The sequence below is a fragment of the Koromonas humicola genome, assembly GCF_059726255.1.
On the sequence record NZ_AP040873.1, the window covers coordinates 2305891 to 2421233 of the forward strand.

The window sequence follows — 115343 nt, forward strand, 5'->3', positions numbered from 1 at the left end:
TATCTGCAGACAGAAAACACACTGACTGTTCAAATTAGGACAGGACGGAGAAAAAGAGACATGCGTAAACAGAAGGGCTTCTCGCTGATTGAACTCCTAATCGTTGTTGCGATCATACTTATCATCGCTGCGATTGCTATACCCAACCTGCTTCGCTCTCGAATTGCTGCCAACGAAGCCTCCGCCGTGGGCTCCCTGCGTACGATTAACACTGCGGAAATGACTTACGCATCTACCTATCCAAATGTCGGATTTACCACCCTCGCGAACCTCGGCGGGACACCTGGCGGCAGTGCAAGCGCGACGAGCGCGTTGATCCTTGACAATACGCTCGGCTGCACAGCCGGCACCGATGGCGCCAGCTGCACAAAGAGTGGATACAATCTTTCCGTGAAGCTTGGTACAGCTACGAACGGCGTTTACGGCAGCTACGCCGCAACTGCCGGTCCAGTTACCACGGGAACAACCGGACAGCGCAACTTCTTCACCGATGCTTCCGGCGTTATCCGTTACGAAACGGGCAGCACCTCTGCCTCTACCGCAAGCAGCGCAATCCAGTAATCACTTCATATTGCTGGAGGAGAGAGCCCAAGATGGTGTCTTCTCCTCCAGCATGCTCGAACTCGACCGGAAAAACGACTTATGCCAGAAAGTGCATGCAAGCTGCATTGTGGTTCTTTGCTTGCAATGTTGAGACTGGGCTACCGGCAAAAACTTATGCGCAAACAGCAGGGTTTCTCTCTAATCGAGCTCCTTATCGTGGTGACAATCATCCTGATCATCGCTGCGATCGCTATCCCCAACCTACTGCGATCCAAAATCGCAGCGAACGAATCCTCTGCGGTCACTTCAATCCGCTACATCAACACGGCGGAGCTAACATACATCTCTACGTACCCGAACGCAGGTTATGCCAAGGACTTGGCAACGCTAGGCCCAGGAGCGACGCCGGGGGTTGCTGCCAGCTCAACAACCGCACTTCTGCTGGACGGCGTTCTGGGGGCTGCATCGCCGGGCGGAGCGTCACCCGATACAGCAAACGTTAAGAGTGGCTACAAGTTCTACATCAGCAACACCGGTAGCGCGACCCCTGCAACGACTTTCTCTGCCAACGCTGACCCGGTCACGCTCGGCACTACTGGGACACGTTTCTTCTTCAACGATGTCACCGGCGTTCTCAGAGTCAACAGTGCGCAAACCGCGACTTCGACGGATGTTCCATTGCAGTAGGACGAGTAAGTGCGTACTGGATGTAAGCACTCGCAAACGGGACACTTGACAGTTTCTGTCACCGTCGAGTGACAAATACACGTAATACTCCTGAGTTTCTCATCCGTAGTTGACCACCGCTAACAATCAAGATTGGGCTCAAGGCATTTGGGAGCATCTACTTACGATGCGCATCCATTTTATTCACTTGGAATACGACATTGGTCATATGCCTGCATAAGAACAGGTCAGTGCTAAAGCACATTGGTAGAACAAATCAAGCGAGAAACAGCTGCCTACTCTTTAAGAGGACAGACGGAGAGAATAGAAATGCGTAAACAGAAGGGCTTCTCCCTTATCGAGCTTCTCATCGTGGTTGCGATCATCCTGATCATCGCCGCGATTGCTATTCCAAACCTGCTGCGTTCGCGCATCGCTGCGAACGAGTCTTCTGCGGTGGGCTCATTGCGTACGATCAACACGGCTGAAATGACCTATGCCTCCACGTATCCGAATGTCGGATTCACTACCCTCGCGAACCTCGGTGGGACACCTGGCGGCACTGCAAGTGCGACGAGCGCTCTGATTCTGGACAACACACTCGGATGCACAGCAGGAACTGATGGCGCCGCCTGCACAAAGAGCGGATACAATCTTTCCGTGAAAATGGGAGCTACCGACGCCAGCGGCGTCGTTGGAAGCTATACGGCCACAGCCGGACCGGTTACAACTGGAACCACCGGTCAGCGTAACTTCTTCACCGATGCTTCCGGCGTGATCCGTTACGAAACGGGCAGCACCTCTGCCTCCACCGCGAGCAGCGCGATCCAGTAACAACGATACATTCAGATCTATTCAAAGGGGAGGCGCCGAGCCTCTCCTTTTCGTTGTCCCTAGCAGCAATCAGCCGTTCCCCTCCGTGCTGTTGTACTCTGCCGCGAACGCGATCATCGTTCTATAATCAGTGCAAACCATGGCCGCCATTGAAATACAAGGACTTGAAAAGTCCTATAGGACTGGCTTTTTCGGAAACAAACTCAAGCGCGCACTGCGACCGCTGATTCTGTCGGTCGAAGAGGGCGAGGTTTTTGGCTGCCTTGGACCCAACGGAGCAGGCAAAACCACGACGATCAAGCTGCTGCTGGGGCTCGCGTTTCCTAGCGGCGGTAGCGCCACGATCCTTGGTCGCGCCATTGACGATATCCAAGTTAAGCGGTTCATTGGTTTCCTGCCTGAGCAACCGTACTTCTACGACCATCTGACGCCTCTAGAACTACTGGACTACTACTCGAGACTAAGTGGTGTCGATCCCCGCGAACGGAAGCAAAAGGTAGAGAAGGCCCTTGCGCGCGTAGGTATGGCGGAGCACGGAACGACGGCTTTGCGAAAATTCTCAAAAGGCATGCTTCAGCGGGTGGGTATCGCGCAGGCAATCGTCCACGATCCCAAGCTTGTCATCCTAGACGAGCCAATGAGTGGGTTAGACCCTATTGGACGTCGAGAAGTTCGTGACCTTGTCCAGGAACTGAACGAGGAAGGAAAGACGATTTTCTTCTCCACCCACATTCTGAACGATGCAGAAACACTCTGCGACCGCGTTGCAGTGCTCAATAACGGTGAGCTTAAGGGTGTAGGAGTGGTCGCCGATCTGGTTCGTGAGGTGAGCGGCGACGTGGAGATTGTCTGGAGTGGCGCACAAGCTATTCCTGCGCTGTCTGCTCTGGGCGCGCGTTGCCATGCCACGGGCGATGTTATCCGCGCGGTCATGCCCGAGCGTTCACTCGACGCGGCACTGGATGCACTGCGCAACACTCACGCGCACCTCACAAGCGTCACGCCGGTGCGAGCAACGCTTGAAGATTACTTCCTATCACGAATCAATCAAGACAAACGGGACGAGGTGCACGCATGATAGGACGTCTGGTGGCGATTGCGTTCAATACCTACCGGGAAGCGGTTCGGGACCGAGTTCTCTACAACTTGATCCTCTTTGCCCTGCTCATCGTCGGTGCTTCCCTGCTCGTTGGCCAGATTTCAATGGCCATCAATCGCATAGTCCTCATCAATCTTGGGCTGACGGCGATCTCCCTGTTCGGAATTGTGATTGCCATTTTCATTGGAATCGGACTGGTTTCGAAGGAAATCGAAAAGCGGACATTGTATACGGTTCTCGCAGCTCGCCCCGTGCGTCGCTGGGAATTTATTACAGGCAAGTTCCTCGGTCTCGTAATGACCCTTACAGTTAATGCACTGCTGATGAGCGTTGGGTTCTTCGCTGCCGTGCTTTACGTATCCCGCAGTCTGGGACGTGACGATGTGCCGCTGCTCGTCGCGATCTATTTCATCCTGCTTCAATTTGTCATGATCACGGCGTTGGCGCTTTTGTTCTCAACTTTCTCGACGCCGGCGTTCTCATCGATATTTGCTTTTGCCATCTTTGCCGTGAGCACGTTTGCGGATGACCTGCACGGGTTCGCGCACATGACAACAGGGCTAACGCACTGGGCGACAACTGCCGCGGCTTACCTAGTGCCGAACTTTGCATCTCTGAATGTTGTAAGCAAAGTCGCTCACAACGTCGTGATTGAACCGAAGCTCATTCTGCTGAATACGATTTATACCCTTGTGTACACTGCTGCGGTACTGACCGCTTCGGTGTGGGTATTTGAACGGCGCAACCTGAAATGACCCGAAACGTGCAAATTCAGGTAGCCTATGGCTTGTTAATAGCCATGCTGCTCACGGCGAGCACGTTCTTGGTGCGTCAGATCGACCGTACTCGCAATGACGAGCCTCTGCAGGAAGTCCTCTACATCCCATCCCCAAAGGTAGTCGAGCGCCTGAGCCTGGGCTATTCGGGCCTGCTCGCAGACATCTACTGGACCAGAGTGGTCCAGTACTTCGGCACGAAGCACAAGGCCAAAGCCAAGCAGTATCAAATCCTGGAGCCTCTCCTGGACATGACTACAACATTGGACCCCAAGCTTCTTCCTGCGTACGAGTTCGGATCTGTGTTTCTTGCACAGAGACCGCCCGAGGGGGCGGGCAATCCTCAGGCAGCGGCACGACTCGTGGAGAAAGGGATTCGGGAGAACCCAAACGAATGGCGGCTTTACTACGCCCTTGGATACATCTACTGGCTTGAATTAAATGACACATCCAAGGCGGCAGACGTGTTCGAGCGCGGATCACGAGTACCGGGTGCGCATCCATGGATGAGGGTAATGGCTGCTGCGCTGTTGGCCCACGCGGGCGAAACCGAAACGGCCACCTACATGTGGACCAACATTCTGAACAGCACAGATGATCCTCACTTGCGGGCAAATGCGATCAACCGATTGCGCTGCCTCCATGTTGATAGTGATGTAAAGGCTCTTCAGGGCGTGGTTGACCAGTTTAAGACGTGGAATGGGCGGTCTCCCTCACGCTGGTCCGAGTTGATCTCAGTGGGTCTGTTGCGCCAGGTTCCAGCTGATCCAAATCAGATTCCTTACAGATTGATTGAAGGTCGAGTGCAAGTCGCCGACCCTGACCAGTTCCCCTTCATCACGCGGGGACTGCCTCCTGGAACCAAGGCGGGCGATCTACCCGGAGAAAGCGGATTTAAGCCGGTCAAACAATTATGAAAAAGCTGAGTACGATATTCATCCTTTTGCTGTTGAGCTTTGGGCAACAGCTCTCAGGGCAAACACGCCAAGCAGACGTAAGAAGCGTTGCTGCAACTATCGACGCGCGTTACAACGGCATGAAGTCACTTAGGGCTGATTTCACCGAGGTTTATTCCGGCGGGGGTATCCGGCGCAGCGAGAGTGGGACGCTTTGGATCAAGAAGCCCGGCAAAATGCGTTGGGACTACAACTCCCCTCAGAAGAAAATCTTCGTGACTGACGGCTCAACCGCTTGGTTCTATGTTCCCGGCCAGCAGCAAGCACGTCGTACAGCAGTAAAGAAACTGGATGACCTCAGATCGCCTCTCCGGTACCTGCTGGGTCGTTCCAAGCTCGAAAAGGAATTACGGGGATTATCCCTGGCTCCTGACGTTCGCCCTGAAGCTCGGGGAAATGTCGTCCTCCGTGGCGTACCCGCGGGGATGGAAGATCGCATCTCACAAGTGTTGCTGGAAGCTGACAGTCAGGGCTATTTGCGCAAGATCGTGATGAACGAACTCGATGGCAGCAGAACCGAGTTCCGCCTAGAAAATCAACGTGAAAACGTGCCCATCAGGGATGCGGAATTCAGCTTTCGCCCTCCGGCTGGGGTAGAGGTGCTACAAAGCAACCAACTCGAACCCTGATTTTGTGAAACTTACGGCCCCAGTTCTGCGGATACCCTAAACCGGATACTGAGCAGGTTCTCAGGACAACAATCCCCAAGGTTTCATGATGTTACACTGAGGGCCGGGCTCGCACTCAGCGTGCGCTCCATGGTGGAAACATATGGCCGAGTTTGTTGTTCGCGTAGCAGATGAACGCGGCAAGGTGATGGAAAAAGCCGAAGCCGGTTTCTCTGCCGCGGAAATCCGAGACCGTTATCAGCAGTCGGGGTACCTTGTCTACTGGGTAAAACCGCGCGGATTGATCTCTGGCGGCCAGATCCAAATTCCACAGCGGCGCCGTGTCACGCTGGAGCAGTTCGTCATTTTTAACCAACAGTTCCTGACGCTGATCCGTGCCGGCCTGCCGATCGTGCAAGCTCTTGATCTACTATCGAGGCGGCAGAAGAACCAGTACTTCCGAATGCTGCTGGAAGATGTTCGTGATCGCGCCAAGGGTGGAGAACTCATCTCCGATGCTTTCGACAAGCAGGGTGCGTTTCCGAAGATCTACTCCACCACGCTCATGGCGGGTGAAAAGAGCGGCAACCTGGAAGAGGTCTTGTCGCGCTATGTTGCATTCCAGCGCTTAGCCGTGTCATTCAGGAAGAAGCTGCTGGCCTCGCTTGTATATCCCGTAATCCTGGTGTGTGGCGTGATCGCGCTAATCACGATGCTGGTCACCTTCGTAGTTCCGAAGTTCGCGGCCCTGTTCAACGATCTTGGACAGAAGCTACCAGCTCTGACTGAATTCACGATCACCACCGCCATCGCCGTCAAGAAGTCTTTACCGTTGATTGTCATTGTTTTGATTGCGATTGTGTTGCTCTTAAGGCGATGGACACAAACCCAAACCGGTGCAGAGATCTTTGATCGGATCAAGCTCAACCTGCCGGTTGTGGGCAGCATATGGCAGCGATACCAAATCGCGGTATTTTCCCGCATGATGTCCACTCTGCTGTCGGGTGGACTTCCTCTAGTCACGGCGCTGGAAACTGCGGGACAATCAATGACCAGCCGATTGATCGTGCACGGAATCGAGGAAGCGACGCAGACGGTGCGTGAGGGCCAAACGCTGGCGCAGAGCCTGGAGCAGACTGAAGTTTTCCCTGATCTCGCAGTAGAAATGGTCGAGGTTGGTGAAGCCACCGGAGCTCTGCCGAGTATGCTCAATTCAGTCGCGGAGTTTTACGAAGAAGATGTTCAATCGGCCCTTTCCGCGGCGATGTCGTTGATAGAACCAGCAATCCTGGTCGTCATGGGCGTTGTAGTCGGCTTCATTCTTATTTCGCTTTACCTGCCCATTTTCAGCTTCACTGCAGGCTAGAAACAGACCGGGCAGACGCAGCGCCGGGCTACGAGCCGCGCGGATTCTATGCAGTAAACATGCAGTAACGAGGGTTATGTCACAACAGTTATTTATTGAACAACAGATTCCCGACGCTAATGAAGAACAGAAGCGCGCTCATGAGCTCGCCCGGCGATATCGCTGCGAGTACATCGAGCTGAAGGGATACAAGATTCAGCATGAGCTCTTCCGCAAGGTCAAGGTCGAGCTGATGTTCCGGTTCAACTTTATTCCATTGGAAGAGTTGCCAGACGGACGTCTGGCCATCGCAGTCGCCGACCCGAGCCAACTCATGGTGATTGACGAGATAAGTCTGTTGCTCAATCGCCGCGTGGTTCCGCGTGTAGCAACTCTGACCGAAATCACTGACGTACTGAAGAAAACTGAACAGTCGCAGCGTGTTCTGGACGAGGCTGGCGAAACCTTTACGCTCGACGTCATTCATGACGACGAAGGCAATGGCGACGAGACGATCTCAATCGAGAAGCTGACCGCAGAGAGCGACATCAGCCCGATTATTCGCCTCGTGGATACTACGATCTTCACTGCCCTGCAGCGGCGTGCCAGTGACATTCACATGGAGACGCGTGATGACTCCGTTGTGATCAAGTACCGCATTGACGGCGTTTTGCAGGAAGCGATGAAGCCCATCGCCAAGGAACATCACTCGACCATCATCTCGCGTATCAAGGTAATGAGCGAGTTGGATATAGCCGAGCGCCGCGTCCCACAGGACGGACGTTTCCGCGTGCGCTACAACGGACGTTTCATCGACTTCCGCGTATCGATCATGCCCAGCATTCATGGCGAAGACGCCGTGCTCCGCGTGCTCGACAAGGAGTCGATGAGCGAGAAGTTCCATAAGCTCACGCTCGACGTGGTTGGGTTCAGCGATTACGACCTGAAGAAGTTTCGGCAGTACATCATGGAACCGTACGGCATGGTGCTCGTTACGGGGCCGACCGGTTCCGGCAAAACGACAACACTTTACGCCGCGCTCAATGAGATTAAGTCCGATGAAGACAAGATCATCACCATTGAGGACCCGGTCGAGTACCAACTTCGCGGTATCACGCAGATTCCGGTAAACGAGAAGAAGGGATTGACCTTCGCTCGCGGACTGCGCTCCATTCTTCGTCACGATCCTGACAAGATCATGGTGGGCGAAATCCGGGACCAAGAAACCGCTCAGATTGCAATCAATTCGGCACTAACCGGTCACCTTGTATTCACGACCGTACACGCAAATAACGTGGTGGACGTGATTGGCCGCTTCCTAAACATGGGAGTCGAGCCTTATAACTTCGTCTCATCGCTCAACTGCATTCTGGCCCAGCGTTTGGTGCGCCTCATCTGCGAACACTGCAAGAAAGAGGTGCACTACACGGATGCGCAGCTTGAAGCCGCAGGCCTGCGTCCTGCCGAATGGCGAGATGTGCCCTTCTTTGAAGGCCCCGGGTGTATGGAGTGCGGTGGCACAGGATTCCATGGCCGAACTGCAATTCACGAGCTCTTGGATTTGACCGATCATATCCGCGAGCTCATCCTTGAGCGCCGTCCGAGTTCCGAAATCCGGCGCGCTGCGCGCGACGAAGGTATGCACTTCCTGCGTGAGTCGGCGCTTGAGAAGATAAGAGCGGGTCTTACAACGCTGAAAGAGGTCAACAAAGTTACATTCATCGAGTCAACGCGATAATGAGTGAAAGAAAGAACGCAATTCGCCTGCCTCACATTGCCTGCGAGGTCACGCCCAAGGGCGTGGCAGCAGTTCGCTCGGAGGGAAAGTCCCACACTGTCGAAGCGATGCACTCGCGGACGCTTGCGGCCGGAGTTGTGACCCCTGCGCTCAGTTCGCAGAATGTGCAGGACGCTCACGCGCTGACCGAGGCCATTGAGCAGGTAGTGTCAGCCGTGGGCGGCCGAGGCGGAGACGTCATTGCTGTTCTGCCCGATTCGGCGGTTCGCGTAACGATCCTCGATTTCGATTCTCTGCCCGAACGCCATCAAGAAGCGGAAGCAGCGGTGCGTTTCCGATTACGCAAGTCGCTGCCTTTTGATGTCGAGAAAGCGCAGATAAGCTTTGACGCTCAGCCCACTTCCAACGGTCTACATGTGGCCGCATCGATCGTCATGCACACTGTGCTGGATGAGTACGAATCAGCCTTTCGTGCCGCGGGATGTTCGCCTGGCGTGGTGCTTCCATCGAGCCTCGGTGCACTCGGAGCCGTCGACGGAGACACGCCTACAATGCTTCTGAAAGTCGCGCTTGACTCTACCTCGGTTGCAGTCGTGAAGGACGGACAACTCCTGCTCTTCCGTACTCTGGAGGGTGCTGAGGGTGGCAAACTGACACCGGAGCGCATGGCCGACGATATCTATCCTTCGCTCGTGTACTTTCAGGACAACTACGGTGTTGGCATCGATCGACTGCTGGTCAGCGGAGTAGAGGATCTGGATGAGATCAGTGCAGCCCTGCAATCGCAAACCGGGGTTACCGTGAAACAGCTGATTGGGCGTGGATTAGTGGATGGCAATCAGCGCAATGAATACGCTGGTGCCATCGGAGCGCTGCTTTAAGGAAAGAGGAACGAAACAGTGCGACTCAACATCAATCTGGCGACCAAGCCTTACCAGGACATCCGTCGCGTGCTGCTGCAATGGGGCGGACTGGTGCTGCTGCTTGCTGTCGCGACAATTGCGCTGGTTTCCTACGCCATAACCTCTTGGCGTCAGTCGCGCGACGTGAATGCAAAGATTGCTGCCGTACAATCTGACATCGCGGCACTGAACCGGCAACAGGCTGAAGCTACAGCAATGCTGCGTAGTCCACAGTACACGTCGGTCGTTGATAATTCGAAGTTTCTGAATGGATTAATTGCACGCAAGTCATTTTCTTGGACTCGAGTCTTCATGCAGTTGGAGGAAATCATGCCATCACGGCTGCACGTAGTGGCTGTTACTCCGGAACTGCAGCCGAACAACACGGTGCTGGTTCGCCTGACCGTTGCAGGAACATCGCGCGATGCGGCTCTCGAGCTGGTGAAGCGCTTGGAGGAGTCCCCTTCGTTCCGCGACGCACGTATCGCCGAGGAGAAGGAAATTACTCGCGATAAGCAGACCACAGACACCGTCCAGTTTCAGTTGATTGCGATGTATGTGCCTCGCACAAGCTCCGGAGCACCGACTCATACCGTCTCGGCGACTGAGGGCACCGGCACTCCGGGTCAGAGCATTGCGCAGATGGGAGGCGCTCGATGATCGGCGATTTCCGTGATGTGCGTACGCAGCTTCTGGCGGTCGTCGCCGTGCTCCTAGTTGTCGATGTTGCTGCCATTGCCTTGCTAGTGTCTCCGGCCGGCCGCTCTCGTGCAGCGCGGCAGCAAGAGTTCGAGCGTCTCCGTCTGGAAAAGCTTGATAAAACGAAAACGGCGGTACCTGCACTGGGCATGGATAAGAAGCTCGCGGAGGCCCGGGACCAGGAGTCTGAATTCACCAACGAGCGCATGCCGCAACGTTACTCTGCGATCTCAGAGCAAATCGCTCGCACCGCACGAGAAGCTGGCGTCGGCGTCTCAAATGTGAAGTATGACGAGCGATTGAACGATCGCACGCCGGAGAAGAAGTACATTCCTGCTGGATACGACGGAATCGGTATCACCATCCAGGTTCACGGCACTTATGACCAGGACATGCGCTTCATCAATGCAGTCGAGCGCCAGAAGATGCTCATGCTGATCGACGCAGTCAGCTTTGGAGGTATGCAGGGAGACGAACTAACAGTTTCTATCCATCTCTCCACTTACCTGAGGAGCGCGGCATGAAAGCGGGAACCGAAAACAAGACCAAGGTTCGCCTAGCCGTTGGGTTGTGCGTTCTCGCCCTGCTGGTATTTGCGTGGGCCATCAACGCGACGCGTGCGCCGGAATCGACGCCTAGTACTCCAGCGCAGGCGGCCGCACCGTCCACTCCTTCCCGTCCGGGAAATACAGCAGCGAAGCCGACCGAGGCGCTGGATCCGCGTTTGCGCCTTGACCTGCTTGCGAATTCCGAGGACGTTCGGTACCAAGGAAAGGGAAAGAACATCTTCCGAGCGGTTGTCGAGATCGAGCAGCCCCGAATCTCTCCTCTTCAGCGTAAGCAGATGGAGCAGCAGGCACGGACGATCAACGTTCCACCGCCTCCTCCGCCGATCAACCTCAAGTTTTTCGGGCTAACGAATACAAAGGGGGAGAAGCCCAAGGTGTTCGTCGCGCAGGGTGACGACGTTTGGATCGCGCATGAAGGAGACGTCGTAAATCGCCGCTACAGGATTGTGCGCGTCTCGCCCAACAGCATCGAAGTTGAGGACCTGCTCAACAACAACCACCAGAACATTCCGCTCACACAGGGATAGAGTTTCATGAGGATTACACACCGGCGCAAGAGCGGGCAAAGTGATTCCGGCTACATGCTGTTGATGCTGATGGTCGCCGTAGCCGTACTCACGATTACTATGCTCCAGGTTGCGAGCGAATACCGCCGTGCGATTCAGCGCGACCGCGAGGTGGAGATGATCCATCGCGGCGAGCAGTATGCACGCGCCGTGAAGCGCTACTACAAGAAGTTCGGACGCTATCCCACTACGATTGAGCAGTTGGAAAATACAAACAAGATTCGCTTTCTCCGAAAGCGCTACAAAGATCCCATGTCCCCCGATGGCGTGTGGAAGATTGCTCACGCTACCGATGTCAAGCTTCCCGGGATCGGAGCTGGCAATCTGGGGGGCGTAGCCGGCGGAGCTGGAAGCGGTGCACTCGGTACTCCTTCTGCCGGATCTGCCTTCGGAGGCACTTTGAATGCGACAACGCCCTTGGGTGGTGGTGGGAACGCGCTTAACACTGGTCAAAATAGTGACGGAACTGTTGCAGGAGCCACGACCGAATCCACTGGGAACAACAGCAGTTCAGGCGGAACCGCCGGAACTGGTTCTCAGAACACGAACTCCAGCGATAGTACTGGCCCAACGGGGACAGGCAACGCTACGAACCAGGTTCTTGGCGGTGGGGACATGCTTGGCGTAGTGAGCAAATCGAAAGCCGACGCTATTCACTCCTTTGGAGACAAGCACAAATTCAATGAGTGGTTTTTCATCTACGTTCCCACACAGGACATCGGCAACGCCCTGATCACCGGTCCGTACAATCCGAAGATGTTCGTCGGATCGGCGAACTCCGGCTTGGGTAACTCCAACAAGTCGGGCGCGAACACCGGGACCACTCCCACGGGGACCAGTCCGACTACTCCGATCGGCTCTCAGGTCAATACGCCCGTCGCCACTCCTTAGCCAGATCTGAGCACGAAAAACCCCGTCCTCGGACGGGGTTTGAACTTTCTGAGCTGCGTTCGACTACACGTTGAACGAAGAACCGCAACCGCAGGTGCTCTTCACATTCGGGTTCTCGAATTTGAAGCCTGCACCTTCCAACGTTTCGATGTAGTCCACGCTTGCACCTTGCAGGTACATAAGCGAGGTTGCGTCAATGAAAACCTTCAGACCATCGAAGTCGAAGGTCTTGTCCATTGCGCCAGCACCATTCTCGAACTGCATGCTGTACGAGAATCCAGAGCAGCCGCCGCCGACAACGCCCACACGCAGGCCGGTCGGAACCGGGGTCTGCTGAGCCATGATCTCCTTGACCTTATTGATCGCTGAAGGGGTGAGGGTGAGAGGAGCGCTCTTGACTCCAGGAGTTGTTGTGGTTGTCGACATGGAAATTTGTTCTCCTCGGCAAAATCTGATTATAGCAAAATGCGTCTGCGCGAACTCACAATCGCGCCAGAGTAAATTGCCGCTACCAGTTGGATGCACTCGCGACTTGACAGTCGCAAAATTCCTGCCGCAGATGCTCCCGAAATGGCGCTGGTTGCCATTTTTGCAGGGGCAAAGCACGAAATATATTCCTGAAAAGATCGCCTGAAACCGTGCCTATAATGCGTTCGACTTAGACGAGGTTTTCGCCTTGGCGAAGATCTAGCAGAGTCATAAACAAAGGCGCCGAGCGCGCCGTTAGGTGGTGAAGAGTATGGAACCGATGACAGTGATGATGATTGTATGGGCCGTGCTGACGACAGCGCTCGTAATTCTGCTGATATATCGCAGCGCGCTATCGATGCACGAAGACGATCAACTTTTCCTTGGAGGCTCAGAGTCGCATCTGGCACGCGAGCAGAAGGAAGTCATGGAACGGATGAAACGTGTCCGTCCATTTGTGAACCTTCTTGGCGCATCAAGCGGCCTGCTCGTGCTGCTGATGGTTGGCCTCTGGGTCTGGCGCGGATGGAATAGGGTGTAGCGGCGCCCCATTCCGCGCAGAGTATTCAGTCCTTCGAGAATGACTCGAAGACAAGCGGGTTGGGACGCCGCACGTTCCCGACCCGGACAACCCTCTTCCCTTCCAGAAACCCCATCAGCGGCTCCTGAAGAATCTCTCCACGCCATCCTTCCAACACCTCGGGCTGCGCCACTTCGCCCCTGCTGAGGAACCAGCGTACAAACTCCTGAACGTCGCTCGTAGTTGCGAGCAGAGCGGTATCAACCTCGGCCTCGGCGGCAAGATTTCCAACGGCAACCGACAACAATTTCGTCAGCACCGCTACTTGCGGAGGATCGTCGCGACGCTCATTGCTTGGAAGCTCCGCATCCGGAATTGCGCGTGCCTGTAATACGGCGTTCACTACTTCTTGCTCGGATTTGCGCAGCAGACGACTGTCTAGTCCGCGAATCGAGAACAGATCCTCCACTGTGATCGGCGAGCGTCGTGCCACTTCGATGAGCATGCTGTCGCCGAGCACCCTTGCTACCGGGACGTTCAAGTTGCACGCCTGGCGATCGCGCCATCTCCAGACTTCCCGAAGAACTGCGAGCTGGCGCCTGCTCAACCGCGCACTGCCGGAAATCCTCCAGCGCTCATCCTCGCGCATAACATTCTTCACCAGACGATCGCACTCTCCGCGAATCCAAGTCGTGCGGTTCATCTTCTGCGCTTTTGCCAGTAGCTTTTCGCGCATTGGCAGAAGGTGCCGTACGTCATCGGCCGCATATTCCAACTGCACCGGCCGTAGCGGGCGCTTGCGCCAGTCCGTAAAGCTTTCCCCGCCGTTCACCTTTGCATTTAGGACGCGCAGGCACAAATTGGTGTGCGAGAGCGGATATCCATACCCGAGCAATCCGGCTGCGATCTGCAGATCAAGCACACAAGCCGGGGCCATTCCCCCGCCCTTTGCGCAAAACTTTATCTCCTGTCGTGCAGCTACCGTGACGACTTCGCGCTCGGGTGAGGCAAGCAACTCCCACATGCACCGCAGATCAGGCAAAGCTATGGGATCGACAATATAGATGGCGGTCGGTGTCGAGAGCTGTACCAAGCAGAGTTCGGGCTCATATCGGCCCTCAGAGATGAACTCCGTATCAAGACCAACAACTTTTTCCAATGAGAGGTGCCCGAGTAAGTTCTCGAGTTTCTCGGCTGTGTCGACGTACGTTGTTTTATGAGTTGACATTACAAGATGAGTGCCCAATCACAATTCTAAAAGAACAACAGCTCCGCTGACCAGAGACACCCTAAATGCGACGAGAAAAGGGCGGACCGCTTTCGCGCCCGCCCACAAGCCTAGACTTTCACGTTTGCGACACTCTGCACCGAAGTTGCCTTGCGCAGCTCGGCCAGGGCCTCCGCTGGGACATTCCCATCCACCTGCACAATCGCGAGCGCCTGCTTCCCTTCACGGCCTAGAGACAGTCGAGCAATATTGATTCCACGATTGCCCAGTAAGGTGCCGATCGAACCCACAACGCCGGGGGCATCCAAATTGTGCACAACTATGTAGTTCCCATCCAGATGCGACTCGATGTCGATGCCGTTCAAATGTACCAACCGTGGCGATGAGCCATGAACGATTGTGCCGCTGCATTCGACCGATCCAGTCGGCCCGCTCAGCTTGAGATTGATTCTGTTAATGCGTGCATCTGGCTCGCCGCGCGTCTCGCGAACTACTACGCCACGCTCTTCCGCCGCCGCCTGCGCATTGATGATGTTTGTCGGAGCATCGCTGTCCGACTGCAGGATCGTTGCGACCGCCGCACTGCGAATTACTTGGGTCTTCCACGCGCCGATCTCGCCCTCGAATCGCACATCGATTTCGGCGAGGTTCGAAGCAAATAGCTGTGCCGCGAAGCGTCCCAGTTTACTGGCCAACGCCATGTACGGTTTGATCTGCTTGTACTCAACATCAGAGAGAGACGGGAGATTCACCGCATTTTGCGCGATTCCCTGTATAAGGTAGTCGCGAACCTGCTTGGCGATCTGAATTCCGACTGCCTCCTGCCCTTCCTTCGTCGACGCCCCAATGTGCGGTGTTGCAATGAGGTTCGGAGCCGAGAGCAGTGCCGAATTGCGAGTGGGTTCCTCGCAAAATACATCCAAAGCGGCCGAGGCGACATGCCCTGATTGCAACCCCGCTAGTAGGGCTGCTTCGTTTACCAGTTCTCCGCGTGCGCAGTTCACCAAACGCACTCCAGCCTTCATCTTTGAGATGGCCTCGGCGTCGATCATGCCTGCCGTCTGGTGTGTGAGAGCCAGGTGCAGCGAAATGTAATCCGCTTGTGCATAGAGCGCGTCGGTGGAAACCAGTTCGATGCCAAGTTCCTTTGCCCGTGCCGGAGACAGGTACGGATCGCTTCCCACAACCTTCATCCCAAATGCACGAGCTCGGAGCGCCGTCTCGGTTCCGATCCTTCCAAGACCGATGATGCCGAGAGTCTTACCGGCAAGTTCCGTGCCTTGCAGGCTCTTCTTTTCCCACTTCCCGGCTCGCGTCGTGTCGTCCGCACGAGGAATGTGCCGAGCCATGGCCAGCATCAGCCCAAGCGTCAATTCTGCGACGGAGACTGCGCTTGCGCCCGGCGCGTTCATCACGACAATTCCTCGCCGAGTCGCAACTTCGACGTCGATGTTGTCAACGCCGACTCCGGCGCGGCCGATCACCCGAATATTCCTTGCAGCGTCAATCAATGCAGCATCGGCCTGCACAGCCGAGCGCACAATCAACGCGTCGGCATCCGATACCGCAGCCGTGGGATCCAGCGCGAACTGCTCCGGAGCGACAACCGTGCTGTTCGGAATCGCTTCCAACACCTTCATCGCTGCCCCGGCAATCTTCTCGGCTACAACGATCTTCACTGTTTTGCTCCGTTCTGGCGCGCTTCCGCATATACCTCTTGCGCCGCGCGAAGTCCGTCTCCAAGCTGGAATATGTCAGGCTTGAGTTGCGAGAGCACCTGCTCGAGTCCCGCGATGATTGCTACGCAATCCAGGTAATCGAGGAATCCGATGTGCGCAATTCGCAAGATCTGCCCCTTCATCTCGCCCTGACCATCCGACAACACGCCTGCGAACTCTTTTTTGAAGCCCTTCACCAGGTCACTCGAAGAGACACCCTCCGGCGCCTTGATCGCCGTTACTGCCGCGGAATGAGCGCACGAGAACAATCCCAGTCCCATTGCCTCCACAGCGGTGCGCATGCACAGTGCGCTCAGTTCGGCATTCTGCACGAGCAGGTCACGCCCCTTTGCCAAGTCACCATCACCCTGCTGCTCGAGATAGTCGAGCGCCGCACCCATAGCCGCGATCAGAGCCACGGCAGGCGTGTACGCGCTTTCGCCCTTCGCTGCCGATTTCCTCTCCTTGCGCAGGTCGAAGTAATAGCGCGGCTGCTTGCTCATTTCCATGCGCGCCCAAGCTCGGTCGCTCACGGCCAAGTACGCGAGCCCCGGGGGAATCATCAGAGCCTTTTGCGAGCCTCCAATGATCACGTCAATTCCATCTCCATCAACGTCGAATTTCGTGGTTCCTAATCCGGTAATGGCGTCCACAACCAGCAACGTCTCAGTTCCCTTCAGCAGCCGTCCCAGTGCACCGACGTCGTGACGCACCCCGGTCGAAGTCTCGGTGGCTTGCACAAACACTGCTTTTACGTCCGGAGTCAGAGCGGCCTGCACTTCCTTGATCGAGAACGTCTGCCCGTAGGGCTTGGATATCACGACGGACTCGCACTGAAACGCCTTTGCCAGCGACACCCAGCGCTCACCAAACTTTCCAGCGCTCAGTACCAGCACCTTGTCTCCAGGGCTTGTGAGATTGCTTACTGCAGCCTCCATTGCGCCTGTGCCCGACGACGCCAGGACGACCACGTCATTCTTGGTACCGATAAAAGTCTTCAGCTGCGAAAGTACCTTCAAGTACAGTGCACGGAATTCCGCTGTCCGATGGTGAAGATCGGCGGCGGCCATTGCAAACTGGGCAGCAGGAAGAAGAGGTGTGGGGCCCGGGGTAAATAGACGCGTCTTACGGAACATGAAGCATTCTCCAAACGGGATGTGCGGCGAGCCGCGGTGGGAAAGAGAAATGCGTATTCAGCGAACAGCACTGAATGCAATATGATAAAGCTTTGCGGGAACCCTACTGCTCGAAATCGTTCACGATCGCGCTGAGACGCGGCCTGACCATGATCGCTGGCAACTCTGCGCTTTGGATACTACCTTCAGCAAGAGAAACTCCGCGCAAACGACTGAAGTGCGCTCGTCCGGGAGGATGAGCTTGAACCAAATTCTAACAAAGTGCTATTCCACAAAGGAAACTCTTTCTAAGGCGGCCACTGCAAATGCCAACCACCTACATCCTCACCTTGTTGGCCAAACAATGGAATCAGGAGCATGTTCAGTCCTTTCTTTCGAACGCTGAAAGCGCTGGCCTCCTCCTGAAGCCGCGCCCAGTCACGACGCTGGACGACTCACATATTTGGATGCAGCGGGTCTGGGCCAAGTCGCAGACTGCACTGACCTCAGACGCCTTGGAGAACCTGAGAGAGCTCGCAGAACATGCGGATTTGGACGTCTTCGTAGAATCCGAAGAAATGTTCTATACCCCGCGCCGCCTTTTCGTTTTCGATATGGACTCAACCCTCATTCAGGCGGAGATTATCGACGAACTAGCAGGCTTGGCTGGAAAGAAGGATGAGGTCTCCGCAATCACAGCTTCGGCCATGCGCGGCGAAATTGATTTTCCTACCAGCCTCACCCGGCGGGTATCTCAACTTGAAGGAATTCGCGAGGACCGCATTTGCGCCTTGAAGGACACAATCGCATTGGGACAGGGATTGGAAAGCCTGATGCGCGCGCTGAAGACCACAGGCGCAAAGACCGCGATCCTATCCGGAGGCTTCACTTTCATGGGACGTCATCTCCAACAGCGCCTCGGCTTCGACTACCTCTTTGCCAACGAACTTGAAATCGAAAACGGAGTTCTCACTGGTCGACTTGCCACTCACATTGTTGACGGAGAGCGCAAAGCTGCCGCCTTACGTGATATCGCAGAACGCGAAAACATCCCGCTTTGCCAGGCCGTGGCCGTTGGTGACGGTGCAAACGATCTGCCAATGCTAGCTGTTGCAGGAATCGGAGTCGCTTACCACGCTAAACCAATTGTCCGCGCCGCCGCAGCTTTCCGCCTCAACTTCTGCGGACTCAACGCCCTTCTGCATCTCCTGAATCGTAGCTAATCTCTGGATTGAAATGAAAAAACGCTCGGCAGCAAGCCGAGCGTTTTTCGATACCGATGAAGCTTAGTACTTGCTCCATGTAAATGAGGAAATGCTCCAACTGCCGGGCATGAAGTACTGCTTCGACAGATTCACGTCATAGTGTACGTTCGCATTGCCGTTAGCAAAAGTTACGGACTTGGCGATGATAGCGCCATACCAGTCAAACGTTCCGTTCAATTGAACGCTAAGATCAGCATTGGGAGCATACAGGACGCCGTAAAAGTCGCCATGCCCATTCAACTTCTGTAACGGAGATGTCCCTGCATACATAACTTCGACTTCGGGAGCCGACTTGCCATCTGCGGACACTATGTTGCCAGTGAAGTCGAAAGGTATCGGCGAGCAAGTCTTACACCCGAGATTAAAGTTCACGGGCCCGCTGTCGATCACAATTGTGCCATTGTTCGCGGCCAGACTGTTGATGTTGTATGTGCCTGCAGTCAAATGAACGGTCGTCCCGCTGTTGATCGTTAGATCCCCATACGAGTAATTGGGACTTAAGGTGAAAGAGGTCGACGTGCTTCCCCCGCTTCCTGTAGTCGTACTCGTGCACCCAGCCGCAATCGAAGACGGGCATCCAGTTTTGTCAGAATCGAGCGTCTGGGTCCCTGCGGTTGTATTGGGCCAAGCAGGAGCCGAGTAGTTTATTGGCGCGCCCAAAACAATGATCTGGTTTACCGCACTGATCTTTCCACTGAATGCATCCGGAGATCCGGTCAGGCAGGAGCCAACTCCCGTCAGCGGACTGTAGTAGTTGCCCCCGATGTCTGCACTGCCACCTATAGTCAGATTGCCATTCGATCCCACATTACCGCCGGAATCAGTGTTCTTAGTGCCCTCATAAGTACCCCCATTAGCGGAGTTCCAACTATCAGTGTTGAAGTTACCGCTGAAGTAGAGTGCACTGCATCCATTTGCGGTAGCGAATACCGCGTTTCCTAATGCTGAAGTAATTCCTCTCTGTATCCGCTCTACAACTTGAACTTGCACAGCCTTGGTGGCCCTTGCGCTGCCAGTTGACGAAATCTCCCAACTTTGAATGTACAAATTATTTCCTGCAATGCTATTCGGTACCTGCTGCATGCTCAGCAGCGTTGCTGTGACCGTAACAGACGCGCCAGAGAGCAACTTTCCCCCTGTATTCAGACTGGACATGGCATTCTGAAATGAAGTTACCTGCGTTGAGTCGGGATAATTGCTGGTTCCAGAACTGGAGATGTAAACGGGCTTTCCACCAGCTTGCACTGGATATGTCGAGAGATCGAACGCGCTAGCGCTAGTCGGCGAAGTGTACGTGTACATAAACCAGTTCGCCGCTACTTGGGCGCCCGCCTCGGCAGTGAATCGCGCCTGAGTCCCTAGCCTATAGTTGGCCAGACTACTGATGTCGGATTGATTGGACAACATCATCCCAGCCGCCAGCGCCGAGAACATGAACACCAAAATCAGCGCGATGATCATCGCCATTCCGCGTTGAGATCTCTTCGACTTATCTTTCATAGGTGCCATGACTCACCTGTCCTCTCGAACTGCTTGCAACACCTCGCACACACTTTAGACTTCGATACTTCCTCACTGGCATACGTTGAGCGTGCCACAGCCAGGAATACTCAAGGGCGTAGGCTGCAGGAGGTCGTTGTTCCCTAACTCAACCGCACTCTTAGCAGCCAATACGTTTCTCGGCGCTAATTGCAGGAATGATTTTGTCATTTGTGCATACTGCCGCGTCTTCGGATCTGGATTGGGCGACTGCACACTGATCAGCAACTGCACATTCGTGACAATGTTGAACTTCGTGACACCGTCAGAAGCGACAACTTGCTCTATCTTCGGAATGAAACAGTACGGGTTCCCGGTATACCCCGCGGGGGCCTTCCAAATAATGTTGTCAACCAGAACATCTCGCGAGCCCAAGGTGATAGTGGTGGCTGAGGGGTCCTGTGGAGGTGAATCTGACGCAACATTGATGACGGTGCTGGAGCGCGTTAGGGTTGTGGTGCCAGTGGAGCTTAGACCACTACAGTCGTACTCCACATATCGAAGAACCCCGTCTCCATTGATATCTCCGAATAACCTCAACCTCGTCAATGTAGACGTTGCAAGGACTCCGTACGGAAACACGCCTTGCGGTATCACCTTTGCATCCGAGGAATGGGAGTTAGCAAGCGGATTCAGTAGAGTGACCGTTTTTGTGCTGGTGTTTATAGGCGTACTGACTGTTGCAGTAGTCGCGATCTGAACGACCTCCTGGTTGTTTCCACCAGAGGCGCTATCGGCGAGAATGGTCAGTTTCTCGCCTTGAAACAGCCCCGCTACAGAACCGCCACTTGAATCCTTGAGCGTGAGTGTGTTCCCCCCGGCACTGACCGAAGCACTGAGGATTAAACCTGAGCAGGACGCAACGTTATTCACGGTTCCCGAGGTCGACGTCCCGCACACTGACCCAGCCTGACCGATCTCTTGGGAAATCAGCTCAGCGGCGCTACGAACAGATGTGTACATCGTCGAACTGTTGGAGTTCTTCACGTACAATGCCTGGTTCTGATTCATCGTAAGAAATGCTGCCGTCGAAAGCGTGAAAAGGAGTGCCAGAGCAACCATCAGTTCCAGCAATGAGAAGCCGCCCGATTTCCTCTTTCTCGCGTTCGTCTGTTTCGTCAACATTGCAGGGGCCTTCATTTCGTGTTCGTTTTCACGCACACCAGTGTGGTCAGAACCTGGGGCTTGGTCAGGGTTGACGCTATTACCGTAATCGTCTTCATGTTCGCTGATTCATCAATCTTCCAAACACGAATGTACGCGGCGTTTATATTTATGGTCTGGACGTCACCGTTCGCAGTGAGATAGTCGGTATAACCTGTTGCAGGATTATTGATATCGAGACTTCCGCCCTTAACCAGTCCGACATTGATAACAGGATTGCACGGGGGTATCGTTGTGCCCGGCAAATAGTACGTCACGTTGCAGTACGGCCAGGTCGTCGTATCGGTCGAAATATCGTTGTACGGCAGCGCCAGCAACGACTCCATTTTGTCCTGCGCGTATTCGACGGTTCTCGTGCTCGTATCGCCCTGCCAGAAGTTCGACCTAAAGGTTGAACCGAATAGCGCTGCCACGCCCACAAACACGATGATCAAAATTCCGACAGCGAATGCAGTCTCAATCAGCGTGAAACCGTGGTACGCGCGGACAAAATGCGCGGAGCAAATCCCTCTATTGCGACGCAACGTGTTCAACATACGTCCAGTTTGCGACAGTGCACGAGCTTCATGACAGTTCATAGCTAGTATCCCGTCTTGGTCCAAGCAGAACCCGTGTATCGATAAATGTCGACTTTTCCCGTGATGTTTACGGTTACTGCGTAGTACACGCCACCAGTCCCGGACAGATAAATCGCGGTTGTGCCAGTGGGAGTGTCTTTGCTTTTGCAGTCACTGGTCAGTGTTATCGGAATGCCTCGCGAGTTGAATGTGACCGAGGGGCTCTGCGCGATTGTGGTCTGCCCCCCTGCAGGCAGCGTAATGTTTCCGTATCCGAAGCTCACGCCGGTTGAAAGCGGAAGGTCTGCGCCCGTTTCATTCGTGAACGCTCCAGTCGATTTATCGCAAACGTTAATCCTGAATGTGTTTCCCGGTGGAGTCGTGCTCGGAGCCAAAGTGATAGCCACTTGCTCTCGGTTGAAATCCCCCGCCGAACGCATGCGTGCCAATGCAATCTGGCTCGCAATCCTTTTCGCGTCACCAGCAATGCGGTACGTCTGGAGATACTGTTTCAGGTAGGGATAGCTGATTACGCCGACGACGGAAATGATCGCGACCACGACCATCAGTTCGATCATGGTGAAACCTCTGCTTCGCGATCTTGTAGCTTTATAGGAATCAGCCTGCACCAGCTACTCTCCTTGAATGCACGTCTTCCTCTTCGCACGAAACGTGCTCAGCTGAAAACGACAGACCCTACGCCATGCTGCCTATCATGAAGTAAATGCAGTTGTTAGTCACGTTACCAAGGTCCAGATACAAACATTACCGAATGTCGAGGAGTTTGGGTGAGGTATAAAGCAGAATTAATGTAAGTAGAATACGTAAAGCCAACACTGGACAGGCCGTTAACGGATTTTGGCTGTCTTCAGTGGTCTACGGAGCCAGGAAAAAGATTTGGTGCGGGGAGGGGGACTTGAACCCCCATGCCTTGCGGCGCTAGCTCCTAAGGCTAGTGTGTCTGCCATTTCACCATCCCCGCACGATCGCCCCAGGGCAGGACGAAGTACGCGATCCCAGATGACACCGTGAGATCTGTCTCAATTGTGCCACAGCAAGCATTTCAACTCCAGTAGGTAGCCGTCCGAATGCGAAGCGGACATTATGCGGATCCGGTGACTGGTCCAACCGTTCTGCTACGGGGAGGTCATTCCCACAGTCTCGTCCAGTAGATGCACTTGAATCTCGTCGCCTACTTGAAACGAGTCTCGATCGGCGGGAAGTACCGCAAGCCCGTTCGCCTGCAACAGTGTCTTGATTCTTCCTGAGTCCTGCTTCCCTGCGCTCCAGGCCAGATATTTGCCGCCCGAATACTCTAATCGCACGCGCATTAAGTGCGTCTGCCCTGCACTCTTGCGGAGCGGGGTTTGTAGAACGGCCGGGAAGAGCGGCTTTAAAGTCTTCGTGAATCCCATCATTTTGCGAAGTGCAGGCGCCACGAATTCTTCAAACGTCAGCATGCCTGAGACTGGGTTCCCCGGAAGCGCGAATATGACCGTGTTCCCCTTCCGGCCAAAGGCCATCGATTTTCCGGGACGCACCTTCACGCGCCAGAAAATAATCTCTGTGCCCAACTGTTCAAGCACTTCGCGCACCAGGTCACGATCCCCCACAGATACTCCGGCGGACGTGATCAGTGCGTCTGCGTTCAATCCTTGTTCCAACTTTGCGCGAGTACTCTGCAGGTTGTCGCGGGCAATGCCTAGCATCATTGGGACCGCGCCCACGCTGGTGATAGCTGCGGCCAGCGAATACGTGTTGCTGTTTATGATCTGCCCAGTATCCGGAGTTGTTCCCAGTTCTACCAATTCGTCACCGGTGGCCACCACGGCAACCAGCGGTCTTCGAACAACGCGCACGTGCTCCTTTCCGAAGCACGCAAGCAAGTTAATCTCATATTGCCGCACAACGATACCGGCTTTCAATACCACTTCGCCCTGCGCCACATCCTCGCCAGTCCGCCGAACATGCTGATGAGCTAATACCTGCCTCATCACCCGGACCACACCGTCGCGTTCCTCTGCATGCTCCAGCGGCAGAATGGTGTCACCATTCTCGGGCAGCGGCGCGCCAGTCATGATCTTGATCGCTGTCCCGGGTTCGACCGGCTTCGTGGCGTGCCCGCCTGCGGGTACATAATCGACTATTCGGAGCGTGGTGCCCTCTCGACCATCTTCCGCCCTTATGGCGTACCCATCCATAGCCGTGTTGTCGAACATGGGAAGGTTCCACGGGGCGACTATGTCTTCGGCAAGTACGCGGCCGACCGAATGCAATAATCCAACGCGCTCGCTCTCGAGCATTGAGACATGATCCAGAATGATTCGCCGCGCGTCTTCGAATGCGGTCATCGGCCTAGCGGTCCTTCGGCCTAGTCAAGCTGGCACTCGAGAGCTCTTCTTCTTCAGCATGCAGTTCCTCAGGGGTGTTGACGTTTCTCCAGCCCAGTTCGATATCCTCCGGTAACTCCGGATCAAACACTTTCGGACACTTCAGCAGCATATGAGGACGCACGTTGCGCTCTCGACACTCCAGCGCACTCCGCTCAAAGTATTCGAGTGCCTGGGGTTCGTAGAGCGCCAGCACCACGCACGGATGGCCATCTTTCTGCCTGGGAACCACGGCCCATCTCCCCGGACGCCTGTTGGATAAGAGCCAAACAATGTGCTCTCTCCTGACCCATGGATGATCGCACGCACACACGATCCAACCCGCAGCAGGGGCAAAGCGGTGCGCGGCGACCAGAGCTGCCCCCGGCCCTGCAAACTCCGTCGGATCTGGTATTTGCGGATAGCACCTCAAGCTCTCCGGAAGGGGCCCTCTCCCTACCGCAAAAATGTTCGGCGCGTCACCGTCCCCCTTGCCGAGAGCGTCCGCTGCAATCTCCCCCAGCGTACGTCCGCCAAACGGAAGCATCTGCTTCGGCGTACCCATGCGCGAACTCATTCCGCCCACCAACAATCCCCGATGCAGCGTTCGAGCTTTCCAAGCATCAGTAAGCCAGCTGTCCAGGTAGCCAAGAAACGTGGAGAGACGATCGCTGTTCCATTCCAATGTCAACACGATACTCTTGATGGCCTCTGGCACGTCTGCCTGTCCCGCTCCGTGCAACCACAGCTTGGGCAAGGGAGTGTCCTTGTGTCCTTCCACGAGCACAAGATCATGGTCAGCACTTAGCCGCCTCAAGGTCGCATCCAGTGACAACGACGCTGCAGCCCTGCGCTCAAACTGCTCTAGTGGTCCACGTAGGGCGACGGTAGCTCCCGCGCGAAAGAATCGGTCCGAGTCCTTCCCCGGCTTGTCTACCTGCACCCCATGAGCATCGTGCTTGACAACAGCTACGGAGATCCCACGCTCCACCAATTTCGGAATTGCGGCTTCCAGCAGCGTTGTCTTCCCTGATCCAGAAAAGCCGCACACCGCTAGCACTGGCGTGCCGTAGTCGAACGCGTCGATGTCATTCAATGCCATTTCGTTCAGATCACCAAACAGCCTGCGTTTGCCGCAGAGATATATAGCCTAGCAAAACGCCGGTTTCGCCAGCGAATCACTGATGACCAATCGAATTCTTCTGATTTCTGCTCCAACGGTTGAGAGCAGAACGAACATCTTAGATAATCGAAAAACATGAGTTTCCAAGTAGCTGGCAGCAGACTAGCAGAGTCCCTTATTCGCCTGCGGAGCGGAAATCTGATTTTTGTCCTTTTCCTCTCCCTCGTTTCTCCCGCACTTGCCTTGCGTCCTGATGCCGAAGTGACGCTCAAGGCCAACGAGTTGCTCCGTCAGGCTGTCGCTAATGAAAAGATCGCCAGCAACGACGAATACCTTGGCTGGACCGACCGCCTGCAGAAACCTCGCGGCTCTGTCACCAAGCTCATGGTGAAAACGCCACAGGGGATCTTGGCCCGGACAATCGCCATCAATGACAAGCCTCTTAGCGCAGCCGAGCGCCAGCAGGACGATGAACGCATCAACCGCCTGCTTGATCCGCAGCGCATGCGCGAAAAGGCCAACAAGCAGCGCGAGGATCAGCAGCACATTGAACGCATCCTGATGGCGCTCCCTAATGCCTTTCAGTGCGAATACGCGCAAACCGCGCACGAGGACCGCAATCATCGCCTGGAATGCTCTCCCAACCCCGGCTACTCCGCTCCCAATTACGAGTCCCAGGTGCTACAGGGGATGAAGGCCGTGATCCTCATCGACCGTGAAGACAAGCGCATCAGTCGCATCGAAGGAACTCTGTTCAAGGATGTCACTTTCGGCTGGGGCTTCATCGGCAGACTCAACCGTGGCGGGCACATCGAAATCACTCAATCCCGGGTAGCCGGAAAGCACTGGGGCATGACCCGTATGCAGCTTGTTTTTGACGGTCGCGTAATCGTCGTCAAACCCCTGCACATTGAGGAAACCGAAACATCATGGGACTTTCGCCCCATCCCTAAGATGACCGTTGCGCAGGCGCTCGACTTCATGCGCAACACGCCCACCCGGATCGCCGCTCGCTAAACTGAACGCCAAAGACAACGCCGAAGGCTATGCAGCTCCAGATTAGCCAGAACTATCTGGGGCTGTGAACTAGTAAGCCCAGTATGGCCCTGTTGTCCCCTGTGCACTCACCCCATCAAAGGCCACAAACACTGTTCGCCCCAGAAAAAAGGGGAATCCCCAATCGAAGTACGGACCGATCTGCGGATCCGTACCCGTTCCGGCAAGTTGCGAGAACACATCATTGTTTGAGTTTAGCAGGCTGTCGGCTGCTGAGACAGTGAAGTCCACCTTCGAGGTCTTGCCGTTCTTTCCCTTGTTCGTGGCACTCAAGGCCTTGGGAGTCGCGGGACAGTAAAATCCCGCGAAGTTGGAGTTAGTGCACTCCGTTAGACCCGTCGTCGAACCGCTCAGGAAGAACAATGCACTAGAGCCGCTGTCGATGAAGGCGACATTCGTCGTTGTGCTGTTCAGCGTGGTCGTGATATTGCCGGAACTGTCAGGTGTCAACACGGTCGCGCTACCCAGTTGATTGTCCGCTTGGGTTCCAATTCCGAAAGTCAAGGTGCCGCTGGCGCTGACCGCACCTGTGGCAGGCACACTCGGAAACGTCAAGACTAGCCCATTGTTATCTGCCGCAAACTTGCTAACCGGGTTCTGTAGCTGTTGTGCGAGCGTTGCGGTCGTGACCCCGCAAGAGGTCGTACCGCATAGGTAATAGCTGCCGCCGTTAAACGTTGTTCCCGGCGCGCAAGCCGTTCCGCAATCCTGGAGGAAAAAGCTAACGCCGAGAATTCCGTTCGCGAGCAGCGTGTCGATCGAGTTATTCGCGGTGCCTCCGCAACTCGACGGGGCTGCAGGGAAATTGTCTCCAGGCTGGGCAATCACCTGAATGGGCACTGACTTCGCAATCTCACCGCCCATCTGTATATCCGCCGTTGCCACAGGGCCCCAGTTGTAGCTGTTGTCGAGATACTGCACACAGTTCGACAATGTATTTGCACCCGACGTGACATTCGTCAGACCTACCGAGGACACGGTGCTCGATAGCAAACGTAACCCCGTTGAGCCTGTATCAAGCAGAACATTCGGGACCGTAACGCAGGTACTGGTTCCGGGCTTACATACAGTAACGCTTACGAACACTCCATTGGTGTAAGCGAATTTGCTGGAAGGCCCCGCGTTGGCCGATACCGGTACCATGTTCGAGGTGGAACTCGTACTTGTTGAACCCCCGGTTGTGCTCGTTTTTGACGAACTACTGGAGCCGCAGGCCACGGCAAAGATCCATAGAGCACAAGCTAGCCCGGTGCTGGGCAGAGCGATACCAACCCGTCTGATCATCGAATCTCCTCCGCCAGAACGCCCGCAGGAACCATGGAAGTTATGTATGCGTGTCCTGAGTAGAACCTTATATGCCCGAAAGCGGAGAAGACGAATCCGTCCTCCTCAATGTGCAGTGGGGCGCGGTGATTCCGCCGCGTCTGCGCAGCCTTCGTCAACCGATCTGTGTACTTTCCCAGCAATTGCGAATACTGCGGTACAAATTGCGTCGTCCATGCCACACCAAAGACGTTGCCGTCCGGCGATACATACTCGCGTACCACGTTGTTGGCATCCGATTGCAGTTCGTGCACCTCAAATCGGCCATTGGAGGTGATCTTTCTGCTGGCCTTCAATCTGGATTGATCGGTGGCAACAGTGGATACCTTTTCGCCCAACACTGCCCATGCGTCGCCCGAACACCCAAGCAGGACGATCATCGCGCCTACCGCCGCCAAATACCTGTATGCCTGAATTCCAAAACTTCGGTTCCTCACGTTAGTGCTCCGTTCCCGAGTAAGTCTCACACACGTCCTGCCGCACTCCAGCTATATCCAAGATGCGAGAAGCAGATTTCGCGAGGCCCTATTTCCATCAATTCGGAATTACAAGCATCTCTGGCTCAGAGTCGAGGACGTCGCCCTACGGAATTAGAAAAGCCCGGCACATTGCGCCGGGCTCAGTTAACGGATGACTTTCGCTTACTTCCGTTTCGGACGATAAAGGTCGGTAGATGTTCCATAGAACACCTCCGAAGCCTCCATAACGGTTTCCGACAGGGTGGGATGCGGGTGAATCGTGTGTCCCAGATCGTAAGCCGTCGCCGCCATTTCGATGGCATGCACAATTTCGGCGATCATGTCGCCAGCGCCTACTCCAACGATTGCGCCGCCAAGTACGCGCTCGGTCTTCTTGTCGATCAGCAGCTTCGTCAATCCCTCAGTGCGATCCAGTGTGACTGCACGTCCGCTAGCAGCCCAGGGGAACTTCACGATATCCACTTCGATTCCCTTCGCCTCGGCTTCCGTCTGCGTCAGTCCTGCCCACGCTATCTCCGGATCGGTAAACACGACCGCCGGAATCGCATATGGCGCGAACTCCACCTTGTGCCCTGCAATATGCTCCATCGCTGTACGCCCTTCATGCGAAGCCTTGTGCGCCAGCATTGGATCGCCCGCGACGTCGCCAATGGCGTATACAGAAGGGTCGTCCGTCTGCAACTGCTTGTTGACGGAGATGAACCCGCGTTCTGTGACCTTAACCTTCGTGTTTTCAAGTCCCGGAACTTTCGAGTTTGGACGCCTTCCTACCGACACCAGAACCTTGTCATAGGTCTTCTCTTCCACCTTGCCGTCAGGATCCTTGAACGTGACCTTCACGCCCGAAATTTCATCCTTCACTGCAGTGACGGCCGTGTTCAACATGATCTTGTTGAATAGCTTTTCCAGCCGCTTCTGCAACGGCGGAATCAGATCTCGGTCGGCACCCGGCAGCAGGCCCGGTGTCATTTCGACCACATCGACCTTTGATCCCAGCGTGGCATAAACCGATCCGAGTTCCAGTCCGATATAGCCGCCGCCAATAACGAGGAACGTCTTGGGGACATCCTTCAGATCTAACGCTCCGGTCGAATCCAGAATGTTTGCGCCCGTTGCAGCCAGCGGGCCTGGACGTGCCGGAGAAGATCCGGTCGCGATGATGATCTTGTCAAACTGCAGCGTTTCTTCGCCGCCCGCTACCTTCTTCACCTTCAAGGTTGTGGAGTTTACAAAGCTGGCCTCGCCCTGGATGTAATTGACCTTGCGCTGCTTCGACATCATCCCGAGACCGCCGGTCAGCTTCGCCACAACGCTTTCCTTGAAGGCGCGAAGCTTTGCCACGTCGATCTTCGGAGCCGCGAATTCCACTCCCCATGCTGCCGCGTGCTTCGATTCATTGATAAGTGCGGATACGTGCAGTAGTGCTTTTGACGGAATGCACCCACGGTAGAGGCACACTCCACCAGGGTTCTTCTCCGCATCGATAAGAGTGACGTCAAGGCCGAGATCGGCCCCTAAGAAGGCAGCGGCGTAGCCACCCGGGCCGCCGCCAATCACCGCAACTTTTACGTTCGTGTTCGACATTTCTCGCTTCCAGAATTCTTGATTTGGTCGAGCCACACAGGCCCCGAAACTTCCCGCCTCAGAACGCTACTCCTACAGAGCGGTTCACCGGTGAGGAAGATTCACAACACGCGGAGAGGAACCTCGACCCACAGCCCCCTCCGCAACCATACCTTCTTAGCCTTGCACCGACAGCAGGAACGGCTGCTCCAGCGCATCCACAATCCATCGTGTGAAGCGCGCAGCATCCGCGCCGTCGATGATGCGATGATCATAGGATACCGATAACGGCAACATCGTGCGCGGCTCGAACCGGTCATTGATCCACACTGGCTCCGCGTGCGAACGCGACATTCCGAGAATCGCAACTTCAGGATGATTCACGATTGGCGTAAACGATGTGCCACCAATGCCGCCCAGGTTTGTGATCGTGAATGAACCGCCTTCCATATCCTCGGCAGTCAGCTTCTTGTCCCGAGTCTTCTTAGAAATGTTCGACAGCTCGACCGCCAACTCGATAATGTTCTTCTTGTCCACATCTCGAATCACCGGAACCAGTAATCCGCGCTCTGTATCCACCGCCACACCAATATTGATGTAGCGCTTGTAAACTATCTCCTCGCTGACCATATCGATCGAAGCGTTGAATTGCGGGAATGCCTTCAGAGCCGATGAAACGACCTTCAGCGCGATCGCTGTCATCGTCATCTTGCCACCTTGCTTCTCCGCCTTTGGAGCGAAGCGCTTGCGCAGCTCTTCCAACTCGGTCACATCCGCTTTGTCGAATTGGGTGACGTGCGGAATGACATTCCAAGCCATTGCGAGGTGTTCGGCCGTCTTGCGGCGGATGCCGCGCAGCGAAACCTTCTCAACCTTCCCCCAACGGCTGAAGTCCGGCAGTTTGGGGACCGCAGTTGAAATGCCCGGAACCGCTCGCATTGCAGCCTGTTCGTCGGCCATCCGCGCAAAGACGTTTTTGGCGAATGCCTTCACGTCTGTTTCGGTGATGCGTCCACTTGGGCCGGTTCCCTTCACCATGTAGATGTCCACGCCGATTTCGCGCGCAAGTTTGCGAACGATGGGGGCGGCGGGAACGGTACGATGCTCATGCCCTGCCGTCTTCTCAAGGCCCGCAGGATGGTGTTCGTGATCGACCTGCGGCGGAGCATCTGGAGGAAAGGCCTCTTCCTCAGTCTTGCCTTCCAGCGTGCGTGCCGAGCGGAACGTGTGCCGCGCCATGGCCATCGAGTTCATGTCCGCCTGGCTCTCTTGCGGCTTTGACTCCGGTTTGGCAGGGGCTGCAGGAGCAGGAGTCGCCGGTGCCGGAGCGCCGCCGCCTGTGGCCGCAACCGTAAAGACCAGATCGCCAACCTTGAGTTTCTGCCCCGCCTTCACTTTCACTTCACTTACGGTGCCACTGACATTGGAAGGGACTTCCACGACGGCTTTATCGGTCTCCAACTCAAGTACCGTCTGGCCCGCGCTCACCTGGTCGCCCGGAGCGACGGCGACTCGCACCACATCGCCCGCCTCAATGTTTTCTCCGAGCTCTGGTAGTACAAATTCCGCGCTGGACGCGTTCACTGCCGACGCTCGCAATTCGGGGACACTCTGCTCGACCGTCTGCGCGTCCACCTTCGGTTTGTCTTCCTGAACCACCTCGGTCGTAGCTGGTTCTGCTATGCCCTGTTCCGGCGCAGCACTCTTTACCTCAGGCGTTCCGCCATCGTTGGCCGAATATGTGAACAGTACATCCCCCACTTTCACACGCTGTGAAGGGGTCACAACAACCTGATCGATCACTCCGTTCACTGTCGAGGGCACTTCCACAACGGCCTTGTCTGTTTCCAACTCGACAACGGCCTGCCCTTCCTTGATCGACTCTCCGGCGGTAACCGCGATCCGAACCACGTCGCCGGACTCGATGTTTTCACCAAGTTCGGGGAGTTTGAATTCTGTAGGCACAGCGTTTCCTTTCAATGTTTGCGGGCCCAGCGGACCGCGCCTGTCTTGTCAGGCCTGGAAGCGGAGTCTCGCATCCGCTCCCAGGCGGATCAAATGTCAATTCAACACAACCCCTGGACTACACGTAGAAAGGATCCGGTTTCTCGGCGTCTATACCAAGCTCCGTCACTGCCTTCTTCACATCGGCGGGCTTCAGCTTGCCTTCACGCAGTAGGCCTGTAAGCGTCGCGAGCACAATGTGCTTGGCATCGACGGCGAAGAAGTCGCGCAGCATCGCACGGCTCTCAGAACGCCCGAACCCGTCGGTACCGAGCGCAATCAGCGGTCGCGGCATCCACTGCGAGATCGACTCTGGCAACGCCTTCACATAATCGGTAGCCGCCACCAATACGCCTTCCGTGTCCTTCAACTGCGATGTGACGTACGCTTCGCGCGGCGCCGACGCCGGATGCAGCATATTCCAGCGCTCGCAACTGTTGCCTTCTCTGTAGAGTTCCTTGTAGCTTGTTACGCTCCAAACATCGCACGCAACCTTGTACTTATCTTCAAGGATTTCTGCAGCCCTGAGCACTTCCAGCATCATTGCGCCTGAGCCAAATAGCTGGGCTTTCAGCTTGGAGTCCTTTTTGTCCGAAGCTCGGAAGCGATACATGCCTTTCAGAATGCCTTCGCGAGCGCCTTCTGGCATATGCGGCTGCGCCCACGGCTCGTTCATCACCGTGATGTAGTAGAAGACGTCTTCCTGTTCCACATACATCCGCCGAATGCCTTCCTGGATGATGATCGCTATCTCGAACGCGAAAGCCGGATCATACGCCAGCAGGTTGGGAACCGGATAAGCCAAAAGATGACTGTGCCCATCCTGGTGCTGGAGACCTTCGCCAGCTAGCGTCGTGCGTCCCGCTGTGCCGCCGCACAGGAAGCCCTTCGCCCTCTGGTCGCCAGCCGCCCATGCCAGGTCGCCTACTCGCTGCAGGCCAAACATAGAGTAGTAAATAAAGAACGGAATCGTGTTGATGCCGTGATTCGCCGGAGACGTTCCCGCGGCGATGAACTCCGAGGTTCCTCCCGCTTCCGTGATTCCCTCTTCCAGAATTTGACCGTCCCTGGCTTCCTTGTAGTACAGCAAGGTGTCCATATCGACGGGTTCGTAGTTCTGTCCTACGCTCGAGTAGATACCCACTTGCCGGAACAGCGCTTCCATGCCAAACGTACGAGCTTCGTCAGGAATGATCGGCACAATCAGCTTGCCGATCTTCTTGTCGCGCAGCATCTTGGCAATCATGCGCACAAGCACCATCGTGGTAGAAACCTTGCGATCCTCTGTTCCATCGTAAAACTCCTTGAACAGGTCGTCGCTGACCGGCTCCAGCTTCGGTGCGCGCATTTTGCGTTCAGGCAAATACCCGCCCAACTGCTTCCTGCGCTCGCGCATGTACTGGATTTCCGGGCTGTCGTCAGGAGGACGATAGAACGGGGCGTCGTGCAGTTTCTCGTCTGGGATTGGAATACCAAACCGCGAACGGAAGATCAGCAACTCCTCGTCATTGATCTTCTTTTGCTGGTGCGTAATGTTCCTGCCTTCGCCACTTTCGCCCAACCCGTAGCCCTTGATCGTCTTCGCCAGGATCACTGTTGGCGAACCGGTGTGCTCGACCGCTGCCTTGTATGCGGTGTAAACCTTGATCGGGTCGTGTCCGCCCAAGCGTAGCTTTTCGATCTGTTCATCGCTCAGGTGCTCGACCATCTTCAGCAGTCGGGGATCGACGCCGAAGAAGTTCTGACGGAAGTACGCGCCGCTTTCAACAAAGAGCTTCTGGTACTGGCCATCGCACATCTCTCCCATGCGCTTCACCAGCAGTCCGTCGCGGTCTTTCTGAATCAACTGATCCCAATCTGTGCCCCAGATGACCTTGATGACGTTCCAGCCAGCGCCGCGGAAGATCGCTTCCAGTTCCTGGATGATCTTTCCATTGCCGCGCACGGGCCCATCGAGCCTCTGCAGGTTGCAGTTGATCACAAAGATCAGGTTGTCGAGCCGTTCGCGCGAAGCCAATGTGATAGCGCCGAGCGACTCCGGTTCATCCGTCTCGCCATCGCCGAGGAATGCCCAAATCTTACCCTGATTGCACTGCTTTAGACCGCGGTTCTCAAGGTAGCGATTGAAGCGCGCCTGGTAAATCGCCTGGATCGGTCCCAATCCCATCGATACGGTTGGGAACTCCCAGAAGTTTGGCATGAGCCACGGGTGCGGATAAGAACTCAGCCCGCCTCCGTCAGCCATTTCGCGACGGAAGTTCTCCAGCTTCTTCTCTGAAATGCGGCCTTCGAGGAACGCTCGGGCGTAGATTCCTGGAGCCGAATGCCCCTGGAAGAACACCAGATCGCGATCGCCATCCGGAGTCTGCGCGCGGAAGAAATGATTAAAGCCCACCTCGTACAGCGTCGCCGCAGATGCATAGGAAGAGATATGTCCGCCAATGCCTTCCTGGCGCTTATTCGCCCGCATGACCATGGCCAAAGCGTTCCAGCGAACGAGGCTCTTGATTCGGCGCTCCAGTTCCTGACTTCCGGGGAACGGCGGCTGCTTAACCGATGGAATCGTATTTTGATAGGGAGTAGTGGCTGAGAAAGGAAGTCGATAGCCAGATCGGGCTGTATGCAGTGCTAACTGCTGAAGCAGTCGCCCTGCCCGCTCCGGTCCACCGTTTTCCAGAACGTAGTCCAATGAATCTAGCCATTCACGTGTTTCCAGTACTTCCTGTCCTACTTGCTCGCGATTATCGGAAGGATTCACTCTATGTTCCTCTTATGGTGCAGACTCGAACCACCTATCCTACATCTCGAAGCTTCCAAGAATGAAATCCGGCCTGATGATTTCGCAACCTGCACCCCCATCCTGATGGTGACCACTGATTTAACCCAGAGTTTTCCCGCATTCTGAGCACATTCCACTCAGCTCATCCCTGAAACAACGCTGCTTCGGAGCGGTAGATTTTTCTTCGCCTGATTGCCAAAACGGGCATATGATGTCGCCGGCGGAGCTCTGGGCTCTGCTGAAGCAAGTTGTAAGCGGTCCCACTTCGGAGGGCACCTATATGTTTGAACAAGAAATTGAAATGGAGAAGAAGGAAGGTTCCAGTTTTGGCCCGGTTTTAATAATCCTGCTGCTGGTGGGACTCTTCGTCGGCGGTTTAGGCGTGGTTATCTACGAGGGTAAGCAGAAGCCCAAACCCGATGAGGCGACTGCGGCGGTACAAATCAAGCTGAAGAACTTCGATGCTGTCACAGTAACCTTCCACACCGGTAACTTAAGCTACTTCGCTGCAGACCCCCCAACCGATCCTCACTACGTACTACTCGAAAAAGCCGGAATCCTGAAGGTCACAAAGACCAAGGGAACGACAGCTAAGGTCGACTTGACGAATGACGGCAAGCAACTTCTTTCCGACCTGAACGTCAAGGGCATTCCCAAGGATCAGACCATCGCGTACACCGTGCCTCTGGCGACGCGAAAGCTAGTCGCCGTAGGCAATATGACGCGATTGAACCAGGAAGCATTCCAGGTTCAGTACACGTGGACGTGGCAGACCACCAAGGCAGGAGAACTCTTCGACATCAACGGCAAGTACGTACAGACCCTGCCGACCTATCAGCGAAGCATGCTGATTGATCAACATGGTGCCAAGTACTACCATGCCGACCCGAGCCAGGCTTCGATCGTCCTGATTAAAGGGGATCATGGCTGGGAATTGGCTCCGCGAAGCTAGTCCCGATGGACTTTCCAGTGGGGAGGGCTGCGCGGCCCTCCCTTCGTTTTGACCTTTAGCGCGATTCCGTACCCACCACCTCTGACCTTCTGATCACCCACTCACTTTTCCCTAAAGTTTCTCGTATTGCTGCCGATGAATAGGTCGACGGGTGTACCGCAACCGAGCGGACGCTCCAGAGGAGTCCGATGAGCACACAATTTTGCTGCCTCTGGAATCTTGCCCAGCATAGGAGAGGCGCCCAATGAGCAGCACCCAACTAATCCCGGCGTCTGTAGCGATCCCGTTTCCTTTTCTTCCACTGGCAGAACCTGAATCGGCTTCTGCGGACTCGCTCTCTCCTGCTATGCAGGAGGAGTTGATCCTCTGCCATCTAGACGATGTAAAGCAGATCGCACGTTCCATCATGCGCCGTCTCCCCTCATCAGTTCAGCTCGATGATTTGGTTCAGGCAGGTTCCATGGGCCTAATCGATGCCGCGCGGCGCTTCGGGCCGAATCGCAATCTCCCGTTCGCGCAATACGCTCGCATCCGCATCACCGGAGCCATATTCGACAGCCTTCGCGAGCTTGATTGGGCTTCCCGCTATTTCCGCACGCGCCAGCAAAAGCTCGACAGTGCAACACGGGTCCTCCAATCCAAACTCGGACGCAAGCCCGACAGCGACGAAGTCGCCGATTTCATGGGCATGGACCTGAACACCTTCTACGAATTCGCGCAGGCTGTTCAGGAGCATCAGGAAGTTGAATTCGAGGCCCAGGAAGATACCGAGCGACAGAGCGTGCAAGATACGATCGCGGACAATCCAGAATGTCGCCCCGACTGCATCTGTCACCAGCGAGAATCGCAGCGCGAACTGGCGCGTTTCATTCGGGCTCTTCCCGCCGACGAAGCCTACGTTTTGATTTGCTACTACTTCAAGGAATGGACCATGTTGCGCATCGCCCGCAGCATCGGCAAAACCGAATCTCGCGTATCACAAATTCACAGCAAAGCTCTTGCGCATCTCCGCATGCGTCTGGGTGCTCGCGCTCACGAGTTTATGTCTCGCCTTCTCTAATCTCATCTGAATACAAAGTTGCCCACATCCGCACGGCATGAATGTGGGCAATGTCGATTCGAAGAAATCTATTCAGCCAATTAGTGTCAGTGACTGCAATGACCAGTTAGGCGCTTCTCTCCGCTTTTGTCGGAGCTACCAATTTCTGCCTGCGCTGTCCTATTCTCAACAGCGAACGTTTCAGGTGCTCGCGTGCCACAGTCACGTCTGCCTGAACCTGTTCTGGTGTCCGGTCGGTGATCGCTGCAATTTCCCAGAGCCTGAAACCTTCCAACGTAAACAGCATGAATGCCTCTCGCTGCGTCTTAGTAGCTCCGCGCAGTGCGCGCTCTACCATCGCCATCAGCTCTTCGTGCGAAGCCTCATCTTCAGGTGTGCTGCCGCGGCGGTCCGCAATCAGATTCTCATTCGTCAGGCTCTCGTCGGGATGATAGAACTGCATCATCTCCTCCCCGTCCGAATCTGGTACCGGGTGTGAGTCGCTATCGTTCAACCGAATCGATTTGTCCCCGGCATCAAGCTGATTCGCCAGCCTGTCCATAGCCGAACGCGACAGACGGTACAACCAGGGTTCAAGCGCGATCTTCTCCGGACGCGGCCGCTTCTCATCAAGCGCAGTAGCGATTACTTCGTCCAGCACTTCTTCCGGACTGATTTCCTCCAATCTGCGCTGTCCGCTGTTGCGGCGGAATCGCAATTCGCGATCAATGAAACGGCGGAGACGTTCCAGGTTTCCATTCACAAAGCCCGTGACGTCACCGGATGAAATCTTCTCCGGCTTTACGGCGGCAAGCGTCTCCTCGAACGCCGTTGTTGGTTCCACTCGCTGCCGTTCTGCGCCACGCACGCGCGGATACTTGTACTGACTTCGCAAGTGTTCCTTGTGCTTGCGAAGCTGTTCGGTCAGATCCTCGAATGCAATCCTGATGGCTGCTGGAAGAGTGTCGCCGCTTGAGCGTGCGGCCATCTGCCCGGCAGGCAAGCGCAGATTCAGCGAGACCCTAAACCCCGATTTCGGAGCCTCCTCGAACAATCCACGCAGCGACACCATGTCCGGATTGAACACCTGCAGCCGCGGTTTCATCTTGTCGATTTGCGTCTGAAGGAACTCCTCAATCTGCGAGGACTTATTCAGCTTGTAAGTAAAATGGACGTTCATCTGCGAGCCTCGTTTAGATCGATGCCTTCAACAGGTACGGTCCCTAAACCCGTGGAATTTATCACTGTTTTGAAAAGAGGCAAGCAAAAAGAATGCGGTTGCACCCTCTAGGGTGATTAACCGCACACCATGGTGGGAACATTCTGTACAGCTCTTCGACAGTGCACAAACAAAAGCCGCCATCTCGAAAGATGACGGCCAAAACCCTATTTACGATACGCGCTACACCGTAACCGTGACTGACGTTTCCGTGCGCGTCACAGGACGATATAATGTATCGCGTTCTACTGGCACGCGCCCCGCGGCTTCGATCAATCGAATGAGATCCTGCCGAGTCATGCCCTGCGGAGTAGTCGCACCGGCATCATGATATATCTTTTCTTCGACCACCGTGCCATCAATATCGTCGGCACCAAATCGCAACGCAATTTGCGCAATCTTCGGCGTCAGCATTTGCCAGTACGCCTTGATGTGCGGGAAATTATCCAACACTAATCGAGCCGCTGCAATCTGCTTCAAATCCAGCATTCCCGTGGTCCACGGTAGATGCTGCAACACCGTGTTATCCGGGTGGAAAGACAGTCCAATAAAGGTCTGGAACCCCTTTGTCTCATCCTGCAACGCGCGCAGCTTCAGCAGATGATCCACCCTGTCCTCATCACCTTCAATGTGCCCGTATAGCATCGTCGCATTCGACTTGATGCCAAGTAAATGTGCCTCGCGTGCAACTTCCAGCCACTCGTTTCCGTCAATTTTGTGATCGCAAATAATCGCTCTCACGCGTTCCGAGAAGATCTCTGCTCCGCCACCCGGCATCGAGTCCAGTCCTGCCTCTTTCAGCTTCAGCAACACATCCCGGATCGACATTTTGTTCAGCTTAGCGAAGAAGGCAATCTCAACCATCGTGAAGCCCTTCAAATGCACCTGAGGAAACCTCTGCTTTAACCCGCAAAGCATGTCGAGGAAGTACTGCAGAGGAAGTTCAGGGTGCAGGCCGCCCACAATGTGGAATTCCGTCACAGCTTCTGTATAGCCCGAGGCAGCCGAATCAAACACTTCTTGCAGCGCCATCGTATAGGCGCCCTCGGTTCCCTTCTTGCGCCCGAATGCGCACAACCGGCATGCTGCAACGCAAACGTTCGTGTGATTGATGTGGCGATTCACGTTGAAATACGCGATGTTGCCGTGCATACGCTCGCGCACGTAGTTAGCCAGCCAACCCACGGCCAAAACGTCGGCAGTACGGTAAAGCGTCAGGCCGTCATTCTCGTCGAGGCGCTCACCGGCAATCACCTTTTCGTGGATCGGCTTGAGCCTCGCGTCATCAGTTGAGAACTCGTGGCGCGGAGTCGCAATAGGGAAACGAATATCCGACATATCTCTCAATCATATCTCAAGCGAATCGGAATCTGCTGCCATAAAAAGCTGAGAGCACGCGTGCTTGGCGGTATCTGGCCTCGCACGCGGCCTCAAGATCCTCTTCAGGTAAATCAGGCAGCGGCGTGAGTGTCTCCCCACGCTTCTCTCAGCTTCTCAGCAGCTTCCTCGGCCGGAACAACATTGCGTGCTTTCGGTGTTTGAGACAGCATCCAGCCAACGACTCCCCACACCCCTACCAGCAACAGAAAAGACTTCATCCAGAGCACCTCTCCAAAGTGTCACAGGTATCCACCTGCGGCGGCGACAGAATCGGCCGCCTCTGTAGGATGCACCGAACCGCAAAACTCGCTATCGTTAGGTTCTCGGCCTAACCGTCACTACGCTGCCACGGTCTCAGAACTCGCCTGATTCAATTTCTCGACGAGCTCTGCCGAAAGCTCAACCTTCGTAGCTCCGATGAGTTCCTGCAATTGATCCACCTTCGTTGCGCTCGCAATCGGAACCGTAATACTCGGGCGCGCCATAAGCCATGCAAGCGCAACCTGCGCAGGCTTCGCGTTCAACTCACGCGCAACCTCGTTCAGCACCTGAACAATCCTCATTCCCCGGTCGTTGAAATACTTCTTCAGCATCCCTGCCCTCGGAACGCTGGCTGCCTGCTCTGCCGAGGTGTACTTTCCACTCAGGAACCCGCTAGCCAGGGAGAAATATGGAATCACTCCCAACCCGTGCTTCAAGCAAACCGGTTCCAGCGTCGATTCATACTTGCCGCGGTCATACAGGTTGTACTCCGGTTGCAGAGTCTCGTATCGTGGCAGATTCATGTTCCGGCTGATGTCCAGCGAAGACTCGATCCGCTCTGCCGTGAAGTTCGAACACCCGATCGCGCGAACCTTCCCTTCCTTGATCAGCTCCGCATACACGCGCAGAGTCTCCTCTTGTGGCGTGCTCTCGTCATCGCGATGAGATTGATACAAGTCGATGTAGTCCGTCTGTAGCCGCTTTAATGATTCTTCTACTTCCGCGCGGATGTACTTCGCTGACAATCCCTTTTTCCCCTCGCCCATCGGGGAGCCTACCTTCGTGGCGAGGATCACTTTGTCACGATTCCCGCGTGCCTTGAACCATTTCCCGATGATTGTTTCCGACTCTCCGCCCTTGTTTCCCGGAGCCCAAGTCGAGTAGCTATCCGCCGTATCAACGAAGGTCAGTCCGCTCCCCAGCAACGCATCCAGCAGTTCAAAACTGCGATTCTCGTCGGCTGTCCATCCAAACACGTTTCCGCCAAAGCAAAGCGTAGGAACTTCAATTCCAGAATGACCGAGTTGTCTTTTCTTCATCGAACATAGTCCTCTTACTTTCTTCTGATGACACGCACATCCCTGCGGTGCAGAATTTGCGGGCACGATACAATAGCCTCAGACCTGAATCTCTGTTCGCGAGTCGCACGATACATGCTGCACAACGTCTTACACAATATCCGCGTTACGCTGGAAATGATTAAGTGGGAGCATTCGTTCCTGACGCTTCCTTTCGGACTTACTGGCGCGGTCATCGCTGCGAATGGCATTCCCCCACTCCGCACGCTGGGCTGGATCTGCATTGCGATGATCGCTGCACGCTCTGCCGCGATGGCCTTCAATCGATTGGTCGATGCCGATATTGATGCGCTCAACCCGCGCACATCGATTCGCGCCATTCCTGCCGGACTTCTCACTCGCGCGTTCGTTCTTGGCTTCACCCTCGCTACATCCCTGATCTTCTTCTTCGCAGCCTGGATGCTAAATCCGCTCGCATTCCGCTTGTCACCCGTTGCCCTGGTTATTATCTGCGGTTATTCCTACACAAAGCGCTTCACCCGCTGGGCTCACCTGTTTCTCGGGTTCGCAATGGGAATCGCCCCCACTGCCGCCTGGGTTGCCGTTCGTGGCACGCTCGACCCGCGAATGCTCATCGTGACTGCCGCTGTCATGTTCTGGGGTGGAGGCTTCGACATCCTTTACAGCTGCCAGGATTATCACTACGACATCGCCAGCGGCCTGCATTCGGTGCCGTCGTCTTTCGGAATCGCCGGAGCTCTCCGCCTCGCGCGCATGTTCCACATCATTGCGTTCGTTTTCTTCGCCTGGATGCTATGGAGCTTCGGACTCGGCCACCTCGCCATCATTGGCGTCGCCATCACCGGCCTTGCGCTCTTCTATGAGCACACTCTTGTGAAGGCTAATGATTTGAGCCGCTTGAATGCCGCCTTCTTTACCACCAACGGCTTCATCTCCATGCTCATTCTCTTCGCTATCACCGCCGATCGCCTTCTACAATCGCATCGCGGCTAATTGCATCGTTTCTGACGAAGTCACACCGTGGTCAGCCTCTACACGGCCCTGTGACTTCGTCTTACTGCAGACACAGCGCTTCCTTCTCACAGCACGTGTTCTTGGCTCGAAATGTCGGGGCAAACGGAGCCATGGCGCCAACATCGTATTCGCCGAGGAGAGAAACATGGCACTCGAAATCGATAACCTTAATCAGTTCTTCGTCGAGCAACTCCGGGATCTCTACGACGCCGAGCAGCAGATCATACAAGCGCTGCCAAAGCTCATTGAGAATTGCAGCAGTAACGATCTCAAGAATGCTCTTCAGCAGCATTACGACATCACGATTAAACAGATTTCACGCTTGCGCCAGGTGTTCCAATCCCTCGGACGTGAACCTGAAGGCGAGACCTGTCGAGGGATGCAAGGCATCATTGCCGAAGGGGAAGGTCTGCTTGGCAAAGTGAGAAACCCGGAGGTACGCGATGCCGGCATCATCACTGCAGCACAGCGGGTTGAGCACTACGAGATTGCCGGATACGGATCAGCCAAGACCTACGCACGCGAACTCGGATTGAAACCGGTTGAGCAGACACTTGAGGAGATTCTGAATCAGGAAAAGGAAGCCGACCAAATGCTTACCGGACTTGCCGAAAGCATCAACATCCAGGCCAAGAACGCCGCCTGACCTCAGCAGCCTCTATCGGTGCGGGCCGCGTTGTTCTGCGTGTAAAAACGCGAACACGCGCGGCCGAACGATGCCCGTGATCACTCACTGCAACCGCGGGTTTTGCCTCTCACGTCGACTTTCCATTATCCTGAGCATCTCATGACGGCCCACAATAACGACGAAGTCGAAATCAAGTTTCTCGTCCACGACGTTGACTCTCTTCTCCGTTCGCTTGCCGCTGCGGGCTTGCACGAAGCCACTCCCTCCACCTTCGAGTCCAACACTCTCTACGACAATGCATCCGGTGACCTGCGCCGCGCTGGTGAGGTGCTTCGCCTCCGCCTCTATTGCGATAAGTGGAGGATCACGCACAAGACTCGCGGCACAGCCACCAAGCACAAGAGCCGCATTGAACACGAAACCGGACTCGCCAAAGGTGAAGAGATGCACGCGATCCTCACGGCTCTTGGCTACCGTCCCTCATTCCGATATGAGAAGTACCGCGCTGAGTGGACCGACGGCGAAGGCGAAGTCGTGATAGACCGCACGCCCATCGGCGTTATTGCTGAGATCGAAGGCTCTCCCGACTGGATCGACCGCACAGCCAAAGTCCTTGGCATCGTCGAGCGCGATTACATCACGTCGTCCTATGCCGAGATGTTCTCACAATGGAAGCAGCGCACCAGCAGCCCGGCCCAGAACATGACTTTTGAGGAATGTGGCGCACCTCGGCCGTAGTTCCGCGTCATTCAATACGGAACCGCACTGCGCAAATCGGCGTATCTTTTCGTGCAAGGACTCCCCCTGGTAAGGACCTCGATGAGCACATTTCCTGACGTCTCCACGCCGTCCATCTCTAGTCCAGCGACGACACGCGCTACACCCTCTGCGGTGTGGATTATCTCAGGCGCTGTTTTCGCGCTTTTGATGGCATTGTCGCCGCGTTACGGCTATTTCCGCGATGAACTCTACTACTTTGCCTGCGGAGAGCATCCCGCGTGGGGTTATGTCGATCAGCCTCCGCTCATCTGCTGGACAGCGTGGCTGCTTGAACACACTATTGGAACTTCGCTCTATGCACTGCGTCTGCTGCCAGCGCTCGCTGCAGCGGCCAGCGTGTGGATCACAGCCCGCCTTGCCCGTGAACTAGGCGGCTCCCGTCTTTCCGAAATCTTCGCCGCGATCGTCGCCGCTTCCATGCCGGTCATGATGGGCATGGCGCACCTGTTCACGATGAATATCTTCGACTTCGTTTTCTGGACACTCCTTGCGCTCATCCTTGTGCGCCTTGAAAACACCAGAAATGTGCGGCTCTGGATCTGGTTCGGAGCACTCACGGGCGTCACCATACTGAACAAGTACGGAGTGGTCTTCTTCCTATTCACCTTGTTGCTGGGAACGCTCATCACCTCTTGGCGTCGCTGGCTCGCAACGCCCAGGTTCTGGCTTGGCGTGCTGATCGCTGTCCTCATCCCTCTGCCGAATTTACTCTGGCAGTGGAGTCGCCATTTCCCCTTCCTTGAGCTCATGTCCAACATTCGTCACAATGGACGCGACGTCGCCTTGCCACCGCTCGCCTTCTTCCTGCAGCAACTTCAAATTGTCAATCCCGTCTCGATGCTCGTCGTTATCTGCGGACTCATCTTCCTTTTGCGCAGCAAACGGTATCGTCCCCTTGGCGTTGCTTTTGCAGCGTTCTACATCCTGATGATGTTGATGAAGGCGAAGAACTATTACCTCGCTCCTGTCTATCCACTGATGTTCGCTGCCGGTGCCGTCGCCGTGACAGAGTGGAGCAACCGTCCGCGTCTGCGCTGGATCCCCGCCACTATCGGCGCTCTGGCGATGGTCGTGTTCGTTCTCGCCATGCCGATCCTCGTACCGGTCCTCACCGTCCCTCAGTTCCAGAAATACGTACAGATCACCGGAATCAAGCCACCTGAATTTGAGCACCACCGCGCCGCAGCCCTGCCGCAGCTTTATGCTGACATGTTCGGATGGGATGAAATGGCTGCAAAAGCGGCCGCCTTCTACAACTCACTCACTCCAGAACAGAAACAAAACACGGCTATTTGGGCCGATAACTACGGAGAGGCAGGCGCAATCGACTTCTTCGGTCCACGCTATGGGCTTCCCAAAGCTCTCTCTGGCCACCAGAGTTACTTCCTCTGGGGACCGCGCAATTATCATCGCCCCGACGTGATAGATCTCGGATCTCGTGACGATGAGGCCCTTCGGCGCCAATGCGACTCGGTGCGAGTTGTCGGCCACGTCGAGCATCCATTGTCCCGAACTGAAGAGCACTTCGACATCTACTACTGCCAGGGCCTCCACATGGATTTCCAGCAGGCGTGGCCTAGTTTGAAACGCTGGAACTAGCTTTCCTTCGAGCAAAAGAATGCGGGCCCTCGCAGGCCCGCATTTATTGCCCTTCGCTTGTCTTACTTGTCGTTCCGGTCCTTATCCTTGTTGTCTTTCGCCGGAGGCGGAGCATTGCGATGTTCTCCTTGCGGACGCTCCGCTTGTACATTTCTTACCGGAGCAACTTCACGCGGAGGAGCGGCCTCGCGACTTTGCGGACGCGCAGGTGCGACTTCCCTCGCCTGTGGTTGCGGGCGCTGCGGCGCCGCTTCCCTCACAGGAGGCTGCGTGTTGCGTGCCGGAGCCGGTACTGGCTGCTGACGAGGTGGGACCGGTTCACGCGCAGGAGCAACGTCGCGGCTCGGCATCGTGCTGCGAGGCGGAACGGACGGAACCACCTCACGTCCTTGCGGAACATCCCGATTCGGCCTTGCATCATGAGGCGGAGCCACCGCACGCACCGGAGGCGGCGTATCCCGTACGGGAGCTCCCTGCTGTACGTTTGGCACACTCGCCGCGGGCGCCTGACGCCCAGTGTTGCCATATGAGGACGCGGGAGTCCGCTGCTGATTGTCATTCGGACGCCCCGCCGGATACTGCATTCCGCCAGCCTGTGGAGGCCGTGGCACATTGCGTCCAGGTCGATTCTCTTCCTGGTTCACGGTTGCATTCGGAGGCTGCGGAACCGGACGCTGAACCGTATTCGAAGGAGCGGTCGGTTTCGCTACCTGCTGATTACCAATGGGCTGGGTTGCCGGTTGATGATTCACTAGCGGAGGTCTGCCTGCCTGCTGATTCTGTGCAGGAGCTTGGGTCCGGAAGTCTGGCCGCCCTACCTGTTGATTCCCCTCAGGCCGATTCACCACCGGAGGTCTAGCTGCTTGCTGATTCTGTGCGGGCTGACCGACGACCGAAGGCCGTCCGGGCTGAGCGTTCGGCTGACCTACCCCTGGCAGCCTTCCGGCATTCACCGGAGCCCCAGCGGGTTGAATGTTCCGAGGAGCAGGGGGATTGGCTCTCCGAAGATCGTTTCGCGCCGCGGCGTCCAGCGGAACACCACGATTCCGCTCCAGTAAAGGCCGCTGCTGGTCAAACTTCACCGGCTGTGGAGGAGGAGCCACTCTCGCCACCACGTCCCGCCTCGGCATCACCACGTGCTCCGGCACTCGCGCAGGAGGATGCCCTCCCAGCACCGCTTCTTTCGTCGGAACCACTTCCGCTGCCGTCACAACGCGTGCGCGTCCTATCGCATTCGGAGGAACCACAACAAAGTTTCCTCTGAGCGGCCTTCCGGCAGCCAAAGCATTGCTCGGAGCGCCCGTAACCGCACCACGCACAACGACGTTCTCATAGTGAATGTTGTTGATCGTCGTATTGCGCACATTCACGTTCGTGGTTGAGTAGTAGTTGTTGATTACCGTCACATTCACCACGCGCGAGTTCGAGATGTTCACTTGGCGCGCATACCGAGGACTCGCGTGATAGGCCGGAATGTAAGGATCGTGCCAGCCGAGCGGGAACCAGGCCACACCGTTTCCGATCCCGACCGAAACAGAGAAGCTCGGCCCGCCCACCCAAGCTACTAGCGCCGGAGCATACACTGGCCGCACTGCGACCGGCCCGGGAACCCATCCCCACCTGTCGTGCACGCACACCCAGCGGCCATAGTGGAACGGAGCGAAGCCCCAAGGAGCATCATCAACCCACGTCCATCCCCAAGGTTCAATCCACGCCCAATGTCCTTCGCGATACGGTGCCCATCCCGCATGCATGCGCGGATACCAGACTGTGCCATACGTTGGCGTGGATTCCCAGTATCCTGCATCGTCCAAGTCTTCGTACCCAACCGTTCCTGCTGCTACATATCTGGCGGAATTCGAGGAGATCTCGCGCTGCTCGCGCACTGCACACCAATCGTCAAATCCATCCCGAGCCGGTATGCGACCTCTGGTGAATGAAAGCGACTGCCCTCCGCTGAATACAAACTGGTCTCCACCACGCACACGCACGGCGTTTCCCTGCCCGGTAACTTCGCCGTCACCTCTACGCACCGTTATCCAGCTCTGATCCTGATCGGGGATGACGTCGAACCGGTAGTCGCCCGGGCGCGTCACTGTGTATGCGAAATTCGGGGTATCGACCTCGACTATTTCGCCCGGATTCAGATAGCGAACCGCGAGATTCAAGACGCCCTGATCCAATTCAATCTGTGTCGTCTGATCATTCAGGTTCGTAATCGTGACACTCGTTTCGCTACCCATGCGCAGTGCTGATGAAGCCATCGTCAGTTCTGCGCGTGCGTCGCGATCCGTCCAAATTCTGTCGGCAGTCGTGAGTGGACGATTCAGGCCCGCCGCGACCCAGTCATCCACGCCCCCCGGCTGCATCGAAACCTCTCCCTGGAGGTATTGGAGGCGCATAACGCGGCTCGGCGGATCATCCTGATCCTGTGCAAGTGCCAGTCCGCTGATCGCCAACACGGCAAATGCAACTAGAATCTTGAACCGTAACGATGACTTCATCGTCTTCTCCTTAATCTGAATACATAGCTGTAAGCAGCAATGAGTTCCATTTCATCTCTGATGATCTAACACGAGAACCAGCCCCGGGTTTCGATTTCGGTGAAAAAGAGTTCGCAGCCCATTCTGTCGCAGAAACTGTACTCACATCCGACAGCCAAATCGAACTTTACCGCTGCCTGAACACTACCCTCCGTGCATACCAGCAACTCTCGCCAGCATCTTTCATTTCCGATTGCCCAATTCGGGAATTCTGCCGTCCGCAGGCAAACGATGCTCCATTTCATTTTGTTCTTGCCTCTGCCGTGAGAATCGTAGTACTTAACGCTGCGCACATGAGGGATGTGCCGGCGGAGCAAGGGCCAGCGACTCACAACAACGTTCCCGCTTCTCGACGGCATCTCACATCAGTGGAAAGGAGTGTACCTCCATGACCTCCCCAACACCACGCCCCGAACCTCCCGAACCCGATGCCGCTCATGTCCCAATGACCGAGGAGTTCGACAGCCTCAAGCACACCATGCCCAATGCCGTTCCAATGGCAATTGCCATGTTGGTTGTTGCCGTGGTCGTTGGCATTCTCGCGTTTATTTTGCGCGCGAAGCCGGTTGCCTCTGGATCAATCGACGATGCAGTCGCGGTTACGATCCCCGGACAGAACAATTCGATTGCGCTGGTGAACGTCACGTTCAAGAACGTGACTGAGAAGCCTCTTCGGCTGATGAACGTGAACATTTCCGTGCACGCGAAAGGTTCCGACTTCGCAGACAATTTCGGCTCGGCGACCGACTTTCCACGTTACTTTGCAGGATTCCCGGCTCTCCAGCAACACGCGCGTGAAGGACTATTTCGAGACCTGAAGCTTGCGCCCAATCAGAGCGCATCCGGATCCGTAATCGTCTCATTGCCACTCACGCAAGAGGAGTTCAATGCGCGCGACTCGATGACCGCGACGCTGACGTTCGACGGCCATCCACCGGTGAAGATCACGACTAAGAAGTGACTAACCCTAGCTCTTGATCATCTCCCAGATACGCGCCAGGTGATGATCATCATGCTCGGTGACGAAATACAAATGGTCCAATAACCGCATCGGCTGCTTGAGCCGCGGGTGGACCATCGAGTGTTCCAAGAGCACAGGGTCTAGCGATTCCACGCGCTCCATCAATCGCCGCCGCGACGCGCGAAAGCACCCGAGAATGTCCTCCAACTCCCGCGCATTGTGATTTGCCTCGAAGGTCTTCCGATTCGCCAAGTCCGCAACGGTCAGAGCGCCCCGGCCTTCGAGAAAGTCCTCAACCCGCGCCAACCAGAGAGATTCAAGATCAGCCAAGTGCCCGGCATGCTCCTGCGCGGACCACTTCTCTACCTCTGGCTTGCGCACCATCACCTCACGCGCCACACCCGAAGCATCTCCTCCATCCGCGCCGGAGTCCCTCGCAGCCTCACGAATACATTCGGATACAACTCGACTGGAAACGCAAACTCAAACTTCCGCTCAAACCAAAGTGTCGTCTGCATACAGTCTTCATTGGATGAACCACGCGGCGCAAAAAATTCATTGCGCAAATCTTTGTTGAGCGCATGCGAAATAAAAGGGGCGGATGATCCGCCCCTTTCTGTTGTGCGCCGAACAACTCCGAGCGCGTTGTTCAGCTGACCTTACGATACGGCCGATCGGATTTTTCGAAGTCCGCAGACGCCTCTCCTGCGGAAGAGATATCCTGCGCTCCGGTTCGGCTCAAAATGTCTTTTGCCCTTCTGGTCCAGTCGGAGTCATCACAGTGCACCGAGAGCAGGATGTTTCCTTGCTTCACCTGTCCCTCAAACCTCTTCGCTTCATACTCGGGAATGCCCATGCCGATTAGAGCTCCGGCGATTCCGCCGATGGCACCGCCAGCACCCAAACCAGCTAAAGCTCCGACGATTGGCCCAGCAGCGATCAGTGGGCCAACACCGGGGATCGCAAGCGCCCCGATGCCGGCCAGCCAGCCAAGTCCGCCGCCGATCACCGCTCCGGTGCTTGCGCCGGTTGTGGCACCTTCAGGAGCCTTGGTCGCTTTCTCGTGTGCAAATTCCTTCGTACCCTCGTTATCCGAGAACAGTACGGAGATGTCTTCACTGCGGAAATTGTGAGCGCGCAATTCATCTACAGCGAGCTCAACGGCACGCCGACTCTGGTAGAGGCCGTACACAGCTGTATTCTTTCCCGCCATTCATTCCTCCTGTAGCTATTACTGGTTGGCCATCGCAGATGGCTTGTTGGTCACCGAAATATCACTCTTGATCTTGTCCTGCCCCACGGCTTCGGACGCCTTTGCTTCCACTGCTTGTTTCTCGGAGTCCGAATGCACAGGGCCCTTCAGTGTGACGGTGCCATCTTTGGCTATCACCTTGATGTTGTGAGCATAAGTCGAGAGCGACTTGTCGGAGACGATGGCGCGACGAACTTTTCGCGCAAGTTCACGGTCCGACGTATTCTCTTTCTGCTGATCAGCCGTGGGTTCTGACTTGTCGCGATCTCTTGTGTTTTGCTTCGTGTTGTCTGCAGCGTGCTCTTTGTCCGAGGTCTGATCCTGTGCCACTGCGAGGCGGACACCTCCGAGGGCCACCAATCCCGCAAGGACCAGCGTAGACAGTGCTCTGCCCTTTATCATTCCTGCCTCCATTCATTGTGGTTATCGACTGTAGGATGGAATCGGGACGGCAGAAGATGTAATGCTAGAGCTGTTGTCTTGTAGCATCAAGGGATTGGCCCTGGAACAAGTAACGCGCGTGAGTTAGGGGTACTGCTACACGCCGTTGCGATGGCAGAAATCGAGCGATTCACTCGCTCAACTTGAACTAAAAAAGCCCCGGATCATAGCTCCGGGGCTTCCAAATCGCCGGGGCCTTACGCATTCGCCCCGTGACACTTCTTGTACTTCTTTCCGCTGCCGCAGTAGCAAGGATCATTGCGTCCGATCTTGTCGCCGCGAACCACCTGCTGAACGGCTTCTGCCGGACCTGCTCCCGCACGACGTGCCTGTTCCAGTTCCCGCTCTTTCTTCCGCTGGAACTGCTTTTCGACATCATCGAGCGAAGTCTGCATCCGCCGCGGAGCATGCTGCACGGGTTCAGCCTCAACCGCGGGGCCGGAGTACTGCAACTGTTCCGCCGCGCCGGTGCTGCCCATTCTCGGACCGCCGCCTACCGCTGCCGCATAGCTGATCTCGTCTCCGTTCTCATCGACCACGCGCATCATGTACAGGAAGCGGACGGTGTCCTCTTCGAAGTGCTGCATCATGTCTTCGAACAGGTTGAACGATTCCCTCTTGTACTCAACCAGTGGATCGTGCTGCCCATAGCCGCGCAGTCCGATGCCTTCTTTCAGGTGGTCCATCATGAGCAGATGGTCTTTCCACAACTGGTCGAGCACGCTCAGCATGATCACGCGCTCGTGATGCCGCATGGCCTCCGAGCCGATCAGCTTTTCCTTCGCCTCGTAGCGCGCAATCAGCCGATCGAAAATCGCATCCCCTAGCTCGTGATGATTGAGCTTCTGCGGTTCGACACCTTCTGCCAGGATGTCCACTCCGAAGCGGCTGTAAACTTCCGTCTTCAGCCCTTTGATGTCCCAGTTTTCCGGATGAACATCTTCGCCAGCGAACTTCTCCAGGATTCCGCCCAGAATGTCGCGAACGTAATCCTGCTGGATCATCTCTTTCTGCTCGGAACCTTCGAGCAACTGGCGGCGCAGGCTGTATACGGCCTCGCGCTGCTTGTTCATCACGTCGTCGTACTCGAGCAAATGCTTACGAGCTTCGAAGTTCTGGGCTTCCACCGCCTTCTGTGCCGCTTCGATACGGCGCGTGATCAAGCCAGACTCGATCGGAATGCCTTCTTCCATGCCAAGCTGACGGAGCAGGTTCGACACCCACTCCTTGGCAAAGATCCTCATCAGGTCGTCTTCCAGCGACAGATAGAACCGCGAAGCGCCGGGATCGCCCTGACGTCCTGCGCGGCCTCTCAACTGGTTGTCAATGCGGCGTGACTCGTGGCGTTCGGTGCCCAGGATAAATAGGCCACCAGCGCTAATCACCTGCGCGTGCTCCGAGTCAGTTTCAGCCTTGTACTTCGCCAGCAGTTCCGCCCACGTCTCTGCCGGAATGCTGAATTCCTGCCCCTGGTAGTACCAGTAGGCCGTCGTCGGATCATCGGGGCGTGCTTCGACCCCACCCGCAACCGCTTTGACCGCTGTTGCAAGTCCGCGCTTCAAGGCTTCCTGCTTGGCCATGAATTCAGGATTGCCACCCAGCAAGATATCCGTGCCGCGGCCTGCCATGTTCGTGGCAATGGTCACCATGCCATATCGACCAGCTTGGGCAACAATCTCGGCTTCACGTTCATGGAATTTCGCGTTCAGAACTACGTGCTTGATGCCTTTTTTCTTCAGAAGATCGCTAAGCCGCTCCGATTTCTCAATCGAAGTCGTGCCCACAAGCACAGGCTGGTTATTCTCGTGAATGCGCGCGATCTCGTCGGCTACGGCGAAGTACTTTTCCTTCTCCGTGCGATACACGACGTCCTTATTCTCAACGCGCAGCAGAGGCTTGTTGGTCGGAATCACCACGACTTCAAGCTTGTAGATCTTCTCGAATTCGGCGGCCTCGGTCTCTGCCGTACCGGTCATGCCCGCAAGCTTCGTATACATGCGGAAGTAGTTCTGGAAGGTGACCGTCGCCAACGTCTGGTTTTCGCGCTCGATCTTCACGCCTTCCTTGGCTTCCACGGCCTGATGCAAGCCGTCTGACCAGCGGCGTCCCGGCATCAGTCGTCCTGTGAATTCGTCAACAATGAGGACTTCGCCGTCCTTCACAACGTATTCAACGTCGCGCTTGTAGAGGTTGTGCGCCTTCACCGCGACTTCCACATGATGCTTCAGGTCCCAGTTTTCCGGGTCGGCAATATTCTCCACACCCAGCAACTTCTCAACCTTTACCCAGCCCGCTTCGGTGACCATCGCGTTCCTGTGTTTTTCATCGATCACGAAGTCGCCGGTATAGATCTTCTCGTTCGGTTCGGCTCCGGGCAGTTCTTCGCCCTTTTCGAGCTTCGGAATGATCACGTTGACCCGGGCGTACTTGTCCGTGGACTCCTCACTCGCGCCGCTGATGATCAAAGGCGTACGGGCTTCGTCGATCAGGATCGAGTCGACTTCGTCCACGATGCTGAAGTTGTGTCCACGCTGCACACAGTCGCGCATGTCAAACTTCATGTTGTCGCGCAGATAATCGAATCCGAACTCGTTGTTCGTTCCGTATGTGATGTCACAGGCATATGCTGCCTGCCGCTGCGCGTCGTCTAGGTCGTGGACGATGACGCCCACCGTCATTCCCAGGAAGCTGTACAGCTTGCCCATCCACTCCGAGTCGCGCTTCGCCAAGTAGTCATTTACCGTGACCACGTGCACGCCACGTCCTGAGAGTGCATTCAGATACACCGGAAGAGTCGCAACAAGGGTTTTCCCTTCGCCGGTCTTCATTTCGGCGATGCGTCCCGAGTGCAGCACCATGCCGCCGATCAGCTGTACGTCAAAGTGCCTCATATTCAGGACTCGGCGTCCGGCCTCGCGCACAACAGCAAAGGCCTCCTCCAGAATCGAATCCAGCACCTCTTCGATCGCCTGATTCTGCTCCTTGTCCCAAGCTTTCCGGCGATCTGCGTCGAGCTCTTCTGCGGGGGGTTCCTGCAGTTGGGCGAGGCGGTCCTGCACCTTTTGGCGGAATTCGTCGGTCTTGGCGCGCAACTCCGCGTCGGTCAACTTCTGTATTTCGGGCTCCAGCGCATTGATGCTGGCCACGCGCGGCATCAGCTTCTTCACTTCACGCTCGTTGTGTGTCCCGAAAACCTTTGCTATGAGAGAGTTAATCAATTTCGATGTTCCTTCAGGTGCTTACCGGCCGCCGATCGATCGAGAAATCAGCTTCTTTGCCACACGCACCGCTCCAGTGAAAAGCCTACCATACCGACTGCACCCTGCTCACCCTTGTCAGATTCCACTAACACACCCGTGAGTAGAAGTTTAGTATGGACGTGACCCGGAATCATTCGGATGACTTCAACTCATTGAGGTAGATGTACCTTGATCGTCGGTGTCCCTAAAGAAATCAAAGACCACGAAACCCGAGTAGGTATAACCCCTGCAGGCGCTAAGGCCTTGGTAGATGCCGGACATAAAGTCCTGGTTGAAACCTCGGCGGGCGAACTTTCCGCCTTTCCCGACAGCGAATACGTCGCCGCTGGAGCTGAAATCATCGGCAATGCCGCACAGGTTTGGGCAGCAGCCGACATGATTGTAAAAGTGAAGGAGCCGATTTCTCAGGAAGTTCAGTACTTCCGTGAGGGGCTGACGCTTTTCACGTACCTTCACCTCGCCCCTGCCCCGGAACTCACGGACAGCTTGCTCAAGAAGAAGATGACCGGTATCGCTTACGAAACTATTCTCGACCGAGCCGGAACTCTTCCCTTGCTGACGCCGATGTCCGAAGTAGCTGGCCGTATGGCGGTTCAGGTTGGCGCCACATATCTTGAGAGTGAGCACGGTGGACGTGGCTTGCTTCTCGGCGGAGTCCCCGGTGTTCCTCCCGCAAACGTTTGCGTCATCGGAGGCGGCATTGTTGGAACGAACGCCGCCCGCGTCGCCCTCGGCTTTGGCGCACAGGTCACCATCGTTGACCTGAACCTAAACCGACTGCGCGAGATTGACGAAGTCTACAATGGCCGAATTTACACTCTGGCCTCGAACGCCTATAACGTGAGCCGCGCTGTTCAGGAAGCCGATCTTGTCGTCGGAGGCGTGCTCATCCCGGGTGCCACCACACCTAAGATTGTGACCCGCGAGATGGTGACCAAGATGAAGAAGGGTGCGGTGATCGTCGATGTCGCTATCGACCAGGGTGGCTGCGTTGAAACAGCGCACCCAACCACTCACAGCAACCCGTCTTATACGGAATATGGTGTCGTGCATTATTGCGTCACGAACATTCCTGCCGCCGTTCCCCACACGTCAACCCTTGCTCTCACCAACGCGACTTTCCCGTATGTAATGAAGCTCGCCAAGAATGGCATCGAAGGCACGCTCCGTCACAGCAAGGAAATCCACGAGGGCGTAAATACCTTCCAAGGCAAGCTGACCTACAAGGCGGTTGCTGAATCGCAGCACAAGCAATGGGCGCCAATAGCTGAACTCGTCTAGACAATAAAACGGCTACCCGCACAGGGTAGCCGTTTCACAAATCAATCGAGAACTACAACAATCCGGTCTCTCGAGCCATGGTCAGCGCCTCAATTGCTGCGCCCCTTGCCCCGGCCGTATCGCCGTTCGGCATTGCGTAAAGTGGAATTCCAGCCTGCTCTTCGCGCTGGGTCGGCATTCCCTTCTTCACTTCCGCCAGGAACCAGTTCTTGAAGTTTTCACTTGCTTCGAGAACGCCACCACCAAGAATGAATGCATCCGGATCGAACGTATTCACCATGACGTCGAAGAACAACCCAAGAGCGTGCGCCTGAACCTTGAAGATTTCCAGGCTCATCTCGTCGCCCTTGTCGGCATAGCTCCTTACAAGCTTGGCTGCTTCGTGAATGTTCCCCAGCTTGCCGAGTTCGTGGTTCGGATACTTCTTCAGGAAGTGTGGAAGCAACGTGCGCTCAATTGCTGTGAGCGAGGCCAGCGACTCGAGATCGCCAACCCTTCCGCAATTGCAATTAGGAGTAACGCCGTCAATGGACTTGATCGACTGATAAGGAATCAGACAATGTCCTAGTTCGCCGCCGAATCCGACTTTGCCCTTCAGCACGCTACCTTCGATGATTACTCCACCACCGGTTCCTGTTCCGATCACCACGGAAACGGACGTCTGCTTCCCTTCCGTGCCGAACAGTGAAAAGTGTCCCCACAGAGCACCAGCATTGGCATCGTTCAAATATGTGACAGGCTTGCCGAGCTTCTTGGCCATGTGCTCGCGGATGTCGAAGCCCTTCCAGTTTTCATGTACGAAGTTCGTCGAACCCCGCGCGCTCAATACTCCCGATGAACTTGCCGGTCCCGGCGTATCCAGGCCCACAGCAACGATATCCGCCAGACTCACGCCGCATTTACCGGCCACAATCTTCAGCCCATCTTCAATCTGCTGCAGGCAGACATCCGGCCCCTGCTTTGTCAGCGCCGGATGCTCGCACAGTCCCTCGACGAGGAACTTGTTGTCTTTATTGACAAGCGTATAGTTGATCGCTGTCCCGCCTAGATCGACTCCCGCAACTACTTGCACTTGTATGATCTCCAATTATGCCGAGATAACTTACCGAAAGTAGCCTAGCAGAAAATACATAAGTGTTGTCCTCTACCCCAAGCAGATTTCTCACTGATTCCCATCTTTGGCAGAACCTGAATTCTAACTAACGATACTGAGCGGAACGATATTGCTTTCCTCCTTGTTTAAACCTATTAGAATTGACGAGCACATTGATCTCGGAGGAAGTTGGAAGTGGCAAGGACCATTCTTGTAACGGGTGGAGCGGGTTTTATTGGCTCCAACTTTGTTTTACAGCGGATCGCCGCCGGTGATCGCATCGTCAATCTGGATAAGCTCACCTACGCAGGCAATCTCGGAAACCTTGCCTCCATCAAGCAAAATCGAAATCACATTTTCGTGGAGGGTGGCATTGAAGACGCCGCACTCGTCCGCTCGCTGCTACAGCAGCACCAGCCTGAGGCGGTCGTAAACTTCGCCGCCGAAAGCCATGTTGATCGCTCCATCGTCAGTCCCGAAGAGTTCATATCCACCAACGTCGTCGGAACCTTTCGGCTTTTGCACGAATCGCTCGCGTACTACCAATCCCTCTCCCCCGAGGCCCAGTCGCGATTCCGCTTCCTTCACGTCTCTACCGACGAAGTTTACGGCTCGCTCTCCAAAGACGATCCCGCTTTCGCCGAGACAAAAGCATACGAGCCTAATAGTCCTTACTCGGCCTCCAAGGCTTCTAGCGATCATCTGGTTAGGTCGTACCACCACACCTATGGACTTCCGGTGCTCACGACCAATTGCTCAAACAACTACGGCCCTTACCAGTTCCCCGAGAAACTCATCCCACTCGTCATACTCAACGCGCTCAACGGCAGCCCTCTCCCCATCTATGGAGATGGCTTGAACGTTCGTGATTGGCTATACGTCGGGGACCACTGCGAAGCAATTGCCGTCGTGCTCGAAAAAGGCACACCCGGCCAGACCTACAACGTCGGCGGCAACAGCGAAAAGGCCAACATCGACGTCGTCCGCACCATCTGCTCCATCATGGACGAGGTGCATCCCTCCGGCACTCCCCATGACAGCCTAATCACCTTTGTAAAGGATCGTCCCGGCCACGACCGCCGCTACGCCATCAACGCCTCCAAACTCCAGCGAGAACTCGGCTGGCAGCCACGCGAAACCTTCGCAACCGGCATCCGTCGCACCGTCGAGTGGTATCTCGCAAACTCGGCCTGGATCGAGCAAGTAACCAGCGGAGGCTACCGCAACTGGATCGCCACCAACTATGAAGCGCGAGGTGCCAAATAATGAAAGGCATCATTCTCGCCGGAGGCTCCGGCACGCGCCTCTACCCTGCAACCATTGCGGTCAGCAAACAGCTCATTCCCATCTACGACAAGCCAATGGTCTATTACCCGCTCAGCACCCTCATGCTGGCCGGAATTCGTGACATCCTGCTCATCTCCACCCCCACCGATTTGCCGCGCTTCCGCGACCTCCTTGGCGACGGTTCACAGTGGGGCATCAAGATCCAGTACGCCGAGCAGCCTCGGCCCGAAGGACTCGCCCAAGCATTCCTTATCGGAGAACAGTTCATTGCAGGCGAACCTTGCGCACTCGTTCTAGGCGACAACATCTTTTACGGACACAACATGTCCCAACTTCTTCAGCGCGCCGCCTCGCTCGAAGAATGCGCCACTGTCTTCGCCTACGCCGTTCAGGATGCGCGCTCATACGGTGTGGTCGAGTTCGACTCCGAAGGACGCGCCATCAGCCTCGAAGAGAAGCCCGCGCGTCCGAAGTCTCGCTTCGCCGTCACTGGGCTCTATTTTTATGATCGCGAAGTGGTCTGCCTAGCAAAATCCCTCAAGCCCTCCGCCCGTGGCGAGCTTGAGATTACCGACCTCAACCGTCTCTATCTCGAACGCAACCGCCTCAATGTAGTCACCTTCGGACGCGGCACTGCCTGGCTCGACACCGGCACACACGACTCCATGCTCGAAGCCTCCAGTTTCATCGCGACTCTCGAAAAACGCCAGGGGCTCAAGATCGCCTGCCCCGAAGAGATCGCCTACCGCATGGGCTTCATCACCCGCGACCAGCTCTGCAAACTTGCCAAGCCTCTAATCAAGAGCGGATATGGCAACTACCTTCTCCAACTCCTTGAGAGCTAACCAGCTCTCAAGGACCTCATTTCTCAAGATTCGTGCTCGCAGCAGCACAGGATAGCTTGTAACTTTTAGCTCCCTCCGGAATCCAACCTCGTACTGGGGTGTGGATTATGAGCCGCTGTCTCCCTCTTCGGATCGTAAGTATTTTTGCAATCCTGATCGCTATCCTCGTCTTTGGAATGTCATTCGGATGGAATCGCGCTGAGGCAGCACCCGGCACTGCCGAACTGCCCGATCCTGCTATAGACGCACGGCCATCCGCGACTCCAGGACACGAGACTGCCGTTTTTGCTGGTGGCTGTTTCTGGGGAGTTCAAGCCGTGTTCCAGCACGTCAAAGGAGTCCAAAGCGCCATTTCCGGATACTCTGGCGGCTCCTCCAACACCGCTGAATATGAAGCAGTCAGCACCGGACAAACTGGCCACGCCGAGTCCGTGCAGGTCACTTTTGATCCCTCGCAGGTCTCCTACGGTCAGCTTCTGAAGATCTTCTTCTCCGTCGCCCACGACCCAACGCAACTCAATCGCCAGGGCCCCGATACTGGCTCGCAATATCGCTCAGCCATCTTCTACGCCAGCGACGAGCAGAAACGAATTGCCGAGGCCTACATCGCGCAACTCACGCATGCGAAATCCTTCTCGCGTCGCATCGTCACTGACGTCGCGCCGTTTAAGGGGTTCTACGCGGCCGAATCCTACCACCAGAACTACGCCACTCTGCACCCTGATAACCCGTACATCGCCATCAATGACGCGCCCAAGGTCGAGCACCTTCGCCAACAATTCCCCGCCCTGTACAAGTAGCGACGAGCGTTTAGGGGCCCTGCAAATGACCTGGTCATCGGTCCCCAAATCCGCGCCCATTCAGGTGTGGGTTCGGACTTGCAAACATCTTTCTCGATTCCGACCTGCCGCGCCGCTTTCCTTGCTCTTTCATTGCAGCCGCCTCGGTATGGAGCTACTCTGGTTGCGCCGTTCCGAGGGGAGCTCTCGCCTATGTCAGCCCGACTTGCTGCGCAGCTACTCATAGTGTCTTGCCTCACGTTCACAACTGCGTGTGGCGGCGGAGGCAACAGCCCAGCATCCGCGCCTTCTCCCTCCTTCACCAGCACCGCTCCCGCCGCCGCTCACGAAGGTGATGCGTACACTTACGCAGTCGCCGCCACAGATCCGCAAGGCGGCACGGTCACGTTCTCTCTACAAACCTCTCCTACGGGCGCGACCATCTCCAGCAACACCATCACGTGGACGCCGACTCACGCGCAGTCCCGCCAGCCAAATACATTTACGGTGCTTGCTACAAGTTCACACAACACCACCGCCACGCAGTCGTTTTCCGTCACGCCCACCGGAGACATCCATGGCAGCCGCATCAGCACCTACTGGGGGGCCAACGGCAAGACCGACGTGCCGTCCGATCTTTCTGCCGTCACATCCATTGCTGCCCTCGTCCCCGATTCCGCTGGCAATCTCACCACCATCGCCGGACACGGCTCTGCTGACGGCACCTTTGTGATCCCCAACATTCCCGCCGGTTTTTACTGGCTGCGAATACTTTCGCCCGACTTGTTCTGGACCAACAGCAGCGATTTCGACGCTGGATCTGACTTCGCGACCAGATATTCCGCTACCATCTCCCGCGGCTTTGGCGTGACCGCCAATATGAACATCTCCGGCCTGAGCCCTTGGACCGCCGACAGCGCATTGGCGGGCATCACTCCAAACGTGCTGTCCAAAATCAGCTTTCTGCGTCTTTCCTCCGACGGAATCATGCAGCCTCTATTGGCTCCGGACACAACTTCATTCACCGGACAACTCTCCGCCGCTGTCCTGCGTGACCTCGATCCCGGTCAAGGCGACAGCACCTATTTTTTGCAAATGGAGCCCCTGCCCACTCTCGGCGGCTCCGCCACCGGAATCACTGTCGGCTTTTTCCCGAGCATACATAGCGTCACTGCCCTGGGACCAGTGCCGTTGGCGGTAACTTCCGGCACCGCCACCGTGGACATCTCCGGCGCCTTCACATCCCCCAATACAGCTTCCATGCGCGCCAAGATCTCCGCCGCCGGTTTTGCAGAGACTGCAACAGGTAACCAGTCATTCGGCTTCGGCGCATCTGTCGCCTACGTTCCCACCGCTGATCGTTTCATGGGAAACACCATGTCGACCCCGCTCCTCGGGTTGCCTCTGGCGTCGGTCTCGTCTGCAGCACCGTTGACAGCCGATATCGACGCGGGAGACATCTGCTACGTCAACCCGTTCCCTTCCTCATGGATCCCTGTTTACTCCGCAAATCAAATGACAGGCATTCGAATCACCACCGGAACGATCTCTGCCGGACTTCTCGCGCAGTCTGGGTACAGCACCACAACTGCACCCACGGCTGATAAGCCGTTCCAGATGCCAATGGGTAACGTCCAGAATGCTTTGATCAACGGCGCGAATCTCTCCAGTGCCGTAACCGCTGAAATCCCGGTAAAACTAACCTGGGCTGCCCCCTCGGGACTAGCTCCCGCGGCTTACTTTGTGTACGTGATAAGACTGCAGCAGAGTCCCTGCAATCCACTCTCGCCTACTTCGTCTCCCTGCATCTCCGATCCACTTGTACTGGCCGGGCGCCTTGAAACCACCGCCACCGCGCTCACCGTGCCGCCGGACATGATCGAGGCAGGCAGTCAGTACATCTTCCAAATCGAAGCCATCGCCGATTCCAAGTTGAATGCTCTCACCGCACCGTACCGTCGCTCGTGGAATACGGCGATGACCAGTCTCCTTTCCAACCCAATCACAGTCTCTGGTGCCGGATCAGCCCTTCAACCCGGCCCCTTGCGCAACGAAGCGGCATCCCAGCCACTCTCCGACTTCTACGTCATCACGCCCGATGGTCTCCGCCACTTCGACAGGAATTCGCGGGAATAAAGAGGCGCCTTCGCGCCGGGGGCACCCACTCTAGCTTGCCTCGTTGGGCGAGCTAGGTGGGACCAATGGCAGACGACGCTAAACGCGTTCCAAGATTTGCTCTTCGTTGCGGTTGCTACTGCTCTTGCCGTCTCACTTACGCTCTTGCCTCATACACTAGATTGAACGGAGTTTCTGTCGCGCGCCGGAAGCTGGAAAATCCTGCTGACTTCACGACCTCCGTCATTCGCTTCTCACCGCATTGCGCGCCCAGAGCCAGTCCGACCTCCTGTGCCTTCGAAGCCGGTGTGCAGATCATCGTTGAAGCCGAATAGAATACGCGCCCCACCGGATTCAAGTTGTCCTGTAGCTCATCATTCGCAAACGGCTCAACAATCATCCAGACGCCATTCGCATTCAGTGCCTCGCGCACATGCTTCGCTGCGCCGACCGGGTCGCCCATGTCGTGCAAGCAGTCGAAAAACGTCACGAGATCATACATCCCCGGAAACTCCTTTGCCGTTGACACCTGGAATGCCGCGCGGTCACTAACTCCCGCTTTCTTTGCCCTCTCGCGAGCTCGCTCGACCGACGCCTGATGGTAATCGAATCCCGTAAAGCTTGAGTTCGGAAACGCCTGCGCCATCAGGATCGTTGACGCGCCGTAACCGCACCCTACGTCGGCGACTTTTGCTCCTGCTTCAAGCTTCTCCTTCACTCCGGTCAATGCCGGAATCCAATTGCTAATCAAGTTGGTCGCGTAGTTCGGACGGAAGAATCTCTCTGTTCCCTCAAACAGCGCCGGGTGATGCTCATGCCAACCAACACCATGCCCACCACGGAAAGCCTCCGTCACTTTGTGCTCATCCTTGATCACCGCCGAGACAATCTGAAACGCTCCCGGCATATACACAGGACTGTCCTCGCGGGCCAGGGTCATCGCCTGCTCCGGCGACAAGCTGAACTGTCCCGAGGCCGCGTTGTACTGCACGTACCCCGCTGCTGCTTGGGCGCTCAGCCATTCGCGCACATATCGCTCATCAGTCGCCGTCATTGAAGCCAGTTCCGATGGGCCAAGCGGACGGCCCGCGCTGTCCATCGATTTGTATAGCCCCAGTTGATCTCCGACCAGCACGAGCGAAGAACTCAATGCCGCGCCAAGGTCGCCAACTAACTTGTGAACAAATTCCTCAAGTCTCTTCTGATTGGATTCCGAGCTGAACTGAACTACGTTTCCTGCGGTACTCATGAACACCTCGCGAGGGGAAGGACTAGCACTATTGGTGGTTGGTCCACTGAAGGGGCCAACGGCAGTCGCGAGTGCAGCAGCTTCACTAGAGCCGATCAAAGCTCACATGAAGTTCAGCGTGCCTACGTTGGCGGCTTGTGATGCGGAAGAAACTTGGGGCGGTTGCTCTGGGGAGGATTCGATGATGAGGGCATCCGGGAACCGGAACGCAGCCTCAAGCCGCCTTGGATCCCCGCCAGGCTCCGTTGCGCGTCGAGGGCTTGGACTTGCGGGATATAAGTGCAGGTGGCGAGTACGCCCGGTTCCCGGGGGACGTCCGCCGTGAATATACTCCCGGTGTCTAGCTGGCGAGCACAAAAATCAGTCCCGCCACACGTATTCCCGCATTGGTCCTGAGCTTTTGCCCTGCTCCTACTGCTACAATGCCGGAAACCTTCGGAGGCCCGCATGCGCAAACTAGCTTCTGTCCTACTTTTCACCATCGTTGCCGTGCTCTCGAGCTTCGCCCAGGCGCCTCCTGCGCCTGCCCCCGACAAGCCATATGTCATGGAGTACTACTACAAAGTTAACTGGGGACATCAGGATGAGTTCCTGGAACTTTTCAAGAAGAATCACTACCCAGTGCTGCAACGCGAGATTGCTCAAGGCCGCATTCTCTCTGTGCGCATGGACACACCTGCTTTTCACATGCCTGAACAAGAGCGCTGGGATTTCCGCGTCACAATCACGTTCAAGAACGCTCAAGCTGCCTACACACCCGTTGATGAGCACGCGATCCAGCTTCAGCTCTTCCCTGATCAGGCAACGTTTAAGCGTGAGGAACAGCGGCGTTTCGAAATTCTCGAAGGCCATTGGGATCTGGCGATCTCTCCAATCGCGCTCGACCAAAAATAGTCCACACACTGCAAAAGCCCCGTTAAGGGGCTTTTGCTTAGACCTGGATCTTTGGCTTTTTGTTAAGCTGCCACCGACGAAGTACCGGAAGCACTCGACTTTGCGACCAGTTCGCGAATGCGCATTCTCGCCTGATGCAGGCCGTTGCGCGATTCTTCTTCGGTGATGTCTAGAGTGCGTGCAATGCGCGCGTGGTCATAACCGTCACCGTCGTGCATACAGAAGATCATTCGCTCTGTGTGCGGCAACTGCATAATGGCCCGCTCCATATCCACACGCTTCGTATTCCGGCGCACCGAGCTTACGTCCTTCACCGTTCCGCATTTCAGCTTCGGAGGTTCCAGGGAAACGCTATCTTCCCGGCGCAGTTCGCGCAGCAACGCCCGATCAATCATCTCTTCCGTGGGCTGCTCGCTGACTGAAAACGCCCGCAGGAATGTTCGCTCCGAGATGTCCTCTGCCAGCATTTCATTGTCTGTCATCCAGAACGCGAACGAGTAAACGCGGTGCCGGTTCGCTTCGTATATTGCTTTGTATTGCTCCAGTCGCTTGGTTTGTGCGCTGGGGCGAAACTGCACGATCGCGATTGTCGGCAACGCCTGAAAAGAATTCGACAAGTGATGCTCCCTCTTACCGCTAACCCGCAAAACGGGTCGGTTTCAAACGCCAGCTAACCGCAGGCGTCGCTGGTCACTGCCAAACAGCCAAAACTAAGCCTTAGGCCAAAAGACTGTGCAATCACCATACCCAAGTAAGGCAACACTAGAACGAGTTCCTGTGGAAACCCTGCTAACGAACCGAACATCAGTTGGTTGGAGGCTGATTTATATTTCCTGCAAGCTGAATTTGGGTACTATTTTCGCCTTACACCGTATCAACGCCACGGCTCTCACGTACTCTCAAGTGGTAGGCAAGTACCACTTTTTTGCTCAGATGCGAAAATATTACAACGTAGGGTTACTCAGACTTGCAGCCTGCGCGGTTATTCGCATATACCAGTTCGATGCCAAAACCTGAGTCATTGAATGCAGATGTTTGCAGATAAGGAACACCGACGGTTCCCTGGATGTGAGTTTCTGGCTTTGCAAGTAAAATGCAGCGGTGAGCAACATCGACGAATTCCAATACAAGACTGGGTAGACCGTGGGACGAATTCTGGTGGTCGACGACGAACAGGCGGTGCGAGAGGTAGTTTGCGCCATGCTGCGCCACGCCTCATATGAGGTCGCACAGGCGCGCTCAGGGACGGAGGCGCTCGAGATACTGCGCAGTAACCCGGATTTTCAGCTTGTTCTAAGTGACATGATGATGCCTGAGATGGATGGCATGCGCCTGCTCGATGTTATCACGGCTGAATTCGAAGATGTCCCTGTAATCCTCGTCACCGCTGTCCATGATATTTCGGTGGCACTCAGTGCAATCCGTCGGGGAGCCTACGACTACATCCTGAAACCTTTCGAGCGAGAACAACTGATGGCGGTCATCAGCCGTGCTCTTGAGACTCGGCGATTGCGCATGCAGAATCGCATGTATCAGTCAGGCTTGGAAGCTCTTGTCAACAAGCGCACGAGGGAATTACGCGAGACCATTACCGAGCTGGAACGCTCATACGACGTTACTCTTGAGGCCTTAGGAGACGCGCTCGATCTGAAGGATGCGGAAACCGAAGGACACTCCCGACGCGTAACGGCTTACGCCATCCAACTGGCGCAAGCGATTGGATACCCTGGTGAAAAAATGCGCGTGCTCGCGCGTGGTGCCTTCCTCCACGACATAGGGAAAATGGGTATGCCGGATGCAATCCTCCGGAAGCCGCTCCCGCTCAATGAGGACGAGCGACAACTCATGCGTGCACACAGTTTTCTCGGCTATCGCATGCTGAAGAAAATTCCATTCCTCGCAGAATCCGCTGAAATTGTTTACGCCCACCAGGAGCACTGGGACGGCAACGGATATCCTCGTCGGCTCAGGGGCAAAGAGATTCCGTTGGGAGCTCGCATCTTTGCTGTCGCCGACGCTCTTGACGCCATCACCTCGGATCGTCCCTACCGACCGGCTCAAACACTGCAAGCCGCCCGCGATGAAATTGCAGCTTGGGCGGGCCGACAGTTCGATCCTGAAATCGTTGACGCCTTTCTTTCTATTCCGCCCAGCGTCTGGGAGGACAAACGCAGCAATTCCGAAAAAGAGCGATTCTGGTATGGTGAGCATCTTTCGGAAGCCAGAACTGTATAAGGAGATTCATGGCAAGCAAACTGGATCGACATCAAGTGGCAGAAGGTATGCAGAAGCTGCCACGGTGGACGCTTCAAGGTAATCAGGTAGAACGCCTTCTGGAGTTCCCGAATTTCGTCGACGCCATGATATTTGTGAACAAAGTGGCTGAACTTGCTGAAGAGGAAGGCCACCACCCAGACATCCGGATAGTCTACAACCGGGTGACATTGGCGCTTACAACGCACGATGCTGGAGGAATCACGCAAAAGGACCTGAAGATGGCAGAACGAATCGATTCCATTTCGGCGTAAGCGAACGAGCTTTCACGCAAAAGTAAAACCGGCGCTCTTGCGCCGGTTTCTATTTCAGTAGTGCCGTGACTGCTTATAGTGCATTACGAGTGCTGAATGAATGTTCCAGTTTTGCAATTGCCTGCTGAATACGATGAAGTTCGTCGGTCGCAGCGTTGTTCCAAGCCGCAATACGGCCTGCTACTTGCCCGGGGTCTGTCTGAAAACGTGCAGGCTTACGCGCACGTTTCGAGTACAACACGGCCCCCAATCCGCCGAGCCCGACGAAGGTAAGTGGTAGTGCCCACTTGCGCATGCTTACCTCCAAGTTCGGTGTCTCTCATTCTTGCCCAACTGCTTCCGAGTAGCAACCGCAAATTTTGGAATTCGGATGCATTCGTCGGAACGACGCAAGCATGTGAGGTCAGTTCTGCTGGACCGGAAGTGCTGATGAAGTGCTTCAAGGATCAGATACAGCTTACCCGCTGTAAGCTACTTTCCAGGATTGTGCCAGGATTGTTGCGGGGTACGCTCTGGAGCGGCTGGATTCGTTCTCGTGTTGGGTTTGGCGCCCGTCGTGCGTTCCGCCCCATGGCCATTGGAAGGTTGCGAACCCACCCGAGGGGAGAATGTCGTACGCTGCTGGGCTTTGGGACGCTGTGCACTCGGCAGCGGAGCAGGTTTCGCCGATGGCGGAGGGGTGAGCCGCTCGGGATGCTCACGAACCACCTTTTGCGCAAGCTTCAGGACCTCACGCTCCCCACGATATGTGAGTTTGCGGTGGGCTTTGTCCAACGGGAACCAGAATGCCTTGCGAACCTCGTCCCTCATGTCAGGGCTGATCTGGCCGAGTCTGCCGGAAGAATAGAGGAACAGATAGAAACTTACCGCCTTCGACACGTGCTCGCGCCCGCCCCAGGATCGGACGTAGAGATACCTGATGGTTGTAAGCCTGCACAGGCGTATGCCCCGCACTCCGGTTTCCTCTAGTACTTCGCGGTCGGCGCTCTGTTCTGGGGTTTCGCCCTCATCCACTCCGCCCTTGGGCAGGGCAAAGACCGTTCCCTCGGGGCGAGCCTTAGCGCGACGGGTTATCGTGTCGGCGTTGATGATGTTTGGCTCGATGATGGCGACCTGCCAGGAACCGCGCATGTGCCGCAGCACGACACCCCCAGCAGACGTCTCGTAAACAGTCTTGGGAGACGGATGCTGGCTGGCCGGCCCGGATTCATGCTCTATCTTCTTGGGAGTCGACAAATTGGACACGATACGAAACCAAAGTTTAAAGGCTTTCGAATCCCATGTTCGCAAAATTGATGCTCGTGGGCAAGAGTTTGCTCGCCCGAAATGCCGAGTTGGAGAGAATACCTGTGATCCGAGCACCGCATTCGACAATCAAATAGGCATCATGCCCCGCAGCCTTTTCTACTGTGACCATCACCAACTCGAGCTACCGCCCGGGCATAAATTTCCGATCACCAAATATGGCCTGCTTCGCAGGTCCTTGGAACTAGATGGCCGTTACGTTCTGAGTCCGGCTAGCCCCGCCCTTCCAGAGACAATCGAGCATGTACATGATCCTGCTTACGTGAATGGCTTCCTGTCTGGCACCTTGACAGCGCAGGAGATTCGTCGAATCGGGTTTCCCTGGTCACAATCGCTCGTGAGACGCACGCTCTGCAGCGTTGGAGGTACGTTAGCCGCCACTGCTGTCGCACTGGAGCATGGGTACGGAGGAGTGCTAGCTGGAGGCACACACCACGCCTTCCGAAGCGAAGGCTCGGGATTTTGCGTGTTCAACGACATTGCTGTCGCTGCAAGCTGGCTGATGCGCGAGCAGCAACTGGATCGCGTCGCGGTCGTCGACTGCGACGTTCATCAGGGCGACGGCACGGCGCAGGTCTTTGAAGATGATCCGCGAGTCTTCACGCTGTCTTTGCACGCCCGGAAGAACTTCCCTTTTCGCAAGCAACGGTCGCGGTTGGATGTGGAGCTGGAGGACGCGACTGGTGACGATGAGTATCTGACGGCTCTCGAGACAGCCTTGGAGACTGTGCTTGCATGGAAGCCTCAGATTGTTTTCTATCAGTCAGGCGTGGACGGACTCGCCTGTGATCGACTGGGGCGGCTGGCCCTGACTCATGAAGGTCTGCGCAGGCGTGACCGATTCGTGCTTTCAAACTGCCTCCAAAAGAGTATTCCGGTGGTTGTCACACTTGGCGGCGGATACGGTGACCCCATCGAAGCCACCGTCGAAGCACATGCGAACACATATCGTGTGGCGCTCGACGTATTTGGGGACGGCTAATAAGGTCGGATTACGAGACACTACAACTCGGAATGAATTACGACGAATCCAATGGGACACCGCCTCCCATGGGGCGCAATTTCCCCTTCGGCTGACGGACTACTACGGAGAGGAAACCATGCGCATACATCAGCTGGCCCAAGTGGCGCGCTCTGTCCAGGTGTTCTTCCGCGAATTGAGCGGCAGCGCACCGCAGACAGACGTTGTTCCACCCCGGCGCACTCTGGGCGTAGCACTCGGGGGAGGGTTCGCACGCGGGATGGTTCACATCGGCGTGCTCAAGGTTCTAGAGGAAGAGCAGATTCCAATTACGGCAATAGCTGGGACGAGTTCCGGCTCAATCATGGGAGCTGGATTCTGCAGTGGCGTTCCAGCGTCGGAGTTGGCGGCAATTGGCCGACGACTTCGGTTCAAGGACTTTGCCCGTTGGACGCTCAACCGAGGCGGCTTCTGCTCAAATGAGCGGCTGGCTACGCTGCTCGGGCGAACTTGCCCCTGTAAGGACTTCTCCGAATTGCGCACTCCGCTCATTGTGGTTGCAACCGAGTTGATCAGTGGGCAGCCAGCCATCTTCCGCACAGGATGTATGTCGGACGCTATCCGCGCGAGTTGTGCCTATCCCGGGATGTTTACCCCGGTAGAAATCAACGGAGTCCTCCACGTAGACGGCATGTTGAGCTATGAAGTGCCGACCACGCCTCTGAAGGAGATGGGGATCGATTGCGTGCTGGGCGTCCAGCTGAAATCGCGCTGGACTCAGCCGGGAGCACCGCGACATTTTTTCGACGTCATAGGCCAATGCTTCACCATTGCGCAAGTGCGTATGAGTCTTCAATGGGTAAAGGATGCAGATCTCCTGTTGCAACCCAACGTGGATGGATTTGCCTATGACGACTTTGCGCGAACTGATGAACTGATCGCCATTGGCGAGGAGTCCATGCGCGCAGCACTGCCTGCGCTGAAGGAAAAGCTTGGACTCACGGAGCTTGCGAATATGGCAGCGAGACCTGCCGCGAGCGCAAATTTAAACAAGCCCTCGACGGTCCATGCCGCATGAGTCGTAGGCTATGACAGCAGTGCTCCGAGTTCGGGATTAAGTTTGTAGATCGCGCTATTGATTACGATTGCGCAGAATGCCATTCCGGCAATCGATATTGGTGCGGTGAGCGTTTGGGCCAGTGAACCAGCCATCAGACTGCCTAGCGGGGCAAAGCCCAGGAACGCAGTAGCGTAGATGCTCATTACTCGACCGCGCATTTTGTCCTCCGACAAGTGCTGCAACATGACGTTCACTGTGGCGATCATCAGGATCATCGAATACCCCGTGCAGACCAGCATCAGGGCACTCAGCCATTGGTTGCGCGAGACAGCGAAGAACACTACAAAAGCATAGAACGCAATCGATGAGCGGAACACCACTCGCCCGCGATGCTTCACGTTATGAGTGAAAGCCATGGTGACCGCCGCAAGGAAAGCTCCGGCCCCATTGGCTGCCATCAGCAAGCCAAACCCGCGCTCGTCCAAGTGCAGTATCTGTTTCGCAAAAAGCGGGATGAACGTGACATACGGGATCACGAGCACCGAGGCCACGGCCGTCATCGAGAGCAGAGTGAACAAATCCTTCCGATCGAAAACATACCTCAGGCCTTCTTTAAGGTCCTCCCACATGGTGTTCTTCTCTGCGGCATACAGAGGCGGGTAGCTGATCTGCATGAGCGCGATCAGCACCGCAACGAAGCTCAACGCGTTCAGCAGAAAATTGCCCTGCACTCCGAACCATGCCATTGCAAAGCCGCCGAGAGTTGGCCCTACAACTCGTGACATATTGAATTGGGCAGCGTTGAGCGCGATGGCATTAGCGAGGTCTTCGCGTGGCACAAGTTGTGGAACGAGTGCCTGGTAGCTCGGATTGTTGAGCGCCATTGCGATTCCTGTCGTAAACGACAACAACACGAGCAGGGGCAAGGTCATGCGGTGAGTGGCTGTGACACCCCACAAAGCAAAGGCAAAGATCATCATTGCAGACTGTGTGACGAGCATTAACTTACGGCGGTCTACGCGGTCCGCAATCACACCTCCGAGCAGTGAGAACGCAAGCATCGGTGCGCTGGAGGCGAAGCCAATCAACCCGAGCCAGAACTCTGCGTTCTGGGTTGCAAGCTGCAACACCAACCAGCCCATGGCGACATTCTGCATCCATGTTCCAATGTTCGAGAGAAAGTTACCTGACCAGAACCAGCGAAAGTCGCGGTTGCGCAACGCGCGAGCCATCTTGGGCATGTCGCCGCTGGTGCCCCCGACCTGAGGCGAAAGAGGTTCACTGGCTGCAACGGTCTCGAGTGGCTGTGAAGCGCGTTCCTCGTTCTCGCGCTCGTTCGTCAGATCGCGGTCCTGATCGTCCATCAACTCTCTCTGCAGACAACAAGAGCAGGAGTGACCTCCTGCTCGTTTCTCGAACTTAGGAGTTATCTCACACGCTGGAGCCCGAAGGGAATTTCTGCTTCGCGCAGGAACTTTGCGCTTTCTTCGGGCGGTGTCGGATTGATGTAGAACCCGGTGCCCCATTCGAATCCCGCCGTATTGGTCAACTTCGGGATGAACTCGATGTGCCAGTGGTAGTACTCAAGCGAGGTTTCCTGCACAGGCGCGGTGTGCAGAGCCAAGTTGTACGCAGGACTATCGAGGGCCACCTCGCTCTTCATGAGCAACTGCTTCAATGCTGCCGCGAGATTTACCATCTGATGCGACGAGAGATTTTCAAACGCCGACTCGTGGCGTTTAGGGAAGATCCAGGTCTCAAACGGGAACCTTGGCGCGAACGGCGCGAAGACCAGGAAGTCATCGTTTTCGCTCACGATACGAACTGGATTCTCCATTTCTTGCCGCATGATGTCGCAGAAGATGCAGCGCTCTTTCATCACAAAATACTGGCGCGCTCCGTCTAGCTCCTCACTCACGTGCTTAGGCACGATGGGCAGCGCAATCAATTGAGCGTGCGGATGCTCCAGCGTAGCGCCAGCAGCTTCACCGTGGTTCTTAAAGATCATGATGTACTTGAAGCGGCGATCCTGCTTCAGGTCGACTATGCGGTCACGCCATGCCCAGAGCACACTTTCAATGTTCTTTTGTGGCTGCATCGCAAGATGAAGCGAGTGGTCCGGTGTCTCGACGATGACTTCATGCGCGCCGAGGCCATTCATCTTGTCAAACATGCCTTCGGCTTGGCGGTTGAGAGTACCTTCAATTCCAAGCGCAGGAAACTTATTGGGCACAACTCGCACCGTCCACCCAGCAGCGTTCTTCTGCCCGCTGCCATTCGAGTTTGGACGATAGGCTAGCACCTCGGAAGGCGTCTTGGATTCGTTCCCCGGACAGAAAGGACAGAATCCGCCCTTCTGCACGACCTTACTGCGCGCGAAATCACTAGGTCGCTTGGCACGGTCTGTAGAAATAATCACCCAGCGTCCGACTATGGGATCTTTTCTAAGTTCTGGCACACTCGTTCCCCTTGCGCCGGCTACAGCGAAAAGCGGCGCTTTTCACTCATACTACGCCTTGGAAAGGCATCTTTGAAAAGCTCGATCTCTGGTTTGTGACCGGGTTCGAGATAGACACTGACAACATCAAACCGGAACTGCGGACAGTGGCGCTGAGTCCGCAGGAACAGTGCTGCCATGCCGCGCAGTTCCGACTGCTTGGCTCTGTCTACCGCCATCTCAGCAGGAACAAAGCCGCGACTGCTTCGCGTCTTCACCTCAACAAAGCAGAGCGTCTTCCCTTCCCATCCAATCAGGTCCACCTCTCCTCTGCGCCCCTTGCAACGCCAGTTGCGGGCAACCATCACATACCCATGTCGACGCAAGTATCGATAAGCGATGTCCTCACCCTTTCGCCCGGTTCGCAGATGAGCAGGCCTGCTGCGGCGCAGACCCCGAAAGGCACGCACAATCCTCTGCAGCATCGCCGCAATTCGCTCTGACATCCCGATCTCGTCCACGGGCCAAAGTGTACCGCAGAACCCGACCCGCGCCGAGCATCCGTGTCTAAAACCAGACACAATGATTTAAGATTGGGCAAAACAGATCACGTCTGAAAAGGTGGATGAAGTCTTGAAGAAGTTGATCGTATTTGATCTTGACGGCACCCTCGCCGAAAGCAAATCGGCTCTGGATTCTGAGATGTCCGTCCTGCTGAATGACCTGCTCGGCGTTGCTAAAGTTGCCGTGATTTCCGGTGGCGATTGGCCACAGTTTGATAAGCAACTTGTCGCCAAGCTTCCCGGTGGCGAACGCATGCACAACCTGCTGCTGCTTCCTACCTGCGGGACAAAATTCTTCCAGTTCAATGGTGGCTGGACGAAGCTCTACTCCGAAGACTTCACCGCCGATGAGAAACAGAAGATCATCACGTCCATGAACCGTGCCCTTGAACTGACTGGCTTCAAACCGGAGCAGGTCTGGGGAGAGATCATCGAGGACCGCGGCAGTCAGATCACATTTTCTGCACTCGGGCAGAAGGCGCCCCTCTCAGCCAAGCAGACGTGGGATCCCGACTTCGCTAAGCGGACAAAGATCAAAGCTCTGCTTGATGGCTACATCCCCGAGTTCTCGGTTGGCATGGGTGGCACCACCTCCATTGACGTGACTAAGCCCGGTATCGACAAAGCCTACGGCATCTATAAACTTCGCGATATCCTCGGCATCGCACTTGAGGAAATGATCTTCATCGGAGACGCAATCTTTCCCGGTGGGAATGACTATCCGCCAAAAGCTGCGGGAGTGCTCTCGATCCAAGTGCGTGATGTACAGGAGACGAAGCGCGTGATTGAGGCAATCGTTGCTTGTCTCGGTGAGTAGTAGCTCAGAATAAAAAAAAGGCACCGCCAAGGCGATGCCTTTTTCGTTGTTGCCCTTGATTACGCCAGCAATGCCGTGACCTTCGGCATCCACTCGCTAATCGGAATGCTCTGTGGACAAAGCGCCTCACACGTACCACACGCGATGCACGAACCCGACCGCTGATCTGGAGTGAGGAACACTTCGTAGCGGAATCGCGCTCCCGCGACATCGTCAAACAGGTGAGCGTGATTGAAAAAGTCGAAGTTTGTCGGAATGTTCACACCCGTTGGACATGGCATGCAATAGCTGCATTTTGTGCACGGGATCGGCGTGCGGGCGCGATACATATCCCGAACCTTCGCGATCAACTTATGATCTTCCTCGCTGAATGCCCCAGGCTTCGACGCGCCGGCGTACTTCAGATTGTCTTCCACCTGCGTCATATCAGACATGCCGCTCAGCACAACCGAAACCTCAGGCTGATCCCACAACCAATGTAGAGCCCACTCAGCCGGTGCGCGCCGCACCGGGAACTGCTCCATAGACTCAAGCACATTCTTCGGCGGATCGACCAGTCGCCCTCCCAACAGTGGCTCCATGATCACGACTGCCAACCCCTTGCTGGCTGCCAGTTTCAGACCGCGCGTACCAGCCTGATTCTCAATGTCCATGTAGTTGTACTGGATCTGGCAGAACGTCCAAAGATCGCTTCCATTCACAATCTCTTCAAAGCTCTCGTAGTCGTCGTGCATCGAGAAGCCGAGATGGCGAATGCGTCCATCGGCAAGAGCCTTTGCCGCTTGCCCCAGCAAATCATATTTCAGCACGACGTCGTGCCAGCGGCTCTTGTTCAGCGAATGCAGCAGGTAGAAGTCGACGTGGTCGGTTTGCAGCTTGTGCAGTTGTTCGTTAAGCAAACGATCAAAATCCGCGGAGCTTGTGACCTCCCATACGGGGATTTTCGTCGCGAGCTTTACTTTGTCGCGATATCCATCCTGCAGCGCCTTGCCAACAACGACTTCGCTTTGGCCGCTGTGATAAGGATAAGCCGTGTCCACGTAATTTACGCCGCTATCTATTGCATGTCGCAGCATGCGGATGGCTTCGGCCTCATCGATGTTCGGGCTCATCCGATCCCCATCCGTCGTGGGGAAACGCATGCAGCCAAATCCGAGCGCGGACACTTTCCAGTCGAGCTTTCCAAAATTGCGGTATTGCATTTCGATCCTTTTCGTATCGTAATTCTTATAACTAGATTGTACCCTGAATAACCTCTTCGGCTGTGCACACATCCACAATGCCCTTGCAGCCGTAGATCACAGGAAGAACTTTCTCGGCTGGATACTTTCTGCGCCACTCCGCAACCTTCTCAGTGCCCGCTCGATACGCCGGAAGATACATGCGTCCCAGCAGGGGATGTTGTCCCCAGGCACCGCTCAATTTGTCGGCGCGCTCTTCGCTGACTAGGAAGTCGTGGCGGAGCACCTGCGCAACCTCTTCCTGCGGCTTGCCCTCTCCCCAGGTTAGGAAGCTCGACTGATTCTTCGCGTCATCTTGGAGGAGAGCAAGCAAGGCACCAATCTGCATGTCTTCATCCGGAAGCTGATCAAGTTCGGTGACGCCATGCGCAATCAGAATGGCGTTATTCGCAATCCCCTCGAACAGCGCTGCTGCACGAGTGTTCATGGTCAACACCGTGGATTCAAATCCCGCCAATCCGCGCACGTACATGTTCTGCAGGTAGGCGAATGTGGTGACGTGTCCGGGAACAACTTCGTGGCTGATCAACTGATAGAACTCAGGCACCGAAATCTGAAGCGAAGCATTGATCTCGTAAGTTGCTTCGTACTCCGGCTCGCCCTTCGCGGTCCGGGCGCGTCCCACATAGTTCATCGAACCCGAGAACCAGGCGTCCTTGATAGGCAGGAAGTCGATGTTAGCTTTCGGGACATTGAACAGTTCCTTCGGCAGATACGGCGAGAGGTGCTTTGCGCTGTGTTGGTCGAAGTACGCGATCACAGCAGAACTCAAGGTGCGCACACTGGCCATTGGAGTAACGCGATCTTTTCGCCACGAATCTACTGCGCTCAACAGTGAAACATCATCGTGCGATGAATGACCTGCGCGCCCCAGTAGCTCGGCAACACGATCGCGTTTTGCCGTTGGGTCCGAAGGCTCAGGCATCCGTCCGGAAGAAGCCAGCACGCAACGCTCGTAAGGAACCTTGGGCCCCTTGCCCAGCATTTCCATGGCAAGGTCCCACATCACTTCGAGCGATTCTCCGAGCCCGGCAAGATACTTTCCACGAAGGCCGCCGACCTTCTGTGCTTCGCTCTTCAGACCGGCAATCGCCGAAGGCAGGTCAACTTCCTTCAGATAGGCTTCGACCGCCTCGCGATCAATCTGCTTTGCGCCAACGCCGCCGCTCTCTCGCACACGCGCCCCCGCCGGAGTGGTGTACGCAAGCGGCAAGGGATCGTCGCTAAACCATGAGTCCGCGATGAAGCGCCCTGTCCCCGAAGGGCACATCACGTCTCCGCCCCACAGAGTATCGATCCCGATTACTGCATCTGCGCAATAGCGTCCTGCTGCGTCCATTTCCCCTCCCTACTGCTTTGCTTTCTTAACCGAACTGAACCACACATATCCACATAGCGCCACGAACATCAAAGCCGAGATGGATTCCGATATCGACAGCGTCTCGTACCACGGCGTCCTGATCAGCTCTTCTCGATACCACGGGAATAACCGTAAGGCCGCCCCGAATACTCCGCCCAGAGCACCGCCCGCCATCAATCCCGAAGCAATGATCACGCCGCGCTCACGAATGCTCCGCCCCGCGTCGCCGCCCTGCTTCTCCGCCTTCTTGTTCAGCAAATGCGACAGGAAACCGCCGACCAGCGCGGGAGTGTTCAACTCAAGCGGCAGGTACATGCCCAGCGCGAAGATGAGCGAGGGTTGGCCAAGCATTTCCATGACAATCGTGATCATGGCACCCACGCCGAACAGAAGGTACGCTACCGGCTGTCGGCTCATGAAGCCTTCGACGAGCGCTTTCATGATGGATGCCTGAGGCGAGACTAGCACCGGACGCAGATCGCCCGGCAGCGCCTCGCCAAACTGGAATTTGCTGGCCAGCATCACAATCGTTAGGCCGGCGGCGAGGGATGCGGCAATTACGCCGATGAACTTCACCTTCTCCTGCGCGGCGGGAGTCGAACCGATCCAATACCCTGTCTTCAGGTCGGTGATGGTCTGCCCACTGACGGACAGCGCGGTGCACACCATTCCGGCAATTGCCATGACAAAGAACATGCCGGTCGTGCCCGAAACTCCGAACCGCAACAGCACGATCGACGAGATGATGATCGTCAGCATCGTCATGCCGCTCACAGGATTTCGCGCCGTGGTGGCAATGGCGTTTGCCGCAACAGAGGCAAAGAAGAAGGAGAACACCACCGTAAGCAGCACGCCAAGGCCAACCACCGACCAAGATGCCTTGAGGCTCCCCAGCAGCATTGCAACGACAAGTGCGCTCACAACCACGCCGAGCAGGATCGAAATCATCGGAACATCGCGATCCGTGCGTTCCACATTGCGATCTTCACCACGATGGAACGCCTTGAGAGCGATGCCAAACGAGCCAGCAACAATCCTCAGGCTCTTGAAGATGCCGAAGATTCCAGCCGTTGCAATTGCGCCCACACCGATGAAACGCACATAGCTGCGATAGATCTGAACAGCCGACATATCGCTGATAGGAACCGTTCCCGGATAAACCGTGCCAACAACGTGCTGCCCCACAAAGAACACCAGCGGAACCAGCACTAGGTTCGTCATGACGCCGCCCGCGCAGAGGATCAGCGAACTGCGCAAGCCCATCACATATCCAAGCCCGAGGATGAAGCTGATCGCGTCGAAGCTGAGTGCCATGCGCGTTTTCACGCCCAGCGTCTTCACAATCGGGACCCACGGGAAGCTAACCGTTTCTTTCCACACCTGGAAGGTAGTGACGAAGAAGTCGTAGACTCCCGAGATCAGCGTCGCCTCAAGCAGCAGCCTTGCTTGCGAACCGCCCTTCTCGCCCGTCACCAAAACTTCGGTGATCGCCGTCGCCTCTGGATAAGGCAGCACCCCGTGCATCTGACGCACGAAGTAACGGCGCAGTGGAATGAGGAACAGCACCCCAAGACAGCCACCAGCGACGCAGATGCAAACGGTCTGCACCGGCTTCGGATCGAGCTTCAGAATGTAGAGCGCGGGGAGAGTGAAGATAGCTCCGGCCACGACCGCACCCGCACATCCGCCAATCGCGGTGATGATCACGTTCTCCAAAACTGAAGAACGCCGCGCATAAGCTCTCGTCAGCCCGATCGCCAGGATGGAGATGGGAATCGCGGCTTCCATCACCTGGCCGACTTTCAATCCTGAGTAAGCGGAAGCGATCGTGAAGATAACGCACAGGAACGTGCCCCAAAAGATCGAGCGCCACGTCAGTTCCGGTTCGCGGGCAGGCGCAGGAATAATAGGGCAATACACTTCGTCTTGCGCCAGAGGCTTGTAGGCGTTTGCTGGGAGTGACTTTGTTTCGGCTTCGGCGGCCATGAGGGAACCTTTCGTCGAAAGACTACTTTGCTGGCCGCGAACTTGCGTTCCACAGAACCTCGCCGCCAGACCGTACTGCAGAACACTACGCAAAGCGCGAAGCGCACGCCGTGATTCAGCGCACGCCTGTTGCGCAATATTTCACCGGGTCACACTATTCGCTATATTTCAAACACCGCTCCGGTATCGGCGCTCGTTACGTGCAGCAGATATCGAGCCAGCCATCCGCGCTTTACCTTCGGCTCAAACTTGGGCAGCGCTTTCAAGCGCTCTTCAAGTTCGGCGTCGCTCACCTTCAACTTGAGTTCGCAGGTCTTTGCGTTGATGTAAATGCGATCACCCTCTCGAACGGCAGCAATTGGTCCGCCCGCAGCCGCTTCGGGCGAAACATGACCAATACACAACCCGCGCGTGCCCCCGGAGAAGCGTCCGTCCGTGATGAGAGCAGCGCGAATGCCTGCGCCGACGATGGCTGCAGTCGGAGAGAGCATCTCCTGCATACCCGGCCCCCCGCGTGGACCTTCATAGCGAATGATGACGACATCGCCGTCTTTTACTTCCCCGGCCAGAATGCCACGCAGTGCGTCTTCCTGCGATTCGTATATCTTCGCTGTGCCCTCAAACTCCATCATGTCTGGCAGCACGCCAGCGACTTTCACAACGGCACCCTTTGGTGCGAGATTTCCAAACAGAACAGCCAGCCCGCCGGTATTCGAAAATGGCTTCTCTACCCGACGAATAACGTCACCATCAGCATCCGGCGCTATACAAACAGCGTCCGCAAGCTTGCCCGCAACTGTCTGCACATCAAGCTTGAGTTCATCCGAGCCGAGATTTGTCAGTTCTTTGAGAATCGCCGGAATTCCTCCCACGCGATGCACATCCTCGATGTGAACCTCAGGACGACTTGGCGAAACTTTGCAGATGTTCGGAGTGCGCGCAGAAATCTCATTTAGGCGCTTCAGGTCAAAGGGAATTCCGGCCGAGTGAGCCAGTGCGAGCGTGTGGAGAATCGTGTTCGTCGAGCCACCCATGGCCATGTCGAGCACGAACGCGTTCGTGAGTGCCTGCTCGGTGATGATGTCCAGCGGACGAACGTTCTTCTCGAGGCAGTGCTTCAACGCGTGCGCCGCTCGCTTCGAGAGAGCAACTCTCTCGGGATTCAATTCGGTCTGTGTGTAGGTGTTATCCGTCCAACGCTCAGCGGGAATAGTTCCCGTGCCCGGCACAGCCATGCCCAGAACCTCGCCAAGGCAATTCATGGAATTCGCCGTGAACATTCCAGCGCAGCTTCCGCAACCTGGACATGCCTTCTCAGCCAGCGCACGCAATTCGCCTTCGGTCATCTTGCCAACGCTGTGCTTGCCCACCCCTTCGAAGACGGTGATCAGGTCGGTACCGCCCGGCCCTGCAAGCATGGGCCCGCCACTCAAGTACACGGCTGGTATATTGATGCGTGCCATGGCGTTGTACATCGCGGGAACGATCTTGTCGCAATTGGCGATGCCGATCCATGCGTCGCACGGATGCGCGCCAATGATGGTTTCGATCTCATCCGCAATCAGTTCGCGCGAAGCTAACGAGTACTTCATGCCGTAGTGGCCCATTGCGATGCCATCGCAAACTGCGCCACCTACATTCGCATACCAAACGTTGAATCCCAGTGCCTTCAGTTCGTCGCGTACGATCGCGCCGATTTTGTCGAGATGCGCGTGGCCAGGAATCTGCGTCGTATACGAATTGATTACCGTGACAAAGGGCTTATTCAGATCGTCGAGAGACTCGATCAGCCCCTCGGCCATCATCAAGGAAGCGGCCGGGAGCATGTGTGCGCCCTCGGCCACAATTCGGCTGCCGTGTTTGCGGATGTTTTCGATACCTGAATTCATTTGCCATTCAGTTTACTTGAACAGCTCACATCAGCGCACTCCTGAATTCCCGCCCACAAAACCGAAGTTCAGAAAAAACGCGCCTCCTGGAGTCCTACTGCATCCATTCAACAAGCACAATTGTGCTCCGACCGAAGGAGCCCTCATTTTTCGACGTGGAGGACGATATGGCAGTCTCGACCAACAATGAGTTTCAAGCTTCCAGCCTGCTTGCTCCAGGAACCAAAGCACCCGACTTCACTTTGCCTTCATCGCCCCAAGAAAAAGTCTCGCTCAGCAGCCTGCGGGGCAAGCCGGTAATTCTTGCCTTCTATCCTGCCGATTGGAGTCCGACGTGCGGTGACCAGATTGGGCTTTACAACGAAGTTCTGCCCGAATTCAAGAAGTTCGGAGCCGAGTTATTGGGTGTATCGGTTGATGGCCCGTGGTCTCACAAAGCCTACGCCGAGCAGCGAAATCTTCATTTCAAGCTGCTTTCGGACTTCGAACCGAAAGGGGCTGTAGCTCGTGAGTACGGTGCATATCGCCCCGCGGATGGTATCTGCGAACGTGCCTTATTTGTCATCGACAAAGATGGTGTGATCACTTGGAGCTATTTATCACCAATTCGCGTTAACCCCGGCGCTGACGGGATCCTCGAAGCCTTGGAGAACCTTCCTAAGTAGGAGCCTATGGCCGCCCTCAAAGTACCAGTTACGCACGACGATCATGCGCAAGGGCCGGAGAATGCACCAGTCACACTGGTCGAGTATGGCGACTACGAATGCCCACATTGCGCGCGAGCTTACAGCATTGTGAAGCGATTGCAGAGCCATTTCGGCGATCACCTTCGGTTCGTATATCGCAACTTTCCGCTCAGCGAATCACACCCCAACGCCGAATCGGCCGCCGAAACCGCGGAATTCGCAGCGGCTCACGGCAAGTTCTGGGAGATGCATGACTTGCTGTTCGAGAATCACGAGAGACTTGGAGGCGAGCTCTATCTGGAACTCGTACGAAAGCTTCAGCTCACCCCCGCGGCACTCAGTCAGGCATTGGAAGAAAAACTTTTCGAGGAACGCGTCCGTTCGGAATTCAGTGGCGGCGTGCGCAGCGGAGTGAATGGCACCCCTACTTTCTTCATAAACGGAACACGCCACGATCAACCGTTCGAGTATCCCTTTCTCGTTATGGCGATCGAAGAGGTAATCGGCACCCCTACCGATCAAGGCTGAGCTTCATCCGAGCTGCCGCATATCGGTGATCTGCGGCAGCTATCGACCCCGTCCGTTCAATCTGAAGTGCTACACCACATGCGGACTTACTGCATGCACTGAAGTTCTCACTATAGGTTGAACATGCCCCATTCCAAGTGATCCCCCTTACACCTACGGCTCTTATCTCGTAATCCTCAGGGTTTTTGCTGCGCAAGAAAGCAGCGACGTTGCTCGATATTGAATGTGTCAGCCCCCTGCTCGGTAGGGCGAATTAAAACGAGCTGGCAAATTCCGTATTTGAGGATCTAATGAATAAGACCCTGCTCGGAGCCCTCTGCCTACTAACGGCTTCAGCGTTTGCGCAAGTTTCGGTTAACGCGACTTCGCCAATAGCCTACTCCACCGTGAACTCCCCCATTCACGTACACGCGACGGCGGCTAGTTCACACCCAATCGCCGGATGGCATGTGTACGTCGACAATAATGACTCTTACGTGGGACCCGCGACCGGGACCATCGACACCTACATCAGCGCCTCACAGGGAACGCATCAAGTCGTAATCCGCGCGTGGGATTCGACGGGCGCCTTCGGAGACAAATACCTTCAGACAACTGTCGCAGCTGCAACCGCAGGTGTTTCGGTCCAGGTAACGTCTCCGACCGTAAGTTCGACTTCCCCGCTGAAAGTCGCCGCGTCGGCCTCAAGCTCGCACCCCATCGTTGGATGGCACGTGTATATGGATAGCAATGACGTCTATACCGGTCCCGCCTCGAACAGCATCAGCACGAGCCTGAATGCCTCTGTGGGAACGCATACCCTGGTCATCCGTGCATGGGATTCCACCGGAGCCTACGGCGACAAGACGGTGACTGCCAGCGTCACCAATCCGACAACGACGCCTTCGACAGGTCTTCCCACCCCGCCCTCTACAGCAAAAGTCTTCAGCAAGATTGAGGAAATGACGACCGGATGGGGTTCCTGCGACTCAGCGGCATGCGCCGGCGGCACCGGAGCAGGCTCCTACTGGCAGGCTTTCGACCAGAGCTCGCCTTCGATGGACGGTCGCAGCATGGAGATCTACCATGACGGAGTCTGGGGCAATGCTCTCTGGTGGAAGCACCTTGGCTCGAACGACAGCGCGACCAACTTCCTCTGGGACTATTACGTCCAGGTGGACAACAACGCAGCTAACTACGCGCAGTCGCTTGAGTATGACGCCTTCCAGTTCGTGGGTGGCTACAACTACATGATTGGGACACAGTGCAACTATGCTGCTCGCGTGTGGGATACATGGAATGAGTACACGCAGCAATGGCTGCACACCACGATCCCCTGCCAGAAGTTCTCGGCCGGAACATGGCATCACATCCAGTGGTACATGACCACGAACCACACCAATCACACATACACCTACAAGACCCTTGTGGTGGACGGTAACGTCTACAACCTGAACCAAACCCAGCCTGCGAAGTACCTGGGATGGTCTTCGAACGTCGGTGTGCAGTGGCAGCTCGATGTGAACGCCACGGGCGGTGGATACCATGAGTGGGTCGACAACGCTAAACTGACAATCTGGTAAGCTTCGCTCACCGGACATCAAGGGCTGGCCTAATCGGCCAGCCCTTCTCTGCGTTTACAAAAGCCATGCCGGAATCATTCCAAAGCGCAAATGGGGAGCGCCGCAGTAATCAATGGCCAGCTCTGAGTGCCGGAGCGCGAGAGGTCACGTTCCGTGCGCACGTCTTCGACATCCACTCACAGCCGACGAGTCGTCATTCATCGCGTTTAGTGGACTTCGTAAACTCAGAGAGTCTTTTAGGCCCCGAAGCGTGCCGCCTTGAAACATACTGACGCGACAGGAGCTGCAAGCGACGTAGTCACAGCCAAGCGACTGCCAGCCTGTGCAGAATTCTCTCTTTCAGAATGCATAACGCTTGCTCGAGTTCAGTCCGAGGGGCCCACGTATGAGGCACATGCGTGAATAGACGGAGCGAAGGTGCTCTCATAGGTCGAACCGCGCACCATAGGGTCGCAGCACCGAAGCATCAGCTGTGCATCAGCTTTGATGACTTAAAGAACCAAGCATGGAGTGGGCTCTTCGCCGCACCACCATACTAAAAGATGTTTGCCCGTCTTCGCGCAATGCCAGCACCTAAAGCGCGTTCGGCGCGTCTGTGAAAAAGGCTTGGATGGGATATCAATCGAGTCTGAAACTGACACCGGCGGCGATGCATTGATGCACCGCCGCCGGATTTTCTGTGTTGGAGCTAAGCGGATTGCTATTTAAGAACGTTGATCGCTGCGGCGCCCAAGCCGATCTGGCCGATCACCTGCGACCAATCTTTGATGCTCCTCATCAGCGCTCCCTGTTCGAGGCGGGTTGGAATCACAATGGTATCTCCCGGGATCACGCGCATCGAACCAATTCCGGCTGACCATAGACCAGAAGTGTTTGTCCTGCTCAGAACGCTTCCGTCTGCCCGAATCACGAAAAGGTATTTCATATCCGCATCCCGTGTGCCTCCGCCCGACAGCTTAAGATAATCACCTATTCTGCGGCTTTGGCGATACAAGAGTGACTGCTGGTTGTAAACAGCTCCAACCACATTCACCATGGAATAAGTGTGCGGCACGAGCAGGTCGTCACCATCTTCCAACTCGATGTCGGGGAACGCATCCACGCCCGTTCTATCCGGCGCAATCTCAAGCACAATGCGTCCAGTCGCCTTCACATCGCGAAGTTTGCCAACCAACGCACGCTGCGCTTCCATTTGGGCTGTGAGGTTTCCCTGCTGATCCTGGGAAAGTCGATTCAGGTTCAACGCTTGGCGTTGCGACTCCAGTTCCATCTGATGAACCAGCTGATCCAAGCTTGCCTGCTGCTGTTTCTGCGCAGACTCGCGCGTGAATTGCGATCCAAAGATGAACGCCTTCTCCGTTAAGCCGCCTGCGCGTGCGATAAGCGAATGTAGAGTCTCTCCCGGGTTCACCTTGTAAACGCCAGGCGCCCTGAACTCTCCTTCGAGCTTCACAAATTTCGACTGGTGCTCGTTTGATACTGCGATGTCGTATTGAGAGAAGATGGTAACTACGTCACCAGGTTGAAGCAGGATGTTGTCTTGCTCACTAGCTTCCAGAATCGCTTTGCCAAGATTAAACGGGATGAGAGTTGTAGAAAGGTCAGTCGGATTCAAACGCTGAATAACTGCATAGTCCCAATTGATATCTGGCGCGCTGCGTTTCACATCATTGCGCAACTCACCTTGTCCAGAAACAATTGATGACTGAGCATGCCAGTTTGTATCCAGAGAAGCACGTCGACGGTTACGCTCCGCTTGACTATATGTCTCGGCTGGATCATATGTATCCGCTTGGCGGACTACATCCGGTTGGCGATCTATCGACGCCCTCGATTGGGAATTAAGCAGTTCGGGATTCATTTCTCCCGACGATCCCAATCCCGTATCAGTCTGGCGATCACTCTCCACTCCGGTACGTGTCTCCGTCCGAAAACCTGCAACCTGAGGAGTGCCCGTCGAGTTCTGCATGTTCCAGAACCCGCGAGTCAGAAGGAATTCCTTGTTTGGGATGAGGTCACGGACCCTCATTCCGGGACGCAGCGGATAGCGACCAGGTTCGGCCACGTTTCCACGCAGAGTTACGGCATTCTCAAATCGCGGAGAAATTGAGAACACACGAACCAGGTCGCTGTCGCGCAGCTCGTGCGTAAGTCCGGCTGCATCGAGCGTGAACTCATCCACCTTGCGTGTGGTTCGATTCTCAATCCTCTCCACCACCACGCGTTGGCCATCAGCAACGTTACTCAAACCGCCCGCTATATCCAGTTCTTCGCCCAACGTCGCGGTGCCACTCAGCTCATAGATCGCGGGAAAGTTTACGCTGCCCGTGATCGCAACCTGAGGACCGCGAGCCGGAATGTAAATCACATCTCCGGGCAATAAAACCACGTCCTTCGACTTGTTTCCCTTGAGCAGTAGATCATACATATCGAAGTCTGTGATTACACGATCACCGCGCTTCAACTGTATGTGCCGCATTGATCCATGGATCGATGGGCCGCCCGACGCGAATACTGCGTTCACCAATGTGCTCAGCGAACCAACCGTGTACGTGCCCGGGCGCCGCGCATAGCCAACAACGAAAACCTGAATCGAGCGCAATTGTCCCAGGGTAACCCTCAACTCAAAATGCCGAAACACCTGTCCAACCGCTGCCTTCAGATGGTCAGGCAACTGCTCGTACGTAACGCCAGCAACGGAAACCGAGCCCACTTTCGGCAAGTAGATCTGCCCATTGCGATCAACTTTCACCTTGGCATCTACGTCGATCTGGCCCCATGCGCGGATTAGCAGTTCGTCACCTGGTCCGATCACATAATTTGCGGGAACAGCAATATGGTCGAGCGGAGCGAACGTGCTTGGGACACCTTGGAACAAGTTGTATCCGAACAACGGCAATCTTTTCCCAACAGAGCTCTCGACGAGCAATTGGAATTCAGTGGGGGCTTCCGGAGGCACTTGCATCGCAGCAGGGCCGCGATCTGTTCCTTTGATGGTCGGCTCGATGGCTGTCGTTTCATCAACCCGGATCGTTGTCGGGCTAGGGAGGGTTGTCCCGGATGCGTTTTGCGGCGCTTTAGCAGCAGAGCCCTGCATAGCCGGGACCTGCGACGTCATCTGATCGGACATTTGTGCCGTCTGGGCCGCTCCTGTGGTGACACCCAACACTAGCGCGCTTGCCAGTAGTAAACGGTTGCTGAATTCGTGTAACGCGGTTTTATTCACTTTATCTTTAATCACCGTCTGGGAAGACCCCAATTGCTCGGACGAAATGAAATCTGAATCTGACTAACGACATTAATCTGTGGCGTGGAGACCAGCACTGGAGCATTCCAGCGCTCCGCTTGCAACAGGTACTGCAACGCAAATCCGTTGCGCCACTTGTAATGCAACTTGGCGTAGGCGTCGGTCTGGCTCACTCCCTGGGGCACAAAGTACTGCGAAACCTTAAGCGTTCTGTACCCGAACACCAACGCGCTTTCCGGACTGAGCCAGTACGTCGCCCATGCCTGCCCGCCCGTTCCTTCGCGACCCAGCCAGGAACTTAGCAAGTATCCCTTATTTGTGTAGCCGTCGCGGTAAACGCCCTCGTAGTAGTACAGCTTCCCGCCCTTGGCCCGACGATCTGTTGTATCCGTCGTCCCGCCTTCGACATGCAAATCCAATTTCGGAATACCTGGTATTTTCGCAAGATAGATGCCCGGTGTCACTACAGCGTTCTGCGGAGCAGCAACTGGGGAAACATCATCATGAAGCGCAGTGTCTGCGTAGATCGTCACCCAGTCTCTTAGCTTAGGTACCCGATATCGAAAATCGAAATTCGCATGCCGCATCCCGAGCACGTTGTGCGTGCCGTCAACGTAGGTTCCGCTCGAAGTGCTCGTGAAGCTTTTCCAGAAGTTGCCCAGCGTCAGCGGCGAGCCTCCCGGGCCGTGACCTGCGATGACGGCATCACGCGAAAAGCCTAACTCCAGATTTTTCGTCGGCTGGAAGTTAATCTTCTGTCCATAGAAAAAGGCTTCGCTCGGAAAGTGGTGTCCTGACAGCTTGCCAAAGAAATTGTCCCAGCGGAAAGGTCCGGTTATCCGCGACAGTAACGGAATGTACAACGGGGTCGTGCGATTGATCCTGAGCGAATAGAACGGCTCTGCGTTGTTGCTCAGCATCATAGCCGTACTGTCGTCCGTACCCCACCAGTAGCTCTGTTTGCCGACCGATACTTCGTGTCCTAGCAGATGCATCGAGACGTATGTGTCGAGCAGTCGAAATGAGTTCGAGGCCTGCTTGGGAGAGTAACTCTGTACGGGGATGTTGTCCTGAGTGGCGATAATCTGGGCGATGTCGCCCGAATAAGCAGGAATAGCCGGAGTATGCTGATATTCCCCGCGCACATAGTACGAGAATCGCCCCTGCTCCGCCCGCGCCTGGAATCCATTAATCTGCTGCCAGCCCCGACCATAGCGACGGCCGAAATCGTCTGCAAGTGTCTGCCCGAAGTGGAAGCCGTCGTTCAGAGGCGTGCCGGAGATGTACTGCGTGCGACTGTATATCTCGTCGATTTCGATTCCGCGATTCAGCTTTCCTGAGTCCAACTCCGCTTCTGCGTCCAACTCCTGCGACAAGCCGTTCACCAATGCGGCCGATTCCTTGTCGAGCGACGTTGTATCAACGCTAGCGAGCATTTGATACACAGACAACCGTGTCCAGGGTCGCAATCCCATGTAGTCGCGGCGAACTACTCCTTCTGCGGCCAGACGTTCGATTGCCGGATAAATCCAACTGTCTAGTTCTATGTAGGTCGAACTGAGGCTCGAAATTGGCAGCGGCGATTCTAATCTTTCGAAGGTCCCAAAGCGGTCAAGCGAAGGATCGTGGTGGCGTTTCTGAACGCTGCGGCCAATCAGGTATCCCATCGTGCCGCCAACCAGCACATCAGCAGGAAAGTGCTGGCGCGCGCCTACTCTCGCGAAACTCACGCCTGCTGCGGTTCCGTAAGCCAGCAATTTTGTCATGGGGCCGGGATACTGCGACGCAATAACCGTGGCCATCGCAAAGGCTGTTGCAGCATGTGCTGAAGGAAAGGAACCACCGCTTGATTGAAAGAAGCGCCCGGTGCTATTTGCGTCCAAAGGTCGCTGGCGGCGGAAAGCGTACTTCACTGCTTCGTCCACCCCAAGCGCATCGACTCCGGCTTCCATGGAGAGCAGTCCCGTTTCCCGCAGTTGGCTATTCCCGGTGCGGAGACCACTTAGATACATGGAACCGGCTGCCAAGCCCAGGACCCCAACACCGACATTTGAGAAATCGTTGCTAAGCTGCTGGTGTCCGTTGCGGACGACCTCGTGAGATGAGGTTCGGTCTGTCATGATCAGGCCAGTCGAGATCCCGGCCATTGGCACCAACCAGCTAGCATCTTGAAGCTTCAATCGGAACGGACTTGTCCAAATGAACTTCTGATCATCCACGACATTCAATGCAAACCGCTTGGCATCGCCGAGAACGCTGTCTTGGCTATATTGGGTGTCACTTTTCTTGGCAGAGTCGGTATCCGATTGCACCTGCGCCGGTATTTGTCCGCAGAATAGGGCCGACAACAACAAGATACTCGAGAGTCTTAACAACACCGGTCCCCCAGCTTACTAACCATATGTTTTCTTGAGATCCCTCGAGCCCTTATGACGTGAATGACTGTCTCGGGAGTGATCCCAGTCCGAAGGAACCTTCTGATGCCTTATCGCTATTGCAGTGCACTTCAACAGATAAGAGGCTGGAAGCGGCAACAGTCGACGACAGTCCAATCGGCTGTGGAGTCAAGGGCGTGATGAAATCGGGGGAGATCGCCTTCGATGCGGCATTCTGCGTGCACGTTCCCTCCATGCAGCGCTCCAAGCCTGAAACGATCGCAGGAAGAAGCTCAGCAAGTAGCACATTGGAATCGAACAACACATGCTCTCGATCCAGCCTACGGGAGAGAATCACCCACCCGAGCTTTCCATGTATTTCGCTGTTCAGGTCGAATCCAACCCTGAAGCAGGCAGGATCAAATGAGCGCGTCTCCTGCGTGTATCCCCACTTCATGAAGTGGGATCTAGACTTGCAACCAGGAATTCCTTTAATCATAGATGAATTGAAAACCAGCTGAAAACCATCGAACTCCATTTGCTTAAGCGAGTTCGCCAACTCATCCCCGATCATCGCTAAGCATCCCGACTTTTCGATTCTGTGGGCTATGTGTCTCAACGCAACGTCGTTTGCGAGCACCTTCCGCTGCTCAAGAATCCTAAAGAACAGACGACCAAGCTCTCGGAACTCCATGTAGCCGAGAGAGACCACACCAATCACAAGAACTGCAAGCAGCACAATGCAGCATACGACTTTGACCACGATGTGCCCGGTAGCGATTCCAATTCCGGCGAGGCCGCAAACAATGGAAACGGAGTGAAGAACCAGCGCCGTCTGCCTCTGCGAGAATCCCTTATCGAGCAGTTTGTGGTGGATGTGCTCCCGATCTGGTTCGAATATTCGGCGCCCGCTCAAGAACCTACGACTTACAGACACTCCCGTTTCTGCAAGAGGTAGCGCGAGAATCGCAACTGCAACGACTACGGTAGCCGTTGCCGCGTGAGATCCGCTCCAGGACAGTCCGAGGGCGCTGATCATGAACCCAAGGAACAGACTGCCACCATCGCCCAAAAACATGCTTGCTGGATTGATGTTGAATCGCAAGAATCCCAGGATCGCACCCACTAGGATGGCTGAGATGAGCACCACTCCCCATTGACCTGCTCTGAACGCGAGTATCGCAACTGCGGCGAGAGAGAGTGCCGCAGTACCACCCGCCAAGCCATCGATTCCGTCGATCAGGTTGATGGAGTTGCTGACAACTACGGTCCAACCGACAGACGCGAGCAATAACACGAGCGGCCCATGGCCGCAAAACGACTCCCCAAGAGGAGTGCCTCGAACAGCTTGAAACAGCGCTATGCCGCAACCGATCTGCACCAGGAGCTTTAACTTCGCCGACAACGGGTGTATATCGTCCCACAATCCGATCAAGAACATGGCAGATGCAGGAATCAGCGTGGCCAGCACAAATTTCGGAATGCAACCTGCAACGAAGTAGGACGCCCCCGCGACAGCGATTAATGACGAGACGAAAATCCCCACGCCCCCAAAGCGAGGAATTGGCTTCCGGTGAATATGCCTTTTAGAGCGTGGCCCTGCGGACCATCCGTATTTACTTGCCAACCAACGAATGACCGCATTCGTGACCAAAGATAATGTTGTGGAAGCCACTACAGCGAAAACTAGTATGGTCGTCATTTTCACTTTCGTTACAGCAAGCGAGCAGTAGACTTCGCTACAACTCTCAACAGTCCCTGACTACAGCCCAGAGTGGTCCCGGTCGAATCGCATCGCAGTCTCAACATACACGGGAGTTCCTTTAGGCGACATGATCTGCTATGAGGTGTCGAAGCCGAATCAGCAGCTTACATTCCTACCCCATAGCTCCGCCCGTCGCACAGACCACTCCCGCGACCTAGCTTCTGTTACATCCTACTAACGTCACAAAATAACCGACACTCGCGGTCAACGGGGGGACATGACCTCTAACAATGGTCACAAGTCGTGCGTATTGAGTAAACACAATCAGTGACTTGTCGGTGAAAAGAATATAGCACTTGTAGGGTACACGTCGAAAGTGACAAAACTAGAACTAAAGGACTACATTCCCACAACGCTCTTTGCCACTCGCGGGATTGCAAACGCGACTGTGGGCGTGCATTTCAGTTACTCAGTGCGGTTCTAAAGCTCCGAAAAAGCTTGAAAAAGACGACTGAATTCGCTCCACAATCACATCAGCCGTGCTTGACCTGATCAATTCATGCCCGGCCCCCTGAACGTTTATCAGTTCGGTCCTGCCTGGTATCAGAAGTAACACCCTCTGCATCTCCTCGCTGGTTCCCATTCCATCACGTGAGCCCTGCACAAAAAGCGATTGTGTTCTGAGCTTCGGGAAATGACCTGTCCGCGGCTGGTCGAGCTTTTTGGGTGGGTGCAACGGGTACGAAAGCAGCAATAACCCATCTGCAATCTCGGGGTGTGATGCTGCGAGCATGGTCGCCTGACGGCCTCCGTAGGAATGTCCGCCCAAAAACACTCTTCCCGGGACAACACGCCTGATCGCCTCAACAGCCGATTGCAAACCTTGCTGATCCCGTTCGGCGCTGCCCCTCATCGGAGGCCCACTCGGGCGCTTTTGGCGGAATGGCATGTCGCTCCGCAACACGGTCATTCCCAATTTGGAAAATTTCTCGGCGAGCGCTTTCAACAGAGGAGATTCGCAGTTCGCACCCGCACCGTGGGTCAGTACCAGCCCATCTCCCGAAGCCTTTGCCGGACGGTGCAGAAATCCTCGGACCGCCGGGTCACGCGTATCGTCCGTAAACTCGGAAACGCTCTGATCGTCCATTGATGAATCTCACTGACCGCTCTTGCGCGATGCTTCCCACACCGGGCGGTAATCATAGGTCGGATAAAACTCGGTTCGAAACGCTCCCCATGCCTCATGCTCAATCTGAAGATTGATTTCGCGGAGCCGCGAGGCTGGAAATCGCAATGTCACGACCTGCCCGATTCCCATCACCACATACCAGGAAACTACCTCCACCCCCTGCGGTGGAAAGTTCTTCTGGAATCCTGTTTTCGTCAAATGAGCATTGATCTCGTCCAGCGTTTTCGTCTCATCGTGTCTCAAGAAGATGGTCATCATCATACTCTCGCCGACACTGCCAGCCGCTTCCGACCGGTCCGCATGCGCCGCATCAGTCACAGCCGTAGCCGTCGCGACGGTCGCCGCTGCTTTTGTCAAAAACTCACGGCGTGTATGACCATTGTTAACTTTCGTAAGGCGGGCCTTCCCTGCGGAGCTAGTCTCATCATGCACCCCAATCTCCTCCGTTCTTCATCAGATTCGTGTTTACCTGCCACCGCGCTCGTCACTTAACAGCTATAAGTTCCTGGCAGAAATACAATCTGCTGATCGAGCCCATACTCTCGGAACACCTGCTCCAAATACGAAATGATCTCTTCCTGGATGTCTTCTCGTGACATCAGCGCGATCACATTCTCTCCTTCATGCACGGGTAAGTATTGCAACCGGTGATCCCGCATCAGGCTGAGAGCATCCAGCGCAGAACTCTCTACGGTCGCCGATATGTTGCAGGGCGCCATCACATCGCTCAGCGCCGCTCCGGGCACGGTGGCCGAACCTAGGCGAACGTAATCGCGGCATGAAAAGACACCCACCGTGCGATTGCCATCCATCACCAGAACCGCGCACGTGTCCTGCTCAGCCATCAATCGCACAGCATCCTGTACGCTTGCGTCGACCTGCACTGCAAAGGGATGTGAGTGCCTTTTATCGAGAATGCTTCGCACGGTCAGCGGCGCCACTCGAGGATGCCGAGGCATTTCAGCCAGTGTCCCAGCAACGCGCGCATCCAGAACTGTTTTGTGTCCCATCTCCGGCCATCCTGGGCACATTGGATGCCCGTGAATGCCCAAAGACTTCCGAATCCGAGGGTTCCGTGCTCCCTGGTAGGTCCATGACAATAACGCCAAAACGGCTATATTCTGTCTCGCATGGAAATCCGTACCATCACGCCTTTTCTCGACTACTTTGGCCGCGTGCGCGAACGTACCATGCGCATCGTTGCCTGTATTCCACCTGGCCAGATTGATTGGCGTCCGGTGCAGGGCAAGTTCTCCCTCGGCGATCTTGCGCGACACATTGCAGCGACCGAGCGCTATGTCTTCGCCGAATGCGCCTCTGGCGGGCGTAACAAATATGCGGGCTGCGGCCCGGAGTTCGCCAGGGAATGCCAGGCGGTAGTCGCGTTTATGCAGCGCCTGCATGCTGAATCCGTGCAGATGTTTTCACGCCTGACCGATGATCAACTCCAGCAAAAGTGTTCCTCTGCCGACGGCACTCCCATGACTACATGGAAGTTGTTGCGCTCCATGGTCGAACACGAGATTCATCACCGCGGAGAGCTTTACGCCTACTTGGGGCTCCTCGGAGTCACAGTGCCTCCGCTATACGGGCTCGCCTCAGAGCAGCTGCGCGATCTCGGGCACGGTAATCAGTAACTAAGCTCGTTGGGCCTGCGCAGGAATCTTGATCGCGGCATCCAAGTACGCATTCCGATTTGCGAGGTCTACATGAGCTTCTTAGGCAGTCTTCTCGGGGGCATTGGCGGGGGCGGCGAAAACTCTGAGCACGCAGGTGTTGCCCAGGAACTTCTGAATCAGCTTCAAAGCGGGCAATCCGGAGGTCTGAGCGGCTTGCTGCAGCGCTTCCAACATCACGGCATGTCGCAGCAAGCGAATTCATGGGTCGGAACCGGCGAGAATGAGCCGATCTCTCCCGATCAAGCCGAACAGGGCTTTGGGTCAGAGCAATTGCAGCAACTCGCTTCGCGCGCCGGCGTTTCACCCGGAATCGCAAAAGTCGCTCTCGCGGCGCTGCTTCCGGTCATCGTCGACCACCTCACTCCAAATGGGCAAATGCCAGAGCAGCCGACTCTCATGCAGCGCATCTCCGGAATGCTTGCACGAAGGTCGGCCTGAGCAGAATTGCAGAGCAGTTTATTTCGGATGTCCGACGGGAATCAGATATATCGCTGTCTGGCTTGCGGGTAGCGCAGCGGCTTCCTGTACTTGCTTCGCATCGACACCCCCGACCGGCACCGCTCCAAGTCCGAGGGCGGTCGCCTGCAGCAGGATGTTTTGTGCCGCGTGACCTGCTTCTAGATCCACAAATCGCTCGCCTGTTCCCTTGCCTGCACGGTCATACTCGCCTGTGATCAAAAGTACGGCCGGTGCATGTTTCACCGTATCTTGACTGCTGAGCAGCGCACGCAAATCTTTCACAGAGTGCTGTTCTAGCGCATGCCCCGAAGGGATGTATTCTGAAAGGCCATCGGCAGTCGCAACGTACACATGCAGGTAATACTTCGCATGCGCGGAAGGCGCGGTCCGGTGTCCCTTGTTGTCCGTGACTCCTTGTGCTGCCCACAACAATTGCGAAATCTCCTGTTGGGTCAGCTTCGTGGGTGCAAAGCTTCGAATTGAACGCCTCGTTGCCAGCGCCTCGTCAAGCGTCATTCCACCCGAACGCGATGGAGCTGGCAACGCGACCTTCGTCACGGTCGCGCTGGTCGAAGAGGCGCTTTGCGCAGACATCATGCCTTGCATCAATACACCGGCTATCACACACATCCGAAAAATACGCATGAGTTCCTCCAAGCGCACATTGAAGCACAATTAACGCCCTGCGCGATGTGATTGGCTGAGGCACGCATGCGCTATACTTCCTGCTCTACGGAGGTAATGAGTACATGGCCCAACCTTCAGATCACAATCAACACTTCAGGAATAACCATCCAAAAGTTTGGAATGCTTTCTCGAATCTTGCTGATGAATGTCATGGTGAAGGCCCGCTAGACGAGAAAAGCCGTCGTCTCATCAAAGTTGCGCTCGCGATTGGGTCCGGACTCGAAGGTGCGACTCACTCCGCCGTTCGTCATGCTCTCGATGCAGGTGTCACTGCCGCCGAACTCGAGCACGTTACGGTGCTCGCCATCACGACACTGGGTTATCCGTCGGCTATGCGAGCGCTTTCGTGGATACAGGATCAGACAAATCAGAAAGAGTAACTTGCTTAGGCACGAGCCTTACGACCAGAATTTCTATCGCAATCTTGGCCGGAGTTGATCCGGCCAGGGCACTCAGCGCAGTATCAAGTCCATATAGACGTCCGCGCGCTTGTACGGCGAAGGAGTAATTTCATCGTCGGCCATATGCCGGAACCCCAGCGATTCATAGAGTCTGATCGCCGGATGAAGCTTACTGTTGGTCTCGAGATAGAGCCGGCGTGCACCCAAATCCCGCGCAAAATCCAGCGTGGCTTTCAACATGATCCTTCCAATTCCCTTCCCCTGATGCGAAGCCGTGACTGCCATCTTCGATACTTCAAACTCCCCCTCGCCCATCGACACCAGAGCACAGCATGCAACGATCTCATTGCCGCAGAGAGCAAACACTATCTGCCCACCGCCCTCGAGGATCAGTTGCGGGTTCCCCAGCATCTTTCGATCTTTTTCTTCCAACTGGAAATACTTCGTAATCCACTCTTCATTCAGCTTTCGAAACGCCTCTTCATCGCCCGATCGGAATGGGCGAATAACAACCTGATCACACATACTTGACATTGAGCTATTGTAGCGATCCCCCGATTGTGAATTTCCTCTCCATAGCAGTACTCCACTTGCCAGTAGCCTTGATTCAATAAACCTGAAAACGTCTCCTCTGGTGAGTCGCATCTATATGCGAATGTTTCCTTGGCTCATCAAGCCAGATAGAGAATAGGAATGAAGGCCCTTCCTAAAGTAACGACTGCTGTTGCGATCTCTATGCTGATATGCGTAGGCGTCTGGGCAGTGGTTCATTTCGGAGTTACGCGGTCGCTACTATCGACGACGTTCCTGCCTCATCAGTTCTGCTACCTTCGCGATCCTTCCTTGATCTGGACCAACGCCGTATCTGATGGGCTTATCTGGCTATCGTATGTCACCATAGCCGTTGGCCTTGCTCTCCTTCTCAAGAAGACGCAATCCCTCCTCGGATTCCGCTGGGTATTCGTAGCCTTTGGACTCTTTATCGTCGCCTGCGGATTCACTCACTTCTTTGAAGTCGTCACCATTTGGGAACCGATGTATTGGCTGTCAACTTCAGTGAAAGTGCTCACCGCAATCGCCTCAGTCGTGACGGCCATCGCCTTCGTGCCTCTTGTGCCACGCGCGGCTCAGGCAGTGTGGCTGTTCAATGATGCGTATTCGAAAAGCGAAGAGAAGAGGGCCGAAGCACTTTCAAAGCTGATCGATTCCGAAGAACGCATTCGGCTCGCCGCTGAGAGTTCCGGATTCGCCACTTGGGAGCGAAGTCTTACAACCGGCGAGTTGTACTGGGATGATCGATGCCGCGCATTGTTCGGAGTAAACGAACCCCGAAAGCTTTTCTATGAGGACTTCATCGATCGCATTCACCCCGACGATCGCGCCGCAACGAAGGCTCTCATTGAGTCCTCCCTCTCCGAGCGCCACGAGTACGACGCCACGTTCCGGATTCTTCGCGATGATGGCGATGTCAGGACTGTGATTTCCAGGGGCAAGGCCTTCTGCAACGAGAACGGACGTCCTGTGCGTCTGGTCGGCATCATCCTGGATGTCACTCGTGAACGCATGGCGCAGGAAGCGCTGGTCAGGACCGAGAAGCTCGCCATAGCCGGACGCATGGCCGCCAGCATCGCCCATGAGATCAACAACCCACTCGAAGCCGCAACCGGCTTCCTCTACATGTCTCGAACTGACAACCGCGTTCCGCAAGAAATCAAGGAGTACCTCAAACTCGCCGAGCAGGAACTCCAACGGGCTGCCACAATCACGCGCAGCACTCTCAGCTTCTACCGGGAGTCACCCACACCCGTTCAGACAAACTTGGTCGAGCTGATCGCCAGCATTCTTGAATTTCAAAAGCCGCGGTTGCTAAAGGCTGGGGTGTCGGCGCAAACGAAGTTTTCTGAAACCAAATCTATCGTTGCGTACCCGGGAGAGCTTCGTCAGGTATTCACGAACCTTATCCTGAACGCCGTCGATGCAATGCCGTCCGCAGGAAAGTTGTCTATCCGCGTTCACCCAGCAAGGAACTGGAACACACAACAGCAGGGCTATGTCGTGCTCATCGCCGATAATGGTTCCGGAATACCTCCACAGATTCGTCCACGGCTGTTCGACGCGTTTTTCTCGACCAAAGGCGACAAAGGGACGGGACTTGGATTATGGATTTCTAAGCAGCTTGTAGAGAAGAACGGAGGAAAAATAAAGTTCCGCTCCTGCACAGCTCAAAGCTCCTCCGCAACCGGAACAACATTCAGAATCTGGCTTCCTTCCAGCCCCGGGGTGCGGTAATCCTGAATGAAGAGAAGTGCAGAGTGCGAAGGCATCAGCCAATCGCACTCTGTTTATCTCGCGTATCAGGCAGCATGCAACACTGCCCTGCTGATTACGCTGCTCGCCCGCCAGATGGATTACGTGAGAAGTTGATGACGCCCTTACGCCTTTGAGGCGACTTCACATCTGATGGAGTGGCAAACTTTCTCGATACCTTTTTGTGCGCAGTTTCCGCCTGCTGAGCCGCCATATCCTCACCAGTTTCCGCGGCCTCGCGTATCACGAGTTTATAGAAGTTGTTCGTCTGCCCTGACGCCGTTAAATTCTGAACCTTCATTGCCAAACGTTGTTCTTCGAAGTGCCTGAACCACTCGTCCCAACTGATAGGGTCAAGCGATTCAACTTCCGAGTTAGGATCCAGCTCCAGTTTGATGTCGCCTATATGATTACGATCTGCCGCACGTGCCCACGCTGGTTTGGCGCCGTGCTGCTCCGCCCATCTTCGAACTTCGTTGTGGTCAGTGATGATCCTCGTCTTCGCTTTAAATGACATTCTGTTGCGACTCCAGATCAGAATTCACATGCACTCGTACCAACGTATTGGATGCCAGTCTTGGCAGCATGCGTCCGCACAATCACGAGTCCGCAACGCTGCAGCATAGCGATGTACCTTTTATGAAGGTGGTTATACAGCAGGGCGAACCCAACCCGTGTTCTCTGAAAAAAGAAACCCACCGTGGTCGTCAGACCGCGATGGGGCATTGAGAATTGACTCAGTTTAGAAGCTCACGACCAAGTCAAACTGTCCACGATTCAGGTATGGATCGATCTGACCCGGCTTAGTTCCGGTTGTAAGTTTCGCACCCGGAGCTCTCGAATCCAGCACACGTCCAATCCACTGTGTGTAGCCAAGCGTCGCGTTCGAACGTACCTTCCAGAGAACGAACGCGCGGTTCTGCAGAACGTTTGTCGGAGCTCGCTGATCCGATTCGGCAAACGACGAGATCACAGCATCCTGCTCGTCACGACGGAATTCGTATCCGAACTGGACATCGTTCTTGGCTTTTGATTGTCCCAGGCTTGCCTCCGCCACATATGCGTGCGAACGCTTGCTTGCAGCCCGCAAGTTGACCAGCCATTCACCCGACAAATTCAGCGGCAAACGCTCGATCCCAGTCTGGATCGTGTTGTTCAGGATGAAGTCGGAGTAGTTGAACTTCGAAGCGAAGTGGCTGACCCCGGCTGAATCCTTGTACGTCTGGTTCGTCATTCCATTCGGGGCAAAAGCTCCGATCGTCGTCGCACCAGTCACGGAGGACGGCTCATTCAGAATGACGTCAATGTTGTGCCAGTTCAACATCGAGTACGTTGGAACCATCTTCCAACGCGATCCCAGCTTCAGAGTTGCGGCAACCTGCCCGCCAGAAGCATACGAATCATCGCCAGCCGATGCTTCGTTCAACATCAGTTGAATGCCGGTAAAGCTGATGTTCTTCAGTACCGGATTCTTTATGTCGAACGACAACTTCGCCGTGACACCCTCAGGATTCAGATCTGGATCGAATGTGACCGAACTTCTGTTCCACGTATACGCGAACTTACCGGCCGTGACCGAAACCCACTTCGCCGCCTTTGGATTGTAGACAACGTAACCACGATCGAAGCCGACTGCCTTGCGATCGAACGCGTTGGTTAGCGTCTCATTGGCTCCCGTCGGATTCGTCATTCCGCCAGTGGCCATGAAGATGCCAGCCGAAAAGTCCTGATTCAGCTTGCTCTCAAATCCAAAACGCATACGGACGAGCGAGCGATTGCGGAACTGCGTGCGCTCCTGGAAAAAGCTTTCGTTCCGGACACGCACATCTCCGCTCCAGCGGAAACGGGACAACGTGCCTTCAACTGTTTCGAGTCGTCTTTCGGTGGACTTGCCTTGGTTAGAGGCCGTCTTCAGGTCCGAGTTTACTTCGGCCACATCAGCCTCAAGTCTATTGACGGCTGGCTGTTGCTTGTCGGCTTCGGCCTTCGCAGACTCCGCTTTCTTCGCCGCCTCTTCCGAGGTAGCAGCCGAAGCTTCCGCCTTCTGCTCAACCGTCTTCAGTTGCGAGTCGCGCGTTGAGAGCTGTTGCTGCAGCAATTCAATCGCGTGTTGCTGCTGAGACAGTTGGTCCTGCTGCTTCTGCAGCAACTCTTTCATCTGCTGAACCTCTGAGTTGCTCGATGCAGCGGCCTTCTTTTTCAGCTTGGTGTGTGTAGCTGTCGTATTTTCTGGAACTGTAGTCGGAGCAGACTGTGCAAACGCCACAGCACCCAGAACTGTTACTACCATCGCACTACGAAACAAATGCACTTAACTCTCCCAATGAGTCTTTGCGTCACGATTCCAAACAACATCGAAATCCCCATGTTGCCGCCCTCGTCACCTCCCATATCTCCGAGGGTGTTCAACTTCCACCTCATACAGGTGGCGACTGTTCGCGAGTTTCGCGAACGTCTTCTGCTTGCAGAGGACAGGCTTGCGTTTCCCCAGAATCGGCTTCCCTATCGGCACTTTCATGAGGTTCCTCTACGAAATCTCTTCGCCGTCGAGGCAGAAACTTGCGAACGACTGACGGAAGTGGCTTTGCGACGCCGGGGCGACCGCAACAGGCACACTTTCGCACGACGGAACGCATAGCTGCGCCGGTTGATATCTGCTGTAGCTCCTTTAAGCCTTGAAGGAACTAAGAGCTTCTGCCGATATATCCCGGCGTGTTGCGCGGCGTCAACGCGCTGAATCCAGCAGTGATGAGGATTGAAATGTCTCTTGGTAGGAAGCTTGGGATTGTTCTGGGTAGCTTGTTCGTTCTGTTGGGGGTGCTCAGCTTCTTTGTCCTTAGCTCGCTCGCAAAACTAAATGACAACTACAACAACAGCGTGGACAAGACAGTAGTAAAGATTGAGACCAATCTTGACTTCCAGACTGCAGTGGCAGAAATGCGTTTTGCGAATCGTGGCGCTATGCTCAACACCTACGCCAAAAATCCGCAAGGCGTGACGCAAGCCCACGACGCGTTCACAAAGGCCATATCCCGCGCGCGGAAGGACATCGAAACGTTAACGCCTCTCACGATCACCGAAGATGGAAAGGCTGAGCTTCGCTCATCTTCTGTGGTCATCAATTCTGTCGACCAGCGGCGCATGGAACTGAACACAATTCTCGCGGCAGGAAATGTGGACGAAGCCGCCAAATACGCGAGAGAGAATCTGACGCCACTCTTCGAACAGCTCACAAAGACTGCCAATTCACACATTGAACGCTCGCGCACGCTCCTTCAACAGGATCGCGCCTCCAACCAGTTCATCACTCGTGTTGCCCGGCTGATCACTGCCGCACTGTGGTTTATGGGAATCGTGATCGCAGCCTTCGCCGCAAAGACTCTCCGCGACCTCATTCGCAAACTGACCTATGTATCGGAGGAACTGTCCATTCAATCCGAAGATGTGGCCAACTCCGCCTCGCAGATTTCAACCAGCGCACAATCTCTTGCGGAAGGCTCCTCCGAGCAGGCTGCGGCCCTTGAGGAAACCTCGTCTTCGACTCAGGAAATCAATGCGATGACGCAGCAGAACGCGACCTACGCGCGCAACGCCGTCGAGTTGACCACGGTAACAAGTCACGAAATCGAAGATGGCAACGCGAAGCTCCGTTTGCTGATCGGTGCTATCACCGAAATCAACAAGTCGAGCGAGAAAGTCAGCAAGACCTTGAAGATCATCGACGACATTGCATTCCAAACGAATATTCTCGCTCTCAATGCCGCAGTAGAAGCCGCGCGCGCCGGAGATGCCGGAATGGGATTCGCCGTCGTGGCCGACGAAGTTCGCAATCTTGCTCAGCGCTGTGCTCAGGCGGCGAAAGACACCGACCTGATGATCCAGGAATCGCTTACCAAGTCAAAGGAAGGCAAGGAGCGCGTTGACGAAGTTGCTGCCGTTATCGCCCGCATCACGGAAAGCTCGCAGTCAGTCAACCAGCTCGTCGCCGACATCGGTGCGGCCAGCCAGGAACAGGCCACCGGCTTGGCACAGATCACCAACGCCATAACGCAGATGGAGGAAGTGGTTCAACACACCGCGGCTTCATCCGAACAGAGCGCGGCCGCAGGCGAAACTCTGCGCAGCAAGGCCGATCTTCTACAAAACCTTGTCGTTGATCTGAAGCGACTCGTCTCCGGTGACAACGCCTCATCAATTGCCGGTGTGACACGCGATCGCGAAGTAGCGCCCGCAGATTTTGACTTTCATATCACCCACGACGCGCCCATGAACCCGAACGCCTCCGACCGCGGACCGTGGTCGAACATGGTTCAGTAACTGTTAAGTGCGGTGTGCAATGCGCTCACCGCACTTCTCTCCTTGGCTCTCCTGCACTGCTTCGAACCTGCTCCCAAGAACCCGCTCCGCTACTCCGAGACAACTCCGATTGTCTTCAACCATGTCTCCAAGAGCTGAGGCCACGTCGTGATCGGGAACTTCGTGCGCCTCACTCCAAACGCGTGTCCGCCCTTAGCATACAAATGCATTTCTACCGGAACCTCGGCCTTCTTCAGCGCGATGTAGTACACGAGTGAGTTGTTAATGCTGTCTACGGGGTCATCCTCGGCCTGCACGATCAAGGTAGGCGGCGTGTTTTTCGTAACACGAATGTCGGGATTCAGCTCAAACTTCTTCTCGTCGATCCACAAATGCCCCGGATAGAGGCTCACGGCAAAATCCGGTCGGCAGCTCTCCCTGTCCGCAGCATCTATTGGCGTATACGCACGCTTACTGAAATGCGTGCTGATATCGGTCACCAGGTGCCCACCGGCTGAAAATCCAAGAACTCCAATTTTGTGAGGATCGATATTCCACTCCGAGGCATGCAGGCGCAGCCAGCCCAGCGTCCTCTGTGCATCCTGTAACGCGGTCGGTGCTTTCGGGCGCACTTGGCAATTGCATCCCTTGTCCCAGTGCATTCCGGAATTAGGCACGCGGTACTTCAACAGCACGCAGGTAATCCCCCTTGAGGTTAGCGAGTCGCACACCTCAGTCCCTTCCAGATCGATGGCCAACATCTGATAGCCGCCGCCGGGAAATACCACGATGGCAGCTCCGGTGTTGTTCTTCTCCGGTGAGTAGATCGTTATCGTCGGTCGCGAGACATTGTCGACGAAGAGGACTGACTTGCCAGCAATCGGTTTTTCGGAAGTGCTTGTGGTCTCGGGCGCAGCAACAGGCTGCGCGTCTGGCGCTATACCCGGCCAAATTGCAATCTGCACATGTCCGGGAGACGGTTGCCAAGCTTTCTGTTGACCCATCAAAACGGTTGACGCAAACAGAAGTAAGAGAGCGAAAAGCGAACGCATCATTCAGGGATCCTCAATGCTCCGCGAACTCACCCAGAGTAGCTTTCAGAATGGCACTTTTCACAGCACTCGTGATTAACGAGGCTGGTTCTCGAAAGAGGCTGGTTCGTGATGGCCGATACAGAAATTCAAGGAGTGAAACGCGATATGGAGTGAACTGCTCAACGACGAATCGGATGATTGCCGAGGGGGCATCGTTTATTCAGTTGAAGGAAGTGCTGGCGGAGAGACAGGGATTCGAACCCTGGATACAGTTTCCCGTATACACGCTTTCCAAGCGTGCGCCTTCAGCCACTCGGCCATCTCTCCGCTTACAAGGCAGGATTCGCCTTCGCGAACTCTTCAATTGTAACGTACGCAACCACTCTCGTGCGCACGACAACAGCATTATGGATGTGAATTACTGTGGATTATTTCTGGATTGCGCTAATTTTTCAACGTGCTGGCCGGACCGCCCGCCGCCATGTAGCCGGGTCTGACCGCTGCCCCATTATCGCCTTCGGGCTTTTGGTAGTTCTCCAGCAACTTGTGATGCATGCAGTACAGAGCTAATTCCAGACGATCGGAGACGCCCAGCTTGTCATATACCTTCCGCAGATAGTTCTTCACCACCTGCTCGGTCGTCCCAACCTCTTGCGCGATATCTTTGTTCCGCAGACCTTGAGTCACGCCAGCAATGATCTGCAATTCCTTGGAATTCAGCTTGACCTTGGCGCGCGGCGACGTCAGTTGTGAAGCTTGCGCCCGATACGCCTCAATGACCCAGTTCACGCCCCTGCTATCCAGCCACGTCTCGCCTGCGTGCACCTTCCTGATGCATCGGATCAGCAGATCCGGAGCGATGGAACGCGAAACGATTCCACGAACCCCGCGCTTTAGAAACTCGCAGGTATCGGCCTCGCTAGGCTCACTCGCCACCAGCACCACCTTCAACGCTGGAGCCACAGCGACCATGCTGCTGATGACCTCAAATGGGGAATCGCTCAACCCGCGTTCAAACAGGATCAGGTCGGCTTCGAACCGTCCAACGGCGTTCACAGCAGCCGCTGCCGACTCCACCTGGGCCACAATGCGGATGTCGTCTTCTACCGCGATAATCTTCCGGACACCAACACGGAAAATTGGCTCACTATCAGCCAAGATTACCCGGATCGCCGCTTCTGAATCGTCCTCTAAACCGTCAAGCGGTATTAGCGGATCGGCCTCTTCATTGGCCATTTCCCATCCCGTTCACTGCAGAGTTCGTTTGAGCCCATAGCTTATCGGGAGAATTTATATTCGTCAATAATTGCGCCAACAGCCACTCGATCCCCCGCGGGAGCACAGCGCACAACCCTGCCAACGCACTCAACCTGAACGTCCGTTTCCGAGCCCAGAGTTTGCGCAGGCATGCAGATAGAAAACCGGATGGTCGAGCCCACAGGAAAGTCGGTTCCGCAATGTATCAAAACCCCACCCGCAGAGATGTCCTGCGTTTCTCCCTCCCGCACTTCTTCATTCTGCATCAGGGACACTGGCAATTTCAGCGGAAAGCGGACAGCGCAACGTAGATCGTTTGCATGCTCAGTTTTCACATTCGCCAGCATAGCCCTCACCTTGTGAAAAATATAATTACCAAAGTATCCACTTTGCGACCCCATTCGAGTCCTGCACCTATGTGCCTACGAACTCAAAAACGTGTCGTCTCAGTAAACTGGAACTCTTCGACCCTCATCGCAGGCACGACCATGTCAAATGCTTCTTCGCCACAGGCTCGCACTGGCTCTCCCAGATCGAGAACGTGCTTGAGCATCTGAACCACACTCTGATTGAAGCGAAAGTTGCGTATTCCCTTGCCTATCTTGCCGTCTTCAATCGCGAAGGTCCCATCCCGTGTCATTCCGGTCAGAATCTTCTCGTAAGCGTCCACTTCGCGGATGTACCACAGGCGTGTTACCAGCAATCCGCGCTCGGTCTGCGCAATCATCTGTTCGAGACTCTTCGCGTCGCCCGGCGCAACCCTGAATACGATATTTGATGCGGACTCACCGCCCTCATTCGGCAAACTGAACCCGTGCCCCGTTGCGTGTATCGTTTTGAACCTCTCTGATAAATCGGAACTCCGTATTCGCTCGGCCGTCCCGCGCGCCATAGCCACCTCGCGGACAACGCCATTCTCAATCAGCGTCAACGGCTGTCGTCCCATGCCTTCCCCATCAAATCCCTGCCCGGTCTGCTCCGGATGACCCACGTCATCGACGATCGACATGTTGTCTCCAAATAGCTTTGTTCCCAGCCGCCCGTTCAGGCATGACCGCTGTTCCAACAGCGCCAGTCCGCTGAAATCCGCCACGAGAAACCCAAGCAGGTCCACCACGGCCGAAGGTTCAAGAATGACGGTGTACTTCCCGGGTGGCAGTTCGATTGGCGATTTCGACCGCAGTGCCTTTTCTGCCGCGATTTCAGCCAGCTTGCGCGCGTGCAGACGTGTGGCGCTCGTGTAGTTCTGCTTCTGCCAGCCCGAACTGTCGCTCGCCTGCATCGTTACGGAAGCCTCAGCAAGCGTATGCCGGTCCCACCGCTCCACTCCATGCGAATTGAACAACGCCTCGAAGCTCTCGCCGCACGAGTAAATTCCTGCGGCGTTCAACCCGCTCCGGCGTGCCACCTCCACCATGCTCTCAACTTGTTCTGCACGCTCCGCTGCCGACATCGCCGCCGTCTGCTCACAGTATCGAGCCAACTCGGGAGCATTTCCCTGCTCGGATGCAGTCAACATCGGCAGCAACGAGTCATCCTCTTCCTGCACCCGCGCCAATGCTTCGGCCTGCTTCACCACGCGAGTAAGGCTCTCGTCATCAACGCGATTCGTTGTCGCTCTCGCTGTGCGTCCGCCAAACTGCACCCGCACCGAGATCTCGCAACCTTCCTCGCTCACGTTCTGCGTGATTCCGTTATTCGCAAAACGCGTCAGTGCCGAATGCCCACCAGTAACGGTGACTTCCACATCTCGAGCGTCAGATAACTTCCGCACCCGGTCAAAGATCTCCCCGCACCACGCCTTATCCGCCACCACATTCGCATTCATCGATTTTCCCAATCCCGGTACACCCTTGAGGGTGCCCCATCCTAAATCTCGCGCTTCTGGCGAGTTTAGGGTGGGGTAGTTGCTCTTGCTCTTGCTCTTGCTTTTAGCATGTCATCCTGAGCAACGCGAAGGACCCCAGCCTCCGCTCGCATCTCAACTGCTGCCCCAGGTCACCTGCCCCCAACCTCGCGAAACTTCGCGCACTTCGCCAACCTCGCGGAAACCTGACTACCCTCTATACGCTCCACCGACCTTCACACCCCTGAACCGTGCCGGAGCCGCGCCATGCCCTGTTCCCATTCCCTGTTCTGGCTGCCCTTTCCCGCAGTTCGGAGTCCCCCACAGCGACCAGTACCGCCCATCACAAATCGCGTCCATCGAGTTCCAGAACTCCGTCGTAATCCCAGAGTACGAAGGATTCCGCAGCATCCTTCCGCGCTTCCCGCCCTTGATCTCCCACGCCGCCTCGCACCCAAACTGGAAGTTATACCGCTTATCGTCGATCGACCACGAGCGGTTCGTCTCCATATAAATCCCGTCATCCGTCGAGCCAATCAGTTCCTCGAAACTCAACGGCTTCTCCCCCGGCAGAATGCTCACATTCGTCATGCGCACAATCGGAACCCGCGCCCAGCCCTCGGCCCGCATATGCCCGCCCGACCTGCTGCGCCCAATCAGCGCCGCCGTATCGCGCGATGACAAATATCCCTCGAACTGCCCTTTCGTGATGATCGGAACGCACTGCGCCGCCACGCCCTCATCGTCATACGCAAACGTCCCCAACCCCGGACCATGCTCCGGCCTTGCATCGGCCACCACGTTCACCAGCTCGCTCCCATAGCGAAGCGTGTGCAGCTTGTCCAACGTCAAAAACGATGTCCCCGCAAAATTCGCTTCATACCCCAGCACGCGATCCAGCTCAATCGGATGCCCGATCGACTCATGTATCTGCAACCCTAGTTGCGAAGAGTCCAGCACCACATCCCATCGCCGCTCCGGACACTGCGGAGCCTTCAGCAGCTCCACGCACTCCCGCCCCACGCGCTCCGCGTTCTCCAGCAGCCTCAACTCCTCGACCAGTTCATACCCCTTCGCCTGATACTGCCCCCCAAACGAGTTCGGATACGACCGCGTCTGAATCGAATCACCCTCAAACGCATGCGCCGCAAATCCCGCTCCCGTCGTCGTCCTTGTCTGGTGAATCGCCGCGCCTTCCGTCGAATAGAACCATTGCTCATACCGGCCGAAGTGCATGCTCGTTTCTGCCAGCGTCACACCTTCCACCCCGGTCAGCACCGCATCGAACTTCCTCAGCAGCTCAAAATTCTGCTCCATCGGCACCGTAAAAGGATCAATAGCACAGGGCGATACCCACTCCGCCACCGCCGCCGGCTCTTTTGCCAGTACCACCGGCTCTACCTGCACCCGCGCCGAAGCCTTTGCAATCTCCACCGCCAGCCGCGCACACTGCTCCACTCCTTCGCGCGTCAACACCTGCGTCGCCGCAAATCCCCAACCTCCATTGGCAACCACCCGCACGCCAAGCCCCAGCGACTCCCCATCCGATGCCACCGCCACGCGACCATTCCGCGTGCCTAGCGACCGCGCCCGCTCGTTCACAATCCGAGCCTCGGCATGACTCGCGCCTTCAGCCACGGCCATCTCCAGCGCCCAATCCGCAATCTGCTTCATTTACACTCCCGTTCGCCCACATCAAACCGTCAATTCTATTCCTGCGCGACCCGAACCAGGATGTTCGCCATCATCAAAGGGCGGTGGCCCAGAGTTGGCGATTTTCCAACTCTGGGATCTATACGCCCGCTGCCCGTTCAAGTGGATCTGTTTCTCTTGAATGTGCTTTGGCCACGAGGACCACGTGCCCCTAGCTTCGCTCCCAAGCTACACTAGACGCCTATGCCGCGCTCATTCCTCGCCACCCTTCTGCTCACCGCCATCCTCGCCACCCCCTCCGCCGCGCAACGCCGCTTCGACCAACGCGCTCCCGGAGACTTCGAGTACTACATCCTCGCTCTCTCCTGGGCTCCTAATTTCTGCGCCACTCACACCGGAGACGCCAACGAGTGCGGCCCCGGACGCCACCGCACCTTTGTCGTCCACGGACTCTGGGCCCAATCCGAGCGTGGACGCCTCGACCAGCCTTGCCAGCACACCTCACCCGTTGCTCAGGACGTCGTCCGCTATGCTCTCAACTTCTACCCCGCTGCCGGACTCATCCAGCACGAGTGGCAGTGCCACGGCATCTACTCCGGACTCTCCGCCCGCGATTACTTCACCGCAGTCGGACACGCCTTCCAATCGCTGCAAATTCCGCCAAGCGTTTCCGCTCTCGCCAGCGACTCCCGCCGCGACTCCTCCGAACTCATCCGTGCCTTCGAGCAGGCCAACTCCTCGCGAGGCTCTTTCGCCACCTCCTGTCACGATGGCGAACTCATCTCTCTCGAAGCCTGCTTCACCAAGGACCTCAAACTGCGTCCCTGCGGCTCTGGCGTGCACTCCTGCTCCGGCCCGCTGCTCCTCCGCACGCCCCGTTAGACGGAGCACACCGAGCCACTTCGCCCCGCTCTCCCGCGTCCAACACCGGGAGGTCACTCCCATGAACAATAGCTCTGCCCGCCCCCTCCGCGGACTCCTGTTCGGAGCCATCGCAGGACTCGCCGCCTCCTGGGCCATGAACCAGTTCCAGAATCTCGTCAGCCGGGCTACCGAAACTCGCCAAGAACGTGAGGCCGCCTCCGGTGCGCATCAGGAAGACGCCACCATGAAGGCGGCCGACCGCTTGGCGCAAGGCATCCACTTCCGCCCCCTCTCCTATCAGGAAAAGGCCGTGGCAGGCCCCGTCCTGCATTACGCTTTTGGCACCGCAATCGGCGCCATGTATGGGCTTGCTGCCGAGTATTTTCCCCAAGCCCACGCCGGGTTCGGCACCATCTTCGGAACCCTGCTATTCGCCATTGCCGACGAAACCGCTGTGCCGCTCACGGGCCTGTCCGCTGCCCCCACTCAATACCCTGCCTCGTCGCACATTCGCGCACTCGCCTCGCACCTCGTTTACGGAGCCAGCGCCGAAGCTGTCCGCAGCACTCTCTCCCGCGCCGCTTAGACATACAGAAGGCAAAATGAGAAAGGGCCGCGATCTCTCGCGGCCCCACCTTCAACCTTGAAACCTTGCTACCTTGAAACGTTGAAACCTCTACTGCTTCTCCATTCCCTGTGGAGTGAAAGTCACCGTTGCTCTGTGGCCTTCCGGCCCAAGTGCGCCCTCGGACTTGCCGTTATAGGTTACGTTCACACCCGCCGGATTACCGACAATGACCTTCAACTGCTCCTTCGCCTTGTAGCTGCGAGTCGCGACATCCGGCTTATCCGGATCCATCGTCAAAGTCTCAACCGGCTTGCCATCGCTCCTCACGCTGATCCACGATCGAGATGTAGCCGAAATCGAAACCTCTACCGGAGCCGACTGCTGTGCTCCTGAATTCAGGCCTGCGCCTGCGGGCGCGCCTGTCTGTGTTTGCATCTGCGCGGCTGGAGTGGCGTTCTGAGGCGTGGGATTCTGCGCTGCATTAGGATCTGTCGGGTTGGCCGATGGATTGTCGTTAGGAATAGCAACGATTGGAGCCTGTGTCGTCGCAGGAGCCTGCGTCTGTTGCTGTTGTGCCGCTTGCTCCCTTGATTCGCGCTCTTCTTTCCTGTGCTCGGTGAACCAGAGAGCGCTCACGCCGATAGCCACGCAAATCGCGAGAATACTGACCACGGTTATCGGATTTATGAATGGCTCGCTCTTCTTTGGCCGTGCAGCAATCACTTGGGAGGAGATCGTCTGCATGTCAGTCGTTTCCTGTGGAGGCACATTCGCAGCGGCCATGTAAGCGGCGACTGCTTTTTCCTCGTCCATTCCTACGCAGCGGGCATACGAGCGCACAAATCCCTTATTGAAGATTCCGCCGGGCAACAGCTCGAAGCGCTCATCTTCCAATGCCTGCAGGATCCGCGTTCCGATCTTCGTCGTCTCTGCGATCTCTTGCAGCGAGATCTTCTTCGCCTTCCGCGCCTGCTTTAGACTTTCCCCAAACGATGCCAAGTAGGTCACCCTTGCCGATAACCTGGGACTAAGGACTGCAATCTCTTGCGCGGGCGCTTCGGCGGGCGCTCGCATCTATTCCAACATGGAGATATGCAGTTCTCCCACAATGATAGAAATGCTTGAAACTGAAAGTCAAACGTAAAGGGAACAAGTTCAAATCAAACACATTACTATCGCATTCGCGCGCCCCACACTTTCGAGTTCTACCCGGAGTACCTGCAAGCTCTATAATGTGGCAGCCGGCCTAGGGTTACCGGCAATCATTCAGGGCAAAAATAGATGACGCGACCGCAACACCCGGCCGAGACGAACCAATCGAAGTCAGAACTCGCCATCCTGCACGATGTAGCCAAGGCACTCACGTCTTCCCTGAACCTTGACTCGATTCTCCAGACCATCATGGAGAAGGTCGCGGCATATTTTCAGCCTGATACTTGGAGCCTGCTCATGACGGACGATGAGCACCAGGAGCTCTATTTCGCCATTGCCGTCGGCGATGCCAGCGACTCTCTCAAGTCCGTCCGCCTCCGCATTGGCGAGGGCATCGCCGGATGGGTCGCCAAAAATGGCGAGCCGCTCGTCGTTCCCGACGTGACCAAGGACCCGCGCTTTGCTCCACGCGTCGACGAAATGACCAAGTGGAAGACGAAGTCCATCCTATGCGTCCCTCTCGCCTCCAGGAGTCGCATTCTGGGCGTCATCCAGCTCATCAACGTGGACATGACTCGTTTCGGCAACGATCAGTTCATGCTGTTGCAGGCGCTTGCCGATTACGCCGCCATCGCTATCGATAACGCGCGTTCGGTTGAGAAGATCCAGGAACTGACGATCACCGATGACTGCACGGGCCTATACAATGCTCGGCATCTTTACAACACGATTGAGTCTGAGGTCTATCGGTCCAATCGTTTCGGATACGAGTTCAGCGTCCTGTTCCTTGACCTTGATCGCTTTAAGCTGGTCAACGACAATCACGGACACCTGATCGGCAGCCGGCTCCTGCTGGAGATCGGCAACACGATCAAAGGCCATCTGCGCCTGATCGATTACGCTTTCCGCTATGGTGGAGATGAATTTGTGGTGCTCCTGCCGCAGACAGGAAAGAGCTCGGCACTCGTTGTCGCTCGTCGTCTTCGGGATATTCTGCGTAACACCAATTTCCAGTTCGGCAATCTCACGCTCAACATCCGCGCCAGCATGGGAGTAGCTAGTTTCCCCGACGATGCGCGCAACGCCCACGACCTGATCCGTGAAGCCGATGAAATGATGTACACCATCAAGAACACGACGCGCGACGCTATCGCTGCCTGTGGGGTCGGAACCGTCGTTTAACAAGCGCAGCAAGACACTTTGTTGCGCTCTACTTCTCGACTCCAAAGTCCCAGACCGCCCCATTTCCATCATCGCCCATCGCCGAAATCACCAGGGCATACTCTCCCGGCGCCAAGTCCTCCAGCGGAATAATCTTCCACCAGTCCCCGCTAAACTTCTCCGCGCGCGATTTCAGGAAGGTCTGCTTCGTGTTCTGCTCCCCGCTCATGGCAATCGTGTTCTTGGCCACCACTCGTAGGTCCTTTTTGCGCTCCAGTCTCACGATCCTGAAGTTATCGGCCGGAATCACACCCTGATCGTTCTCAATATCCACGAAGATCCCAGGCTCTTTCGTATGAACCCGAACCTTCGCCATCGGGCCTTTCAGCTCAATCGTCTGCACCTGACTCGCAACAGGGATGATCGATTTCCGCAGCATGTTCTTGCCTACGTTGTCGTTCACCTGAATCTTGTTCGTCTCAATCTTGCTCAGCACAGGCTTGCCCGCGACGTCCTCCAGCAGAAACACCCCGCCCTCGGCAGGCAAACGAATATCCGGAGCCACCAATGGAGTGTTTAGTTGCTCCTCCTTGCGCTTAGCGACTTCCTCTTCGGTCACTTGCTTCAGTTCTTCCTCAGAGCTCTTAGCCTTCTGCGCGTTCCATTCGTCCGTTGCCTTCCAGTCCACGAGGGCGGTCGGGATTTCCTCCCACTCGCCGCGTTCCGCGCTGAAATACTTCAAACGATCGCCCTGTTTCTTCCACTCCGTCGCTATCTGGTAGCTGCCGTCGGTCAAAATCAGCCTTTTGGCCGCCTGCGCCCATGCTGCTGGGCCAAGTGTCAGGCATAGCAGCGTGATGACTGCCAAACTCTTCAGTACCCGCGACATACTCCACCTCTCAGGCTCACAAGATAGCACTCCGGTCGGCATCCGTTGCCCTCTCTGATGCCCTGCTTCTCAGAATTTTGCGCCATTCTGTGCCGCGTCACTTGCTCCACGCCGCAATTTCGTACAAAATTGATTGTGCACCCCTCCAAAAATCTCCAATTCAAATACCCCCTGGTTACGAGGACGATATGTCGGCAAAGTACATCTTTGTGACGGGCGGGGTCGTGTCATCTCTCGGCAAGGGCCTTGCTGCTGCCAGCATTGGCTGCCTGCTGGAGTGCCGCGGCCTGCGGGTCAATCTCCAAAAGTTCGATCCCTATCTCAACGTCGATCCAGGGACGATGTCTCCCTTTCAACACGGCGAAGTGTTCGTCACCGATGACGGAGCCGAGACCGATCTCGACCTTGGACATTACGAGCGCTTCACTCACTCACGCCTGACGCGCGAGAACAACCTCACCACCGGACGCATCTATGAGCAGATCATCGCCAAGGAGCGCCGAGGCGACTATCTCGGTAAGACCGTGCAGGTCATCCCGCACGTAACGAACGAGATCAAGGCCGCCATGAAGAAGGTTTCGCAGGATGTCGATGTCGTCATCTGCGAAATCGGTGGTACCGTTGGCGATATCGAGTCGCTGCCGTTCCTTGAGGCCATCCGTCAGATGCGTCAGGAGCTCGGGCGTGAAAACACGCTCTTTGTCCATGTCACGCTGGTGCCTTACATCGCCGCCGCGGGAGAACTCAAGACAAAGCCAACTCAGCACTCGGTAAAAGAGCTTCTCTCCATTGGAATCCAGCCCGACATTCTTCTCTGCCGCACCGACCGCTTCCTGCCGCAGGACATGAAGAGCAAGATCGCGCTCTTCTGCAATGTCGAGGAGCGCGCCGTCATCACCGCCCGCGATGTTGCCAGCATCTACGAATGCCCCTTGGCCTTCGCACAGGAAGGTGTCGACAAGCTGGTTCTCAAATACCTGCATATCGACGCCAAGGAGGCTGACCTCAGTCAGTGGGAGTCGCTGGTCCATCGTGCCTACAATCCTAAGGACGAAGTTCTCATCGGCATCGTGGGCAAGTACGTCGAGTACGAGGATTCCTACAAGTCACTGAAGGAAGCGCTCGTCCATGCTGCTCTCAAGTACAATCTCAAGCTCAACGTGCAGTGGGTTGAAGCCGAGGGACTTGAGAGAAAAGACAAGGAAGACCGCAGCTACGAACCTCAGCTCACCGGATTCGATGGCATTCTCGTTCCAGGCGGTTTTGGCAAACGCGGCATCGCCGGCATGCTCAACGGCATTCGCTTTGCCCGCGAGCACAATGTCCCTTATTTTGGAATCTGTCTGGGAATGCAGACTGCCTGCATCGAGTTCGCTCGAAACGTCTGCCACCTCGACGATGCAAACTCCAGCGAATTCGATCCCGCCACTCCACATCGCGTCATCTATAAGCTGCGCGAATTGCGTGGCGTAGAAGAACTCGGAGGCACCATGCGCCTAGGCGCTTGGGACTGCCGCCTCAATCCCGAATCGCAGGCTGCCAAGGCATATGGTAAGACCGAAATCAGCGAACGTCACCGCCACCGGTACGAGTTCAATCGTGAATACGAAGGAATTCTGACCAATGCGGGCCTTCGTATCACCGGAAACTCACCGGACGGCACCTACGTTGAGATCGTAGAGATTCCTAACCACCCTTACTTCCTCGGATGCCAGTTCCATCCCGAGTTCAAGTCGAAGCCGCTCGAGCCGCATCCGCTGTTCCTGAGCTTCATTCACGCCAGCTACCAGCATCGCACCAAGCGCCTTGCCGAGTCCCAGCCAACGGACGACAACTTGTACCACCGTCCGAAAGCTCAAGCTGGCACAAAACTCCAATAGAAGAACCATCGGGTGCCCCACCCTAAACTCGTGCTTCTCGAGTTTAGGGTGGGGCAGTTGCAGTTGCTCTTGCTTTTTGCAGTTGCTTTTGCAGTTACACTTGCTGTTGCGGCTTGCTCTTGCCTTTGATGTCATCCTGAGCGAAGCGAAGGCCCCCTACCCTACTGCTAGCGGCCCCAATTGCTATGCGCAGTTGTTCGCCAGGTCACGGTCCCCGTTAACATCCTCACTCACTGATGCATTGCACGCAGGAATCACAACCATCATGCAGGTGCCCGACCGGCTTGGGCGCGCACTGCTCCTAACACGCAGCCGTCCACTGTGTTGATGAACGATGGTCGCGCTCAACCACAAGCCCACTCCTGATCCCTTCAGAGCCTTCGTCGTGAAGAACGCCTCGAATATCTTCTTGATGTTCTGCCGGGGAATCCCAACACCGCGATCAGCAATCGAGATGCGGACTTCGCTCTCGCCTGAATCGTTCCAGCGCGTCATCTCCGAAACGCGAATCCGTATTTCTCCCCCAACGGTTGAAGCCTCGATCGCATTGCGCACCAAGTTCGAAAATACCTGCCGCATCTGTGCCGGAAAAACCTTCACCATTGCATTCGAGTTCCATTCCTTCCGGATTCGTAGCTCTTTGTCCACGATCATGCGGTTATGTAGTGCCAGCACATCATCGATCAGGTCTGAGACGTACATCTCGACTCGAGTATTCGATTCGCGGTTGAATGCCAGAATCTGTCGCGAGATTCGCGAAACGCGTTCCAATTCCTGCTCCGCAGTGGCCAAGTACTGCCGTGCAATTTCCGGCTCCGTCAGCGAACTCCGCAGGAGGAACATCAGGTTCATGATTGCTTCCAGCGGATTATTGATTTCGTGCGCAATCGTATGCGCCGTCCTGCCGGTAGCTGCCAGTCCCTCGCTGATCACCAAGGCTTGCTCAGCCCGCTTTCGATCCGTCGTTTCCTCCAGAATGAAGATGCTGCCGTTCGGCACTTCTTGGATGATGATTGGGTCGACCCGCACCCTGAAGAATCTCGTCCCGAGCTGCATTTCCTGCGGCGTTCTTAGGTTGTCAGTCGAAACCGTTGTACCAAAGACACTTTGAATCAGGTGTGTGACTTCGCAATTTTCAATTTCGTTGTACGGACGCTCCAGCAGGGTGCTCATCGCGCGATTGCAGCGCACAATGCGTCCCAAATCGTCCGTGATTGCCACACCTTCATTGAGCGAATCAAATGTCGCTTGCCACTGGCGGGCCGAGATCCTCGCCTGCGATTCCGCCTGGTACAACCGAACCAGCGACTTCACTGTCGCGACTAACACAACCGGTTCTGCTGGCTGTGTTAGATACGCATCTGCCCCACTGCCCAGGGCATAAAGCTTGCTCTCTGTGTTATGGAACGCAGCCGATAACTGGAGTATCGGGATGTGGCTTGTATGCGGGTTTGACTTGATACGACGGCAGACCTCGTAGCCCAGAATGTCGGGCAATTTGACATCAAGGACAATAACGCTCGGCAGTGTCTTTGAAAGTTCGAGAGCCTCTTTCCCCGTGGCAGCCTCAATCACCGGAAACCCTGCGCGCTTCAGTGCATGAACCGTCGTATACCGGTTCTCGTCGCGGTCGTCCACTACAAGTACACAATCGCTGTTTGCAGAACTTTTGCGCTCGTTATTCACGAATCCATCCCGATAGCGGCCAGAACGCTCCTTATTTCTTCTGCGCTGTCCTCCCTCCCAAAGGGCTTCTTGGGGAAAAACAGTGCATCCATCTCCTGTAGGTAAGTGTTGTCCTTCGCGGACAACTCCTTTGAAGTATGTATGACTACAGGAATGTTCCTGGTAGCCGCATTGCTCCTGAGTTCCCGCAGCACTTCGAAGCCGTTCAGGTCCGGCATCACTATATCGAGGAACACTATCGATGGGATGTGAATATCCGCAAGCCGGATGGCTTCACGTCCGTTATGCGCCTCCAAAATACGAAATCCGAGCTTTCCCAGCGACTCGCCCAACACATACCGCGTCACTTCGTCATCATCCACCAGCAACGCTGACCTAGAACTTCGGCCCTCGATCACTTCCCGCAGAGTGTTGGCCAGAATCATGGGCGACACAGGCTTGGGCAGGAATGCATCTGCCCCAGCCTCAAACGCCGCTTTCGGATCATCGACGACGCTCGTAACGATCGTTGGCCCGGAGTATCCGTGCGCCTTCATTTCCTTAATGTAGAAGAGGCAATCCTGTCCATCCAGATATCGGTCCAGCGTCACCGCCGCAGGGACAGTTCCTTTCATTGCAGCCCGGGCCTCGGGAATGTTCGACGCGAACACCAACTTGTACTGGCTATTCCGTAATGAAGCCTGGTGTACGAAGTTCGTCTCTTCGTTGTCCTCAATGAACAACACCGTGCGCCCGGGCTTTACTTGTATTGCAGGGGCGGCGCGTCTCCGTTCCGGCTTACCAACCGAAACGGGCAAAGTCACGATGAAAGTTGAGCCTACGCCCAACTCGCTCTCCAGCGTGATCGTTCCGCCCAACAATTCGGCTAGTTTCCTCGAAAGTGGAAGCCCCAGCCCCGTGCCTTTCACTCGTCCCTGCATCTCGCTTTCGACCTGTACAAACTCTTCGAATACGCGCTCCTGGTCTTCCCGAGCGATACCGATCCCTGTATCCTGCACGCGAAATACAACCTTGTCCGCGCCCAGCATTTCCGCGCTTACTCTCACCTGGCCTTGCCGCGTAAACTTCAGGGCGTTCGAAATCAGGTTTCGCAAGATCTGCGAAAGCTTGCCCTCGTCCGTGTACAGCGGCACCAGATCTTGCGCCGTATCGAACACAAGTTCCAGGCTGTTGGTCGCCAACAGCGGCTTCAGCATGCCGCGAAGCACTGCGAAAACATCGCTTACTTCAAAGTGCCGCGGCTTCACATCGATCTTTCCCGCCTCGACCTTCGCCAAATCAAGCAAATCATTCACGAGTTCCGACAATTCTTCAGCCGAACGCTGAATGAATCGCACCTGCTTCTCCTGCTCGCCCGACAGCTCACCGTCCGTGCGTCCCATCAACATCCGACACAACGACGTGATCGAGTTCAAGGGAGTCCGAAACTCGTGCGAAAGATTCGACAGGAAACTCGTCTTCAGATCAGACACACGTCGCAAGTCATCTGCATGCTGATCTAACTCTGCATACAGCGCCACCACGCCTCGGTTCGTGTCCTCGAGTTCGCGATTCAACTCCGCGAGCTGTTCTTGCTTCTCTCGCAACTCCGCCAAAGTCTTCAGCAACTCTTGATTCTGTCGTTCCACTTCATCAAACGGATCAGCCGCGTCGCTTTTCACTAACTCCGTTGCAATGCGCCGCACTGCGTTCTCATCCAGCGGCGTAGTAG

Annotated in this window: 102 protein-coding genes and 2 tRNA genes (1 of these 104 running past the window's edge); 47 read left to right on the forward strand and 57 right to left on the reverse strand. The window is 55.8% G+C overall.

Annotation, left to right across the window (positions count from 1 at the left end):
* Positions 1 to 60: 60 nt before the first annotated feature.
* From AC6IZD_RS09980 to AC6IZD_RS10045, 14 genes are all read left to right on the forward strand, one after another.
* The gene (locus AC6IZD_RS09980; RefSeq protein ID WP_497787544.1) at positions 61 to 561 is read left to right on the forward strand and encodes a prepilin-type N-terminal cleavage/methylation domain-containing protein; all 501 of its coding nucleotides are present in this window, start codon (positions 61 to 63) and stop codon (positions 559 to 561) included.
* A gap of 156 nt (positions 562 to 717) precedes the next feature.
* Complete coding sequence (locus AC6IZD_RS09985; RefSeq protein ID WP_497787545.1) at positions 718 to 1230, forward strand: prepilin-type N-terminal cleavage/methylation domain-containing protein; 513 nt, start codon at positions 718 to 720, stop codon at positions 1228 to 1230.
* A gap of 309 nt (positions 1231 to 1539) precedes the next feature.
* Positions 1540 to 2043, forward strand: a complete 504-nt coding sequence (locus AC6IZD_RS09990) for a prepilin-type N-terminal cleavage/methylation domain-containing protein (protein ID WP_497783149.1) — start codon at positions 1540 to 1542, stop codon at positions 2041 to 2043.
* A 139-nt stretch (positions 2044 to 2182) separates the two neighbouring features.
* Positions 2183 to 3121, forward strand: a complete 939-nt coding sequence (locus tag AC6IZD_RS09995; protein ID WP_497783150.1) for an ABC transporter ATP-binding protein — start codon at positions 2183 to 2185, stop codon at positions 3119 to 3121.
* Positions 3118 to 3897 carry an ABC transporter permease gene (locus tag AC6IZD_RS10000; protein ID WP_497783151.1) on the forward strand — a complete coding sequence of 260 codons (780 nt, stop codon included), beginning with the start codon at positions 3118 to 3120 and terminating at the stop codon, positions 3895 to 3897. Before AC6IZD_RS09995 ends, AC6IZD_RS10000 begins: the two co-directional genes overlap by 4 nt.
* The gene (locus AC6IZD_RS10005) at positions 3894 to 4835 is read left to right on the forward strand and encodes a tetratricopeptide repeat protein (RefSeq protein WP_497783152.1); all 942 of its coding nucleotides are present in this window, start codon (positions 3894 to 3896) and stop codon (positions 4833 to 4835) included. The genes AC6IZD_RS10000 and AC6IZD_RS10005 overlap by 4 nt, the downstream gene beginning before the upstream one ends.
* A complete protein-coding gene (locus AC6IZD_RS10010; RefSeq protein WP_497783153.1) occupies positions 4832 to 5503 on the forward strand; it encodes a LolA family protein in 672 nt (223 codons plus the stop codon). Before AC6IZD_RS10005 ends, AC6IZD_RS10010 begins: the two co-directional genes overlap by 4 nt.
* Before the next feature lie 142 nt (positions 5504 to 5645).
* A complete protein-coding gene (locus AC6IZD_RS10015; RefSeq protein WP_497783154.1) occupies positions 5646 to 6848 on the forward strand; it encodes a type II secretion system F family protein in 1203 nt (400 codons plus the stop codon).
* A gap of 76 nt (positions 6849 to 6924) precedes the next feature.
* Positions 6925 to 8565, forward strand: a complete 1641-nt coding sequence (locus tag AC6IZD_RS10020) for a GspE/PulE family protein (RefSeq protein ID WP_497783155.1) — start codon at positions 6925 to 6927, stop codon at positions 8563 to 8565.
* Positions 8565 to 9446 carry a type IV pilus biogenesis protein PilM gene (pilM, locus tag AC6IZD_RS10025; protein ID WP_497783156.1) on the forward strand — a complete coding sequence of 294 codons (882 nt, stop codon included), beginning with the start codon at positions 8565 to 8567 and terminating at the stop codon, positions 9444 to 9446. The genes AC6IZD_RS10020 and pilM overlap by 1 nt, the downstream gene beginning before the upstream one ends.
* Positions 9447 to 9464: 18 nt before the next feature.
* Entirely contained in the window at positions 9465 to 10127 is a 663-nt protein-coding gene (locus AC6IZD_RS10030; protein ID WP_497783157.1) for a PilN domain-containing protein, read from the forward strand.
* Positions 10124 to 10690, forward strand: a complete 567-nt coding sequence (locus tag AC6IZD_RS10035) for a hypothetical protein (RefSeq protein ID WP_497783158.1) — start codon at positions 10124 to 10126, stop codon at positions 10688 to 10690. Before AC6IZD_RS10030 ends, AC6IZD_RS10035 begins: the two co-directional genes overlap by 4 nt.
* Positions 10687 to 11262 carry a hypothetical protein gene (locus AC6IZD_RS10040; protein ID WP_497783159.1) on the forward strand — a complete coding sequence of 192 codons (576 nt, stop codon included), beginning with the start codon at positions 10687 to 10689 and terminating at the stop codon, positions 11260 to 11262. The genes AC6IZD_RS10035 and AC6IZD_RS10040 overlap by 4 nt, the downstream gene beginning before the upstream one ends.
* A 6-nt stretch (positions 11263 to 11268) precedes the next feature.
* On the forward strand, positions 11269 to 12192 hold the full coding sequence (locus tag AC6IZD_RS10045; protein ID WP_497783160.1) for a hypothetical protein: 924 nt from the start codon (positions 11269 to 11271) through the stop codon (positions 12190 to 12192).
* A gap of 63 nt (positions 12193 to 12255) precedes the next feature.
* Here the strand turns inward: AC6IZD_RS10045 and AC6IZD_RS10050 are convergent, their stop codons facing one another.
* The gene (locus tag AC6IZD_RS10050; protein WP_497783161.1) at positions 12256 to 12618 is read right to left on the reverse strand and encodes a HesB/IscA family protein; all 363 of its coding nucleotides are present in this window, start codon (positions 12616 to 12618) and stop codon (positions 12256 to 12258) included.
* A 313-nt stretch (positions 12619 to 12931) separates the two neighbouring features.
* Here AC6IZD_RS10050 and AC6IZD_RS10055 point away from each other — a divergent pair, with 313 nt between their 5' ends.
* Entirely contained in the window at positions 12932 to 13201 is a 270-nt protein-coding gene (locus tag AC6IZD_RS10055; RefSeq protein WP_497783162.1) for a hypothetical protein, read from the forward strand.
* Between the two features lie 25 nt (positions 13202 to 13226).
* Here AC6IZD_RS10055 and AC6IZD_RS10060 read toward each other — a convergent pair whose 3' ends face one another.
* From AC6IZD_RS10060 to AC6IZD_RS10070, 3 genes are all read right to left on the reverse strand, one after another.
* Positions 13227 to 14408, reverse strand: a complete 1182-nt coding sequence (locus AC6IZD_RS10060) for a ribonuclease D (RefSeq protein ID WP_497783164.1) — start codon at positions 14406 to 14408, stop codon at positions 13227 to 13229.
* Positions 14409 to 14518: 110 nt separating this feature from the next.
* Positions 14519 to 16087 carry a phosphoglycerate dehydrogenase gene (serA, locus tag AC6IZD_RS10065; protein ID WP_497783165.1) on the reverse strand — a complete coding sequence of 523 codons (1569 nt, stop codon included), beginning with the start codon at positions 16085 to 16087 and terminating at the stop codon, positions 14519 to 14521.
* Entirely contained in the window at positions 16084 to 17262 is a 1179-nt protein-coding gene (locus tag AC6IZD_RS10070) for a pyridoxal-phosphate-dependent aminotransferase family protein (protein ID WP_497783166.1), read from the reverse strand. The genes serA and AC6IZD_RS10070 overlap by 4 nt, the downstream gene beginning before the upstream one ends.
* A gap of 305 nt (positions 17263 to 17567) precedes the next feature.
* On the opposite strand from AC6IZD_RS10070, the gene serB reads away from it, so the two are divergent.
* Positions 17568 to 18464: a phosphoserine phosphatase SerB gene (gene serB, locus AC6IZD_RS10075; RefSeq protein ID WP_497783167.1), complete on the forward strand. Its 897-nt coding sequence runs from the start codon at positions 17568 to 17570 to the stop codon at positions 18462 to 18464.
* Between the two features lie 63 nt (positions 18465 to 18527).
* Here serB and AC6IZD_RS10080 read toward each other — a convergent pair whose 3' ends face one another.
* The 7 genes from AC6IZD_RS10080 to mobB form a co-directional block, all read right to left on the reverse strand.
* Positions 18528 to 20015: a DUF7305 domain-containing protein gene (locus AC6IZD_RS10080; protein ID WP_497783168.1), complete on the reverse strand. Its 1488-nt coding sequence runs from the start codon at positions 20013 to 20015 to the stop codon at positions 18528 to 18530.
* Between the two features lie 63 nt (positions 20016 to 20078).
* The gene (locus tag AC6IZD_RS10085) at positions 20079 to 21170 is read right to left on the reverse strand and encodes a PilW family protein (RefSeq protein ID WP_497783169.1); all 1092 of its coding nucleotides are present in this window, start codon (positions 21168 to 21170) and stop codon (positions 20079 to 20081) included.
* 11 nt (positions 21171 to 21181) lie between these two features.
* Positions 21182 to 21787, reverse strand: coding sequence for a type IV pilus modification PilV family protein (locus AC6IZD_RS10090; RefSeq protein ID WP_497783170.1), 606 nt, complete (start codon positions 21785 to 21787; stop codon positions 21182 to 21184).
* A 2-nt stretch (positions 21788 to 21789) separates the two neighbouring features.
* Positions 21790 to 22395, reverse strand: coding sequence for a pilus assembly FimT family protein (locus tag AC6IZD_RS10095; RefSeq protein WP_497783171.1), 606 nt, complete (start codon positions 22393 to 22395; stop codon positions 21790 to 21792).
* Positions 22396 to 22664: 269 nt separating this feature from the next.
* Positions 22665 to 22748: transfer RNA gene (locus AC6IZD_RS10100), tRNA-Leu, on the reverse strand.
* A gap of 154 nt (positions 22749 to 22902) precedes the next feature.
* Positions 22903 to 24117: a molybdopterin molybdotransferase MoeA gene (locus AC6IZD_RS10105; RefSeq protein WP_497783172.1), complete on the reverse strand. Its 1215-nt coding sequence runs from the start codon at positions 24115 to 24117 to the stop codon at positions 22903 to 22905.
* A 4-nt stretch (positions 24118 to 24121) separates the two neighbouring features.
* A complete protein-coding gene (gene mobB, locus AC6IZD_RS10110) occupies positions 24122 to 25237 on the reverse strand; it encodes a molybdopterin-guanine dinucleotide biosynthesis protein B (protein WP_497783173.1) in 1116 nt (371 codons plus the stop codon).
* Between the two features lie 156 nt (positions 25238 to 25393).
* On the opposite strand from mobB, the gene AC6IZD_RS10115 reads away from it, so the two are divergent.
* Positions 25394 to 26275: a hypothetical protein gene (locus AC6IZD_RS10115; RefSeq protein WP_497783174.1), complete on the forward strand. Its 882-nt coding sequence runs from the start codon at positions 25394 to 25396 to the stop codon at positions 26273 to 26275.
* Positions 26276 to 26344: 69 nt separating this feature from the next.
* Here the strand turns inward: AC6IZD_RS10115 and AC6IZD_RS10120 are convergent, their stop codons facing one another.
* The 5 genes from AC6IZD_RS10120 to aceE form a co-directional block, all read right to left on the reverse strand.
* On the reverse strand, positions 26345 to 27598 hold the full coding sequence (locus AC6IZD_RS10120; RefSeq protein WP_497783175.1) for a DUF3443 family protein: 1254 nt from the start codon (positions 27596 to 27598) through the stop codon (positions 26345 to 26347).
* The gene (locus AC6IZD_RS10125; protein ID WP_497783176.1) at positions 27595 to 28074 is read right to left on the reverse strand and encodes a DUF2844 domain-containing protein; all 480 of its coding nucleotides are present in this window, start codon (positions 28072 to 28074) and stop codon (positions 27595 to 27597) included. The genes AC6IZD_RS10120 and AC6IZD_RS10125 overlap by 4 nt, the downstream gene beginning before the upstream one ends.
* A gap of 204 nt (positions 28075 to 28278) precedes the next feature.
* On the reverse strand, positions 28279 to 29700 hold the full coding sequence (lpdA, locus tag AC6IZD_RS10130; protein WP_497783177.1) for a dihydrolipoyl dehydrogenase: 1422 nt from the start codon (positions 29698 to 29700) through the stop codon (positions 28279 to 28281).
* 156 nt (positions 29701 to 29856) lie between these two features.
* Positions 29857 to 31644: a 2-oxo acid dehydrogenase subunit E2 gene (locus AC6IZD_RS10135; protein ID WP_497783179.1), complete on the reverse strand. Its 1788-nt coding sequence runs from the start codon at positions 31642 to 31644 to the stop codon at positions 29857 to 29859.
* Between the two features lie 118 nt (positions 31645 to 31762).
* Positions 31763 to 34441, reverse strand: coding sequence for a pyruvate dehydrogenase (acetyl-transferring), homodimeric type (aceE, locus tag AC6IZD_RS10140; RefSeq protein WP_497783180.1), 2679 nt, complete (start codon positions 34439 to 34441; stop codon positions 31763 to 31765).
* Between the two features lie 301 nt (positions 34442 to 34742).
* On the opposite strand from aceE, the gene AC6IZD_RS10145 reads away from it, so the two are divergent.
* Both AC6IZD_RS10145 and AC6IZD_RS10150 read left to right on the forward strand, forming a co-directional pair.
* Complete coding sequence (locus AC6IZD_RS10145) at positions 34743 to 35414, forward strand: hypothetical protein (RefSeq protein WP_497783181.1); 672 nt, start codon at positions 34743 to 34745, stop codon at positions 35412 to 35414.
* A 244-nt stretch (positions 35415 to 35658) separates the two neighbouring features.
* Positions 35659 to 36474: a sigma-70 family RNA polymerase sigma factor gene (locus AC6IZD_RS10150; protein WP_497783182.1), complete on the forward strand. Its 816-nt coding sequence runs from the start codon at positions 35659 to 35661 to the stop codon at positions 36472 to 36474.
* 106 nt (positions 36475 to 36580) lie between these two features.
* On the opposite strand, the gene AC6IZD_RS10155 is transcribed toward AC6IZD_RS10150, so the two are convergent.
* The 4 genes from AC6IZD_RS10155 to AC6IZD_RS10170 all read right to left on the reverse strand — a co-directional run bounded on the left by AC6IZD_RS10155 (position 36581) and on the right by AC6IZD_RS10170 (position 40353).
* Positions 36581 to 37633, reverse strand: a complete 1053-nt coding sequence (locus AC6IZD_RS10155) for an HPF/RaiA family ribosome-associated protein (protein ID WP_497783183.1) — start codon at positions 37631 to 37633, stop codon at positions 36581 to 36583.
* 222 nt (positions 37634 to 37855) lie between these two features.
* Positions 37856 to 39010, reverse strand: coding sequence for an aminofutalosine synthase MqnE (gene mqnE / locus AC6IZD_RS10160; RefSeq protein ID WP_497783184.1), 1155 nt, complete (start codon positions 39008 to 39010; stop codon positions 37856 to 37858).
* Between the two features lie 113 nt (positions 39011 to 39123).
* Complete coding sequence (locus AC6IZD_RS10165) at positions 39124 to 39270, reverse strand: hypothetical protein (RefSeq protein ID WP_497783185.1); 147 nt, start codon at positions 39268 to 39270, stop codon at positions 39124 to 39126.
* 120 nt (positions 39271 to 39390) lie between these two features.
* Positions 39391 to 40353: an aldo/keto reductase gene (locus AC6IZD_RS10170; protein ID WP_497783186.1), complete on the reverse strand. Its 963-nt coding sequence runs from the start codon at positions 40351 to 40353 to the stop codon at positions 39391 to 39393.
* Between the two features lie 114 nt (positions 40354 to 40467).
* Between AC6IZD_RS10170 and AC6IZD_RS10175 the strand changes: the two genes are divergently transcribed.
* From AC6IZD_RS10175 to AC6IZD_RS10190, 4 genes are all read left to right on the forward strand, one after another.
* Positions 40468 to 41346, forward strand: coding sequence for a UbiA-like polyprenyltransferase (locus tag AC6IZD_RS10175; RefSeq protein ID WP_497783187.1), 879 nt, complete (start codon positions 40468 to 40470; stop codon positions 41344 to 41346).
* 166 nt (positions 41347 to 41512) lie between these two features.
* Positions 41513 to 42013, forward strand: a complete 501-nt coding sequence (locus AC6IZD_RS10180) for a YciE/YciF ferroxidase family protein (RefSeq protein ID WP_497783188.1) — start codon at positions 41513 to 41515, stop codon at positions 42011 to 42013.
* A 141-nt stretch (positions 42014 to 42154) separates the two neighbouring features.
* On the forward strand, positions 42155 to 42733 hold the full coding sequence (locus AC6IZD_RS10185) for a class IV adenylate cyclase (protein WP_497783189.1): 579 nt from the start codon (positions 42155 to 42157) through the stop codon (positions 42731 to 42733).
* An 81-nt stretch (positions 42734 to 42814) separates the two neighbouring features.
* Positions 42815 to 44374, forward strand: coding sequence for an ArnT family glycosyltransferase (locus tag AC6IZD_RS10190; RefSeq protein WP_497783190.1), 1560 nt, complete (start codon positions 42815 to 42817; stop codon positions 44372 to 44374).
* 62 nt (positions 44375 to 44436) lie between these two features.
* Here AC6IZD_RS10190 and AC6IZD_RS10195 read toward each other — a convergent pair whose 3' ends face one another.
* Positions 44437 to 46878 carry a DUF6600 domain-containing protein gene (locus AC6IZD_RS10195; protein ID WP_497783191.1) on the reverse strand — a complete coding sequence of 814 codons (2442 nt, stop codon included), beginning with the start codon at positions 46876 to 46878 and terminating at the stop codon, positions 44437 to 44439.
* Positions 46879 to 47305: 427 nt separating this feature from the next.
* Between AC6IZD_RS10195 and AC6IZD_RS10200 the strand changes: the two genes are divergently transcribed.
* The gene (locus AC6IZD_RS10200) at positions 47306 to 47878 is read left to right on the forward strand and encodes a hypothetical protein (protein WP_497783192.1); all 573 of its coding nucleotides are present in this window, start codon (positions 47306 to 47308) and stop codon (positions 47876 to 47878) included.
* 6 nt (positions 47879 to 47884) lie between these two features.
* Here AC6IZD_RS10200 and AC6IZD_RS10205 read toward each other — a convergent pair whose 3' ends face one another.
* The 4 genes from AC6IZD_RS10205 to secA all read right to left on the reverse strand — a co-directional run bounded on the left by AC6IZD_RS10205 (position 47885) and on the right by secA (position 52789).
* A complete protein-coding gene (locus AC6IZD_RS10205; protein WP_497783193.1) occupies positions 47885 to 48277 on the reverse strand; it encodes a DinB family protein in 393 nt (130 codons plus the stop codon).
* Between the two features lie 250 nt (positions 48278 to 48527).
* Positions 48528 to 49091: a general stress protein gene (locus AC6IZD_RS10210; RefSeq protein ID WP_497783194.1), complete on the reverse strand. Its 564-nt coding sequence runs from the start codon at positions 49089 to 49091 to the stop codon at positions 48528 to 48530.
* A gap of 18 nt (positions 49092 to 49109) precedes the next feature.
* Positions 49110 to 49532, reverse strand: coding sequence for a BON domain-containing protein (locus AC6IZD_RS10215; protein ID WP_497783195.1), 423 nt, complete (start codon positions 49530 to 49532; stop codon positions 49110 to 49112).
* A gap of 236 nt (positions 49533 to 49768) precedes the next feature.
* Positions 49769 to 52789, reverse strand: a complete 3021-nt coding sequence (gene secA / locus AC6IZD_RS10220) for a preprotein translocase subunit SecA (protein ID WP_497783196.1) — start codon at positions 52787 to 52789, stop codon at positions 49769 to 49771.
* A 210-nt stretch (positions 52790 to 52999) separates the two neighbouring features.
* Between secA and ald the strand changes: the two genes are divergently transcribed.
* Positions 53000 to 54112, forward strand: coding sequence for an alanine dehydrogenase (gene ald, locus AC6IZD_RS10225; RefSeq protein ID WP_497783197.1), 1113 nt, complete (start codon positions 53000 to 53002; stop codon positions 54110 to 54112).
* A 52-nt stretch (positions 54113 to 54164) separates the two neighbouring features.
* Here the strand turns inward: ald and AC6IZD_RS10230 are convergent, their stop codons facing one another.
* The gene (locus tag AC6IZD_RS10230) at positions 54165 to 55184 is read right to left on the reverse strand and encodes an ROK family protein (protein ID WP_497783198.1); all 1020 of its coding nucleotides are present in this window, start codon (positions 55182 to 55184) and stop codon (positions 54165 to 54167) included.
* A 216-nt stretch (positions 55185 to 55400) separates the two neighbouring features.
* Here AC6IZD_RS10230 and rfbB point away from each other — a divergent pair, with 216 nt between their 5' ends.
* The 4 genes from rfbB (at position 55401) to AC6IZD_RS10250 (ending at position 60252) form a co-directional block, all read left to right on the forward strand.
* Positions 55401 to 56471 carry a dTDP-glucose 4,6-dehydratase gene (rfbB, locus tag AC6IZD_RS10235; RefSeq protein WP_497783199.1) on the forward strand — a complete coding sequence of 357 codons (1071 nt, stop codon included), beginning with the start codon at positions 55401 to 55403 and terminating at the stop codon, positions 56469 to 56471.
* Positions 56471 to 57337, forward strand: a complete 867-nt coding sequence (gene rfbA / locus AC6IZD_RS10240; RefSeq protein WP_497783200.1) for a glucose-1-phosphate thymidylyltransferase RfbA — start codon at positions 56471 to 56473, stop codon at positions 57335 to 57337. The genes rfbB and rfbA overlap by 1 nt, the downstream gene beginning before the upstream one ends.
* 107 nt (positions 57338 to 57444) lie before the next feature.
* Complete coding sequence (msrA, locus tag AC6IZD_RS10245) at positions 57445 to 58137, forward strand: peptide-methionine (S)-S-oxide reductase MsrA (protein ID WP_497783201.1); 693 nt, start codon at positions 57445 to 57447, stop codon at positions 58135 to 58137.
* 192 nt (positions 58138 to 58329) lie between these two features.
* Positions 58330 to 60252 carry a hypothetical protein gene (locus tag AC6IZD_RS10250; RefSeq protein WP_497783202.1) on the forward strand — a complete coding sequence of 641 codons (1923 nt, stop codon included), beginning with the start codon at positions 58330 to 58332 and terminating at the stop codon, positions 60250 to 60252.
* A 136-nt stretch (positions 60253 to 60388) separates the two neighbouring features.
* On the opposite strand, the gene AC6IZD_RS10255 is transcribed toward AC6IZD_RS10250, so the two are convergent.
* The gene (locus AC6IZD_RS10255) at positions 60389 to 61480 is read right to left on the reverse strand and encodes a class I SAM-dependent methyltransferase (RefSeq protein ID WP_497783203.1); all 1092 of its coding nucleotides are present in this window, start codon (positions 61478 to 61480) and stop codon (positions 60389 to 60391) included.
* 447 nt (positions 61481 to 61927) lie between these two features.
* Here AC6IZD_RS10255 and AC6IZD_RS10260 point away from each other — a divergent pair, with 447 nt between their 5' ends.
* Positions 61928 to 62374: a hypothetical protein gene (locus AC6IZD_RS10260; protein ID WP_497783204.1), complete on the forward strand. Its 447-nt coding sequence runs from the start codon at positions 61928 to 61930 to the stop codon at positions 62372 to 62374.
* Between the two features lie 62 nt (positions 62375 to 62436).
* Here AC6IZD_RS10260 and AC6IZD_RS10265 read toward each other — a convergent pair whose 3' ends face one another.
* A complete protein-coding gene (locus AC6IZD_RS10265) occupies positions 62437 to 62991 on the reverse strand; it encodes an RNA polymerase sigma factor (protein WP_497783205.1) in 555 nt (184 codons plus the stop codon).
* Between the two features lie 526 nt (positions 62992 to 63517).
* On the opposite strand from AC6IZD_RS10265, the gene AC6IZD_RS10270 reads away from it, so the two are divergent.
* Positions 63518 to 64609, forward strand: coding sequence for an HD domain-containing phosphohydrolase (locus AC6IZD_RS10270; protein WP_497783206.1), 1092 nt, complete (start codon positions 63518 to 63520; stop codon positions 64607 to 64609).
* A gap of 8 nt (positions 64610 to 64617) precedes the next feature.
* Entirely contained in the window at positions 64618 to 64902 is a 285-nt protein-coding gene (locus tag AC6IZD_RS10275) for a 4a-hydroxytetrahydrobiopterin dehydratase (protein ID WP_497783207.1), read from the forward strand.
* Positions 64903 to 64975: 73 nt separating this feature from the next.
* Here AC6IZD_RS10275 and AC6IZD_RS10280 read toward each other — a convergent pair whose 3' ends face one another.
* Together AC6IZD_RS10280 and AC6IZD_RS10285 are read right to left on the reverse strand one after the other, a co-directional pair.
* On the reverse strand, positions 64976 to 65197 hold the full coding sequence (locus AC6IZD_RS10280; protein ID WP_497783208.1) for a hypothetical protein: 222 nt from the start codon (positions 65195 to 65197) through the stop codon (positions 64976 to 64978).
* Positions 65198 to 65373: 176 nt separating this feature from the next.
* Positions 65374 to 66147, reverse strand: a complete 774-nt coding sequence (locus tag AC6IZD_RS10285) for an NUDIX hydrolase (protein ID WP_497783209.1) — start codon at positions 66145 to 66147, stop codon at positions 65374 to 65376.
* Between the two features lie 142 nt (positions 66148 to 66289).
* Here AC6IZD_RS10285 and AC6IZD_RS10290 point away from each other — a divergent pair, with 142 nt between their 5' ends.
* Both AC6IZD_RS10290 and AC6IZD_RS10295 read left to right on the forward strand, forming a co-directional pair.
* Positions 66290 to 67189, forward strand: coding sequence for a histone deacetylase family protein (locus tag AC6IZD_RS10290; protein ID WP_497783211.1), 900 nt, complete (start codon positions 66290 to 66292; stop codon positions 67187 to 67189).
* A gap of 118 nt (positions 67190 to 67307) precedes the next feature.
* Positions 67308 to 68246, forward strand: coding sequence for a patatin-like phospholipase family protein (locus tag AC6IZD_RS10295; protein ID WP_497783212.1), 939 nt, complete (start codon positions 67308 to 67310; stop codon positions 68244 to 68246).
* Between the two features lie 8 nt (positions 68247 to 68254).
* Here the strand turns inward: AC6IZD_RS10295 and AC6IZD_RS10300 are convergent, their stop codons facing one another.
* From AC6IZD_RS10300 to AC6IZD_RS10310, 3 genes are all read right to left on the reverse strand, one after another.
* Complete coding sequence (locus AC6IZD_RS10300; protein ID WP_497783213.1) at positions 68255 to 69592, reverse strand: MFS transporter; 1338 nt, start codon at positions 69590 to 69592, stop codon at positions 68255 to 68257.
* 62 nt (positions 69593 to 69654) lie between these two features.
* Complete coding sequence (galT, locus tag AC6IZD_RS10305; protein ID WP_497783214.1) at positions 69655 to 70686, reverse strand: galactose-1-phosphate uridylyltransferase; 1032 nt, start codon at positions 70684 to 70686, stop codon at positions 69655 to 69657.
* Between the two features lie 20 nt (positions 70687 to 70706).
* Positions 70707 to 71171 carry a YraN family protein gene (locus AC6IZD_RS10310; RefSeq protein ID WP_497783215.1) on the reverse strand — a complete coding sequence of 155 codons (465 nt, stop codon included), beginning with the start codon at positions 71169 to 71171 and terminating at the stop codon, positions 70707 to 70709.
* Positions 71172 to 71298: 127 nt separating this feature from the next.
* On the opposite strand from AC6IZD_RS10310, the gene AC6IZD_RS10315 reads away from it, so the two are divergent.
* Positions 71299 to 72045, forward strand: coding sequence for an HAD-IIB family hydrolase (locus AC6IZD_RS10315; protein WP_497783217.1), 747 nt, complete (start codon positions 71299 to 71301; stop codon positions 72043 to 72045).
* A gap of 59 nt (positions 72046 to 72104) precedes the next feature.
* Here AC6IZD_RS10315 and AC6IZD_RS10320 read toward each other — a convergent pair whose 3' ends face one another.
* The 4 genes from AC6IZD_RS10320 to ilvD form a co-directional block, all read right to left on the reverse strand.
* Positions 72105 to 73247, reverse strand: coding sequence for an aldo/keto reductase (locus tag AC6IZD_RS10320; protein WP_497783218.1), 1143 nt, complete (start codon positions 73245 to 73247; stop codon positions 72105 to 72107).
* 31 nt (positions 73248 to 73278) lie between these two features.
* Complete coding sequence (locus AC6IZD_RS10325; protein ID WP_497783219.1) at positions 73279 to 74625, reverse strand: hypothetical protein; 1347 nt, start codon at positions 74623 to 74625, stop codon at positions 73279 to 73281.
* A gap of 9 nt (positions 74626 to 74634) precedes the next feature.
* Positions 74635 to 76632, reverse strand: a complete 1998-nt coding sequence (locus AC6IZD_RS10330; RefSeq protein WP_497783220.1) for an OPT family oligopeptide transporter — start codon at positions 76630 to 76632, stop codon at positions 74635 to 74637.
* 161 nt (positions 76633 to 76793) lie between these two features.
* Positions 76794 to 78521, reverse strand: a complete 1728-nt coding sequence (gene ilvD / locus AC6IZD_RS10335; protein ID WP_497783221.1) for a dihydroxy-acid dehydratase — start codon at positions 78519 to 78521, stop codon at positions 76794 to 76796.
* Positions 78522 to 78688: 167 nt separating this feature from the next.
* Here ilvD and AC6IZD_RS10340 point away from each other — a divergent pair, with 167 nt between their 5' ends.
* The 3 genes from AC6IZD_RS10340 (at position 78689) to AC6IZD_RS10350 (ending at position 81297) form a co-directional block, all read left to right on the forward strand.
* Positions 78689 to 79186, forward strand: coding sequence for a redoxin domain-containing protein (locus tag AC6IZD_RS10340; RefSeq protein ID WP_497783222.1), 498 nt, complete (start codon positions 78689 to 78691; stop codon positions 79184 to 79186).
* Positions 79187 to 79192: 6 nt separating this feature from the next.
* The gene (locus AC6IZD_RS10345) at positions 79193 to 79735 is read left to right on the forward strand and encodes a DsbA family protein (protein ID WP_497783223.1); all 543 of its coding nucleotides are present in this window, start codon (positions 79193 to 79195) and stop codon (positions 79733 to 79735) included.
* Between the two features lie 290 nt (positions 79736 to 80025).
* Complete coding sequence (locus AC6IZD_RS10350) at positions 80026 to 81297, forward strand: hypothetical protein (RefSeq protein WP_497783224.1); 1272 nt, start codon at positions 80026 to 80028, stop codon at positions 81295 to 81297.
* A gap of 700 nt (positions 81298 to 81997) precedes the next feature.
* Here AC6IZD_RS10350 and AC6IZD_RS10355 read toward each other — a convergent pair.
* The 6 genes from AC6IZD_RS10355 to AC6IZD_RS10380 all read right to left on the reverse strand — a co-directional run bounded on the left by AC6IZD_RS10355 (position 81998) and on the right by AC6IZD_RS10380 (position 90823).
* Positions 81998 to 84427: an SLBB domain-containing protein gene (locus tag AC6IZD_RS10355; RefSeq protein WP_497783225.1), complete on the reverse strand. Its 2430-nt coding sequence runs from the start codon at positions 84425 to 84427 to the stop codon at positions 81998 to 82000.
* A gap of 107 nt (positions 84428 to 84534) precedes the next feature.
* Positions 84535 to 86892 (reverse strand): capsule assembly Wzi family protein, encoded by a 2358-nt coding sequence (locus AC6IZD_RS10360; protein ID WP_497783227.1) that lies wholly within the window; start codon positions 86890 to 86892, stop codon positions 84535 to 84537.
* 79 nt (positions 86893 to 86971) lie between these two features.
* Entirely contained in the window at positions 86972 to 88621 is a 1650-nt protein-coding gene (locus AC6IZD_RS10365; RefSeq protein WP_497783228.1) for a glycosyltransferase family 4 protein, read from the reverse strand.
* Between the two features lie 472 nt (positions 88622 to 89093).
* Complete coding sequence (locus AC6IZD_RS10370; protein ID WP_497783229.1) at positions 89094 to 89771, reverse strand: alpha/beta hydrolase family protein; 678 nt, start codon at positions 89769 to 89771, stop codon at positions 89094 to 89096.
* A 9-nt stretch (positions 89772 to 89780) separates the two neighbouring features.
* Positions 89781 to 90245, reverse strand: a complete 465-nt coding sequence (locus AC6IZD_RS10375; protein ID WP_497783230.1) for a twin-arginine translocation signal domain-containing protein — start codon at positions 90243 to 90245, stop codon at positions 89781 to 89783.
* 56 nt (positions 90246 to 90301) lie between these two features.
* Entirely contained in the window at positions 90302 to 90823 is a 522-nt protein-coding gene (locus tag AC6IZD_RS10380) for a CBS domain-containing protein (RefSeq protein WP_497783231.1), read from the reverse strand.
* 120 nt (positions 90824 to 90943) lie between these two features.
* Between AC6IZD_RS10380 and AC6IZD_RS10385 the strand changes: the two genes are divergently transcribed.
* Positions 90944 to 91450, forward strand: a complete 507-nt coding sequence (locus AC6IZD_RS10385; protein WP_497783233.1) for a DinB family protein — start codon at positions 90944 to 90946, stop codon at positions 91448 to 91450.
* A 72-nt stretch (positions 91451 to 91522) separates the two neighbouring features.
* Complete coding sequence (locus AC6IZD_RS10390) at positions 91523 to 91930, forward strand: YidB family protein (protein ID WP_497783234.1); 408 nt, start codon at positions 91523 to 91525, stop codon at positions 91928 to 91930.
* Positions 91931 to 91948: 18 nt separating this feature from the next.
* Here the strand turns inward: AC6IZD_RS10390 and AC6IZD_RS10395 are convergent, their stop codons facing one another.
* Positions 91949 to 92596, reverse strand: a complete 648-nt coding sequence (locus AC6IZD_RS10395; protein WP_497783235.1) for a nitroreductase family protein — start codon at positions 92594 to 92596, stop codon at positions 91949 to 91951.
* Positions 92597 to 92700: 104 nt separating this feature from the next.
* Between AC6IZD_RS10395 and AC6IZD_RS10400 the strand changes: the two genes are divergently transcribed.
* Positions 92701 to 93018 (forward strand): carboxymuconolactone decarboxylase family protein, encoded by a 318-nt coding sequence (locus AC6IZD_RS10400; protein WP_497783237.1) that lies wholly within the window; start codon positions 92701 to 92703, stop codon positions 93016 to 93018.
* A 72-nt stretch (positions 93019 to 93090) separates the two neighbouring features.
* On the opposite strand, the gene AC6IZD_RS10405 is transcribed toward AC6IZD_RS10400, so the two are convergent.
* Positions 93091 to 93573 carry a GNAT family N-acetyltransferase gene (locus tag AC6IZD_RS10405; RefSeq protein WP_497783238.1) on the reverse strand — a complete coding sequence of 161 codons (483 nt, stop codon included), beginning with the start codon at positions 93571 to 93573 and terminating at the stop codon, positions 93091 to 93093.
* Between the two features lie 159 nt (positions 93574 to 93732).
* On the opposite strand from AC6IZD_RS10405, the gene AC6IZD_RS10410 reads away from it, so the two are divergent.
* Positions 93733 to 95328: a sensor histidine kinase gene (locus tag AC6IZD_RS10410; RefSeq protein ID WP_497783239.1), complete on the forward strand. Its 1596-nt coding sequence runs from the start codon at positions 93733 to 93735 to the stop codon at positions 95326 to 95328.
* Positions 95329 to 95422: 94 nt separating this feature from the next.
* On the opposite strand, the gene AC6IZD_RS10415 is transcribed toward AC6IZD_RS10410, so the two are convergent.
* Both AC6IZD_RS10415 and AC6IZD_RS10420 read right to left on the reverse strand, forming a co-directional pair.
* Positions 95423 to 95863, reverse strand: coding sequence for a hypothetical protein (locus AC6IZD_RS10415; protein ID WP_497783240.1), 441 nt, complete (start codon positions 95861 to 95863; stop codon positions 95423 to 95425).
* Between the two features lie 225 nt (positions 95864 to 96088).
* Positions 96089 to 97657, reverse strand: coding sequence for a putative porin (locus AC6IZD_RS10420; RefSeq protein ID WP_497783241.1), 1569 nt, complete (start codon positions 97655 to 97657; stop codon positions 96089 to 96091).
* 449 nt (positions 97658 to 98106) lie between these two features.
* Between AC6IZD_RS10420 and AC6IZD_RS10425 the strand changes: the two genes are divergently transcribed.
* On the forward strand, positions 98107 to 99663 hold the full coding sequence (locus AC6IZD_RS10425; RefSeq protein ID WP_497783242.1) for a methyl-accepting chemotaxis protein: 1557 nt from the start codon (positions 98107 to 98109) through the stop codon (positions 99661 to 99663).
* Between the two features lie 89 nt (positions 99664 to 99752).
* Here AC6IZD_RS10425 and AC6IZD_RS10430 read toward each other — a convergent pair whose 3' ends face one another.
* From AC6IZD_RS10430 to AC6IZD_RS10455, 6 genes are all read right to left on the reverse strand, one after another.
* The gene (locus AC6IZD_RS10430; protein ID WP_497783243.1) at positions 99753 to 100697 is read right to left on the reverse strand and encodes an alpha/beta hydrolase; all 945 of its coding nucleotides are present in this window, start codon (positions 100695 to 100697) and stop codon (positions 99753 to 99755) included.
* Between the two features lie 216 nt (positions 100698 to 100913).
* Positions 100914 to 101003, reverse strand: a tRNA-Ser gene (locus AC6IZD_RS10435).
* Positions 101004 to 101120: 117 nt separating this feature from the next.
* A complete protein-coding gene (locus tag AC6IZD_RS10440; protein WP_497783245.1) occupies positions 101121 to 101912 on the reverse strand; it encodes a LuxR C-terminal-related transcriptional regulator in 792 nt (263 codons plus the stop codon).
* A gap of 41 nt (positions 101913 to 101953) precedes the next feature.
* Positions 101954 to 102334, reverse strand: coding sequence for a PilZ domain-containing protein (locus AC6IZD_RS10445; protein WP_497783246.1), 381 nt, complete (start codon positions 102332 to 102334; stop codon positions 101954 to 101956).
* Positions 102335 to 102363: 29 nt separating this feature from the next.
* Entirely contained in the window at positions 102364 to 103761 is a 1398-nt protein-coding gene (locus tag AC6IZD_RS10450; RefSeq protein ID WP_497783247.1) for a TldD/PmbA family protein, read from the reverse strand.
* Positions 103762 to 103989: 228 nt separating this feature from the next.
* Positions 103990 to 105453, reverse strand: a complete 1464-nt coding sequence (locus AC6IZD_RS10455; protein WP_497783248.1) for a TldD/PmbA family protein — start codon at positions 105451 to 105453, stop codon at positions 103990 to 103992.
* Positions 105454 to 105675: 222 nt separating this feature from the next.
* On the opposite strand from AC6IZD_RS10455, the gene AC6IZD_RS10460 reads away from it, so the two are divergent.
* Both AC6IZD_RS10460 and AC6IZD_RS10465 read left to right on the forward strand, forming a co-directional pair.
* Positions 105676 to 106314, forward strand: coding sequence for a ribonuclease T2 family protein (locus AC6IZD_RS10460; protein WP_497783250.1), 639 nt, complete (start codon positions 105676 to 105678; stop codon positions 106312 to 106314).
* 61 nt (positions 106315 to 106375) lie between these two features.
* On the forward strand, positions 106376 to 106882 hold the full coding sequence (locus tag AC6IZD_RS10465; protein WP_497783251.1) for a DUF1440 domain-containing protein: 507 nt from the start codon (positions 106376 to 106378) through the stop codon (positions 106880 to 106882).
* 90 nt (positions 106883 to 106972) lie between these two features.
* Here the strand turns inward: AC6IZD_RS10465 and AC6IZD_RS10470 are convergent, their stop codons facing one another.
* Positions 106973 to 107863, reverse strand: a complete 891-nt coding sequence (locus AC6IZD_RS10470; RefSeq protein WP_497783252.1) for a helix-turn-helix domain-containing protein — start codon at positions 107861 to 107863, stop codon at positions 106973 to 106975.
* Positions 107864 to 108145: 282 nt separating this feature from the next.
* Here AC6IZD_RS10470 and AC6IZD_RS10475 point away from each other — a divergent pair, with 282 nt between their 5' ends.
* Positions 108146 to 109198 carry a sensor domain-containing diguanylate cyclase gene (locus AC6IZD_RS10475; RefSeq protein ID WP_497783253.1) on the forward strand — a complete coding sequence of 351 codons (1053 nt, stop codon included), beginning with the start codon at positions 108146 to 108148 and terminating at the stop codon, positions 109196 to 109198.
* 28 nt (positions 109199 to 109226) lie between these two features.
* On the opposite strand, the gene AC6IZD_RS10480 is transcribed toward AC6IZD_RS10475, so the two are convergent.
* The gene (locus AC6IZD_RS10480) at positions 109227 to 110066 is read right to left on the reverse strand and encodes a hypothetical protein (RefSeq protein ID WP_497783254.1); all 840 of its coding nucleotides are present in this window, start codon (positions 110064 to 110066) and stop codon (positions 109227 to 109229) included.
* A gap of 188 nt (positions 110067 to 110254) precedes the next feature.
* Between AC6IZD_RS10480 and pyrG the strand changes: the two genes are divergently transcribed.
* A complete protein-coding gene (pyrG, locus tag AC6IZD_RS10485) occupies positions 110255 to 111946 on the forward strand; it encodes a CTP synthase (RefSeq protein ID WP_497783255.1) in 1692 nt (563 codons plus the stop codon).
* 183 nt (positions 111947 to 112129) lie between these two features.
* Here the strand turns inward: pyrG and AC6IZD_RS10490 are convergent, their stop codons facing one another.
* Positions 112130 to 113632 carry an ATP-binding response regulator gene (locus AC6IZD_RS10490; RefSeq protein ID WP_497783256.1) on the reverse strand — a complete coding sequence of 501 codons (1503 nt, stop codon included), beginning with the start codon at positions 113630 to 113632 and terminating at the stop codon, positions 112130 to 112132.
* Positions 113629 to 115343, reverse strand: partial view of an ATP-binding protein gene (locus tag AC6IZD_RS10495; RefSeq protein WP_497783258.1) — the 3' portion only. The gene runs 412 nt beyond the window's last position; the window shows 1715 of its 2127 coding nt (coding positions 413-2127); the start codon falls outside the window, past its right edge — the gene reads right to left on this strand; its stop codon occupies positions 113629 to 113631. Before AC6IZD_RS10495 ends, AC6IZD_RS10490 begins: the two co-directional genes overlap by 4 nt.

Bases quoted from the DNA above. Each gene is read 5' to 3' on its own strand.
- AC6IZD_RS09980 (WP_497787544.1), top strand. From the start codon at position 61: ATGCGTAAACAGAAGGGCTTCTCGCTGATTGAACTCCTAATCGTTGTT.
- AC6IZD_RS09985 (WP_497787545.1), top strand. From the start codon at position 718: ATGCGCAAACAGCAGGGTTTCTCTCTAATCGAGCTCCTTATCGTGGTG.
- AC6IZD_RS09990 (WP_497783149.1), top strand. From the start codon at position 1,540: ATGCGTAAACAGAAGGGCTTCTCCCTTATCGAGCTTCTCATCGTGGTT.
- AC6IZD_RS09995 (WP_497783150.1), top strand. From the start codon at position 2,183: ATGGCCGCCATTGAAATACAAGGACTTGAAAAGTCCTATAGGACTGGC.
- AC6IZD_RS10000 (WP_497783151.1), top strand. From the start codon at position 3,118: ATGATAGGACGTCTGGTGGCGATTGCGTTCAATACCTACCGGGAAGCG.
- AC6IZD_RS10005 (WP_497783152.1), top strand. From the start codon at position 3,894: ATGACCCGAAACGTGCAAATTCAGGTAGCCTATGGCTTGTTAATAGCC.
- AC6IZD_RS10010 (WP_497783153.1), top strand. From the start codon at position 4,832: ATGAAAAAGCTGAGTACGATATTCATCCTTTTGCTGTTGAGCTTTGGG.
- AC6IZD_RS10015 (WP_497783154.1), top strand. From the start codon at position 5,646: ATGGCCGAGTTTGTTGTTCGCGTAGCAGATGAACGCGGCAAGGTGATG.
- AC6IZD_RS10020 (WP_497783155.1), top strand. From the start codon at position 6,925: ATGTCACAACAGTTATTTATTGAACAACAGATTCCCGACGCTAATGAA.
- pilM (WP_497783156.1), top strand. From the start codon at position 8,565: ATGAGTGAAAGAAAGAACGCAATTCGCCTGCCTCACATTGCCTGCGAG.
- AC6IZD_RS10035 (WP_497783158.1), top strand. From the start codon at position 10,124: ATGATCGGCGATTTCCGTGATGTGCGTACGCAGCTTCTGGCGGTCGTC.
- AC6IZD_RS10040 (WP_497783159.1), top strand. From the start codon at position 10,687: ATGAAAGCGGGAACCGAAAACAAGACCAAGGTTCGCCTAGCCGTTGGG.
- AC6IZD_RS10045 (WP_497783160.1), top strand. From the start codon at position 11,269: ATGAGGATTACACACCGGCGCAAGAGCGGGCAAAGTGATTCCGGCTAC.
- AC6IZD_RS10050 (WP_497783161.1), bottom strand. From the start codon at position 12,618: ATGTCGACAACCACAACAACTCCTGGAGTCAAGAGCGCTCCTCTCACC.
- AC6IZD_RS10055 (WP_497783162.1), top strand. From the start codon at position 12,932: ATGGAACCGATGACAGTGATGATGATTGTATGGGCCGTGCTGACGACA.
- AC6IZD_RS10060 (WP_497783164.1), bottom strand. From the start codon at position 14,408: ATGTCAACTCATAAAACAACGTACGTCGACACAGCCGAGAAACTCGAG.
- AC6IZD_RS10070 (WP_497783166.1), bottom strand. From the start codon at position 17,262: ATGTTCCGTAAGACGCGTCTATTTACCCCGGGCCCCACACCTCTTCTT.
- serB (WP_497783167.1), top strand. From the start codon at position 17,568: ATGCCAACCACCTACATCCTCACCTTGTTGGCCAAACAATGGAATCAG.
- AC6IZD_RS10080 (WP_497783168.1), bottom strand. From the start codon at position 20,015: ATGGCACCTATGAAAGATAAGTCGAAGAGATCTCAACGCGGAATGGCG.
- AC6IZD_RS10085 (WP_497783169.1), bottom strand. From the start codon at position 21,170: ATGTTGACGAAACAGACGAACGCGAGAAAGAGGAAATCGGGCGGCTTC.
- AC6IZD_RS10090 (WP_497783170.1), bottom strand. From the start codon at position 21,787: ATGAACTGTCATGAAGCTCGTGCACTGTCGCAAACTGGACGTATGTTG.
- AC6IZD_RS10105 (WP_497783172.1), bottom strand. From the start codon at position 24,117: ATGACCGCATTCGAAGACGCGCGGCGAATCATTCTGGATCATGTCTCA.
- mobB (WP_497783173.1), bottom strand. From the start codon at position 25,237: ATGGCATTGAATGACATCGACGCGTTCGACTACGGCACGCCAGTGCTA.
- AC6IZD_RS10115 (WP_497783174.1), top strand. From the start codon at position 25,394: ATGAGTTTCCAAGTAGCTGGCAGCAGACTAGCAGAGTCCCTTATTCGC.
- AC6IZD_RS10120 (WP_497783175.1), bottom strand. From the start codon at position 27,598: ATGATCAGACGGGTTGGTATCGCTCTGCCCAGCACCGGGCTAGCTTGT.
- lpdA (WP_497783177.1), bottom strand. From the start codon at position 29,700: ATGTCGAACACGAACGTAAAAGTTGCGGTGATTGGCGGCGGCCCGGGT.
- AC6IZD_RS10145 (WP_497783181.1), top strand. From the start codon at position 34,743: ATGTTTGAACAAGAAATTGAAATGGAGAAGAAGGAAGGTTCCAGTTTT.
- AC6IZD_RS10150 (WP_497783182.1), top strand. From the start codon at position 35,659: ATGAGCAGCACCCAACTAATCCCGGCGTCTGTAGCGATCCCGTTTCCT.
- AC6IZD_RS10155 (WP_497783183.1), bottom strand. From the start codon at position 37,633: ATGAACGTCCATTTTACTTACAAGCTGAATAAGTCCTCGCAGATTGAG.
- mqnE (WP_497783184.1), bottom strand. From the start codon at position 39,010: ATGTCGGATATTCGTTTCCCTATTGCGACTCCGCGCCACGAGTTCTCA.
- AC6IZD_RS10165 (WP_497783185.1), bottom strand. From the start codon at position 39,270: ATGAAGTCTTTTCTGTTGCTGGTAGGGGTGTGGGGAGTCGTTGGCTGG.
- AC6IZD_RS10170 (WP_497783186.1), bottom strand. From the start codon at position 40,353: ATGAAGAAAAGACAACTCGGTCATTCTGGAATTGAAGTTCCTACGCTT.
- AC6IZD_RS10175 (WP_497783187.1), top strand. From the start codon at position 40,468: ATGCTGCACAACGTCTTACACAATATCCGCGTTACGCTGGAAATGATT.
- AC6IZD_RS10180 (WP_497783188.1), top strand. From the start codon at position 41,513: ATGGCACTCGAAATCGATAACCTTAATCAGTTCTTCGTCGAGCAACTC.
- AC6IZD_RS10185 (WP_497783189.1), top strand. From the start codon at position 42,155: ATGACGGCCCACAATAACGACGAAGTCGAAATCAAGTTTCTCGTCCAC.
- AC6IZD_RS10190 (WP_497783190.1), top strand. From the start codon at position 42,815: ATGAGCACATTTCCTGACGTCTCCACGCCGTCCATCTCTAGTCCAGCG.
- AC6IZD_RS10195 (WP_497783191.1), bottom strand. From the start codon at position 46,878: ATGAAGTCATCGTTACGGTTCAAGATTCTAGTTGCATTTGCCGTGTTG.
- AC6IZD_RS10200 (WP_497783192.1), top strand. From the start codon at position 47,306: ATGACCTCCCCAACACCACGCCCCGAACCTCCCGAACCCGATGCCGCT.
- AC6IZD_RS10210 (WP_497783194.1), bottom strand. From the start codon at position 49,091: ATGGCGGGAAAGAATACAGCTGTGTACGGCCTCTACCAGAGTCGGCGT.
- AC6IZD_RS10215 (WP_497783195.1), bottom strand. From the start codon at position 49,532: ATGATAAAGGGCAGAGCACTGTCTACGCTGGTCCTTGCGGGATTGGTG.
- rfbA (WP_497783200.1), top strand. From the start codon at position 56,471: ATGAAAGGCATCATTCTCGCCGGAGGCTCCGGCACGCGCCTCTACCCT.
- msrA (WP_497783201.1), top strand. From the start codon at position 57,445: ATGAGCCGCTGTCTCCCTCTTCGGATCGTAAGTATTTTTGCAATCCTG.
- AC6IZD_RS10250 (WP_497783202.1), top strand. From the start codon at position 58,330: ATGTCAGCCCGACTTGCTGCGCAGCTACTCATAGTGTCTTGCCTCACG.
- AC6IZD_RS10255 (WP_497783203.1), bottom strand. From the start codon at position 61,480: ATGAGTACCGCAGGAAACGTAGTTCAGTTCAGCTCGGAATCCAATCAG.
- AC6IZD_RS10260 (WP_497783204.1), top strand. From the start codon at position 61,928: ATGCGCAAACTAGCTTCTGTCCTACTTTTCACCATCGTTGCCGTGCTC.
- AC6IZD_RS10275 (WP_497783207.1), top strand. From the start codon at position 64,618: ATGGCAAGCAAACTGGATCGACATCAAGTGGCAGAAGGTATGCAGAAG.
- AC6IZD_RS10280 (WP_497783208.1), bottom strand. From the start codon at position 65,197: ATGCGCAAGTGGGCACTACCACTTACCTTCGTCGGGCTCGGCGGATTG.
- AC6IZD_RS10290 (WP_497783211.1), top strand. From the start codon at position 66,290: ATGCCCCGCAGCCTTTTCTACTGTGACCATCACCAACTCGAGCTACCG.
- AC6IZD_RS10295 (WP_497783212.1), top strand. From the start codon at position 67,308: ATGCGCATACATCAGCTGGCCCAAGTGGCGCGCTCTGTCCAGGTGTTC.
- AC6IZD_RS10300 (WP_497783213.1), bottom strand. From the start codon at position 69,592: ATGGACGATCAGGACCGCGATCTGACGAACGAGCGCGAGAACGAGGAA.
- AC6IZD_RS10310 (WP_497783215.1), bottom strand. From the start codon at position 71,171: ATGTCAGAGCGAATTGCGGCGATGCTGCAGAGGATTGTGCGTGCCTTT.
- AC6IZD_RS10320 (WP_497783218.1), bottom strand. From the start codon at position 73,247: ATGCAATACCGCAATTTTGGAAAGCTCGACTGGAAAGTGTCCGCGCTC.
- AC6IZD_RS10325 (WP_497783219.1), bottom strand. From the start codon at position 74,625: ATGGACGCAGCAGGACGCTATTGCGCAGATGCAGTAATCGGGATCGAT.
- AC6IZD_RS10330 (WP_497783220.1), bottom strand. From the start codon at position 76,632: ATGGCCGCCGAAGCCGAAACAAAGTCACTCCCAGCAAACGCCTACAAG.
- ilvD (WP_497783221.1), bottom strand. From the start codon at position 78,521: ATGAATTCAGGTATCGAAAACATCCGCAAACACGGCAGCCGAATTGTG.
- AC6IZD_RS10340 (WP_497783222.1), top strand. From the start codon at position 78,689: ATGGCAGTCTCGACCAACAATGAGTTTCAAGCTTCCAGCCTGCTTGCT.
- AC6IZD_RS10345 (WP_497783223.1), top strand. From the start codon at position 79,193: ATGGCCGCCCTCAAAGTACCAGTTACGCACGACGATCATGCGCAAGGG.
- AC6IZD_RS10350 (WP_497783224.1), top strand. From the start codon at position 80,026: ATGAATAAGACCCTGCTCGGAGCCCTCTGCCTACTAACGGCTTCAGCG.
- AC6IZD_RS10355 (WP_497783225.1), bottom strand. From the start codon at position 84,427: ATGTCCGATCAGATGACGTCGCAGGTCCCGGCTATGCAGGGCTCTGCT.
- AC6IZD_RS10365 (WP_497783228.1), bottom strand. From the start codon at position 88,621: ATGACGACCATACTAGTTTTCGCTGTAGTGGCTTCCACAACATTATCT.
- AC6IZD_RS10370 (WP_497783229.1), bottom strand. From the start codon at position 89,771: ATGGACGATCAGAGCGTTTCCGAGTTTACGGACGATACGCGTGACCCG.
- AC6IZD_RS10380 (WP_497783231.1), bottom strand. From the start codon at position 90,823: ATGGGACACAAAACAGTTCTGGATGCGCGCGTTGCTGGGACACTGGCT.
- AC6IZD_RS10385 (WP_497783233.1), top strand. From the start codon at position 90,944: ATGGAAATCCGTACCATCACGCCTTTTCTCGACTACTTTGGCCGCGTG.
- AC6IZD_RS10390 (WP_497783234.1), top strand. From the start codon at position 91,523: ATGAGCTTCTTAGGCAGTCTTCTCGGGGGCATTGGCGGGGGCGGCGAA.
- AC6IZD_RS10395 (WP_497783235.1), bottom strand. From the start codon at position 92,596: ATGCGTATTTTTCGGATGTGTGTGATAGCCGGTGTATTGATGCAAGGC.
- AC6IZD_RS10400 (WP_497783237.1), top strand. From the start codon at position 92,701: ATGGCCCAACCTTCAGATCACAATCAACACTTCAGGAATAACCATCCA.
- AC6IZD_RS10405 (WP_497783238.1), bottom strand. From the start codon at position 93,573: ATGTCAAGTATGTGTGATCAGGTTGTTATTCGCCCATTCCGATCGGGC.
- AC6IZD_RS10410 (WP_497783239.1), top strand. From the start codon at position 93,733: ATGAAGGCCCTTCCTAAAGTAACGACTGCTGTTGCGATCTCTATGCTG.
- AC6IZD_RS10415 (WP_497783240.1), bottom strand. From the start codon at position 95,863: ATGTCATTTAAAGCGAAGACGAGGATCATCACTGACCACAACGAAGTT.
- AC6IZD_RS10425 (WP_497783242.1), top strand. From the start codon at position 98,107: ATGTCTCTTGGTAGGAAGCTTGGGATTGTTCTGGGTAGCTTGTTCGTT.
- AC6IZD_RS10430 (WP_497783243.1), bottom strand. From the start codon at position 100,697: ATGATGCGTTCGCTTTTCGCTCTCTTACTTCTGTTTGCGTCAACCGTT.
- AC6IZD_RS10440 (WP_497783245.1), bottom strand. From the start codon at position 101,912: ATGGCCAATGAAGAGGCCGATCCGCTAATACCGCTTGACGGTTTAGAG.
- AC6IZD_RS10445 (WP_497783246.1), bottom strand. From the start codon at position 102,334: ATGGGGTCGCAAAGTGGATACTTTGGTAATTATATTTTTCACAAGGTG.
- AC6IZD_RS10450 (WP_497783247.1), bottom strand. From the start codon at position 103,761: ATGAATGCGAATGTGGTGGCGGATAAGGCGTGGTGCGGGGAGATCTTT.
- AC6IZD_RS10455 (WP_497783248.1), bottom strand. From the start codon at position 105,453: ATGAAGCAGATTGCGGATTGGGCGCTGGAGATGGCCGTGGCTGAAGGC.
- AC6IZD_RS10460 (WP_497783250.1), top strand. From the start codon at position 105,676: ATGCCGCGCTCATTCCTCGCCACCCTTCTGCTCACCGCCATCCTCGCC.
- AC6IZD_RS10465 (WP_497783251.1), top strand. From the start codon at position 106,376: ATGAACAATAGCTCTGCCCGCCCCCTCCGCGGACTCCTGTTCGGAGCC.
- AC6IZD_RS10475 (WP_497783253.1), top strand. From the start codon at position 108,146: ATGACGCGACCGCAACACCCGGCCGAGACGAACCAATCGAAGTCAGAA.
- AC6IZD_RS10480 (WP_497783254.1), bottom strand. From the start codon at position 110,066: ATGTCGCGGGTACTGAAGAGTTTGGCAGTCATCACGCTGCTATGCCTG.
- pyrG (WP_497783255.1), top strand. From the start codon at position 110,255: ATGTCGGCAAAGTACATCTTTGTGACGGGCGGGGTCGTGTCATCTCTC.